The organism is Pseudomonas sp. TE12234 (assembly GCF_054061835.1).
On the sequence record NZ_JBSSEP010000013.1, the window covers coordinates 57672 to 171334 of the forward strand.

At 61.2% G+C, this 113663-nt stretch carries 104 protein-coding genes and 2 pseudogenes (2 of these 106 cut by a window edge); 34 read left to right on the forward strand and 72 right to left on the reverse strand.

The genetic code is table 11. The annotated features are described in order from the left end of the window. Window positions 1-588: the start of an Hsp70 family protein gene (locus ACVWYU_RS19945; RefSeq protein WP_390958433.1), read on the reverse strand. Its footprint begins 687 nt before the window's first position; the window shows 588 of its 1275 coding nt (coding positions 1-588); the start codon lies at window positions 586-588; its stop codon lies beyond the left edge, outside the window. Window positions 589-886: 298 nt separating this feature from the next. Between ACVWYU_RS19945 and ACVWYU_RS19950 the strand changes: the two genes are divergently transcribed. Both ACVWYU_RS19950 and ACVWYU_RS19955 read left to right on the forward strand, forming a co-directional pair. Then, the gene (locus ACVWYU_RS19950) at window positions 887-1831 is read left to right on the forward strand and encodes a DnaJ C-terminal domain-containing protein (protein ID WP_457373487.1); all 945 of its coding nucleotides are present in this window, start codon (window positions 887-889) and stop codon (window positions 1829-1831) included. Between the two features lie 23 nt (window positions 1832-1854). Continuing rightward, the gene (locus ACVWYU_RS19955; protein ID WP_090328616.1) at window positions 1855-2160 is read left to right on the forward strand and encodes a chaperone modulator CbpM; all 306 of its coding nucleotides are present in this window, start codon (window positions 1855-1857) and stop codon (window positions 2158-2160) included. A 91-nt stretch (window positions 2161-2251) separates the two neighbouring features. Here the strand turns inward: ACVWYU_RS19955 and ACVWYU_RS19960 are convergent, their stop codons facing one another. Then, window positions 2252-3166 carry an RHS repeat-associated core domain-containing protein gene (locus ACVWYU_RS19960; protein WP_457373488.1) on the reverse strand — a complete coding sequence of 305 codons (915 nt, stop codon included), beginning with the start codon at window positions 3164-3166 and terminating at the stop codon, window positions 2252-2254. A gap of 160 nt (window positions 3167-3326) precedes the next feature. After that, window positions 3327-4454 carry a sensor histidine kinase gene (locus ACVWYU_RS19965; RefSeq protein ID WP_457373489.1) on the reverse strand — a complete coding sequence of 376 codons (1128 nt, stop codon included), beginning with the start codon at window positions 4452-4454 and terminating at the stop codon, window positions 3327-3329. 440 nt (window positions 4455-4894) lie between these two features. Between ACVWYU_RS19965 and ACVWYU_RS19970 the strand changes: the two genes are divergently transcribed. Continuing rightward, window positions 4895-9952, forward strand: a complete 5058-nt coding sequence (locus tag ACVWYU_RS19970) for an NEL-type E3 ubiquitin ligase domain-containing protein (protein WP_457373490.1) — start codon at window positions 4895-4897, stop codon at window positions 9950-9952. Window positions 9953-10093: 141 nt separating this feature from the next. Here ACVWYU_RS19970 and ACVWYU_RS19975 read toward each other — a convergent pair whose 3' ends face one another. The 26 genes and pseudogenes from ACVWYU_RS19975 to ACVWYU_RS20100 all read right to left on the reverse strand — a co-directional run bounded on the left by ACVWYU_RS19975 (window position 10094) and on the right by ACVWYU_RS20100 (window position 34304). Next, window positions 10094-10453, reverse strand: coding sequence for a DUF6124 family protein (locus ACVWYU_RS19975; RefSeq protein ID WP_248915341.1), 360 nt, complete (start codon window positions 10451-10453; stop codon window positions 10094-10096). Between the two features lie 592 nt (window positions 10454-11045). Then, window positions 11046-12746 carry an urease subunit alpha gene (gene ureC / locus ACVWYU_RS19980; RefSeq protein ID WP_457373491.1) on the reverse strand — a complete coding sequence of 567 codons (1701 nt, stop codon included), beginning with the start codon at window positions 12744-12746 and terminating at the stop codon, window positions 11046-11048. Between the two features lie 184 nt (window positions 12747-12930). Continuing rightward, complete coding sequence (locus tag ACVWYU_RS19985) at window positions 12931-13239, reverse strand: urease subunit beta (RefSeq protein ID WP_457373492.1); 309 nt, start codon at window positions 13237-13239, stop codon at window positions 12931-12933. Next, window positions 13239-13772, reverse strand: coding sequence for a GNAT family N-acetyltransferase (locus ACVWYU_RS19990; protein ID WP_457373493.1), 534 nt, complete (start codon window positions 13770-13772; stop codon window positions 13239-13241). The genes ACVWYU_RS19985 and ACVWYU_RS19990 overlap by 1 nt, the downstream gene beginning before the upstream one ends. Before the next feature lie 6 nt (window positions 13773-13778). Then, a complete protein-coding gene (locus ACVWYU_RS19995; RefSeq protein ID WP_457373494.1) occupies window positions 13779-14312 on the reverse strand; it encodes an N-acetyltransferase family protein in 534 nt (177 codons plus the stop codon). 9 nt (window positions 14313-14321) lie between these two features. Beyond that, window positions 14322-14624, reverse strand: a complete 303-nt coding sequence (gene ureA / locus ACVWYU_RS20000) for an urease subunit gamma (protein WP_007937143.1) — start codon at window positions 14622-14624, stop codon at window positions 14322-14324. A 122-nt stretch (window positions 14625-14746) separates the two neighbouring features. Beyond that, a complete protein-coding gene (locus ACVWYU_RS20005; protein WP_390958447.1) occupies window positions 14747-15583 on the reverse strand; it encodes an urease accessory protein UreD in 837 nt (278 codons plus the stop codon). Window positions 15584-15613: 30 nt separating this feature from the next. After that, entirely contained in the window at window positions 15614-16312 is a 699-nt protein-coding gene (urtE, locus tag ACVWYU_RS20010) for an urea ABC transporter ATP-binding subunit UrtE (protein WP_457373495.1), read from the reverse strand. A gap of 130 nt (window positions 16313-16442) precedes the next feature. After that, entirely contained in the window at window positions 16443-17312 is an 870-nt protein-coding gene (gene urtD, locus ACVWYU_RS20015) for an urea ABC transporter ATP-binding protein UrtD (RefSeq protein ID WP_090328634.1), read from the reverse strand. Further along, complete coding sequence (gene urtC, locus ACVWYU_RS20020) at window positions 17309-18388, reverse strand: urea ABC transporter permease subunit UrtC (RefSeq protein WP_248915348.1); 1080 nt, start codon at window positions 18386-18388, stop codon at window positions 17309-17311. Before urtC ends, urtD begins: the two co-directional genes overlap by 4 nt. After that, on the reverse strand, window positions 18388-19890 hold the full coding sequence (gene urtB, locus ACVWYU_RS20025; RefSeq protein WP_457373496.1) for an urea ABC transporter permease subunit UrtB: 1503 nt from the start codon (window positions 19888-19890) through the stop codon (window positions 18388-18390). Before urtB ends, urtC begins: the two co-directional genes overlap by 1 nt. Before the next feature lie 155 nt (window positions 19891-20045). After that, window positions 20046-21311 carry an urea ABC transporter substrate-binding protein gene (gene urtA / locus ACVWYU_RS20030; RefSeq protein WP_090328640.1) on the reverse strand — a complete coding sequence of 422 codons (1266 nt, stop codon included), beginning with the start codon at window positions 21309-21311 and terminating at the stop codon, window positions 20046-20048. 202 nt (window positions 21312-21513) lie between these two features. Then, a complete protein-coding gene (locus ACVWYU_RS20035) occupies window positions 21514-22524 on the reverse strand; it encodes a FecCD family ABC transporter permease (RefSeq protein WP_457373497.1) in 1011 nt (336 codons plus the stop codon). Continuing rightward, window positions 22521-23480, reverse strand: a complete 960-nt coding sequence (locus tag ACVWYU_RS20040; protein ID WP_457373498.1) for an ABC transporter substrate-binding protein — start codon at window positions 23478-23480, stop codon at window positions 22521-22523. The genes ACVWYU_RS20035 and ACVWYU_RS20040 overlap by 4 nt, the downstream gene beginning before the upstream one ends. Continuing rightward, window positions 23477-24265, reverse strand: a complete 789-nt coding sequence (locus ACVWYU_RS20045; RefSeq protein WP_457373499.1) for an ABC transporter ATP-binding protein — start codon at window positions 24263-24265, stop codon at window positions 23477-23479. The genes ACVWYU_RS20040 and ACVWYU_RS20045 overlap by 4 nt, the downstream gene beginning before the upstream one ends. A gap of 185 nt (window positions 24266-24450) precedes the next feature. Next, on the reverse strand, window positions 24451-25830 hold the full coding sequence (locus ACVWYU_RS20050; protein ID WP_457373500.1) for a PepSY-associated TM helix domain-containing protein: 1380 nt from the start codon (window positions 25828-25830) through the stop codon (window positions 24451-24453). 108 nt (window positions 25831-25938) lie between these two features. Further along, window positions 25939-28056 carry a TonB-dependent copper receptor gene (locus ACVWYU_RS20055; protein ID WP_457373501.1) on the reverse strand — a complete coding sequence of 706 codons (2118 nt, stop codon included), beginning with the start codon at window positions 28054-28056 and terminating at the stop codon, window positions 25939-25941. Window positions 28057-28236: 180 nt separating this feature from the next. After that, window positions 28237-28623: pseudogene (locus tag ACVWYU_RS20060) on the reverse strand (DUF2946 domain-containing protein); the annotation flags it as partial. A gap of 21 nt (window positions 28624-28644) precedes the next feature. Next, window positions 28645-29124, reverse strand: a complete 480-nt coding sequence (locus ACVWYU_RS20065) for a copper chaperone PCu(A)C (RefSeq protein ID WP_090328654.1) — start codon at window positions 29122-29124, stop codon at window positions 28645-28647. A 48-nt stretch (window positions 29125-29172) separates the two neighbouring features. Continuing rightward, the gene (locus ACVWYU_RS20070; protein ID WP_457373502.1) at window positions 29173-29571 is read right to left on the reverse strand and encodes a DUF2946 domain-containing protein; all 399 of its coding nucleotides are present in this window, start codon (window positions 29569-29571) and stop codon (window positions 29173-29175) included. Window positions 29572-29671: 100 nt separating this feature from the next. Next, window positions 29672-29962 carry an addiction module antidote protein gene (locus tag ACVWYU_RS20075; RefSeq protein ID WP_390958470.1) on the reverse strand — a complete coding sequence of 97 codons (291 nt, stop codon included), beginning with the start codon at window positions 29960-29962 and terminating at the stop codon, window positions 29672-29674. 3 nt (window positions 29963-29965) lie between these two features. Beyond that, complete coding sequence (locus tag ACVWYU_RS20080) at window positions 29966-30268, reverse strand: type II toxin-antitoxin system RelE/ParE family toxin (protein WP_457373503.1); 303 nt, start codon at window positions 30266-30268, stop codon at window positions 29966-29968. A 194-nt stretch (window positions 30269-30462) separates the two neighbouring features. Beyond that, complete coding sequence (locus tag ACVWYU_RS20085; RefSeq protein ID WP_457373504.1) at window positions 30463-31191, reverse strand: cobalt-precorrin-6A reductase; 729 nt, start codon at window positions 31189-31191, stop codon at window positions 30463-30465. Continuing rightward, window positions 31188-32285, reverse strand: a complete 1098-nt coding sequence (locus ACVWYU_RS20090; protein ID WP_090328663.1) for a cobalt-precorrin-5B (C(1))-methyltransferase — start codon at window positions 32283-32285, stop codon at window positions 31188-31190. The genes ACVWYU_RS20085 and ACVWYU_RS20090 overlap by 4 nt, the downstream gene beginning before the upstream one ends. Beyond that, complete coding sequence (gene cbiE / locus ACVWYU_RS20095; protein ID WP_457373505.1) at window positions 32278-33489, reverse strand: precorrin-6y C5,15-methyltransferase (decarboxylating) subunit CbiE; 1212 nt, start codon at window positions 33487-33489, stop codon at window positions 32278-32280. The genes ACVWYU_RS20090 and cbiE overlap by 8 nt, the downstream gene beginning before the upstream one ends. A gap of 164 nt (window positions 33490-33653) precedes the next feature. After that, complete coding sequence (locus ACVWYU_RS20100; protein ID WP_247257155.1) at window positions 33654-34304, reverse strand: hypothetical protein; 651 nt, start codon at window positions 34302-34304, stop codon at window positions 33654-33656. A 280-nt stretch (window positions 34305-34584) separates the two neighbouring features. Between ACVWYU_RS20100 and cobG the strand changes: the two genes are divergently transcribed. The 5 genes from cobG (at window position 34585) to ACVWYU_RS20125 (ending at window position 40022) form a co-directional block, all read left to right on the forward strand. Continuing rightward, on the forward strand, window positions 34585-35907 hold the full coding sequence (gene cobG, locus ACVWYU_RS20105) for a precorrin-3B synthase (protein ID WP_457373506.1): 1323 nt from the start codon (window positions 34585-34587) through the stop codon (window positions 35905-35907). Next, window positions 35900-36526 (forward strand): precorrin-8X methylmutase, encoded by a 627-nt coding sequence (locus tag ACVWYU_RS20110; RefSeq protein ID WP_457373507.1) that lies wholly within the window; start codon window positions 35900-35902, stop codon window positions 36524-36526. Before cobG ends, ACVWYU_RS20110 begins: the two co-directional genes overlap by 8 nt. Beyond that, a complete protein-coding gene (locus ACVWYU_RS20115; RefSeq protein ID WP_090328675.1) occupies window positions 36526-37257 on the forward strand; it encodes a precorrin-2 C(20)-methyltransferase in 732 nt (243 codons plus the stop codon). Before ACVWYU_RS20110 ends, ACVWYU_RS20115 begins: the two co-directional genes overlap by 1 nt. Further along, a complete protein-coding gene (gene cobJ, locus ACVWYU_RS20120) occupies window positions 37257-38966 on the forward strand; it encodes a precorrin-3B C(17)-methyltransferase (protein ID WP_457373508.1) in 1710 nt (569 codons plus the stop codon). Before ACVWYU_RS20115 ends, cobJ begins: the two co-directional genes overlap by 1 nt. Window positions 38967-39206: 240 nt before the next feature. Continuing rightward, window positions 39207-40022 carry a hypothetical protein gene (locus tag ACVWYU_RS20125; RefSeq protein WP_457373509.1) on the forward strand — a complete coding sequence of 272 codons (816 nt, stop codon included), beginning with the start codon at window positions 39207-39209 and terminating at the stop codon, window positions 40020-40022. 110 nt (window positions 40023-40132) lie between these two features. Here ACVWYU_RS20125 and ACVWYU_RS20130 read toward each other — a convergent pair whose 3' ends face one another. The 14 genes from ACVWYU_RS20130 to gcbA all read right to left on the reverse strand — a co-directional run bounded on the left by ACVWYU_RS20130 (window position 40133) and on the right by gcbA (window position 58794). Beyond that, window positions 40133-40729 carry a MarC family protein gene (locus ACVWYU_RS20130; protein ID WP_090328679.1) on the reverse strand — a complete coding sequence of 199 codons (597 nt, stop codon included), beginning with the start codon at window positions 40727-40729 and terminating at the stop codon, window positions 40133-40135. Between the two features lie 65 nt (window positions 40730-40794). Further along, window positions 40795-43572, reverse strand: coding sequence for a response regulator (locus ACVWYU_RS20135; protein ID WP_457373510.1), 2778 nt, complete (start codon window positions 43570-43572; stop codon window positions 40795-40797). Window positions 43573-43671: 99 nt separating this feature from the next. Continuing rightward, entirely contained in the window at window positions 43672-44967 is a 1296-nt protein-coding gene (gene purD, locus ACVWYU_RS20140; protein ID WP_457373511.1) for a phosphoribosylamine--glycine ligase, read from the reverse strand. Between the two features lie 149 nt (window positions 44968-45116). Next, a complete protein-coding gene (gene purH, locus ACVWYU_RS20145; RefSeq protein ID WP_248915362.1) occupies window positions 45117-46724 on the reverse strand; it encodes a bifunctional phosphoribosylaminoimidazolecarboxamide formyltransferase/IMP cyclohydrolase in 1608 nt (535 codons plus the stop codon). An 81-nt stretch (window positions 46725-46805) separates the two neighbouring features. Continuing rightward, on the reverse strand, window positions 46806-47126 hold the full coding sequence (gene fis, locus ACVWYU_RS20150; RefSeq protein WP_015093301.1) for a DNA-binding transcriptional regulator Fis: 321 nt from the start codon (window positions 47124-47126) through the stop codon (window positions 46806-46808). Next, entirely contained in the window at window positions 47123-48133 is a 1011-nt protein-coding gene (gene dusB, locus ACVWYU_RS20155; RefSeq protein WP_457373512.1) for a tRNA dihydrouridine synthase DusB, read from the reverse strand. Before dusB ends, fis begins: the two co-directional genes overlap by 4 nt. Window positions 48134-48318: 185 nt before the next feature. Beyond that, a complete protein-coding gene (locus ACVWYU_RS20160; protein WP_457373513.1) occupies window positions 48319-49545 on the reverse strand; it encodes a DUF3426 domain-containing protein in 1227 nt (408 codons plus the stop codon). Between the two features lie 30 nt (window positions 49546-49575). Further along, window positions 49576-50454, reverse strand: coding sequence for a 50S ribosomal protein L11 methyltransferase (gene prmA / locus ACVWYU_RS20165; protein WP_457373514.1), 879 nt, complete (start codon window positions 50452-50454; stop codon window positions 49576-49578). Window positions 50455-50741: 287 nt separating this feature from the next. Next, window positions 50742-52100 (reverse strand): acetyl-CoA carboxylase biotin carboxylase subunit, encoded by a 1359-nt coding sequence (gene accC, locus ACVWYU_RS20170; protein ID WP_093226978.1) that lies wholly within the window; start codon window positions 52098-52100, stop codon window positions 50742-50744. Between the two features lie 17 nt (window positions 52101-52117). Further along, a complete protein-coding gene (accB, locus tag ACVWYU_RS20175; RefSeq protein ID WP_457373515.1) occupies window positions 52118-52585 on the reverse strand; it encodes an acetyl-CoA carboxylase biotin carboxyl carrier protein in 468 nt (155 codons plus the stop codon). 48 nt (window positions 52586-52633) lie between these two features. Further along, window positions 52634-53086, reverse strand: coding sequence for a type II 3-dehydroquinate dehydratase (aroQ, locus tag ACVWYU_RS20180; protein WP_457373516.1), 453 nt, complete (start codon window positions 53084-53086; stop codon window positions 52634-52636). Between the two features lie 132 nt (window positions 53087-53218). Next, window positions 53219-54961 carry a protein-disulfide reductase DsbD gene (locus tag ACVWYU_RS20185; RefSeq protein ID WP_457373517.1) on the reverse strand — a complete coding sequence of 581 codons (1743 nt, stop codon included), beginning with the start codon at window positions 54959-54961 and terminating at the stop codon, window positions 53219-53221. 165 nt (window positions 54962-55126) lie between these two features. After that, complete coding sequence (locus tag ACVWYU_RS20190; protein ID WP_457373518.1) at window positions 55127-57073, reverse strand: methyl-accepting chemotaxis protein; 1947 nt, start codon at window positions 57071-57073, stop codon at window positions 55127-55129. A 50-nt stretch (window positions 57074-57123) separates the two neighbouring features. Continuing rightward, window positions 57124-58794, reverse strand: a complete 1671-nt coding sequence (gene gcbA, locus ACVWYU_RS20195) for a diguanylate cyclase GcbA (protein ID WP_457373519.1) — start codon at window positions 58792-58794, stop codon at window positions 57124-57126. Between the two features lie 515 nt (window positions 58795-59309). Between gcbA and ACVWYU_RS20200 the strand changes: the two genes are divergently transcribed. The 7 genes from ACVWYU_RS20200 (at window position 59310) to ACVWYU_RS20230 (ending at window position 66961) form a co-directional block, all read left to right on the forward strand. After that, window positions 59310-60377 (forward strand): DUF2333 family protein, encoded by a 1068-nt coding sequence (locus ACVWYU_RS20200; RefSeq protein WP_457373520.1) that lies wholly within the window; start codon window positions 59310-59312, stop codon window positions 60375-60377. 3 nt (window positions 60378-60380) lie between these two features. Next, window positions 60381-60938 carry an NUDIX hydrolase gene (locus ACVWYU_RS20205; RefSeq protein ID WP_390958501.1) on the forward strand — a complete coding sequence of 186 codons (558 nt, stop codon included), beginning with the start codon at window positions 60381-60383 and terminating at the stop codon, window positions 60936-60938. A 278-nt stretch (window positions 60939-61216) separates the two neighbouring features. Further along, window positions 61217-61588 (forward strand): translation initiation factor Sui1, encoded by a 372-nt coding sequence (locus tag ACVWYU_RS20210; RefSeq protein ID WP_247257143.1) that lies wholly within the window; start codon window positions 61217-61219, stop codon window positions 61586-61588. A gap of 218 nt (window positions 61589-61806) precedes the next feature. Beyond that, window positions 61807-63720, forward strand: a complete 1914-nt coding sequence (gene speA, locus ACVWYU_RS20215) for an arginine decarboxylase (RefSeq protein ID WP_090328711.1) — start codon at window positions 61807-61809, stop codon at window positions 63718-63720. A 231-nt stretch (window positions 63721-63951) separates the two neighbouring features. Further along, entirely contained in the window at window positions 63952-65274 is a 1323-nt protein-coding gene (locus tag ACVWYU_RS20220) for a type VI secretion system Vgr family protein (protein ID WP_457373521.1), read from the forward strand. After that, window positions 65271-66071, forward strand: coding sequence for a DUF4123 domain-containing protein (locus tag ACVWYU_RS20225; RefSeq protein WP_457373522.1), 801 nt, complete (start codon window positions 65271-65273; stop codon window positions 66069-66071). Before ACVWYU_RS20220 ends, ACVWYU_RS20225 begins: the two co-directional genes overlap by 4 nt. A 14-nt stretch (window positions 66072-66085) precedes the next feature. Continuing rightward, window positions 66086-66961: an alpha/beta hydrolase gene (locus tag ACVWYU_RS20230; protein ID WP_457373523.1), complete on the forward strand. Its 876-nt coding sequence runs from the start codon at window positions 66086-66088 to the stop codon at window positions 66959-66961. On the opposite strand, the gene ACVWYU_RS20235 is transcribed toward ACVWYU_RS20230, so the two are convergent. After that, complete coding sequence (locus tag ACVWYU_RS20235; protein WP_248915368.1) at window positions 66955-68301, reverse strand: MATE family efflux transporter; 1347 nt, start codon at window positions 68299-68301, stop codon at window positions 66955-66957. The genes ACVWYU_RS20230 and ACVWYU_RS20235 overlap by 7 nt on opposite strands. Before the next feature lie 169 nt (window positions 68302-68470). Next, window positions 68471-68764, reverse strand: a complete 294-nt coding sequence (locus ACVWYU_RS20240; protein WP_090328721.1) for a hypothetical protein — start codon at window positions 68762-68764, stop codon at window positions 68471-68473. 194 nt (window positions 68765-68958) lie between these two features. Here ACVWYU_RS20240 and ACVWYU_RS20245 point away from each other — a divergent pair, with 194 nt between their 5' ends. The 5 genes from ACVWYU_RS20245 to ACVWYU_RS20265 all read left to right on the forward strand — a co-directional run bounded on the left by ACVWYU_RS20245 (window position 68959) and on the right by ACVWYU_RS20265 (window position 73417). Then, window positions 68959-69261 (forward strand): MazG-like family protein, encoded by a 303-nt coding sequence (locus ACVWYU_RS20245; protein ID WP_007951009.1) that lies wholly within the window; start codon window positions 68959-68961, stop codon window positions 69259-69261. Further along, complete coding sequence (locus ACVWYU_RS20250; RefSeq protein ID WP_457373524.1) at window positions 69261-70010, forward strand: methyltransferase; 750 nt, start codon at window positions 69261-69263, stop codon at window positions 70008-70010. Before ACVWYU_RS20245 ends, ACVWYU_RS20250 begins: the two co-directional genes overlap by 1 nt. Window positions 70011-70022: 12 nt before the next feature. Beyond that, entirely contained in the window at window positions 70023-70640 is a 618-nt protein-coding gene (locus ACVWYU_RS20255) for a DUF4136 domain-containing protein (RefSeq protein ID WP_247257137.1), read from the forward strand. 54 nt (window positions 70641-70694) lie between these two features. Further along, complete coding sequence (locus ACVWYU_RS20260) at window positions 70695-71252, forward strand: DUF4136 domain-containing protein (RefSeq protein ID WP_247257136.1); 558 nt, start codon at window positions 70695-70697, stop codon at window positions 71250-71252. Between the two features lie 194 nt (window positions 71253-71446). Beyond that, entirely contained in the window at window positions 71447-73417 is a 1971-nt protein-coding gene (locus tag ACVWYU_RS20265; protein ID WP_457373525.1) for a pilus assembly protein TadG-related protein, read from the forward strand. On the opposite strand, the gene ACVWYU_RS20270 is transcribed toward ACVWYU_RS20265, so the two are convergent. After that, window positions 73414-76155, reverse strand: a complete 2742-nt coding sequence (locus ACVWYU_RS20270) for an ATP-binding protein (RefSeq protein WP_457373526.1) — start codon at window positions 76153-76155, stop codon at window positions 73414-73416. The two genes, ACVWYU_RS20265 and ACVWYU_RS20270, sit on opposite strands and share 4 nt — an antisense overlap. Continuing rightward, complete coding sequence (locus tag ACVWYU_RS20275) at window positions 76152-76592, reverse strand: TadE/TadG family type IV pilus assembly protein (RefSeq protein WP_090328733.1); 441 nt, start codon at window positions 76590-76592, stop codon at window positions 76152-76154. The genes ACVWYU_RS20270 and ACVWYU_RS20275 overlap by 4 nt, the downstream gene beginning before the upstream one ends. 75 nt (window positions 76593-76667) lie before the next feature. Between ACVWYU_RS20275 and ACVWYU_RS20280 the strand changes: the two genes are divergently transcribed. Together ACVWYU_RS20280 and ACVWYU_RS20285 are read left to right on the forward strand one after the other, a co-directional pair. Next, window positions 76668-77177, forward strand: coding sequence for a prepilin peptidase (locus tag ACVWYU_RS20280; RefSeq protein WP_090328735.1), 510 nt, complete (start codon window positions 76668-76670; stop codon window positions 77175-77177). Window positions 77178-77239: 62 nt separating this feature from the next. Then, window positions 77240-78031 (forward strand): response regulator, encoded by a 792-nt coding sequence (locus ACVWYU_RS20285; RefSeq protein WP_457373527.1) that lies wholly within the window; start codon window positions 77240-77242, stop codon window positions 78029-78031. Window positions 78032-78390: 359 nt separating this feature from the next. On the opposite strand, the gene ACVWYU_RS20290 is transcribed toward ACVWYU_RS20285, so the two are convergent. Genes ACVWYU_RS20290 through cpaB form a run of 8 tightly spaced genes read right to left on the reverse strand, consistent with a single transcriptional unit; the run spans window position 78391 to window position 85883 of the window. Next, on the reverse strand, window positions 78391-78666 hold the full coding sequence (locus ACVWYU_RS20290; protein WP_090328739.1) for a DUF3613 domain-containing protein: 276 nt from the start codon (window positions 78664-78666) through the stop codon (window positions 78391-78393). Between the two features lie 12 nt (window positions 78667-78678). Beyond that, the gene (locus tag ACVWYU_RS20295) at window positions 78679-79392 is read right to left on the reverse strand and encodes a tetratricopeptide repeat protein (protein WP_457373528.1); all 714 of its coding nucleotides are present in this window, start codon (window positions 79390-79392) and stop codon (window positions 78679-78681) included. Between the two features lie 10 nt (window positions 79393-79402). Beyond that, entirely contained in the window at window positions 79403-80293 is an 891-nt protein-coding gene (locus ACVWYU_RS20300) for a type II secretion system F family protein (protein ID WP_248916884.1), read from the reverse strand. Beyond that, complete coding sequence (locus ACVWYU_RS20305; RefSeq protein WP_457373529.1) at window positions 80290-81174, reverse strand: type II secretion system F family protein; 885 nt, start codon at window positions 81172-81174, stop codon at window positions 80290-80292. Before ACVWYU_RS20305 ends, ACVWYU_RS20300 begins: the two co-directional genes overlap by 4 nt. A 10-nt stretch (window positions 81175-81184) precedes the next feature. Further along, complete coding sequence (locus tag ACVWYU_RS20310) at window positions 81185-82465, reverse strand: CpaF family protein (RefSeq protein WP_457373530.1); 1281 nt, start codon at window positions 82463-82465, stop codon at window positions 81185-81187. Beyond that, window positions 82462-83649, reverse strand: a complete 1188-nt coding sequence (locus tag ACVWYU_RS20315) for a pilus assembly protein (protein ID WP_457373531.1) — start codon at window positions 83647-83649, stop codon at window positions 82462-82464. Before ACVWYU_RS20315 ends, ACVWYU_RS20310 begins: the two co-directional genes overlap by 4 nt. Continuing rightward, window positions 83646-84908, reverse strand: coding sequence for a type II and III secretion system protein family protein (locus tag ACVWYU_RS20320; protein WP_090328752.1), 1263 nt, complete (start codon window positions 84906-84908; stop codon window positions 83646-83648). The genes ACVWYU_RS20315 and ACVWYU_RS20320 overlap by 4 nt, the downstream gene beginning before the upstream one ends. Window positions 84909-84929: 21 nt before the next feature. After that, on the reverse strand, window positions 84930-85883 hold the full coding sequence (gene cpaB / locus ACVWYU_RS20325; RefSeq protein ID WP_457373532.1) for a Flp pilus assembly protein CpaB: 954 nt from the start codon (window positions 85881-85883) through the stop codon (window positions 84930-84932). A gap of 324 nt (window positions 85884-86207) precedes the next feature. Here cpaB and ACVWYU_RS20330 point away from each other — a divergent pair, with 324 nt between their 5' ends. Then, a complete protein-coding gene (locus ACVWYU_RS20330) occupies window positions 86208-86414 on the forward strand; it encodes a Flp family type IVb pilin (RefSeq protein ID WP_457373533.1) in 207 nt (68 codons plus the stop codon). Window positions 86415-86485: 71 nt separating this feature from the next. Beyond that, the gene (locus ACVWYU_RS20335; RefSeq protein WP_090328758.1) at window positions 86486-86899 is read left to right on the forward strand and encodes a response regulator; all 414 of its coding nucleotides are present in this window, start codon (window positions 86486-86488) and stop codon (window positions 86897-86899) included. 138 nt (window positions 86900-87037) lie between these two features. On the opposite strand, the gene ACVWYU_RS20340 is transcribed toward ACVWYU_RS20335, so the two are convergent. Then, window positions 87038-87892 carry a MaoC family dehydratase gene (locus tag ACVWYU_RS20340; protein WP_457373534.1) on the reverse strand — a complete coding sequence of 285 codons (855 nt, stop codon included), beginning with the start codon at window positions 87890-87892 and terminating at the stop codon, window positions 87038-87040. 2 nt (window positions 87893-87894) lie between these two features. Then, complete coding sequence (locus ACVWYU_RS20345; RefSeq protein WP_457373535.1) at window positions 87895-89247, reverse strand: 3-oxoacyl-ACP reductase; 1353 nt, start codon at window positions 89245-89247, stop codon at window positions 87895-87897. A 216-nt stretch (window positions 89248-89463) separates the two neighbouring features. On the opposite strand from ACVWYU_RS20345, the gene ACVWYU_RS20350 reads away from it, so the two are divergent. Both ACVWYU_RS20350 and ACVWYU_RS20355 read left to right on the forward strand, forming a co-directional pair. Continuing rightward, window positions 89464-90741: an acetyl-CoA C-acetyltransferase gene (locus ACVWYU_RS20350; protein WP_457373536.1), complete on the forward strand. Its 1278-nt coding sequence runs from the start codon at window positions 89464-89466 to the stop codon at window positions 90739-90741. Between the two features lie 191 nt (window positions 90742-90932). Then, window positions 90933-91724, forward strand: a complete 792-nt coding sequence (locus ACVWYU_RS20355) for an AraC family transcriptional regulator (RefSeq protein ID WP_090328766.1) — start codon at window positions 90933-90935, stop codon at window positions 91722-91724. 90 nt (window positions 91725-91814) lie between these two features. Here the strand turns inward: ACVWYU_RS20355 and ACVWYU_RS20360 are convergent, their stop codons facing one another. Together ACVWYU_RS20360 and ACVWYU_RS20365 are read right to left on the reverse strand one after the other, a co-directional pair. Next, a complete protein-coding gene (locus ACVWYU_RS20360) occupies window positions 91815-92582 on the reverse strand; it encodes a methyl-accepting chemotaxis protein (RefSeq protein ID WP_390959830.1) in 768 nt (255 codons plus the stop codon). A gap of 90 nt (window positions 92583-92672) precedes the next feature. Then, window positions 92673-93863: pseudogene (locus tag ACVWYU_RS20365) on the reverse strand (cache domain-containing protein); the annotation flags it as partial. 345 nt (window positions 93864-94208) lie between these two features. On the opposite strand from ACVWYU_RS20365, the gene ACVWYU_RS20370 reads away from it, so the two are divergent. After that, a complete protein-coding gene (locus tag ACVWYU_RS20370) occupies window positions 94209-95102 on the forward strand; it encodes a PA4780 family RIO1-like protein kinase (protein WP_090328771.1) in 894 nt (297 codons plus the stop codon). 120 nt (window positions 95103-95222) lie between these two features. On the opposite strand, the gene cueR is transcribed toward ACVWYU_RS20370, so the two are convergent. The 3 genes from cueR to ACVWYU_RS20385 form a co-directional block, all read right to left on the reverse strand. After that, on the reverse strand, window positions 95223-95636 hold the full coding sequence (cueR, locus tag ACVWYU_RS20375; RefSeq protein ID WP_390958538.1) for a Cu(I)-responsive transcriptional regulator: 414 nt from the start codon (window positions 95634-95636) through the stop codon (window positions 95223-95225). Continuing rightward, window positions 95633-98026 carry a heavy metal translocating P-type ATPase gene (locus ACVWYU_RS20380; protein ID WP_457373537.1) on the reverse strand — a complete coding sequence of 798 codons (2394 nt, stop codon included), beginning with the start codon at window positions 98024-98026 and terminating at the stop codon, window positions 95633-95635. The genes cueR and ACVWYU_RS20380 overlap by 4 nt, the downstream gene beginning before the upstream one ends. Window positions 98027-98216: 190 nt before the next feature. Beyond that, window positions 98217-98600 (reverse strand): hypothetical protein, encoded by a 384-nt coding sequence (locus tag ACVWYU_RS20385; protein ID WP_390958542.1) that lies wholly within the window; start codon window positions 98598-98600, stop codon window positions 98217-98219. 161 nt (window positions 98601-98761) lie between these two features. Here ACVWYU_RS20385 and ACVWYU_RS20390 point away from each other — a divergent pair, with 161 nt between their 5' ends. Both ACVWYU_RS20390 and ACVWYU_RS20395 read left to right on the forward strand, forming a co-directional pair. Beyond that, window positions 98762-98959 (forward strand): heavy-metal-associated domain-containing protein, encoded by a 198-nt coding sequence (locus tag ACVWYU_RS20390; protein ID WP_090328778.1) that lies wholly within the window; start codon window positions 98762-98764, stop codon window positions 98957-98959. Between the two features lie 93 nt (window positions 98960-99052). Continuing rightward, entirely contained in the window at window positions 99053-100249 is a 1197-nt protein-coding gene (locus ACVWYU_RS20395; RefSeq protein WP_248916874.1) for a multidrug effflux MFS transporter, read from the forward strand. Window positions 100250-100257: 8 nt separating this feature from the next. Here the strand turns inward: ACVWYU_RS20395 and ACVWYU_RS20400 are convergent, their stop codons facing one another. The 3 genes from ACVWYU_RS20400 to ACVWYU_RS20410 form a co-directional block, all read right to left on the reverse strand. Next, window positions 100258-100428, reverse strand: coding sequence for a hypothetical protein (locus ACVWYU_RS20400; RefSeq protein WP_162842403.1), 171 nt, complete (start codon window positions 100426-100428; stop codon window positions 100258-100260). 134 nt (window positions 100429-100562) lie between these two features. Further along, window positions 100563-101576, reverse strand: a complete 1014-nt coding sequence (locus tag ACVWYU_RS20405) for a zinc-binding alcohol dehydrogenase family protein (RefSeq protein ID WP_247258149.1) — start codon at window positions 101574-101576, stop codon at window positions 100563-100565. 31 nt (window positions 101577-101607) lie between these two features. Then, the gene (locus ACVWYU_RS20410; protein ID WP_457373538.1) at window positions 101608-101901 is read right to left on the reverse strand and encodes a putative quinol monooxygenase; all 294 of its coding nucleotides are present in this window, start codon (window positions 101899-101901) and stop codon (window positions 101608-101610) included. Between the two features lie 115 nt (window positions 101902-102016). On the opposite strand from ACVWYU_RS20410, the gene ACVWYU_RS20415 reads away from it, so the two are divergent. The 3 genes from ACVWYU_RS20415 (at window position 102017) to ACVWYU_RS20425 (ending at window position 105515) form a co-directional block, all read left to right on the forward strand. After that, a complete protein-coding gene (locus tag ACVWYU_RS20415; RefSeq protein WP_247258147.1) occupies window positions 102017-102946 on the forward strand; it encodes a LysR family transcriptional regulator in 930 nt (309 codons plus the stop codon). 315 nt (window positions 102947-103261) lie between these two features. Next, window positions 103262-103996 carry an ArsR/SmtB family transcription factor gene (locus tag ACVWYU_RS20420; protein ID WP_457373539.1) on the forward strand — a complete coding sequence of 245 codons (735 nt, stop codon included), beginning with the start codon at window positions 103262-103264 and terminating at the stop codon, window positions 103994-103996. Window positions 103997-104132: 136 nt separating this feature from the next. After that, complete coding sequence (locus ACVWYU_RS20425; protein ID WP_247258145.1) at window positions 104133-105515, forward strand: MFS transporter; 1383 nt, start codon at window positions 104133-104135, stop codon at window positions 105513-105515. 55 nt (window positions 105516-105570) lie between these two features. On the opposite strand, the gene ACVWYU_RS20430 is transcribed toward ACVWYU_RS20425, so the two are convergent. The 3 genes from ACVWYU_RS20430 to ACVWYU_RS20440 all read right to left on the reverse strand — a co-directional run bounded on the left by ACVWYU_RS20430 (window position 105571) and on the right by ACVWYU_RS20440 (window position 108734). Further along, a complete protein-coding gene (locus tag ACVWYU_RS20430; protein ID WP_103403227.1) occupies window positions 105571-106524 on the reverse strand; it encodes an adenosine deaminase in 954 nt (317 codons plus the stop codon). Between the two features lie 81 nt (window positions 106525-106605). Beyond that, entirely contained in the window at window positions 106606-107571 is a 966-nt protein-coding gene (locus ACVWYU_RS20435) for a 2-oxoglutarate and iron-dependent oxygenase domain-containing protein (protein ID WP_457373540.1), read from the reverse strand. 80 nt (window positions 107572-107651) lie between these two features. Next, entirely contained in the window at window positions 107652-108734 is a 1083-nt protein-coding gene (locus tag ACVWYU_RS20440; protein ID WP_090328796.1) for a BMP family ABC transporter substrate-binding protein, read from the reverse strand. Between the two features lie 286 nt (window positions 108735-109020). On the opposite strand from ACVWYU_RS20440, the gene ACVWYU_RS20445 reads away from it, so the two are divergent. Beyond that, window positions 109021-110112 carry a calcium:proton antiporter gene (locus ACVWYU_RS20445; protein ID WP_247258143.1) on the forward strand — a complete coding sequence of 364 codons (1092 nt, stop codon included), beginning with the start codon at window positions 109021-109023 and terminating at the stop codon, window positions 110110-110112. Window positions 110113-110233: 121 nt separating this feature from the next. Here ACVWYU_RS20445 and ACVWYU_RS20450 read toward each other — a convergent pair whose 3' ends face one another. From ACVWYU_RS20450 to ACVWYU_RS20460, 3 genes are all read right to left on the reverse strand, one after another. After that, the gene (locus tag ACVWYU_RS20450) at window positions 110234-111592 is read right to left on the reverse strand and encodes an 8-oxoguanine deaminase (protein ID WP_090328800.1); all 1359 of its coding nucleotides are present in this window, start codon (window positions 111590-111592) and stop codon (window positions 110234-110236) included. 170 nt (window positions 111593-111762) lie between these two features. Then, complete coding sequence (locus ACVWYU_RS20455) at window positions 111763-112452, reverse strand: SDR family oxidoreductase (RefSeq protein ID WP_090328802.1); 690 nt, start codon at window positions 112450-112452, stop codon at window positions 111763-111765. A 23-nt stretch (window positions 112453-112475) separates the two neighbouring features. After that, complete coding sequence (locus ACVWYU_RS20460) at window positions 112476-112826, reverse strand: MerR family transcriptional regulator (RefSeq protein WP_457373546.1); 351 nt, start codon at window positions 112824-112826, stop codon at window positions 112476-112478. Between the two features lie 82 nt (window positions 112827-112908). On the opposite strand from ACVWYU_RS20460, the gene ACVWYU_RS20465 reads away from it, so the two are divergent. Then, window positions 112909-113361 (forward strand): hypothetical protein, encoded by a 453-nt coding sequence (locus ACVWYU_RS20465; RefSeq protein WP_457373541.1) that lies wholly within the window; start codon window positions 112909-112911, stop codon window positions 113359-113361. A 62-nt stretch (window positions 113362-113423) separates the two neighbouring features. Here the strand turns inward: ACVWYU_RS20465 and ACVWYU_RS20470 are convergent, their stop codons facing one another. Continuing rightward, on the reverse strand, window positions 113424-113663 hold the final stretch of the coding sequence (locus tag ACVWYU_RS20470; RefSeq protein ID WP_457373542.1) for an ABC transporter permease. It continues 687 nt past the right edge of the window; the window shows 240 of its 927 coding nt (coding positions 688-927); its start codon lies off the right edge, out of view; it ends in the stop codon at window positions 113424-113426.

Genomic DNA, 113663 nt, shown 5'->3' on the forward strand with positions numbered 1-113663 from the left:
CAGCGAGAAGTCCGACGTACCACCGCCGATGTCGACAATCAGCACCAACTCTTCTTTTTCGATGGTCGACTCGTAGTCGAATGCCGCAGCGATCGGTTCGTACTGGAAGGACACGTCCTTGAAGCCGATGGCGCGGGCGACGTCCACCAGGGTGTTTTCCGCTTCCTGGTCGGCCATTTCATCGTCATCGACAAAGAACACCGGGCGACCCAGCACCACTTCATCAAATTCCCGACCAGCGGCAGCCTCGGCACGCTTCTTCAACTGCCCGATGAACAGCCCGAGCAGGTCCTTGAACGGCATTGCCGTGCCCAGCACGCTGGTGTCGTGCTTGATCAGCTTGGAACCCAGCAGGCTCTTGAGCGAGCGCATCAGGCGGCCTTCATAGCCTTCCAGGTACTCGTGCAGCGCCAGCCGGCCGTACACCGGGCGGCGTTCTTCCATGTTGAAGAAGACCACCGAAGGCAGGGTGATCTTGTCGTCCTCCAGCGCGATCAGCGTTTCCATGCCGGGCCGGAGCCAGCCGACGGTGGAGTTGGACGTGCCAAAGTCGATGCCACAGGCACGGGCTGGAGATGCGTTTTTCATGTCTTTCAAGTTCCGGTTAAAAAACGGCCGCGCAGTGTATGTCAGTGCGGCACAGAATCGAAGGCCGACTATCTGCTAAATCTGCTGATCAATGGCTTGAAAGACGCGCCATCGCCCCCAAACTACCCTGCATCTAACCGGACAGCCGAGGGGGCAGGCGCCATTCGCCCCGCCCGCTGCCGATAAACTTCTGAAGCGCTGCCCGGTCACAAACTTGAGATCGGTCAAACCCTGTGCTGCAAAAAAGCGCATGCTGTGTCAGGTGGCGCGATTTCGATAACGGATGGTGATTCCCGCGATGGACTTCAAAGACTATTACAAGATTCTCGGCGTGGAGCCGACCGCAGACGACAAGGCGATCAAGGCCGCCTATCGAAAGCTGGCTCGCAAGTACCACCCCGACGTCAGCAAGGAAAAGGACGCCGAGGCCAAGTTCAAGGATGCCTCCGAGGCCTATGAAGCGTTGAAAAGCGCCGACAAACGCGCCGAATACGACGACTTGCGCCGCTATGGCCAGCATGGTCAACCGTTCCAGGGGCCACCGGGCTGGCAAAGCCGTGGCGGTTTCGGTGGCGGCGGTCAGGATACCGGCGATTTTTCGGACTTTTTCAGTTCGATCTTCGGTAACCGTGGCCCCGGCTTTGGTGGGGCAGAGTCGCGTCGCAGCAGCGGGCGTCGGGGGCAGGACGTGGAAATGGAACTGGCGATTTTCCTGGAGGAAACCCTCTCGAACGAATCGAAGAAGGTCACCTTCCAGGTGCCGCAGTACAACGCTGCCGGCCAGCATGTCAGCAATACCACTAAAAGCCTGAACGTGAAGATCCCCGCCGGTGTGACCGACGGTGAGCGTATTCGCCTCAAAGGCCAGGGCGCATCGGGCATCGGTGGCGGCACCAATGGCGACCTGTACCTGACCATCCGTTTCGCGCCGCACCCGAAATTCGATGTCGAAGGCGAAAACCTGATCATTACGCTGCCGCTGGCCCCCTGGGAACTGGCCCTGGGCACCGAAGTGGCGGTGCCGACCCTGACCGGCAAGATCAACCTCAAAGTGCCGGCCGGCAGCCAGAACGGCCAGCGCATGCGGGCCAAGGGCCATGGCCTGCTGAGCAAGGCGGGGGAACGTGGCTACCTGTTCGTGCAACTGAAGGCCGTCATGCCGAAAAAATCGGACGATGAGATCAAGGCCCTGTGGCAGGAACTGGCGAAGAAGGCCGCGTTCGACCCGAGAGAACATTTCTGATCCAAGACCCGGAGTAGCCCGATATGAGCAGCCCTCTGATCGTTCAACTGGACATGGCAGAATTCTGTGAGGCGACCGACCTGTCGGACGTCTACGTGATCGAAATCGTCGAGCACGGCATCCTCGAACCCCAGGGGGGCGCGCCCAAGGACTGGCGCTTCACCGATTACGAACTGACGCTGGCCAAGCGCGCCGCCAAGCTGCGGCGTGACCTGGAGCTGGAATGGGAAGGCGTCGCCCTGGCGCTGGATTTGCTCGAAGAGGTGCAGCAACTGCGGGCGGAGAACCGGATGTTGCGACAGCGGTTGGGGCGGTTGGTGGTGGAGTAAGTCGCCCTCGACAGCTCAATTCCAAGGCCTGTTGGATGCGACTCACTTGCGACCTCAAGCACTCGATTGCCATTGTTGATGGACAACGCATTCAGCGTTGACTTCCTTCGCGTCTCATTACTCTTGCCAGGTCGGATAAGGAGATTTTTTCGACACTGCTCTGTGTGGGGTTGCCATCACGGTCGTAACTCACGGAGTAGTAACGCGTGGCGCCATTTTTTAGCTTTCTTGGCTTGGGAACAGGGGCCAGAGCAGCTCGAGAGTCTTCACGCGTCCCGATGTTTTGTTTCGGGGCGGCCAGGCCCTGATGCCGGTTAGGGCTAAGGATGCCCGCTTGGTCACCGGTATCGTTAAAGCGGGGTGTCTGCTTCTTGGGCGGAATCGGGGGAGGCATTCGATTCGAATGTCCGATGTCCACTGTGTCAGTGGTTACAACCGTATTGGTCGTTCTGGTGAGTGCCGGTATGGTTTTGTAGGTGGGCAGGATCTCTGTGTGGTCAAAGGCGGGATTGATTATCCCTGTCCCTGTCCCTGTCCCTGATGCGGTGGAGTTGGCTGTGGCTGCGGCAGGGACGATCGGCCTTAAGCTGGAGGTGCTGGATGATCTTGCAATCCCTCTCCGTAAACCCAAAATACTCCGGAGCCCCATATGCCCCGTCGGATCCGAAAAATTCACCGGATCCCCCGCGCAATACATATACGCATTCAAACCACCCTTCCCAAACGGACTCCAACTGTCCGGGCTATGAAAACGCATCAGCCGCGGGTTGTAGACCCGATAGCCATTGCCCGGGATATACCAGTCGAATGCCTCGCGCAACTGGCCATTGAATCCCAGGCGCGGGACCTCCTCATGCTCGGCGGATTGAAAACCAAAGGCGGAATACGCCATGCGATTGATTCTGTCGCTACTGATATCGGCGAGTACCGAGTTTTTGCTGTCGCTGGCCAACAAAAGGGTGCGCAACAGGCGCAAGGGGTGATCATTGTTTACCGAGCCGGTCATGGGAGGTCTGCCCTGGAGGTTGGATACGTACGCCCAGTTGTACTCGGACGGCGAAAAACCGGGAACTATCAGAACTGATAGTCAGCGCGCAGAACCGGATGTTGCGCCAACGGTCGGGGCGGTGAGTCGTTGTTTGATCAACACACCGGTCATCACGTCTTCAAACCATTCTGGGCAGCACCACGGTAAACAGTGTGCCGTCCTCTTCATTCGAGCTGACTTCAATCGTCCCCTGGTGGGCGGTGACCACCTCCTTGACGATAAACAACCCCAATCCCAGGCTGGTTGAAGGCTGGCCCAGTTCTTCGTCGGCACTGCGTACCAGCGGATCGAAAATGGTGGCGATGGCGTCCTCGGGAATCGGTGTGCCGTGGTTGTGTACCCTGAGCTGAACCGTTTCCGGCTCGCCCTTGAGGGTCACCGTCACCTCGCCTTTGTTCGAACCATGCTGCAAGGCGTTGCCGATCAGGTTCTGCAACAATTGGTCGATGCGCCCCGCGTCCCAGACACCCCGTACGTCGCCCAGTACTTCCAGCGTCGGATCGCACTCCGGATTGCCCGCACAGGCTTCGGCAATCGCCGCGTGTGCAGCTTCGGCCAGGTCCATGGGCGCAGGTTCGATCGGCAGAGTCCTGCCCAGACGACTGCGTACCAGTTCCAGCAGGTCGCTGACCATCGCGGCCATGTGCCGCGCCCCTTGCTTGATGTTGATGGCGCACGTCAGAGCGTCGCCTTCCAGTGTGGTTTTGCGCAGCAGCAGTTCGGTAGACATGCTCACCGCTTGCAGCGGCGCGCGCAGGTCGTGGCCGAGAATCGCCAGAAAGATATCCCGCGAACGATTGACCTGCTCGGCATAGGCCGCGGTGGACTCGGCCAGTGCTTCGTCGATGGCTTCATTGAAGCGAATCATGTCCTGGAAGTAGGCCAGGTCGGGGCTGTCCAGGCTGCCGATCCACAGACGAATCACACTGGCGCGCAAATGGCGAAATTCACTGGTCATCTGCACCAGATCAAAACCCACGTTGTGGCGCAATTCGCCGTGACTGGCGCCGGCCTCATCCAGGCTTGGGGTCTTTTCCGGCCCTTCGCCACGGGCTTTGGCCGCCTGTTCGCTGGGGGTTTGAGGCTTTGTCATGTCCCTGGCCGCTGCCAGCAGGATCGACTTCGCATGGTCGCGCAGCGAGGCACTATCCATCGAATGTGCGGCCGGGGTGATGGTTTTGGCGAATTGCTCCCACTCATCGACGATGCGATTAACGTTCAAGGTGATGAATTCGGAAAGACGCATGGCGGTTACCTGAGCATGAATCGAGGTCAGCGATTCGAATAGTAGTCTCTTTGACGGGAAAAATACGACCGCTGGTGCGACGGCATGACCAGAAGCATTTGTGGCGGTACATACCTATCGATGGCTCTTTGATTTTCGAACTATGCGCGCCTTTTCAGAGGGGTGGCCCAACAGGAATTTGCTCTTTTTTTTCACGCGCCGGTGAATAAACCTGTGGCTTCCTATCCTGTCATCAAGGTGATTGAACAGTGTCTGATTTGCATGGAAGCAACTTGCGGGCAACGCCCGCGCAAAATAATGGGGTTTATTACAGTCGTGTACTCGACGTCATACCCGGCGCAATCAAAAAGGCCTCAATGTCGAGACTGAAAAGCCTTGAAACACTGAGACCAGAGACCCCCGAGTGGTATAGCGCTGCACGGGAAATAGACCGCCAATACTTGAAAGAACTGATCGAAGAACAGGCACGCATGCAAGGCGTGCTGGACAAGTCCCTGGGCGATTTGCAGCACGACATCAAGGCCTTCGCCGAACCTCTGCTCAGTGCGTCGATGCAGGCGAACTTCAATGGCGTGGAGAACATCGACGCCTTGAGTGCGCAGCTTGAAGTGCCCAGCAAAATTGCCTTCGTCATTGATACCGGGGCCAGTCGCGTGCGGCAGTCCACGTTGCTGGAGGCGGCGCTGCACAACTTCGAGGAATCGGAAACCGCTGAAGACGCCTGGCGCAGCAGCTCCGGTATCTATCGCAAGGACGAGCGCGGCGCACTTGCGCTTGAGCCTGGGGTCTCCTTGCCCGGGTTTGCATCGATGTGCCGCCGCCTCGACATTGGCGGGCAGTACCAGCGGCACATCAAATCCATCCTGCTGCCTGCGACACCCGAAGCCCGGCGCGCCTTGCAGGACGAATCGGTGGCCAGTGAAAAAGCCACGTTTCAGGTGGCGTCACTGATCGCCCGATTGAAGGGCGATATCAGCGACCATGCTTACGGCCAGCTCGGGCAACTGCACCAGAGCCAGGCCGATGCCACGCTGTACGACCGGCCGTTGCACTGCCATCGATTGTCGCTGATGGGCTTTCGGTTGACGGGCATCGTGCTGTTCAGCGCCATCAGCGATCCGTCGCAGATCAAGCAGGCGATCGACGCCTTGACCCCTGACTCAGTGAAGTTCTGGAGCGAGTGGTCGCAGCGCATCCCGGTACTGCCAGGCTCGGAGTACGAGCGGTTCAAGCTGCTGCAGGCGTTTTTCGCCAATGGTCCCCAGGGGCTCAACGATGAGTTGTTGCGCCGGGACGACATCTACCATCAGAGCCGTTTGTCCGGCCCCTTGATCGCCTATGTACCGGATGATCCGGAACATCCGCTCAGGGAATACCCGTCCCTGACCGCGTTCATGAAAACCCTGATCGGACAGCTGCGCGACTCGCAATACCAGGCCTTTTTCAGCCGGTTCGTGGCGCAAAAGGACAAGGGGCTGTTTTTCAGCCGGGTCAACGAACGCCTCAAAACGGTTACCTGGCAACAACGCGAGCCGCTGGACATGGGGCCGTGGTGGCGTGAAACGGCGGTCGAGAATCCCGATGCAGAACCCATCACCAACCAGATCACAGGCGATCTGTGGGCGACCCTGTTCATTGAACGCCGCGACAAGGCCATCGCCGATGCCCGACGCATCGCGGTGCCCACCGACGACGAGGACGCCAACGCCCGCTTCAAGCGCCTGACCAGTTACCTGGACATCGGCTGGAACCTCTTCAACTTTGCCGCGATGCTGGTGCCGGGTCTGGGCGAAGCGATGCTGGGCATCATGATTGCGCAGATGCTCGCCGAAGTGGCCGAGGGTATCGAAGACTGGAGCAAAGGTGACAAGGAAGAGGCCACTGCCTACTTCAATGGCGTACTGATCAACTTTGCACAGTTGGCGCTGATGGGCGCCGGCCATGGGGTGCCAGCCGGCCAGCTGACGCCGATCAAGGTCTCGCCCTTCGTCGAAGGGCTCAAGCCCGTGGAGGTCGCGGGCAAGCCGCGGTTGTGGAATCCGGACCTGACGCCGTATGAACAGTCGGTCACCTTGCCCAAGGAGGCCGTCGTCGGTGAAAAGGGCTTGTACCGGCATCAGGAGCAGGACCTGCTGCGCATCGATGACAAATGCTACGAAGTCAAACAGGACCCGAACACGGGCCAGCCTCGCCTGCAACACCCCTCCCGCGCTAACGCCTATCAGCCCTTGCTGGAGCATAACGGCGCGGGCCTGTGGAAGACTGAGCTCGATCAGCCGCTGGAATGGGATCGGCGCCAATTGCTCAAGCGTTTGGGCGCCTCGGTGGATGGCTTCACGGATCAAACCCTGGAGCAGATTCTGACCGCCAGTGGCGTTCACGAAAATGTGTTGCGCCGGCTGCACGTGGAACACGAAGCCGCACCGGCCCTGCTGACCGATACCCTCAAGCGCTTCAAGGCGTACGCCGAAGCCGAAGCGTGCGCAGATCAGATACTGGCCGGTCGAATCGGTCAGGATTGGGCCGATTATGCCGTGCGCTTCATGACTGAACTGCCGGGCTGGCCCGAGGGCAAGGCCATCGAAGTGTTCGAGGGGCCGGGCCTGTCGGGGGCGGTGATCAAGGAGGGCTATGCCGATGCGTTGCCGGCCGACACCTTGCAGCTGACCTGGCAGGATTTGCTGGGTGGTGCGCTGCCGGAACGGGTGGTCGGGTTCGTGGACGAACAGGCCCTTCGCGAAATGCTCGGGCAGTGGTTTGCCGGGGATGCGAAGGCGCGCACCAAGGCCTTGCGCGATCGCCTGGCCGATCAGGCGCGGGGCAGTAAAAAGCGTCTGTTCGACAAACTGTACGAGCGCCGGGAGCGTGCAGACGATGCCCGTGTGAGCTTGCTCAAGGGCGACGAGTCGTCGCTGTCGACCAGCGTGGCGCAAGCGCTGCTGGATCATGCAGACCCCTCGGACCTGAAACACCTGGCCGAGAAAAAACGCGTGCCCTTGAGGTTGTCCCAACAGGCTGGAGAAGCGGCGCACCAGTTGCGAGTGGCGCGCGCCTATGAGGGCCTGTACCTCGACGAACTGCACAACACCGACACCGAGCGCCTTGAGTTGCACTCTCTGGCGGCCCTGCCTGGCTGGCCTGCAGACCTGCGCCTGGAGATAAGGGACTATTCATTTTCAGGGCGGCTGCACGACAGTCTCGGCCCGGATGACGCGCCGATCCGCAAAGTGCTGATCCGGGGGGAGGATGGCCGGTATGAAGCACGGGACGCACTCAATCAACACCTGCACGGTGCTGACTCGCTTTATGCCGCCGTATTGCACGCCTTACCCGACCCACAGCGCATCGCCCTGGGTTATGAAATCCATGACGCGGCAGGGCTTGAGCGCGCGGTGAAGGCACAGCCTTTGGATCGAGCCATGTTGGAGCCGATCCTGCGGGACAACCCGCTGCTCAAACCGTCCTACGACCCGAACGTCATGCGCTTGCGCGGTGGCATGCCGGGTTATGCGCAGGTCCCGCGCGGCATGGGATTGCGGCGCCGGGCGCGCTCGTTGTATCCGGGCTTTAGCCAGGACGAAATCGAAACACTGTTGACCGAGTTCACTCAGAACGGTGGTTCGCCCCATGATCGCCTGACTGCGCTGGAGGCCGAGTTCGATCGGTTGAACCGGACGATGCAAAACTGGATGAACTCACCAACGGCGTCCTTCCGTTTCACGCCGTCAGGGATTGCCGAAATGCGCGCCCGCGAGCGTTTCTACAAGGCGATCCGGCAATGCTGGCAGCGCACCGGACCCGAGGGCGTGCAAGTGACGGGGGCGGTGCGCCCGCAATGGCTGCAGCTCGACGATTTTCCTTTGATCCGTCGGATCCTTGAGACGCTGCCGAAACTGGAGGCCAACTTCGATCACGTCACCAGCCTGAGCCTGCGTAGCGGCGAGTTGCGCAACGAGCACCTGGGGTTTCTCGCCTCGTTTCGCCGGGTGCGTTATCTCAACCTGCAAGACAACCTGCTGACCGCCGTTCCCGAGGCCATCAGCGAGATGAGTCATCTCACCGACCTGTCCTTCAATGAAAATCGTATCGAACTGGATGCATTGGCGGTGGATCGCCTGAAAAGGCTGGTGCATCTGCGGTCGCTGGGCTTGCGGGGCAACCCGTTGAAGCTCACGCCAAACATCAGTCGGATGCCGCAATTGCAGGTCATCTTGCTCAATGAAACAGGCCTGGACAGTTGGCCCGTCGGACTGTTTTCCCAGTCGCGGCCGCGCAGTATTTACCTCGACCTGCGACACAACCCGATCACCCGGATCCCGGAGGTCGCACCCGGTTCGTTTCGCGCCGAACTGCTGGCGCGCACCTTGATCAGCCGTGAGCCGCGCTGGATTTCGCCGGATAACCTCGCCACCCTCAAGTCCTACATCGAGTCAGTGGGCATGGACCCTGACCGACCGTACCCGCCGCGCGGCACGCTCGACAGCGCCGACTGGTGGATGGGCATGACCGAACGGCAATGGCAGGAAAAACAGGAATTCTGGAACGAGGTCGAGGATGAGTTCGACTCGGTGCCGTTCTTCAATGAAATCCGCAAACTCACTCAATCGGCCGACTTCACGGCGGGCGATGCCTACAAGACGGACCTGACCGCCAAGGTCTGGCGCATGCTCGAAGCCATGGCCAAGGACAGCGAGCTGCGGGTCAAACTGTTCAACGAGGCCGCAACACCCACCGAATGTGTGGACGGCGGTACGCAACTGTTCAACGCCATGGGCCTGCAGGTGCTGATTCATGAGGCCTACGCCCTGGGCAGCGCGGACCTGATCGAAACTCGGCTGCTGGAGTTGGCCCAGGGCAAGTCGCGGCTCGACGAGCTCGGCGCCATCGCCCGCCAACGGGTGGCGTCACGACTGGCGGCTGGGGAGCGGTTCCGGCGACTCGACGACCAGGGCAATGTCACGGGCACTATCGATGAAGTGGAAGTGCACCTGGCGTACATGACGGATCTGGCCCAGCGCCTGGATTTGCCGTGGCAGGCCCGGGGCATGCAGTTCCGCAAGATCGCCGGTGTGACCAAGGAGATGATCGACGCGGCGTTCCGGCGAATCGTGGCGCTGGAGGAGGGGGACTTGCTCACGGACCGAATCCTTGAACAGCCTCTGTGGAAAACCTGGCTGGAGTCTTCCAGCGGTGGTGAACTGGACAGTTTGAAGCGACAGATCGACGCGACCACGGAGTTGCAGGATGTGCTGCAGCGTCGGTCAGAGACTGTGGAACCGGCCGCCAGGGCGGACCTGGACGTGGAGATCAAGGCGCTTTGCCGTGAGTTGAACCGCGACGAAAACGCCTTCAGCGAAGGGCAGGTCATGAGCGATGAGGACTACATCAAGGCGTTGACCGACATCGACCGGCAGATCCGGCAAACGTTGAAATCGATCACTCAACAAGCGATCGAACGTGCCCGATTACCGCGGCTTGAGCTTGAGCCCGCTCAATAACCGCGAACCAGAACGTTCATTCAAGAGGTAGAACGAGCAATCAGTAACCTGTGGCGAGCGAGCCTGCTCCGGGCGGCGATCCGACAAGCTCCCTCGCCACAGATACGGTGCTCGTTCTGAACGGACAGCGCTTTTTCGGGTTCACGCGCGATTATCCAGTACCCGATTCACCGCCAGCTCACTGAGCATGATCACTTGCTGAAGCGCCAGCATGGCGTTGCGGTTCGCACCGTCCAGCATCCCTGCAAATTCACTCGCCATCACACTCGCCGACGCCAATGACTCGCAGGCATGGGCCAACAGCGTTTCGTTGTCGACGTCCGGTGCAACGACAAAAATGGTGCGGGGCGTACGCGTGGCGGCCGTCACCGGGATGTCGGGTTTGAGGTAATAGTCCAGTGCGCGGTCGACGGCGGGGTGTAGCTTTCTTGCCGGCGTGCAGAGGTGCGCATCGGTGTTTTGAGGGGCTGATCCAGCGGGTGTGTCGGTGGCATTGGGCATGGTGAGTCTCCGTGAAAGGTCTGGAGTGGCCACGCTACCCCTCTGACTTCCGACGGCCAACCCTAAAAAGACGTCGGATGCTTCCTCGATTTTTCAAGAGTTTTCATCATTTCTAAACGTTTCTTTTCCGTCGGTTAAACGGTGCTCGATGGGTTTGTTTAAGCGCTGTCAGCATGCCTTCATTCGGGCTACAAAAGCTTGTGCCGTTGCCTACAGTTGCGCCAGAATCCGCCGGCTTGTGCGCCTTGGTGCGGATCTCTATTGTTTTGCGGCCACTGCCCATCAGTGGTCGGGATTAGCAGCCCGTTGATGTCAAGACGCACACTGCCTCTGTCAGTCAGGTATCCCATCCCTGCACTTGATGGTGGCTGTGCGCAGGGCGCTTCGGCGCGCCGATTTCTTGGCTCATCGGTCTGCTAACCTGCGCGCAGCTGCCTCCCTTGCCAATGCCTCGGATGACCTGCTGTCCATCAGCGCCATTGCCGCGATCATCGCCCGGCAACAAGGCCGGGCCAGCTGACGCATCCGGCAGAAAAAGAAAACCCGATGGCGGTCACCCACCTCGGGTTTTTATTGGGCGAGCCGCTCACCTTCAGAACAGGAAATACCGCTGCGCCATCGGCAACACATCCGCCGGTTCACACCACAACAACACGCCGTCGGCCTTGACCTGATAGGTCTGCGGGTCGACGTCGATGTTCGGCAGGTAGTCGTTGTGGATCAGGTCGGTTTTCTGCACCTGGCGACAGCCTTTGACCACGGCGATTTTTTTCTTCAGGCCCAGGGCTTCGGGCAGGCCGGCGGCCTGTGCGGCCTGGCTGATGAAGGTCATGCTGGTGGCGTGCAACGAGCCGCCGTAGCTTGCGAACATCGGGCGGTAGTGCACCGGTTGCGGCGTCGGAATCGAAGCGTTGGCGTCACCCATCAGGCTGGCCGCGATGGCGCCGCCCTTGAGGATCAGCGTCGGTTTGACCCCGAAGAACGCCGGACGCCAGAGCACCAGGTCCGCCCATTTGCCGACTTCCACCGAGCCCACTTCATGGCTGATGCCATGGGTGATCGCCGGGTTGATGGTGTATTTGGCGATGTAGCGCTTGGCGCGGAAGTTGTCGTTGCCTTCACCGTCGCCGGGCAGCGGGCCGCGCTGTTTTTTCATCTTGTCGGCGGTTTGCCAGGTGCGGGTGATGACTTCGCCGACCCGGCCCATGGCCTGGCTGTCGGAGCTGATCATCGAGAATGCACCCAGGTCGTGGAGGATGTCTTCGGCGGCAATCGTCTCGCGGCGGATGCGGCTTTCGGCGAAGGCCACGTCTTCGGCAATGCTCGGGTCCAGGTGATGGCAGACCATCAGCATGTCGAGGTGTTCGTCGATGGTGTTGCGGGTGAACGGCCGGGTCGGGTTGGTGGAGCTCGGCAGCACGTTGGCGAAACCACAGGCCTTGATGATATCCGGGGCATGGCCGCCGCCCGCGCCTTCGGTGTGGTAGGTGTGGATGGTGCGGCCCTTGAAGGCGGCGAGGGTGGTTTCGACGAAGCCGGATTCGTTGAGGGTGTCGGTGTGGATCGCCACCTGCACATCGTACTGGTCGGCAACGCTCAGGCAGTTGTCGATGCTCGCCGGCGTGGTGCCCCAATCCTCGTGCAGCTTGAGGCCGATGGCACCGGCCTTGACCTGCTCGATCAACGGCCCCGGCAGGCTGGCGTTGCCTTTGCCGGTCAGGCCGATGTTCATCGGGAAGGCATCGGCGGCTTGAAGCATCCGCGCCAGATGCCACGGGCCGGACGTGCAGGTGGTGGCATTGGTGCCGGTGGCCGGCCCGGTGCCGCCGCCGATCATGGTGGTGACGCCGCTCATCAGCGCTTCTTCGATCTGCTGCGGGCAGATGAAATGAATGTGTGTGTCGATGCCGCCGGCGGTGAGGATCATGCCTTCGCCGGCGATGACTTCGGTACCGGCGCCAATGGCGATGGTGACATCGGGCTGGACATCGGGGTTGCCGGCCTTGCCGATCGCGGCGATACGCCCGTCCTTGAGGCCGACGTCGGCCTTGACGATGCCCCAGTGGTCGATGATCAGCGCGTTGGTGATCAGGGTGTCGACGACGTCGGCGGCGAGCAGCTGGCTCTGGCCCTGGCCATCGCGGATCACTTTGCCGCCGCCGAACTTCACTTCTTCGCCGTAGGTGGTGAAGTCTTTTTCCACTTCGATCCACAGGTCGGTGTCGGCCAGGCGTACCTTGTCGCCGACGGTGGGGCCGAACATGTCGGCGTAGGCCTGACGGGAGATTTTCATTCGTTTGCCTTGTAAATGATGAGTGGCAACCTGCGATCCATTGTGGCGAGGGAGCTTGCTCCCGCTGGGCTGCGCAGCAGCCCTGAAGCCGTCAATCGGGTTTCGTCAGGCACACTGAATTGTTTGGCTTGGCGAGCGCTGCGCACTCGAGCGGGAGCAAGCTCCCTCGCCACAGGTGAACCTGTCAGTCGAGATCACCCATGATCCGCCCGGCAAAGCCGAACACCCGCCGATGCCCGGCCAGGTCGACCAGCTCGACTTCCCGGCTCTGCCCCGGCTCGAAGCGCACGGCGGTGCCGGCGGGAATGTTCAGGCGCATGCCACGACTGGCGGTGCGGTCGAAGGTCAGGGCGTCATTGGTTTCGAAAAAGTGGTAGTGCGAGCCGACCTGGATCGGCCGGTCGCCGCTATTGGCCACGGTCAGGCTCAGGGTGCGACGGCCAGCGTTGAGTTCGATGTCGCCGGGCTGGATCTGGTATTCACCGGGAATCATCAATGGGCTCCTTGGAGAATCTTGTAGTAGAGGGCGGTCGGCTTGTAGCGCCCGCTCGGGTCGCAGGCGTAGTCGGGGATTTCGCCGGCGCGGGTGTAGCCCAGGGCCTTGTAGAAATCTTCCGCCACGGAGCCGGCTTCGGTATCGAGGTAGAGCATGCCGCGCTTGTGCTGCAGGGCCGCTTGTTCCAGAGCGTTTATCAACTGTTGGCCCAGCCCCCGGCGCCGCGCGTGTTCGCGCACCAGCAGCTTTTGCACCTCGGCACGGTTCAGGCCGTTGGCTTTCTGGCACAGGATCAGTTGCACGCTGGCCTGCACTTGTTCGTCCTTGACCACCACCCACAGCAGCACATGGCCCTTGTTCAGGTTTTCCTGAACCTCATCGAAGTACGCGCGGGCCTGAGTCGCGTCCAGGTCGGCCATGAAACCGACGCTGGCGCCATAGCCCACGGCGTCGAGCAGCAGATCAATCAAACCCTGACGATAGTGCGCAAAGCTTTCAACATTGACGCGTCGCAGTTGGGCGGGGTTCATCGGGTATCACTCCTTGTTGGCGCTCGGTGGTTGCGCGCCAGGATTGAGGGTCAGTTGCATAAAGGTCAGGTCCAGCCAGCGACCGAATTTGGTGCCCACCTGAGGCATCTGCCCGGTGATCACGAAGCCGGTGCGCTCATGCAGGCGAATGGACGCAGCGTTGCCGCTTTCGATGGCGGCGACCATCACGTGTTTGCCGCATTCCCTGGCGCGTTCGATCAGTACCTCCATCAACCGTGGACCGAGGCCATGGCCGCGCTGGTCGCTGCGTACGTAAACCGAGTGTTCGACGGTGTGACGGAAGCCATCAAAAGGCCGCCAGTCGCCGAATGAAGCGTAGCCCAGCACGTGGTTTTCGGCGTTGACGATCACCAGGATCGGGTAGGCCTGGGATTGCCGGGCGCTGAACCAGGCCTGGCGATTGCCCAGGTCCACGGCCTGTTCGTTCCAGATGGCCGTGGTGTTGAGCACGGCGTCGTTGTAGATATCGCGGATGGCCGGCAGGTCGGCATGTACCGCATCGCGGATGTGGTAAGTCATGGCGTGGTCTCAGGCGATCGGTTGATGGACGGTGACCAGTTTGGTGCCGTCGGGGAAGGTCGCTTCGACCTGGATCTCCGGGATCATTTCCGGAATGCCTTCCATCACTTGCTCACGGCTGAGCAGGGTGGTGCCGTAGTGCATCAACTCGGCCACGGTCTGGCCATCGCGGGCACCTTCGAGCAGCGCGGCGGAGATGTAGGCCATGGCCTCCGGGTAATTGAGTTTTACGCCGCGGGCCAAACGCCGCTCGGCCACCAGGCCGGCGGTGAAGATCAGTAGCTTGTCTTTTTCGCGTGGGGTCAGGTCCATTGGTGCAATCCATCAGGGCAGATTAAAAAGGTATTCGGGTACATCAACACGACCCCGGTGGGAGCTGGCTTGCCAGCGATGGGGACCTCAAGGCCGGCAAAAGCTCCCACGGGGATCGGTGTTCAGGTGTTCCAGATTCGCGGTGGCATGGCTTCGCGGCCAAGCAGTGCCGGGCGCAGCAACCTCCACACATCAATCAGCCAGCCACGGGCCAGCAGCGCTTCGCTGGCCAGGCACCGGGCGACCAACAGCCCCGGCAATTGCGTCAGATCCCCGCGCACGGCATGGGGCAGCGAGCGGCAGCGTTCCAGCAAGTCACTCTCGATTTCCCCGGTCACCAACAGGGTGGCGAACACCGGTTGTCCGTCCAGGCCAATCGGTGAGTCGAGCAAACCATCAGCCCCGACAATGCGCTGGCGTTCGTGCCAGAGCAACTGGCCGTCGCGGCGGATATCCAGTTGCGCCTGAAAGTGTCCGAGGTCGAAACGTTCGCCGCTGGCCGGGCGACCCAGGGCCACGACGTCCCAGTAGAACAGCCGCGCATCGCCTTCAAGGTCGATGGCGGTGCTGAGCTCAGCCTGCGCCGCACTGAAGATGATCGTTTCCTGGGGCAACCATTCCAGTGTCGCACCGGCCGCCACCCGCAATGTCAATTGCTGATAAGCGGGGCCGGCGGCGCGATACCACTTGGCCGCGCCGGGACTGGTGATCTGCGCCCAGGCATCGCGTTCGACGCTGGCCGAAATCTCCAGCCGATCACCGCCGGCGATTCCACCGGGCGGGTGGACGATGATGTGTTGGCAGACTTCAGGTCCTTCGGCATACAAATGTTTTTGTACACGCAGCGGGCCCTTGTGGCGGCGCAGCACCGGGCGCGAGGTATCGCCGAACCGGGCGTAGGCCAATTCGAGCTCGGCGTGCCAACTGGGCGTGAACAAAAGAGAGGCAGGTAGATTCATGTTTTTTAATTATCGTTAGGACGCTACAGATTAGATCGTAACCAGACCGCGTACACCCTCGGCTTCCATATTTTCACCACGACCCTGTTGCACGATCTCGCCCCGCGACATCACCAGGTATTGATCGGCCAGTTCGGCGGCGAAGTCGTAGAACTGTTCCACCAGCAAAATCGCCATGTCGCCGCGGGCCGCGAGCTTCTTGATCACTGCACCGATTTCCTTGATCACCGACGGCTGGATGCCTTCGGTGGGCTCGTCGAGAATCAACAGGCGTGGGCGGCTGGCCAGCGCCCGGCCGATCGCGAGCTGCTGCTGTTGCCCGCCGGACAGATCACCGCCGCGTCGCTGCTTCATTTGCAGCAGCACCGGGAACAACTCGTAGATGAACGCTGGCACTTCTTTGGCTTCGGAGCCGGGAAAGCGCGAGAGACCCATCAGCAGGTTTTCTTCCACGGTCAGGCGCCCGAAAATCTCCCGGCCCTGGGGCACGTAGGCGATGCCGGCATGCACCCGTTGATGCGGCTTGAATGTGGTGATCGGCTTGCCTTCCCAATTCACCGCGCCCTCTTTGGCCGGCAGCAGGCCCATCAGGCACTTGAGCAGGGTGGTTTTGCCCACGCCGTTACGCCCGAGCAGGCAGGTGACCTCGCCGACCTTCACGTCAAACGTCAGGCCGCGCAGGATGTGGCTTCCGCCGTAGTACTGGTGCAGTTTTTCAACGTGCAACATTCGTTTGTTTCTCCTTGATCCCTGTGGGAGCGGGCTTGCCCGCGATGGCGGTGTGTCATTCAACAAAAGTGTCGGATGTTCCGGCCTCATCGCAGGCAAGCCAGCTCCCACAGGTTATGTATTTGCAGGCCTATCGACCGAGATACACCTCGATCACCCGCTCGTTATCCTGCACCTGCTCCAGTGAGCCTTCGGCCAGCACGCTGCCCTGGTGCAACACGGTGACGTGGTCGGCAATCGAGCCGACGAAGCCCATGTCGTGTTCCACCACCATCAGGGAATGCTTGCCGGCCAGGCGTTTGAACAGTTCGGCGGTAAATTCGGTTTCGGCGTCAGTCATGCCCGCCACCGGTTCGTCGAGCAGCAGCAGTTGCGGGTCCTGCATCAGCAACATGCCGATTTCCAGGAACTGCTTCTGGCCGTGAGAGAGCAAACCGGCGGGGCGATTGACCGACGTGGTCAGGCGGATGGTGTCGAGCACTTCGGCGATGCGATCCTTCTGCTCGCCATTGAGCCGCGCGCGCAGGCTGGCCCATACCGACTTGTCGGTTTTCTGCGCCAGTTCCAGGTTCTCGAACACGCTCAGTGCCTCGAACACCGTGGGCTTCTGGAACTTGCGACCAATGCCGGCCTGGGCGATCTGCACTTCGCTCATCTGCGTCAGGTCCAGGGTTTCGCCGAACCAGGCCTTGCCGTGGCTGGGACGGGTCTTGCCGGTGATCACGTCCATCAGCGTGGTCTTGCCCGCGCCGTTGGGGCCGATGATGCAGCGCAACTCGCCGACGCCGATGTACAGGTTCAGGTTGTTCAGTGCGCGGAAGCCATCGAAGCTGACGCTGATGTCTTCCAGGGTCAGGATGGTGCCGTGCCGGGTATTGAGGCCTTTGCCGGCGCGCTGGCCGAGGCCGATCGAGTCGCGGCTGGTGCCGGCGTCCTTGTTGGGCTCCACGGGGAAAAAGGCTGGCTCGAGCATGAATTCAGCCGTCGCAGTGACTCTCATTGTTCACCTCTTTTCTTCAGCAAACCGATCACGCCCTTGGGCAGGTACAGGGTCACGACGATGAACAGCGCGCCGAGGAAGAACAGCCAGTACTCAGGGAACGCCACGGTGAACCAGCTCTTCATGCCGTTGACCACGCCGGCACCGAGCAGCGGGCCGATCAGCGTGCCGCGACCACCCAGTGCCACCCAGACCGCCGCTTCGATGGAGTTGGTCGGCGACATTTCACTGGGGTTGATGATGCCCACTTGCGGCACGTACAACGCACCGGCCAGGCCACACAACACCGCGCTGAGCACCCACACGAACAGCTTGAAGCCCCGTGGATCGTAGCCGCAGAACATCAGGCGGTTTTCCGCATCGCGCAGTGCGGTCAGCACCCGGCCGAACTTGCTTTGCGCCAGGCGCCAGCCAATGAACAGGCTGGCTACCAGCAACAGCACCGTGGCGAAAAACAGCACGGCGCGGGTGCCCGGTTCGGTGATGCCGAAACCGAGGATCGTGCGGAAGTTGGTGAAGCCGTTGTTGCCGCCAAAACCGGTTTCGTTGCGGAAGAACAACAGCATGCCGGCGAAGGTCAGGGCCTGGGTCATGATCGAGAAATACACGCCCTTGATCCGCGAGCGGAAGGCGAAGAAACCGAACACCAGCGCCAGTAGCCCCGGCGCCAGCACCACCAGGCACAGGGTCCAGAGAAAGCTGCTGGTGCCGGTCCAGAACCAGGGCAGTTCGGTCCAGGACAGGAAGGTCATGAACGCCGGCAGGCCATCGCCCGAAGCCTGGCGCATCAGGTACATGCCCATCGCATAACCGCCCAGGGCGAAGAACAAGCCATGGCCGAGGGACAGCAACCCGGCGTAACCCCAGACCAGATCCAGCGCCAGGGCGACGATGGCGTAGCAGAGGATTTTGCCCACCAGGGTCAGCGTGTAGGCCGAGACGTGAAAGGCGCTGTCGGCAGACAACAGCGACAGCAGTGGCAATGCGAGTAGCAGCACGAGGATCACCGCACCCACGGCAATCGTGACGGTCGGGCCGGCTTTTTGTGTCGCGGTAACGAGCAGGGGCTGGTTCATCAGTCGATCACCCGTCCTTTGAGTGCGAAGAGGCCTTGCGGACGTTTCTGGATGAACAGAATGATCAGCGCGAGGATGAGGATCTTGCCGAGCACGGCACCGATCTGCGGTTCGAGAATCTTGTTGGCAATCCCTAAGCCAAACGCCGCCAGCACGCTGCCGGCCAGTTGCCCGACGCCGCCGAGCACCACCACCAGGAACGAGTCGATGATGTAGCTCTGGCCGAGGTCCGGGCCGACGTTGCCGATCTGGCTCAGGGCCACGCCACCGAGGCCGGCGATGCCCGAACCGAGGCCGAAGGCGAGCATGTCCACGCGCCCGGTGGGCACGCCGCAGCAGGCGGCCATGTTGCGGTTCTGGGTGACGGCGCGCACGTTCAGGCCCAGTCGGGTCTTGTTCAGCAGCAGCCAGGTCAGCACCACCACAAACAGCGCGAAGGCGATGATGACGATGCGGTTGTACGGCAGCACCAGATTGGGCAGCACTTGAATCCCGCCCGACAGCCAGGCCGGGTTGGCCACTTCGACGTTCTGCGCGCCGAACAGCAATCGCACCAGCTGAATCAGCATCAGGCTGATGCCCCAGGTGGCGAGCAGTGTTTCCAGTGGGCGGCCATAGAGGTGACGAATCACCGTGCGCTCCAGGGCCATGCCAATGGCCGCCGTGACGAAAAACGCCACCGGCAAGGCGATCAGCGGATAGAACTCGATGGCCTGCGGGGCGAAACGCTGGAACATCAACTGCACCACGTAGGTCGAGTACGCCCCGAGCATCAGCATCTCGCCGTGGGCCATGTTGATCACGCCGAGCAGGCCGAAAGTGATCGCCAGGCCCAGCGCGGCCAACAGCAGGATCGAGCCCAGTGACATGCCGCTGAAGGCCTGGCCGAGCAACTCGCCGACCAGCAGTTTGCGTTTGACTTGAGCCAGGCTGGTTTCGGCGGCGGTGCGCACGTTGGCATCGGTTTCGACGCCCGGTTCCAGCAAGCTTTCGAGGCGGGTGCGGGCCAGCGGATCGCCGGTTTCACCCAGCAGTCGCACTGCGGCGAGGCGCACGGCCGGGTCGGTGTCGACCAGTTGCAGATTGGCCAGGGCCAGGCTGAGGGCCGCGTGAACGGTTTCGTCCTTTTCGCCGGCCAGTTGCTGGTCGAGGAATTTCAGTTGCGCGGGTTTGGCGCTTTTTTGCAATTGCTGCGCGGCGGCCAGACGGAGTCTGGCGTCGGCGGCGAGCAGTTGATGGCTGGCCAGCGCGGTGTCGATCAGGCCCCGCAGACGGTTGTTCAGGCGCAGGGTTTTCGGCTGGCCATCGATAGTCAATTCACCTTGTTGCAGGGCGTTGATCAGTTCGATGCGGGCCGGATCGGGCTGCGCGGCCCAGGCTTCCAGCAGTTTGGCCTGTTGCACGGGATTGGCGGCGACGAAGTCTTCGGCGTCGCCGGCGTGGGTGGCCATGGGCAGCAGGAGTGCGATGGCGAGGATGAAGCGGTAAAGGGCAGTGGGCATAGAGAGTCGCCTTGACGCGGACAATGTGGGAGCTGGCTTGCCAGCGATGGCGTCACCTCGGTGCATCAGGTACATCGAGTCGTCTGCATCGCAGGCAAGCCAGCTCCCACAGGGATTTGTGTCGGACCTGCATGCCGGGCCCGACCTCCAATGGCTTAGTTGCTCTTCACCGCATACTCCGGCTTCTTGTCATTGCCCGGAATGAACGGGCTCCACGGCTGGGCGCGGATCGGGCCTTCGGTCTGCCAGACCACGTTGAACTGACCATCGGCCTGGATCTCGCCGATCATTACCGGCTTGTGCAGGTGGTGGTTGGTCTTGTCCATGGTCAGGGTGTAGCCGGACGGCGCGGCGAACGTCTGGCCGGCGAGGGCTTCGCGGACTTTGTCGACGTCGGTCGACTTGGCTTTTTCAGCGGCCTGGGCCCACATGTGGATGCCGACATAAGTGGCTTCCATCGGGTCGTTGGTCACCGCTTTGTCCGCGCCCGGCAGGTTGTGTTTCTTGGCGTAGGCTTTCCAGTCATCGACGAACTTTTTGTTCACCGGGTTCTCCACCGACTCGAAGTAGTTCCACGCCGCGAGGTTGCCCACCAACGGCTTGGTGTCGATGCCGCGCAGTTCTTCTTCGCCCACCGAGAACGCCACGACCGGTACGTCGGTGGCTTTGAGGCCCTGGTTGGCCAGTTCTTTATAGAACGGCACGTTGGAGTCGCCGTTGACGGTCGAGATAACGGCGGTCTTGCCACCGGCGGAGAATTTCTTGATGTTGGCGACGATGGTCTGGTAATCGCTGTGACCGAACGGGGTGTAGACCTCTTCGATGTCTTTGTCCGCCACGCCTTTGGAATGCAGGAACGAGCGCAGGATTTTGTTGGTGGTGCGTGGGTAGACGTAGTCGGTGCCGAGCAGGAAGTAACGCTTGGCGCTGCCACCTTCTTCGCTCATCAGGTATTCCACGGCCGGGATCGCCTGCTGGTTCGGCGCGGCGCCGGTGTAGAACACGTTCGGCGACATCTCTTCACCTTCGTACTGCACCGGGTAGAACAGCAGGCCGTTGAGTTCCTCGAACACCGGCAATACCGATTTGCGCGATACGGACGTCCAGCAACCGAACACCACGGCGACCTTGTCCTGGGTCAGCAACTGACGGCCTTTCTCGGCGAACAGCGGCCAGTTCGATGCCGGGTCCACCACCACCGGTTCCAGCATCTTGCCGTTCACGCCACCCTTGGCGTTGATCTCGTCGATGGTCATCAGCGCCATGTCCTTGAGCGATGTTTCGGAGATCGCCATGGTCCCGGACAACGAATGCAAAATGCCCACCTTGATGGTCTCGGCGGCCTGGACAGTCCAGGTCATGCCCATCGCGGCAATCGATGCCGAGAGTGTGAAAGCCTTGATCAAGCTACGACGCTTCATTGTGCGATCTCCATGAACTTATGAATTTTCTTGGTTGGCAGATGCGGACTACTGAAGGGTCTTTAGCAAGGGCTGTGCCCGGTCGGGAAAAGGCAGGGAAATGTCGGTTTAGAGCGGTTGCGCGGGTTGATGGCGCACCATGAAGGATCGTGTCGGGCACCTTGGTGCGCAGGGTGCGCCAGATTGGGGCGTAGCCGTGTGGTCAGCGACGACGCATCAAACCGATAAAGAACAAGCCGCCAATCGCTGCGGTGGCAACGCCGATGGGCAAGTCTTCGGGGGCGATCATTGTCCGCGCAGCAACATCGACCCACACCAGAAATACGCTGCCCAGCAGTACGCACACCGGCAGCAACCGCCGATGCTCGGCCCCGACCAGTCGCCGCCCAATGTGCGGCACCATCAGCCCGACAAAGCCGATGGAACCGCTGATGGACACCAGCACGCCAGTCATCAGCGAGGCGATCACGAACACCCGCAACCGGACCGTTCGCGCATTCAGCCCCAGCGTCACGGCGGTTTGTTCACCGGCCATCAGCGCGTTCAACGGCCGGGCCATGCCGAGCAGCAACAGCAACCCCAGCAAAACGCTGGCGGCCGGCACCGCGAGCAATTCCCAGCGCGCCAATCCGAGCCCGCCGAGCATCCAGAACATCACCGCCGAACTGGCGCGGTGATCGCCCATGAACAGCAGCAAGTTGGCCATCGCCATCATCACGAAGGACACCGCCACGCCACACAGCAGCAGGCGATCACTGTCCAGCCGACCCTGGCGGTTGGCGATCATCAGCACCAACAGCATGCTCAACAAGGCGCCGATAAACGCCGCGATGGGCAAGGTCAGCAGGCCGACGATTTCACCCACATGCAACACCACGATCACCGCGCCCAAGGTCGCTCCGGAGGTCACGCCCAGCAGATGCGGGTCGGCCAGCGGATTGCGCGTCACCGCTTGCAGCACCGCGCCGATCAAAGCCAATCCGGCACCGACCAGCGCGCCGAGCAACATCCGCGGCACGCGGATCAGCCAGACAATGTGTTCCTGCCCGGTGCTCCAGTCGGGTAGGCCGAGGCCGCAGAGCTTGTGCAGCAGAATCCGCCAGACGACGTCCAGCGGCACCCGCGCCGGCCCGAAACCCAGTGACATCACAGCCGACATCAGCAACAGCGCGCCGAGCGCGATCAGCAACCAGGGGTAGCGACGTTTGATCATTCGCGGTGCAAGCCCTTGGCCAGGGTGGCGACGGCGAGCACGTTGTCGATCCCCGGTGTGGCCTGTACGTAGGGAATGACGATGAAGCGCCGGTGCTTGATCGCGTCCACTGATTGCAGGGCTTTGTTGTTGAGCAAAAACCGGATCTTCTGATCGGCGGTGATCTCGCTGTAGTCGACGATCACGATCACCTGTGGATTGCGCTCGACCACGGTTTCCCAGTTGACCCTCGTCCAGCTTGCCTCGACATCGTCGAGCACGTTTCGTCCGCCAGCGGCGTCGATCAGGGCTTGCGGCATACCGAGGCGGCCCGAGGTCATGGCCCGGTCTTCCCCGCTGTCGTACAGGAACACCCGCGGTTTATCGGCGGGCAGACCCTTGCGGATCTCGGCGACTCGCGCCTGCATGGCGCCGATCAAGGCGTTGGCGCGATCCTGCACATCGAAGATTCTGCCGAGGTTGCGCAGGTCGTTGTAAGTGTCTTCCAGCGTGGCCGGCGGGCGTTTCATTACGAAGGCGCAGGACTCGGTCAGCTCATACACATTGATGCCCAAAGGCTGCAGGGTTTGCGGCGTGAGGTCGCCACCGACGCGCATGCCGTAATCCCAGCCAGCGAAGAAGAAATCGACGTTGGCATTGAGCAGGGTTTCCACCGACGGGTACTTGGCCGCCAGTTCCGGCAAGCCATCAAGAAGGGGCTGCATTTCAGGCGTCACCGCCTTCCAGCCGGTCACACCGCTGTACCCGGCCATCTGTGGCTTGAGGCCGAGGGCCAGCATCATTTGGGTCATGTTGATGTCATGACTGACCGCGTGTTTCGGCGCCTGCTGGAACGTCACCTCACGGTTGCAGCTCTGAATGGTCAACGGGTACTGCGTGGCCTCGGCCAAGGCGTGGGCGCTGCCCAGCAGTAGAGCGAGGGTGAAACTGCAGCGCAGCAGGGAGCGCAAAATCATGGTCGGGTTATCCAGGTGATTCGTGGGTAGCCGTGCAAGGGGTGTTCATCGATCAGCGCTTCGACGCCGAACACGTTACGCAACAGCGCGGCGTTGAGGACGTCTTTGGGCGTGCCGCTGGCAACGATGCGGCCGTGATTGATCACGTACAGCCGATCGCAAAATGCGGCGGCCAGATTGAGGTCGTGGATGCTGGCCAGGGTGCCGATCTGCAGGCGCTTGACCAACCTCAACAGTTCCAGCTGATAGCGCGGGTCGAGGTGGTTGGTCGGCTCGTCGAGGATCAGCAACTGCGGTTGCTGGGCCAGGGCCCGGGCGAGGATCACCCGTTGTTTTTCACCGCCGGAGAGAGTGGAAAAGGCATGGTCCTCGAAGCCCTTGAGGCCGACCGATTCCAGGGTCTGGGTGACGAGGTGTCGGTCTTCGAGGGAGTCGCCATCGAACAGGCCTTTGTGGGGCGTACGGCCCATGGCGACCACTTCGTCCACGGTCAGGCCGAAGGCCTCGGGGAATTCTTGCAGGACCACGGCGATGCGTTGCGCGCACCAGCGTGACGACTGTTTCCAGACGTTGTGATGCTCGAGTCTGACTTCGCCGTTTTGCGGTTTGCTGAAGCGCCAGGCGCAACGCAACAGGCTGGTCTTGCCACTGCCGTTGGGGCCGATCAAACCGACGAATTCACCGGCGGCCACGTGCAGCGAGGCATCACGCAGCTGGAATTGGTGATGACAGTGGCCGTGGCCCAGGGGGGACCAGGTGATGTTGTTGAGGTGAAGCGAGGTCATGCAATGGCTCTTGTTACGTCGATGATGCGACTGGCCCCATCGCTGGCAAGCCAGCTCCCACAGGTGTTGTGCAAATTCTGTGGGAGCTGGCTTGCCAGCGAAGGGGCCCGAAAGAAAAACCGGAACTGCCAGGGTGATGCGCGGGGCAGTCTACAGTGCTGACAACCCCGCGCATCTCGCCTGTCTCAAGATGAAGATGAGGCTGATTCAGTTTGCCGGCCCAGGCGCGAAAACAGCACGCGATCCAGCACCCAGACCACCACCAGCGATGCACCCACCAACGGGAACGCCACGGCCAATGCGAACATGATGACCATCGCGGTTTTCCATTTCGGCAGGTCGTGACGCAGTGGCGGCACGCCGAACTTTCCTTGCGGGCGACGCTTCCACCAGATCACCACGCCGCTGACGGCGCTGAGCAGGATCATCAGGCAGATCAGCAGTACGACGATCTGATTGAACACCCCGAACATCTTGCCTTCGTGCAGCATCACGCCGATTTCCGTGGCGCGGGCGACGGCGCCGTACTGTTCGAAGCGCACGTCGGCGAGGACTTTGCCACTGTACTGATCGACATGCAGGGTGGCGTCATTGCGCGGGTCATCAGCGAACACGGCGATGGTGAACACACCCGTGGCGGTGGTCGGCAAGGTGATGCTGTAACCGGGTTCGACCTCGCGTTGGACGGCGATGTCCTGTACGTCTTGCAGGCTGATGGTCGGCGCCGCAGGGCCGGTGTGCGCATCACCGTGGGCCATGTGTTCGGCATGGTCGCCGGACATCGGCATCGGCGTGTTTTCCATGGCCCAAGGCACGGTCTGGCGCGTGGCGCTGTTGAGGCTGCGTGCCTCGACGTCGGACTTGGGCACGTTGTCCCACATCGCGGCCGGGAACACGTTCCACACTTCGGCGTATTGCTTGCCCCAGAACCCTGTCCAGGTCATGCCGCTGAGCAGCATCACCAGCAGCAACGAAGCGCCCCAGAACCCGGTGACGGCGTGCAGGTCACGCCACAGCACCCGTCCGCGACTGTTCAGGCGTGGCCACAAAATCCCCGCCGCCTGGCCGCGCGGCCACCACAGGAATATCCCGGAAACCACCAGCATCACGCCCCATCCGGCCGCCAGTTCGATGAGTCGATCACCCACGGTGCCGATCATCAGCTCGCCATGAATCGCACGGGCGATGGCTTGCAGGTTCTTCTTGGCATCTTGCTCGCCAAGGATGTCGCCGTGATAGGGGTCGACGAACACATTCAGTTCATTGCCGCCATTGAGCACGACAAACTGAGCACTGCGTTCGGCGTTGACCGGTGGCAGGTACTGCTTGATGGTGCCCTGTGGATACGCATTCTTCACGCGCTTGAGCAGGTCATCGGCCGGGACCGTGTGATGGCCGGCCGGGACGTTGAGCAGGCTGCTGTACATCAATGAATCGAGTTGCGGCTTGAACAGGTAAATAGTGCCGGTCAGGGCCAGCATCACCATGAAGGGGGCAACGAACAGGCCGGCATAGAAATGCCAGCGCCAGGCCAGGTTGTAGAAATTCACTTTGGGCTGTTTCATCGTGTGTGCTCCGCTTGGCTTGGATCTTTTTAGTTGTCTGGTGCGGTTGCTGTGCAACCGATCGCGGGCAAGCTCGCTCCCACAGAGGGAGCGGGTTGCCCTCGAGGGTTAGAAACTCATGTCCACTCGGGTCCAGAGCGTTCGTCCCGGCTCCTTGATGGCTTGCGGGTCATTGGCCGGGTAGCCGAAACCGGCGTTGCCAGCCAGGTTCAAGTGTTCGGCGTAGGCCTTGCCAAACAGGTTGTCGACGCCGCTGCTGACCTTCCAGTGCTGGTTGATCCGGTAGGCGCCATTGAGCGAGAACACGCCGAATCCCGGGGTCTTGTTGAAGTCCTTGCCGACTACGTTGCCTTTGTTCTGGTCGATGCGGTTTTGCGCGGCGACCACTCTCCACAGTGCCCCGGCGCTCCAATTGTCCTGGCTGTAAGTCAGGCCGAAACGTGCGTCCAGCGGCGGCATCTGCGGCAACGCATTGCCATCGCTGCTGTTCTTGCCCCAGGCGTAGGCCAGGGTCGCATCGGCTTTCCAGTGCTCGGTGAGCTGGTAGGCCGCGCCCAATTCACCGCCCATGATTCGCGCGTCGATGTTCTCGGCTTGCGAGGTGGTGCCCATCATGCCGGGCGTGTAGTCGAACAGGATGTAATCGCGCACCTGGCCGACGTAAGCCGAGGCCCAGGCTTCGAGGTCTTCGGTCCTGTATTGCAGGCCGACGTCGAGCTGGGTGGTTTTCTCCGGTTTGATCGAGTCGAAGGCGTTCACCGAACCGGCAGGACCGGAGTCTGGCGAAAACAGCTCCCAGTAATCCGGGAAACGCTGGGTGTGCCCCAGGCCCGCGTACAGCGTGGTCGGGCTGTCCGCCAGGTCGTGTTCATAGCGAATGAATCCGCTGGGCAATGTGTCGGCGCGGGTGTCGTTGGCCGTCGGGTTGGGCAGGGACATCATTCCCGAACCGATGGTCTGCCGGTAATCCTTGGCCGAGGCACGGTCCAGGCGTACGCCGCTGATCAAGCGGTCACGCTCGGCGGCATACCAGGTCAGCTCACCGAACACCCCGTAATTATGGAAGGCGGCGTCCTTGGTGTAGGGCAGGTCCTGGTAGGTGTCGACGCCCATGGCGCTGCGTTCGCGGTGTTCGCTGGTCTGTGCGTCGATGCCGCTGATCAACTGCACGTCGGCCCAGTGCCAGGTGGCCTTGATGCGGGCGCCAAGGGTGCGACGGTCGACGTTGGCCGCCATGGGGCCGGCCATCATGCCGGTGCCGGATGGCGTGCGCAGGGTGTAGTTGTCCATCACGTGGTCGGCGTAGTTGTAGTAGACCTGCGCTTCGAGCTTTTCCAGCACATCGCTGATGTTCGACTTCTCGAAGCGCAGGCCGAGGCTTTCGCGCTTGAACTGCGAACCGTCCATGCCGCGCCCGGCGTAACGGGCCTCGCCGTCGCCCTTGCCGGCGGTCAGTTCCAGCAGGGTGTCGGCGTCCGGGGTCCAGCCGACCGCGACGTCGCCATTCCATTTGTCGTAGCGCGACGCGACGGTGTCGTTGTTGCCGTCCTGATAATCATCGGAGTGCGCGGTGTTGCCGATGACTCGCACGTACCCCAGTGCCCCGCCTGCAGCGGCGTCCACCAGCTTGTCGAACCGGCCATTGGAACCGGCCAGCACACTGGCATTCACCCGGGTACCGAGTTCGCCGAAGCTTTCCGGCTCTCGGTCGAACAGGATGGTGCCAGCCGACGCGCCGGGCCCCCAGAGCACGGTTTGCGGGCCTTTGATGACGGTCAGCTTGTCGTAGGTTTGCGGTGAAATGTACGAGGTGGGCGCATCCATCCGGCCAGGGCAGGCGCCGAGCATCATGCCGCCGTCGGTGAGGATGTTCAGTCGTGAGCCGAACATGCCGCGCAGGACCGGGTCGCCGTTGGTGCCGCCATTGCGCACCATGGCGAATCCCGGGATGGTTTTCAGGTAGTCGGCACCGTCACTGGCCGGCACCGGCTGGCGCGGGTCCTTGGGGTTGGTGACGACGGTCAGCGGGGAACTTGGCGCAACGGCGGTGATGACCGTCGGGCTCAGTTCTTCGCCAAGACCTGCGTGTTCATCGGCCAGTGCTACCGGCGCCAGAAGGGCGCCGCATAGGATGGCGGTGGCGTGCCTGAAACGAATGCTGGATTCGTTCAGGGCAAAAGAAGCCTGGGCAGGGCTCAAGCGTGAGTCAGCAGAAAACCTGGACATGACAATTTCCATCGAACAGTCGTAAACGACACGGCCGACAGCCTGCGCAATCCCTGTGGGACCGAGCTTCGGTTGTCTGGCGGACCGTGTGAAATCAGTGGTGGGTGTTTACGCGACGACGGGCGGGGCGCGGGTGCGGGCGCCGGGGAAGACGGTTTGCCGGGCATGGCCCAGGCGTGGGGAAGGTGTGGTGAAAGTATTGACGGGCGGGGTGTCGAATGCGGCGAATGACACGCCAACGGTGAGCGCCGGGCAGTTGAACAGCAGGCTGCAATAGCCGCATTTTTCCCAGAGGACATGATGCCCGGCTTGCGGCGGGCAGTGCTCGGCGGCGGGTTGCGCACCGTGGTCGGCGTGCTCCATTGCCGACATGTCCATGCTCATGTCCATCGACATGTCCATGGACATGCTCATTGACATGGCCGCGCGCGAATCCATCGGCATCGACTGAGAAATCAGCGGACCGATGAAAATCATCAACATGGCGAACAGGCTGATCCAGCTGCCGCGTGTCAGGCTCAATGGCTGACGACGCGGTCTGGATGGCCTGGCGCTAAGCAGGCGCATGGGCGTTTTCAGCTCAGGCGATTACGGGGTATGCGCGTGTGCTTGCATGCCATCCGGCGCCTGCTTCTGCACCGCGACGTCGACCTTCACGTCACCGGCCTTCTCGAAGTGCAGGGTCATCGGAAAGCGTTTGCCGTCAGTGAGCAGGCTGCGGTCTTTCAGGTTCAGCAGCATCACGTGATAGGCCATCGGCGCAAACGTGACCTCGCCGCCAGCGGGGATTTCCACGCTGGGTACGTGCTGCATTTTCATCACGTCGTTTTGCATCACGTGCTCATGCAGTTGAGCTTCGCCTGCAATGGGGGTATCGGCGCTGAGCAGACGGTCTGCGGTTTTGCCTTCGTTGTGAATCACGAAGTACGCCGCAACGGTCGGTGCGTTGGGTGGCAATTCCTGCGACCAGGGGTGAGCGATTTCCAATTCGCCAACCTTGTATTCGTGGGCATTGGCAAAGCAGGCAGGCAGCAGCAAAGCGGCCAGAACGATGAGTTTGTTCAACATGGCAGTTCTCCGGAACGATTCGAAACGCAGTTCAATTGCGAGAAGGAATCACACCAGAGGGGATGCGCGGGGGTTGAGGCTTGGCCATTGCTGGCGCGGCGTCGGGGTGTTGAGGGAAGAGAGAGGCAAGCTCCGATTGGATTCGAAACTGGCGAAATACAGCTGCGGTTCATGCCCGGGCAGCGCCACCAGTGGCGCGGAACCGGAGCAGCACCAGCAATGCTGCATATTGGAGTGTTCGTCGCCTTGCGGCGCCTTCTGCTCAATCTTGCCCAGAGAGATCGCCACCATTTTGGTGCCGCTGGACGAACAGAAGCTGCCCCACAACACTTGTTCGGCAGGCGCCTTGGCCGCCTGCGCCATCGCTGCGGACATCGGCATGGCAAGCATGTTGAACAGCACTGCGAAGCAGGCTATCCAGGCAATTGCGAGCCGTTGTCGGGACATGGGACAAATCCGGTTGGGTGGGCGATCAGGCGCGGGCTATTTAGCCTGATCAGGGCCGATAAGTAAAAAGGCTGCGTGCGGTGTGGTGTCGCATGTGAGATCAGATCGCAACAGCATGCAAACGCATACCCAGCGCTTTCATGACCTTCATGATAGTCGCGAATTCTGGATTGCCAGTGCTGCTCAACGCCTTGTATAGGCTCTCACGACCTAACCCTGCTTCGCGGGCCACTTGTGTCATGCCTTGCGCGCGGGCTATGTCGTTAAGTGCCGCGCGGATCAGTACACCGTCACCTGCATCTTCTTCAAAGCAGGCATCCAGATAGGCGGCCATTTCTTCCGGCGACTTGAGAAATTCCGCGGCATCGAAACGGGTGAATTGTTCGGTCATGATTTACTCCTCATTACCGATGTTTTGCGCCATTTGAATGGCACGTTTGATATCTCGTTTTTGAGTCGATTTATCACCGCCTGCCAGTAGCAAATAAACCACTTGCCCCCTACGGGTGAAGTAGATCCTGTAACCGGGACCATGGTGTACGCGCATTTCATGAACCGCCGCGCCTATTGGCATGCAATCCCCAAAGTTTCCATGCTGAGCCGCCCGGAGTCTTGCGATGATGCGAGCCTTGCCGATGGTGTCTTTCAATGAGTCGAGCCAATCGGCAAACGCTCGGGATCGTTCAAATTCGATCATGTCTGGATCGTATTCCTTGGGATACAAGCTGGCAAGCAGCGCCTTTCTGAGGATGAATCCGGGTGTCCTCTTGAGTGGCTACTCTGTTGACTTGATCGATTTAGAGGAATCCGAATATAGGGGTGAAGCGATTTGGAGTAACAGCCAGCTTCTTCCTGGAATTTTGCCGGCAAATTCGCAGTTTTTTGCAGATCTTAGGAATGGTCTGACAGTGACAAGGCTTCAAGTAATTGCCCGACCGAATCAAACTCCCGCTCAACCCCCGGCAACACCGGCCGTTTCAACACCAGCACAGGCACCCCGCGCTCCCGCGCCACTTCCAGCTTCGGTTCGGTGGCGGTGCTGCCGCTGTTCTTGCTGATCAGTACGTCGATCTGCCGGCGTTCGAACAACTCACGTTCATCGTCGATCTGGAACGGCCCGCGGGCACCGATGACTTCGCAGCGTTCGTTGCCGGGGTAAACATCCAGTGCGCGCAGGGTCCAGAATTGATCCGCAGGGATTTCGTCCAGATGCTGCAAGGGTTCGCGTCCAAGGGTGAACAGCGGTCGCCGGAAGGGTTTGAGTGCCTGGATCAATTCAGCCCAGTCGCTGACTTCACGCCAGTCATCCCCGGGCTGTGGTTTCCACGCGGGACGCCGTAGCGCCCAGCAGGCAATGCCACTCAAGTGGGCGGCAGTCGCGGCGTTTTGGCTGATTCGGGCGGCGTAGGGATGGGTGGCGTCGAGCAGCAGATCAATTCTTTGATCGCGGATAAACTGCGCCAGGCCTTCGGCACCGCCATAGCCTCCGACGCGAACCTGGCAGGTCAGGTCCGTCGGCACCCGACCGACACCGGCCAGGCTGTAGATGTGTTGTGGGCCCAGGGTTCGGGCAATCGCCAGAGCCTCGGTGACGCCACCGAGCAACAGCAGGCGTTTCATTGGAAGGCTCCCGCATGGCCGACGATCCCGCCCTGGCGATCGATGGCGAACACTTCGACCTGAACCTGCGCCGGCACCACGCTGCGGGCAAATTCCAGGGCGTGCTGGCATACCGCATCGCCGAGGGCGATCCCGGCAGCGCTGGCCATGGCCAACGCTTGTTGGCTGGTGTTGGCTTCGCGGATGCCCTGCTGCAACGCCGCATCAGCGCCCACCGCTGCCGCCCATTCGGCCAGTTGTGGCAGGTCGATGCTCGAATGCCGACTGTGCAGGTCCATGTGCCCGGCCGCCAGCTTGCTGATCTTGCCGAAGCCGCCACAAAGACTGAGTTTTTCCACCGGTACTTTACGCAGGTGTTTGAGCACGGCGCCGACGAAATCACCCATTTCGATCAGGGCAATTTCCGGCAGGTTGTAGACCCGGCGCATGGTGTCTTCGCTGGCGTTGCCGGTGCACGCGGCGATGTGCAGGTAACCGTTGGTCCTGGCGACGTCGATGCCCTGATGGATCGAGGCAATGTACGCCGCGCAAGAAAAAGGCCGGACGATGCCGCTGGTGCCGAGGATCGACAAACCGCCAAGAATCCCCAGGCGCGGGTTCATGGTTTTCAGCGCCAGTGCCTCGCCACCCTCGACGTTCACCGTGACCTCGAAACCGCCGCCGTAGCCGAACTCATCGGCCAGTCGGGTCAGGTGATCGGTGATCATCTTGCGCGGCACCGGGTTGATCGCCGGCTCGCCGACGGCCAGCACCAGCCCCGGACGTGTGACGGTGCCGACGCCGCGACCGGCCTTGAAACTGACGCCCGGTTCGCCGACAAGGCGGACCCGGGAAAAGAGCAAGGCACCATGGGTCACATCAGGGTCATCGCCCGCGTCCTTGATGGTGCCCGCTTCGGCGCCGTCATCGGCAAGGCGACAAAACTCCAGGCGCATCTGCACCTGCTTGCCTTTGGGCAGAATGATCTCCACGGCATCCGAGCTCACACCGCTGAGCAGCAGGCGAGCCGCCGCAAGGCTGGTGGCAGTCGCGCAACTGCCCGTGGTCAGGCCACTGCGCAGGGGGGCGGGTTGTTCGGCGGTTTCGTCACGCATCGAAAGGCTTCGTCATATCCAGCAAGGTGATCGGCAACGCCTGGCGCCAGGTATCGAAGTCGCCCAGCGGTTGCGCCTGAGCGATATGAATACGCGTCAGGTCTCCGCCGTGCTGGTCGCGCCAGGCCATCAGGGTCATTTCACTTTGCAGCGTGACCGCATTGGCGATCAGCCGCCCGCCGGGTTTGAGGGCGGCCCAGCAGGTGTCGAGGACACCTTCGCGCGTCACGCCGCCTCCGATGAAAACCGCGTCCGGTCGTTCCAGTCCGGTCAGGGCTTGCGGGGCACTGCCGCGAATCAGTTGCAGGCCGGGCACGCCGAGGGCATCGCGGTTGTGTTCGATCAACTGTTGCCGTCCCTCGTCGGCTTCGATGGCCAACGCGCGGCAACTCGGATGGGCGCGCATCCACTCGATGCCGATCGAACCGCTGCCGGCACCGACATCCCACAAGAGTTCACCGGGAACCGGAGCCAAGCGTGCGAGCGTGATCGCGCGTACATCGCGCTTGGTCAGTTGGCCGTCATGTTTGAACGCCGAGTCCGGCAAACCGGCCAATCGTGACAGGCGCGGTGTACCGGATTCGGCGATGCAGTCGATGGCGATCAGGTTCAAGTCGGCAATCGCGGGATCGCTCCACTCGCTGGCAATACCGTCGATCCGCCGTTCCGCAGCACCGCCCAAGTGTTCCAGCACGGTGAGGCGACTCGGGCCAAATCCGCGATCACGCAGCAGCGCGGCAATGGCGGCGGGGCTGCCACCGTCGTTACTCAGGACCAGCAAGCGCACGCCGCTGAACAATTGCGCGTTGATCGCGGCGACGGGACGGGCCACCACCGATAACGTGACGACCTCCTGCAAGGGCCAACCCATTCGGGCGGCGGCGAGCGAGCAAGAGGAGGGCGCCGGCAGAATCTGCATGTCATCGCTGGTCAGTTGTCGGCTGAGACTGGCGCCGACCCCGAAAAACATCGGATCGCCACTGGCGAGCACACAGACGGACTGACCGCGCAGGGCCAGGACGGGCTCGATGGAAAACGGGCTCGGCCAGCTTTGGCGCTCGCCACCAATGCACGCAGGCAGCAGATCAAGGTGCCGCTGGCCGCCGAAGATCCGTGAGGCTCGCAACAGGGCGTGCCGGGCATTCTTGCCCAGACCCTTGAAACCGTCTTCACCGATGCCTACTACCGTCAGCCAGGGGGCCATGCCGTTCCTCTTCTGTAAACCGAAGCCAAATCGCTCCGCGCGGTCTGTATCGACTCACGCGGGTTGCGCATCATAACGCGGCGGCGATTGCATTCGCCTGTGGCGACGTGCGAAATCGTTGTTGGCGGTGACAGCGGTCTCGACGGGAGGGTGTAATGTTTAATTTATTGCTGACGCTTTCTCAGGTCGAACCGCTTCATTCTGATCTCGAGCAACTTTTTCTCAATTAGCGATCTTTTGCTCTCGAGTATTCTTTTATCCAGTTTAAGAAGGGCTCGATGCTGGATGATTTTTGCAGTCTGCTCTTCCCAGTTCCAGAATATGAAGTTGTTCTTTTTTAAGTGAGCTACCAACTCCAGACTGAATACTGCAATCTCAAGAAACCCTTTTGAATCATACCGCGCGGGGATAACCTGAAGTCGCTTGCCATTAAGGCTTTCTTTATCCAGTGAAGCGATTGCCGGCTTGTCCGGCTTTAATGCGTCGAGGGTATCGATCATCGCGTTCCCCTGCCGGGAATCGGGCATGGTTTGTGCGCTCCGAACCAGAAAGTCTGCGATGCTTGTCGAGATTTCGTATCGCGTGCGAGTGAAGATGCTGTCCTGAAAGACAGACCAGCCAAAAAAATTCAGCGTTACGACATACTCATCCAACCATTTTGCCGAATCAGTAAAACGACTGCCGACCAGGTCGGCGGAGTGGGTGGCTATTTGTGTGCAAGAAGTAAAGTCATCGTAGTCGTATGGTGAGAGTTCACTGATGCATGAAATCAGGTTGGGGCCGGTCAATGTTCCGTAGGGGTTTTCCATAACCATGTTCTGTTCCTTGGTGGGCGTGTTGTGATATTTGGCTTCAATGATTAATGAAGCTGCAAAAAATTTATCTGTAGATGGAATGAGGGTGGGTTATAAATTTGATTCTTGCTGTTAAGCATTTTCGTGGTGTTGTTTCCTGATTGAATGCCCACGGGCAATACAGGCTTGAACCGACGTAACCTGGGCCCGGGATCGCTTTTCGTCGTCAATCTGCGTTGGCTTTTCATCCGGCCAGACAAAGCAGGCATAATGCTGCCCTTCATCTCGTACCGGTCATCCTGTGAATCCACATCAGACACGCACCCTTTTGCGCCCTTCGGCTTGTCCCGGGTTGTTGCGGGTCGTCCAGGCACTGGACGGTGGTATCTGCCGGATCAAACTCAGTGGTGGCTCCATCCAGGCACGGCAGGCGATCGCTGTGGCGGATGCCGCCGAGCAACATGCCAGTGGGGTGATTGAGGCGACCAATCGCGCCAATCTGCAGATTCGCGGAATTGGCCACGAACAATCGGCATTGATTGATGCGTTGCTGGCCGCAGGCCTGGGGCCTCAAAGCGCGGCTGGCGATGATGTGCGTAACCTGATGCTCAGCCCGAGCGCCGGGATCGACCGGCTGATGCTGGTCGACACGCGTGCGCTGGCGCAGCAGATTCTTGCCACGGTGCAGCAAGACGAACGTTTCCACGACCTCAGCGCCAAGTTTGCCGTGCAACTCGACGGCGGCGAAGACCTGGCGATGCTCGAACATCCCCATGATCTGTGGCTGTCGGCCTATGAACGAGACGGCGAACCCTGGTTGGCGTTTGGCCTCGCGGGATGCCCCACGGATTCCCCCGCCGGTGCGGTCGCCCTTGCCGATGGCCACCGCCTGGTCGTTGCGACGCTCGACTTGTTCCTGGAGCTGGCGCGTGCGGAACAAACGCGAATGCGCCATTTGCTGGCCGAGTACCCGACCGAAGACTTTCTGCGCCGACTGAGCGAACGTGTGCCCATCAAAGCCGTTGCAGGTTGGCGTCGCGCCTCGGTGACAGAGGCGCTGCACATCGGCGCTCATCCTCAGGCCGATGCAGGCCTGTCTTACGTTGGCGCGGTTCCGCCACTGGGACGGCTTGACCCGACGATGCTCAGAGGCGCAGCCGAACTGGCCGAAAAATTCGGCGACGCGAGCCTGCGTTTCACGCCATGGCAAAGTCTCTTGTTGCCCAGTGTCCAGCATGGACAGGTCGCGCAAGTCATTCGCCACCTTGAGCAGCTTGGGCTGTTGTGCGAAGCCGGCCAACCGTTGTCCCGATTGATCGCCTGCACGGGCTCAAGCGGCTGCGGCAAAGGCCTGGCCGACACCAAGGCTGACGCGTTGCAACTGGCCGCTTTGTTGCAACGCTATGGGCATGTGCTGAATGTGCACCTGAGCGGTTGCTCACGCTCCTGCGCTGCCGCGCATATTGCTCCGGTCACTTTGCTGGCGGTTACTCCCGGTCATTACGACCTCTATTTTCGCGATGCAGCGCAGCCGGGATTCGGCGCCTTGCACGCACGCAACCTTACTATCGACGCGGTCGGCGCCTTGCTCGACGCCCGCTCACGGAGCCCCCTTGATGCTTGATTACATCCGCGACGGTCAGGAGATCTATCGCAACTCCTTCGCGATCATTCGCGCCGAGGCCAGCCTCGCGCGAATCCCGGCCGATCTGGAAAAACTCGCGGTACGGGTGATTCACGCCTGTGGCATGGTCGACGCCATCGACGGTTTGCAGTTTTCCGATGGGGCGGGCAAGGCCGGGCGCGATGCGCTGGCGGCCGGTGCGCCGATCCTGTGTGATGCGCGCATGGTGTCCGAAGGCGTGACCCGTGCACGCTTGCCGGCGAACAACCCGGTCATTTGCACCCTGCGCGATGAAAGCGTGCCCGAGCTGGCCCGTGAGTTGGGCAACACGCGCTCCGCAGCAGCCCTCGAGCTGTGGCGCCCGCATCTGGAAGGCAGTGTGGTGGTGATCGGTAATGCGCCGACTGCGCTGTTCTATCTGCTGGAAATGCTCGACGCCGGCGCCCCGAAACCGGCGCTGATCCTCGGCTTCCCGGTGGGCTTCGTCGGTGCCGCCGAATCCAAGGCGATGCTGGCGGCTGACAGTCGCGGCGTGCCATTCGTCATCATGCAAGGTCGGCTGGGTGGCAGTGCCATGGCCGCCGCCGCCGTCAATGCCCTCGCCACGGAGATCGAATAATGCAGCAAACCGGACGTTTGATCGGCCTTGGCGTCGGCCCGGGTGATCCTGAGCTGATTACCGTCAAGGCGCTGCGCCTGCTGCGTGAATCGCCAGTGGTGGCGTATTTCGTCGCCAAGGGCAAGAAGGGCAATGCCTTCGGTATCATCGAGGCCCATTTGCAGGACGCGCAAACCCTGCTGCCGCTGATTTACCCGGTGACCACCGAGGCACTGCCGGCGCCGCTGTCGTACGAGCAAGTGATCAGCGATTTCTACGATGCCGCCAGTGAGCAATTGGCCACGCATCTGGATGCGGGGCGCGATGTGGCGGTGATCTGCGAAGGCGATCCGTTCTTCTACGGCTCTTACATGTACCTGCATGACCGTCTGGCCGAGCGTTATGACGCTGAAGTCGTGCCGGGCGTTTGCTCGATGCTCGGCGGGGCATCGGTGCTCGGTGCCCCGCTGGTGTATCGCAATCAGAGCTTGTCCGTATTGTCCGGCGTGCTGCCACACGAAGAGCTCAAGCGTCGTCTGGCTGACGCCGATGCTGCAGTAATCATGAAGCTGGGGCGCAATTTCCCCAAGGTTCGTCAGGTGCTGGAAGAACTCGGTCTGGCCGAGCGCGCGCTGTACGTCGAACGGGCGACCATGGCCAACCAGAAAATTGTGCCGCTGGACGAGGTCGAGCCAATGTCCTCGCCCTACTTCTCGCTGATTATCGTTCCCGGTGAAAGGTGGCAAGGCTGATGATCCGACCTGTTCCGGCGATCGTCATTCTCGGCAATGGCAGCCTCGCGACCGCGCGCAGTATTCAGACGCTTTATCCAGGTGCGTTGATTCACGGCCTGAGCGCAAGGGTGGACGGCGCAGACTGCGTTTACCATGAGTTCGGTGTGACCCTGCGCGAGCTTTATCAAAAGGGCACGCCGATCATTGCGCTGTGCGCCGCCGGTATCGTGATCCGTACGCTGGCGCCGTTGCTGCTGGAAAAAGGCGCCGAGCCCCCCGTACTGGCGGTTGCCGAGGACGGCAGCGCGGTGGTGCCTCTGCTCGGCGGCCTGGGCGGGGTGAATGTGTTGGCGCGCGAGATTGCGGCGCATCTAGATGTGGCGCCCGCGATCACCACCAGTGGCGAACTGCGTTTTGGCACTTGCCTGCTCAATCCACCCAGCGGTTATGCCTTGGGCGACCTGGAGCTGGGCAAACGTTTTGTCTCCGACTTGCTGGCCGGTGAATCGGTTCGCATCGAAGGTTCGGCGCCCTGGCTGGCGCAGGCGCAGCTGCCTGAGGATGAGCAGGCGCGACTGACTGTTCATGTCGGCCATGCCGAGCGAGCGACGGCGGCTAATGAACTGCTGATCTACCCACGTTGCGTAGTGGTTGCGGTCGGACCTGGTGTTGCGGATTTGCCGAAGGTGATTGGTGATGTTTTGCATCAGGCCAACATTGCCCGGCAATCGCTGGCTTGCCTGTTGGCTGCCGACACGGAAATGGCTGATCCGACACTGCGTGAGGCCGCACGCGAATTGGGCGTACCCCTGCGTTTTGCCAGCGCTGTTGGATCGCTTGGTGAGCTGGCCCGCGATGCCATCGGGCAGGCTGTTTCCATTATTGGCGATGAGACCATCAGCGTAGCGGTCGCCGAACAGCCATTGGACCCGCTGCAGATCGGCCGACCTCGTGGACGCCTGGCAGTGATCGGTCTGGGGCCGGGTGCGGCCGAGCTGATGGTGCCGGCGGTGAAGGCCGAACTGGCGCGCGCCAATGATGTGTTGGGTTACGAAACCTACGTACGCATGGCTGGGCCATTCCGGGCTGATCAGGTGCTGCATTGCACGGACAACCGTGAAGAAATGCAGCGTGCGCGCCATGCCTTTGAACTGGCTGCCCAGGGACGGTCGGTGGTGGTGGTGTCGTCCGGCGATCCGGGTGTTTTTGCCATGGCGGCGGCGGTGCTGGAAGCGCTCGACGAGTCCACGGACGTCAATTGGCACAACGTCGATCTCGAGATCCTGCCGGGTGTTTCCGCGTCGCTGGCAACTGCCGCACAAGCAGGTGCACCGCTGGGCCATGACTTCTGTGTGTTGTCGCTGTCGGACAACCTCAAGCCCTGGTCAATCATCGAAAAGCGCCTGGATCTGTCGGCCCAGGCTGACCTCGCCCTGGCGTTCTACAACCCGATCTCGCGCTCGCGCCCTTGGCAACTGGGCCTGGCACTGGACATTGTCGCCAGGCATCGCACACCTGATACGCCGGTAGTGCTGGGGCGCGATATCGGTCGCCCAGGTCAGACCTTGCGAGTGACGACACTCGGGCAGTTGACTGCCGATCAAGTGGACATGCGGACGATGGTGCTCATTGGCTCTTCGACGACTCGTGTGATTCCTCGCCCGGATGGTAGTACCTGGGTGTACACGCCGCGCAGCTATGGCGATAAGCTCAATCCTCCCCGATAACCACTGCTTTATTTCTTGCGTATCGAATAACACCAGATCGTCCGAACTCTTGTTTGACGACGGTCTGGTTGTTTTTTTGTGCGCTTTTCTTTGGTGGGTGATTTTATTGTGTCGTGCGCGTGATTGATGGGGGTGCGCTACATATGTTGTATTTTGTTTTGGTTGTTGGTTGAGTTTTGTCGAGTTAGATTTGATTCGCTCCCGGATGGGGCGATTTTTAATAAATAAAGGAATATTAATTTGAGTGATTTTGAAAGTTCCTTAAGTGTTTCTGAAAGTATTGAGTTGGTAAGGGCGCGTGTTGAAAGGCGCAAGAAAGCCGTGGCGGGCAAGCGCCGCAAAAGATCGCTGCCGTCGGCGGTTGTAACCAGTCCAACAAAAGAGCTGGATGCGCTGGTACTCGGCAATAGCCTGGTTGGTTATGGTGACAATATAAGCATTGAAAACATGGCGATTATTGAGAATTTGATCACTATGTCGAAACTGGAGGCGAATGACGAAGTGTCGGGAGATAAAGATCCCGAAGCCTGGTATCACGCCTTTACGAAATGCTTGGAAGACCTTGGATGTTTTGTTCCAGATAAGGGCTACACAAAGTACAGCGCAACTTCGCTGAAGGTGGCGATGGATAATGTGATGGTTGATATTGTCCGGGCTGCCGTTGAGGCCGCAAAGGCCGCTATCCCAGGCGCCGCCGTACTTAGTGCGGTGACGAATTCAACATTGGACGCACTAAAGAAAGAACCCGAAGCAATCAACTTGTTGGATGTTGGAGCGAAAAGTGCTGAAGGTGTGCGCTTGTCCACGATTCCCTGCGAACAAATGTCCAATGGCATCATCCTGGTTGCGATCGCCGCTGTTGACCATCAAGGCGGAGGCAATGATGGTGGAGTGCTGTTCGTTAACTGGAAAACTTCCTCGCTGGATATCTTTCACGGGAAGTCGTTCGTAACCTTCAATCCTGCCCGATATGGGGAAATAAGGGCGTACATCGAAGAGTATCTTGACGAGCATCGAAAGGAGATTTTGGTCAAGCGTTTCAGGCGTCGTAAGTAAAAGAAAAGGGCCAGAGGCGCGCGCTGCCTCTGGCCCTCCTGAAAAAATGGCTCGTCAATTGAAGCTGGAATTATCCCTCCCGATTGAAGTCTCGGAGGGGGAAGTGGCGGTCAAGGAACCAGATAGCCCTTGACCCCGGTGAAAATAATCTGCGCTGCCAGCGCACACACGAACAACCCCATCAACCGGCTGACGATCTGCAATCCCTGGTCACCCAGAATGCGCTCGATGTGATTGGCCAGGTACAGCACCACGCCGACCGTGAAACTGGCCAGGGCAATGCTGAGAATCGCGGTGAGCTTGTCGTCCCAGTGCGGCTGGCTCACACCCATGACCAGCAAGGCGCCGATGGTGCCGGGGCCGACCGTCAGCGGGATGGTCAGCGGGACGATTGTCACGTCCTGCTGCACATTGTCGGTCTGCACTGCCGACTTGCCTTGCGCCATGCCGAGCGCCGAGATGAACAGCACGCTGCCGGCACCAATACGAAAGGCGTCCACGGTGATGCCGAACACGCTGAAAATCACCCGTCCGAACAAGTACAGCAAGACACTGGAAACCAGCGTGGCGATTGCCACTTTCCACGCCAGGCGACGTTGTTCCTTGCGCGAGTAGCCGCGGGTCAGACTGATGAAGCAGGACAATACGAAGAACGGGCTGTAGAGCACCAGCATCTTCAGGTAAACACTGAACAACACGTGGAGCATGGTGCAGGCTCACTGGCGAGGGAAGTCGAGGGGGGAGTCTATCAGGCGTTGCGGAGCCTGTCGGCTCAGGACGTTGGGGTCGTGGCGCGGTTTTGCTGTTCGCGCTGCGCAACCCAGTGTTCGATCAGTTCACGCAGTTGCGACAATTCGACCGGTTTGGCCATGTGTCCGTCCATACCGGCCTGGCGCGCGCGCTCCTTGTGCTCGGTTAGGATGTGTGCGGTCAGTGCCACCACGGGGGTCCGAGTCCGCTGGTTGCCGACTTCCCAGGCACGCAACTGCTGGGTCGCCGAGAAACCGTCGAGGATCGGCATTTCGCAATCCATCAGCACCAGGTCGTAACGCTGGGCCTTCATGGCCTGCAAGGCTTCTTCGCCATTGCTGGCGGTGTCGGGCTGCAGATTGAGCTTGCCCAGCATGCCGCGGATGACCTTGGTCGAGATGCTGTTGTCTTCGGCCACCAGAATGCGGAAATCGGCGGGAACCTTGACCGGCAGGGGCGGACCCGAGGGTGGCTGCTGCATGACGGCGAGGCCCTTGTTGCGCTGGGTCAGCTCGTCGGCCAGGGTTGTCTTGAGGGTGTAGCCGGCCACGGGTTTGGCGAGGATGCGCTTGATTCCGGAATTGCGCGCGATGATCTTGCTCGGCGCATTGCTGATGCCGGTGAGCATGATCAGCAGGATATCGTGATTGAGGCTCGGGTCTTCCTTGATCTTGGCGGCCAGTTGCATGCCGGTCATGCCGGGCATGTTCTGGTCCAGCAGGACCGCGTCGAAGTAGTCGCGCAGGTGCGCCTTGGTGCGCAGCAGTGCCAGCGCTTCCTTGCCGGACGCTACTGCGCTGACGTTCAGGCCCCAGGCGCTGCATTGCTGCACCAGCACCTTGCGGCAGGTATCGTTGTCATCCACCACCAACACCCGTGCGCCCTGCAGCGGGCCGTCGAGGTCGGATGTCGGGTGTTCGAGACGGTCAGGGTCCAGCGGCAAGGTCAGCCACAAAGTGCTGCCCTGGTTGTTGCCACTCTTGATGCCGAATTCACCGTGCATCAGGCGAATCAACTGACGGGCGATAACCAGACCCAGATTTCCGCCCGTCCGGTTGGCCGACAGGAAATGCTTGCTGTGCAATTCGGCGTGCATCAGCGCGTCGCGTTCCTCGGCGTCCATCGGTTCGCCACTGTCCTGCACGGCAATGCGCAGGCGTGGTTTGGGGCTGCGTTCATCGAGAGCGACGACGATCAGGATTTCGCCTTCATCGGTTTTTTTCAGGGCGTTTTCAACCAGGCTCAACAGGGTCTGGCGCAAACGCGTCGGATCACCGCTGATGACTCGCGGCACTTGCGGCTGGATGAAGCTGATCAATTCGACGTTCTGTTGTTCGGCCTTGGCGCGGAAGATGCTCAGGCAGTCTTCGATCAGGGCGTTGAGGTCGAATTGCACATCGTCCAGTTCTATCTGCCCGGATTCGAGCTTGGAGATGTCGAGGATCTCGTTGATCAGCGTCAGCAGTTCGTTGCCGGCGCTGTGGATGGTCTGTACGTAGTCGCGCTGTTTGACCGAGAGTGGTGTGCCCAGTAACAGTTCGGTCATGCCCAGCACGCCGTTCATCGGGGTGCGGATCTCATGGCTGATCTTTGCCAGGAATTCGGCCTTGGCGTTGATCTCGGCGTTGCTGGCGGCCAGGTCACGACTGATGCTGAAGCGATCTTCGGTGATGCTGCGCTGGCGCTCGCTCAGGGCGATGCTCATCAGCAGGCCGCTGATACAAATGAACGCCAGTAGAGTGGTGATCAGGCCGTGGGGTTCGATCAGGGTCAGCCCCAGCAGTGCGGGCAGGATGATCAGTATGCCGAGATTGAACACCACCATGGCGGCCACGAACAGCCGCGCCGGGCGATAGCCTTTCTGCCAGTGAAAGGCGCTGGCGAACAGCATCGTCAAGCCGGCGAGGGCCACCAGTCCGTAGGTGATGAAGTTCAACGGCAGCGTGTTGACGAACAGCAGTAGCAACCCCGAGATCATGATCAACAGGATTTCGCCCACGATCACTCTGTTCAGCGGATGTACACCGAGGGGAGCGAAGAAGCGTAACGCAAACATCAGGCCGCAGGGGGCGGTCAGTAACAAGGCGAGGTACGCGCCCGGGGTTTGCACCGCTTGCCACTCCGGAAGCCAGGGACCTGCCAGGTTCAACAACAGGACCAGGCTGAGCATCAGGCAGCCTTCGGATGCCGCCAGCCACAGGCTGCTGCGCGAGCGGGTGTAGGCGTAGCGGATGAGGTTGTGCAGGATCAGCATGCCGATACAGCCCAGCAGCAGGCCGTAGATCAGCGTCTGGCTCTGATTGGCTGCAGTCATGATCGCTGATTGCAACGTGATGTAGGGGCGCAGCTGGTGTTCGGAAACCAGTCGCAGGTAGACGTCGAGAGGCTTGTCGCTTTGCGGCAACGGCAGCATCAAGTCGCTGCTGGGCAAAGGTCGATCGGTATTGGGTTGTTCGCCGCCTGTCTTCGATTGCTCGATCAGCCTGTCGCCGTCCAGCACATACATATTGAAGTGCAGCAAATCGGGTGCGAATACCCGAAGCAACTGCTCGTGCTTGCCGGGAGCAAGCCGGAATCGTAGCCAAAGCGCGCCATCGGGCGCGGCGGCGGTGAGCTCGTCGAGTTCGATAGGGCTGAATTGATTGGTGTAGCGTGCGGAACGAATGTCGCTCAGCTGCAGGTCGCCCTGTTCGTCGAGCAAAACGGACCAGCCACTGCCTTGCGCGGCCTGAGCCGGGAGCATGCAGAGCAAGGTCAGCAAGGTGACGGTGAAACCTATGGCAATCCTGAGCCAGCGCACGGCGAAATCCCTTCGTAGGTTGATGCCAGAATATAACTATGCGCGGCGCCGGAATAGTCAGGCAAGGGCCCGAAGCCCTTGCCCGGCTGAAAGGGTAGCTTATTCCTGATTTTCGCCACGCTCGCGGGCAATGGCGCGGTAGCCAATGTCCTTGCGATAGAAACAGCCTTCCCAATCAATCTTGGCTGCCAGCTTGTACGCCTGCTGTTGAGCGGCATCGACGCTGGTGCCCATGGCGGTTGCGCAAAGCACCCGACCACCGGCCGTCACGACTTGACCGTCCTTGAGTGCAGTACCGGCGTGGAAGACTTTGCCTTCCAGTGTCGCGGCTGCATCCAGACCCTTGATGGCTGCGCCTTTGGCGTAGTCACCAGGATAGCCGCCTGCGGCCAGTACGATACCGACGCTAGGACGTGGATCCCATTGCGCTTCAACTTTGTCCAGCGCCTGGGCCAGGGCAGCTTCTACCAGCAGTACCAGGCTTGACTGCAGGCGCAGCATGACCGGCTGGGTCTCAGGGTCGCCGAAACGGCAATTGAATTCGATAACTTTTGGGTTACCAGCCTTGTCGATCATCAGGCCAGCGTACAGGAATCCAGTGTAGACGTTTCCTTCCTCGGCCATGCCGCGAACCGTCGGCCAGATCACCAGGTCCATGACGCGTTGATGCACTTCGCTGGTGACCACCGGAGCAGGGGAGTAGGCACCCATGCCGCCCGTGTTCGGGCCGGTATCGCCGTCACCGACGCGTTTGTGGTCCTGGCTGGTGGCCATCGGCAAGACGTTCTTGCCGTCAACCATGACGATGAAGCTGGCTTCTTCGCCGTCCAGGAACTCTTCGATCACCACGCGGGAACCGGCGTCGCCGAAAGCGTTACCGGCCAGCATGTCGCGCACGGCGTCTTCGGCTTCGGCCAGGGTCATGGCCACGATCACGCCTTTACCGGCGGCAAGACCATCGGCCTTGATCACGATCGGCGCACCTTTTTCACGCAGGTAAGCCAGTGCCGGCTCGATCTCGGTGAAGTTCTGGTAGTCGGCGGTCGGGATCTTGTGGCGGGCCAGGAAGTCCTTGGTGAACGCTTTCGAACCTTCCAGCTGAGCGGCGCCAGCGGTCGGGCCGAAGCAATCCAGGCCGCGCGAACGGAACAGATCGACGACGCCAGCGACCAGCGGCACTTCAGGGCCGACGATGGTCAGGGAAACGTTTTTCTTGGCAAAGTCTGCAAGCTGCTCAAGCGCCAGCACGTCGATGGCAACGTTCTCGCACTTGGCTTCAATGGCGGTGCCGGCGTTGCCCGGAGCCACGAAAACCTTCTGCACACGCGGATCCTGAGCCACTTTCCAGGCCAGGGCGTGTTCACGGCCACCGCTGCCAATGATCAAAACATTCATTTCAAAAACCTCGGATGACGCAAATCTGGGGGCTGTAGGAGCGAGCCTGCTCGCGATGGTGGTTAACGATAACGCGGAGTGTCTGAAACACTGTGGCGTCTATTCGTTCTTCGCGAGCAAGCTCGCTCCTACAGTCAGTGGACGTATGCTTAGTGACGGAAGTGGCGCATGCCGGTGAACACCATGGCGATGCCGGCCTCGTCGGCTGCTGCAATCACTTCGTTGTCACGCATCGAGCCGCCTGGCTGGATCACTGCGGTGATACCGGCCTTGGCCGCGTTGTCGATGCCGTCGCGGAACGGGAAGAACGCATCGGAAGCCATGACCGCGCCCTGTACCTGCAAGCCAGCATGTTCCGCCTTGATCGCGGCGATACGTGCCGAGTTCACGCGGCTCATCTGGCCAGCGCCAACACCGATGGTCTGACGGTTCTTGGCGTAGACGATGGCGTTGGATTTAACGTACTTGGCGACTTTCCAGGCGAAGATCAGATCGTGGATTTCCTGTTCGGTCGGCGCGCGTTTGGTCACGACTTTCAGGTCATCGGCGCTGATCATGCCGATGTCGCGGCTCTGCACCAGCAGACCACCGTTGACGCGTTTGTAGTCCCAGGCAGCCGCGCGGTCAGCCGACCACTCGCCGCAGGCCAGCAGGCGTACGTTGGCTTTGGCGGCCACGATGGCGCGGGCTTCTTCGCTGACGCTCGGGGCGATGATCACTTCGACGAACTGACGCTCGACGATGGCCTTGGCGGTTTCAGCATCCAGCTCGCGGTTGAACGCGATGATGCCGCCGAACGCGGATTCGGTGTCGGTGGCGTAGGCCAGGTCGTAGGCCTTGCGGATACCGCCTTCGGCGTCCGGGCTGACGGCCACGCCACACGGGTTGGCGTGCTTGACGATCACGCAGGCTGGCTTGACGAAGCTCTTCACGCACTCCAGCGCAGCATCGGTGTCGGCCACGTTGTTGTACGACAGTTCCTTGCCTTGCAGTTGGGTCGCGGTGGCGATGCCGACTTCGGCAGGCTTGGCTTCCACGTAAAACGCCGCGCTCTGGTGCGGGTTCTCGCCGTAGCGCATTTCCTGGGCCTTGATGAACTGGCTGTTGAAGGTGCGCGGGAATTCGCTGCGACCTTCGGTGCTGAGGGTGTCAGCGGCCTGGTTCACGGTGCCCATGTAGTTGGCGATCATGCCGTCGTAGGCCGCGGTGTGTTCGAAGGCCTTGAGCATCAGGTCGAAACGCTGGGCGTAGGTCAGGCCGCCGGCCTTGAGGTTTTCGAGGACGCTGGCGTAATCGCTGGCGTTGACCACGATGGCCACGTCCTTGTGGTTCTTCGCCGCCGAACGAACCATGGTCGGGCCGCCGATGTCGATGTTTTCGATCGCGGTCGGCAGGTCACAGCCTGGCTTGTTGATGGTGGCTTCGAACGGATACAGGTTGACTGCTACCAGGTCGATCGGCTTGATGCCGTGCTCGTTCATGATGGCGTCGTCGATACCGCGACGACCGAGGATCCCGCCGTGGATTTTCGGGTGCAGGGTTTTCACCCGACCGTCCATCATTTCGGCAAAACCGGTGTAATCAGCGACTTCCACTGCGGCAACGCCGTTGTCCTGCAGCAGCTTGAACGTCCCGCCGGTGGAGAGGATCTCGACGCCCAGGGCTTCAAGTTCCTTGGCGAATTCGAGGATCCCGGTCTTGTCGGAAACGCTGATCAAGGCGCGGCGGATCGGCAGGCGGGTAGTCTGGTCGGTCATTTCAATTTCCATCAAAAGCAAAGGAGTCAGCAAAAAAGGCGACCGGTTTTACGCGGGCGCCTTTCTGGTTTGATTGAATGCTTACAGCAAATCGTACTGCTTGAGTTTCTTGCGCAGCGTGCCCCGGTTCAGTCCGAGCATCTCGCTGGCCTTGGTCTGGTTGCCCTTGACGTAGTTCATCACGCACTCGAGCAGGGGAGCCTCGACTTCGGAGAGCACCAGGTTGTACACATCCGTGACGGCAGCGCCCTCAAGGTGGGCGAAATAATTGTGCAGCGCTTTCTCGACACTCCCACGAAGGGTCTGACCTTCTTCGCTCGGGGTATTGAGGTGCTGTTTCAAATTCACGTTGTCGCTCACGGGTGTTGTTCCACTCACTAAAGTCTCGGTCATCATCGTCATGCGGCCACCCCCTCTCCGTCCCCTGTCAGGCTCTTGTAACGTTCGGCGAAGAAGCCCTGAACGTTGGCGCATTGTGCTTCCGTATCTTCCAAACGATTGAAGTGGGCGCGAAACTCCCTGGCGCCCGGCAAGGTTGCGAGATACCAGCCCACATGCTTTCGAGCAATGCGTACGCCCATCACGTCTCCATAGAAGGCGTGCAGCGCAGCCAGGTGCTCTAGCAGAATGCGTTCCACCTCGATCAGCTCCAGCGCCGGGAGCTTCTCGCCGGTACGCAGGAAATGGTCGATCTCGCGAAAAATCCATGGCCGCCCCTGGGCAGCCCGGCCAACCAACAGGCCGTCGGCACCGGTCGCGTCAAGCACGTAGCGGGCCTTCTCCGGCGAATCGATGTCGCCATTGGCGAAGACCGGCATCGACACCGCCTGCTTGATCTCGGCAATGGTGTCGTACTCGGCTTCCCCGGTGTACAGATCGGCGCGGGTGCGGCCATGGACCGCCAGCGCCGTGATGCCTGCCTGCTCGGCGATCTTCGCCACGGTCAGGCCGTTCTTGTTGTCCCGGTCCCAGCCGGTACGGATCTTCAGGGTCACCGGCACATCAACCGCAGCCACTACCGCCTGCAGGATCTCGGTAACCAATGCCTCGTCCTTCAACAGCGCGGAACCGGCAGCCTTGTTGCAGACTTTCTTCGCCGGACAGCCCATGTTGATATCAATGATCTGCGCGCCCAGCTCGACGTTGGCCCGGGCCGCATCCGCCAGCATCTGTGCGTCACCACCGGCGATCTGTACCGAGCGTGGCTCGGGATCACCTTCGTGGATCATGCGCATGCGTGACTTGCGGGTGTTCCACAAACTCATGTCGCTGGTAACCATCTCCGAGACTACTAGTCCCGCGCCCAGTCGCTTGCACAGCTGACGAAAGGGCTGGTCGGTGACGCCCGCCATGGGAGCGAGAATCAAGCCGTTGTGTAATGTGTATGGACCGATGCGTACCGCCGACATAGGACTTCCCTGTTGTGGGGCCGGATCATGAGAGTTCGAAAAAGGGTTGGCATGATACCCGCTCTCGATGACTGGATAAAGGCTGAATTGAACAAAATCTGAACAGTTATTCTGTTATCGCCAGCGGTTTGGTCCCGGCGCGCAAAGTCAGAAAGCCGTCGTCAATTCAGGATGGGTGAGCCGGTTCACTCGGGCGAGTGGAAGCTGAGACTGTAGTTCACCGCTTTGGCGCCTGGGTCGAGAATGTCCAGCGCGATGTGGATCGGTGTCTGCGGGGGCATTTCGGCCATGCCTTCGAGGTCGCCGCCCAGGTACTCGCCGGGCTTGAAGCGACGGCTGGCGATCAGATGGCCATTGAGGTCGGCAAAGCGCAGTTCCAGCAGCGGGAATGGCTGGGAGAAAGGCGCACGGTTATAGATGATCGCGTCGACCACCAGGGCACCGTTGAATTCAGGGTGGCTGCGCACCACCAGGTTGCTGCTTTTGATTTTCGCGATATCGACCTTGGATGGCACGGTGCAACCGATTTGCGGGCACAGCTGCTGGAACCACGGGCGGTATTGGTCCTGACGTGCCAGTTCATCGAAGTGGTAGGCAACATACTGGCCGACAAGGGCACCGGCACCAAGCACGATCAACAGTAACCAGAAGAGTCGGCGCCCCCATGGCGAGCGACGTTTTTGCCAGTCGAGTTGCAGCGGATCATCGGTCAGGTCTTGCAGCACGTCGGCGCGCACGCCGGGTTCGCTGCGCTCGCGTCGCTTGCGTAATGGCTCGATCGAGGGCAGGTCGTCGTCATGCTCGTCGCTTGCAGTGGCCGACAGGCGCTCATGATGAACCGGCGTGTCGAGCGGGTCGTGCAGGCGCAGTTGTGGCGGCGCTGCTTCGTCCTCCGGTTCTACGGGTTCCAGGGACAGCGAGGGTTCGGTGCGCGAGGGTTTGCTCGGTACCAGCTCCAGCTCCGGCAAATCCTCTTCGTCGGTCTGCGCGCGATCGGCAGCCGATTCGCTGAACAGGCTGTCGGACCAGGGCTCTTCGGTCTCGGCAGTGTCGCGACGCGCACTCAGCGTGTCTTCGCGATGCCGGGTGAACTCCGTGGTCGGCTGGATTTCCCGCTGTTCGAGGCGGGCGAGTTCTTCGTCGAGGTCGAGACTGTCGAGGTCCAGCTCGGCGGCTGTCCATTGTTTTTGGCTGATGGCGCGGGGTTCTGCGGGTTCCGGTGCTTCGACGATGGCCGGGGCGACCGGCGCGACAGGTTCCTTGCCGGCCTGCTCAAGCAGCTGCTTGGCGGCATTGAACACCTGCAGGCATGAGCCACAGCGAACAACGCCGCGAGCCACGCTCAACTGAGCATGGCTGACGCGGAAGCTGGTTTGGCAATGCGGGCACTGAGTGACGAAGCTGTCGGTCATGCGGCGATCCGGATTATGCAGAGGCTCATTCTAGCGCCGACGACCGGTAATGCGCACCCAGCCATCGCGATTGGCGATCGGATCCAGTTCGAAGTCCTTGGCGTAGGCGGCGGCCACTTCTTCGCCTTGCTCGGCGAGGATGCCCGACAGCGCCAGGCGGCCGCCCGTCCTGACCAGCCGGGACAGCTGCGGCGCCAGGGACACCAGCGGACCGGCGAGAATGTTGGCAACCAGCACGTCGGCCTGAACTTGCGGCAAGTCTTCCGGCAGGTACAGCGGGAAGCGTTCTTCGGCAATATTGTTGCGCCCGGCGTTGTCGCGGGACGCTTCCAGCGCCTGAACGTCGATGTCGGTGCCCACGGCTTGCTTCGCGCCCAGCAGAAGGGCGGCAATCGCCAGAATCCCCGAGCCGCAGCCGAAGTCCAGCACATTGCAGTCCTTCAGGTCCTGGCCGTCGAGCCACTCCAGGCACAGCGCGGTGGTGGGGTGGGTGCCGGTGCCGAACGCCAGACCCGGGTCAAGCAACAGGTTGACCGCATCAGGCTCGGGTGCCGCATGCCAGCTCGGTACGATCCACAGGCGCTGGCCAAATCGCATCGGCTGGAAGTTGTCCATCCAGCTGCGTTCCCAGTCCTGGTCTTCGATCACTTCGCTGTGATGCTCGGGCAGCGGGCTGCCGGTCAGCAATTCCAGATGGGCCAGTACCGGGCCGGCTTCGGTGCCGCCTTCGAACAGCGCCAGCAGGTGGGTGTGCGACCACAGAGGCGTGGTATTGAGTTCCGGCTCGAAGATCGGCTGATCTTCGGCGTCCATGAAGGTCACCGACACGGCGCCCACTTCAAGGAAAGCGTCTTCATAGGTTTCGGCTTGTTCTGGGCTGATGGCGAGACGGACTTGCAGCCAAGGCATGGCGGGCACCTTTGAAAAATATTGATTGCAGCCTAGCGAGCTGCGAGAAGCGCGCAAGTTTACGCGAGAGTGCGGGTTTTGTGGGAGTAGGTTGGTCCGAGCATCAACACATGCCCTGTGGGAGCGGGCTTGCTCGCGATGAAGCCGGTACATCCGATATCAATCGTAGACTGATTCACCGCTATCGCGGGCAAGCCTGCTCCCAAAGGGGCGGTGGTGATTCGTTAAATGAAATATCCAGAAACAACAAAACCGCCCGAAGGCGGCTTTGTTGTTCGGGTCGAAGCTTAGTGCTTCTCGCCTGCCAGCTTGTGCTCGAGGTAGTGAATGTTCACGCCCCCTTTGCAGAAGCCTTCATCGCGGGTCAGGTCGCGGTGCAGCGGGATGTTGGTCTTGATCCCGTCGACCACGATTTCGTCCAGCGCATTGCGCATGCGCGCCATGGCTTCGTCACGGGTTGCGCCGTAGGTGATCAGCTTGCCGATCAACGAATCGTAGTTCGGCGGAACGGCATAACCACTGTACAGGTGCGAGTCGACGCGAACGCCGTTGCCGCCTGGAGCGTGGAAATGCTTGACCGTGCCAGGGCTTGGCATGAAGGTTTTCGGGTCTTCGGCGTTGATCCGGCATTCCAGTGCGTGACCGCGGATGACCACGTCATCCTGGGTGAACGACAGCTTGTTGCCGGCGGCGATGCTCAGCATCTCCTTGACGATGTCGATACCGGTGACCATTTCCGAAACCGGGTGCTCTACCTGGACACGAGTGTTCATCTCGATGAAGTAGAAGCGACCGTTTTCGTACAGGAACTCGAAAGTGCCTGCGCCACGGTAACCGATGTCGATGCACGCCTTGACGCAGCGGGCGAAGACTTCCTGACGAGCCTTCTCGTCAATGCCCGGTGCCGGCGCTTCTTCGAGAACTTTCTGGTGACGGCGTTGCAGCGAGCAGTCACGGTCGCCCAGATGGATGGCGTTGCCCTGGCCGTCGGACAGCACCTGAACTTCCACGTGACGTGGGTTGGTCAGGAATTTTTCCAGATAGACCATCGGGTTGCCGAACGCTGCGCCCGCTTCGGAGCGGGTCAGTTTCGCCGAGGAAATCAGGTCTTCTTCCTTGTGCACGACGCGCATACCGCGACCACCACCGCCGCCAGCGGCTTTGATGATCACCGGGTAACCGACTTCGCGGCCGATGCGCAGAGCGGTTTCTTCGTCTTCCGGCAGCGGGCCGTCGGAACCGGGAACAGTCGGTACGCCAGCGGCGATCATCGCGTGCTTGGCCGAAACCTTGTCGCCCATCAGGCGGATGGTTTCGGCTTTCGGACCGATGAAGGCGAAGCCGGAGTTCTCGACCTGTTCGGCAAAGTCGGCGTTTTCCGCGAGGAAACCGTAGCCTGGGTGAATGGCGGTGGCGCCGGTCACTTCGGCCGCGGCGATGATTGCCGGGATGTGCAGATAGGATTGGGCAGCCGATGCCGGACCGATGCAGACGGATTCGTCTGCCAGGCCCAGGTGCATCAGTTCCTTGTCAGCCTTGGAATAAACGGCGACGGTCTTGATGCCCATCTCTTTGCAGGCGCGCAGAATCCGCAGTGCGATCTCACCGCGGTTGGCGATCAGAACTTTTTCCAACTTCGCAGTCATCAAAGGCTCTCCGCGGTTCAAACGATGGTGAACAGCGGTTGGTCGTACTCAACCGGCTGGCCGTCTTCGACGAGGATGGATTCGATCACACCGCTGGTTTCAGCTTCGATGTGGTTCATCATCTTCATGGCTTCAACGATGCACAGGGTGTCGCCTTTCTTCACGGTCTGGCCGACTTCAACGAAGGACGGCGAGGTTGGCGAAGACTTGCGATAGAACGTACCGACCATCGGCGAACGGGCAACGGTGCCGTTCAGCGCTGGTGCGGCCGGAGCAGCTGCTGGGGCGGCAGCGGCAGCCGGAGCGGCGGCAGCGACAGGCGCGGCAGCCGGAGCATGCATTGGAGCCGGTGCGTAGTACTGCTGAGCCGGGGTCTTGCTATGACGGCTGATGCGTACGGACTCTTCGCCTTCCTTGATCTCGAGCTCGTCGATGCCGGACTCTTCCAGCAATTCGATCAGTTTCTTAACTTTACGGATATCCATGAATCATCAACTCCCAAGGGTCGGTCAGGGGCGTTTAACGCTTGTTGTTCAAGCTGTTGCCTGTTTTTCAAGCTGCTCTAGGGCGGCCTCCAGGGCCAGTCGATAACCGCTGGCGCCAAGGCCGCAGATCACTCCCACCGCTACGTCGGAGAAGTAAGAGTGATGGCGGAAAGGTTCGCGTTTGTGCACGTTAGACAAATGCACTTCGATGAATGGGATGCTCACCGCCAGCAACGCGTCACGTAATGCGACACTTGTATGCGTAAAAGCTGCTGGGTTGATCAAAATGAAGTCCACGCCTTCGGTGCGAGCGGCGTGGATGCGGTCGATCAATTCGTACTCGGCATTGCTTTGCAGGTGCAACAAATGGTGGCCGGCTTCACGGGCCCGGCGTTCCAGGTTCTGGTTGATCTGCGCCAGCGTCGTGGCGCCGTAGGTGCCCGGTTCACGGGTGCCAAGCAAGTTCAGGTTGGGTCCGTGCAGAACCAGTAGGGTCGCCATCGGCTGTTCCTTTGTTATCCGTGTGCAGTTGTCAGAACCCGGCGACTATGCCGCAAACCCTTTGTGACTGTCCAGTTCTCTGCAATAGGCAGCACGATGACCGATGTTTGCGCGAAATATATGACCGCTTGATTAAATGCGGTCATTCGCACTGGCGACACGTTCGGCGAAGTCCGCCGCATTGATCTCGCCGATCACCCGCACTTCGGCACGCTCGACGCCGTCCTTGCCGAAAAACATCAGTGCCGGAGGCCCGAACAGTTTGTAGCGGTCGAGCAGGGTGCGTTGCTCGGCATTGCTGGCGGTGATGTCGAAACGAATCAGCCGATAGCCCTTGAGCCGTTCAACCACGGTGGCGTCGTTGAGCACTTCGTGTTCGATGACTTTGCAGCTGATGCACCAGTCGGCGTACCAGTCGAGCAGCAAAGGGGTGCCGGAGGCGCGAGCTTCGGCGAGGACGCGGTCGAGGTCGGCCGGAGTGCTGACGGTTTGCCAGGCTCGGGTGTTTGGCGCGGTCTCGTTGGCAGCAATCGTGCGCGTCTGGCCGATCGGATTGAAAGGGTCGGTCTGACCGCTGAACGCGCCATACCAGCAGGCCAGCGCATAAAACAGCAGAAACATCCCGAGCAATTGACCCAGGCGTTTTCGAGGAGGTTTGTAGACGAACTCCAGTGCGCCCATGAACAGTCCGACGCCACCGGCCAGCAAACCGATCAACAGCAAGGTGATCTGCCCCGGCATGACGCGGCTGAGCAAACCGATCGCCAGCCCCAGCAGCAGCACGCCAATCGCGTTTTTCACGTAGATCAGCCAGGGGCCGCTCTTCGGCAACCAGGCGGCGCCGCCGGTGGCGACGAGTAACAGCGGGGCGCCCATGCCGAGGCCGAGCATGAACAGTTTCAGGCCGCCGCCCAAGGCATCGCCGCTGGCGCTGATGTAAAGCAGCGCGCCGGCCAGAGGTGCCGAGACACAGGGTGAAACCAGCAGGCTGGAGACCACGCCCAGTACGGCGGCGCCCCACAATGAACCGCCTTCGGTGCGTCCGGCGATGCGATCGAGTCGGCTGCTGATCGCATGGGGCAACTTGAGTTCGAACACACCGAACATCGCCAGGGCGAACACGGCAAAAAACATCGCGAACGGCACCAGTACCCAGGCCGATTGCAGGCGTGCCTGCAGATTGAGCTGCGCGCCGAACATCCCCATCAATGCGCCCAGCAGGGCGAAGCAGGCGGCCATCGGCAGGACATACGCCAGCGACAGATTGAACCCGCGCCAGCCACCGACCTGGCCGCGCAACACCACGCCGGAAAGGATCGGCAGCATGGGCAGTACGCAGGGGGTAAAGGTCAGGCCCAGGCCGGCGAGAAAGAACAGCGCCAGTGCACGCCAGCCCCAGTCATGGGCTGGCGTTGCGCCGTCGCCGCTGATACTCAGGCGTTCGGTCTCGGGTGGATAGCACAGACCTTTGTCCGCACAACCCTGGTAGGTCACGGCGAGGGTAAAGGCACGTTGGTCTGTGCGCGGCAGTTCGACGTCGAGAATGCCGTGATAGACCTCGACATCACCGAAGTACTCGTCGTGCTTTTGTTCACCCTTGGGCAGCCGGGCGGGGCCGAGCGCGACATCGACCGGGTCGGCGCGGAACTGAAAGCGGTGGCGGTAGAGGTAATAACCCTCGGTGGCGACGAAGCGCAGCTTGATCGATTGCGGCGTGCTCTCCACCAGGCTGAGCTGGAAGGCTTCGCGCACCGGCAGGAAATCGGCGCTGTTGTTGATCGAGCCCAGCGTCGAACTGGGCCGATTCTCCAGCAGCCCGGTGGCGGTGGCCGGCAGGGCGAGCACGAAAAGCAGCAGGCAGAGCAAACGGCGCATGACAATCTCGCGTATCGGAATTGGGGGCATGATAGCGGACGGCGGGCGGGTATGCAGGGCCAAGGATGGGGGTGATGACGCTATCGCGAGCAGGGTCGCTCACACGGGGGGATCTGCGGCGTACACAAATCAAGCGTGTGCGAGCTTGCTCGCGAAGTCGATCTATCAGACGCGGAACGCCTGAACGGCCGTATGCAGTTGCCCGCCCAGCACCAGCAGGTTCTCCCCTTGTTCGCGCCCCTCGCCAATGCGCAGCAAGTTATCCCCACCCAATTGGTGAATCCGCTCACTGTGATCGCGGATTTCGCTGACAGCGCCACTCTGCTGGGCGGTGACATCGGCAATGCGCACGGCTGTCTCGGAAATGGTCTGGATCGCCCCGACGATTTTATCCAGCGCGCCATCAGCCGCCTGGGCCTGGCTGGCGGTGGCTTCGGCGTGTTCGACCTGGGCGCGCATGCCTTCGACCGATTGCCGCGCGGCAGTTTGCAGGCCGGCGATCAGGGTTTGAATTTCTCCCGTGGCGCCGGCGGTGCGCTGTGCCAGAGAACGAACTTCTTCGGCCACCACGGCAAAGCCTCGCCCCATTTCCCCGGCGCGAGCGGCTTCGATGGCCGCGTTCAAGGCCAACAGATTGGTCTGGTCGGCAATCGAACGGATCACCGTTAAAACGCCGCCGATGGTGGCCGACTCCTCGGCCAGGTGTTCGATCATCTGCGCATTGCCCTGCACTTCACCCACCAGCGCATGCAGGCCGGTCAGGCTCAGGCCAATGACTTTCTGCCCGTGTGCGACGGCCTGGCCCGCGTGGCGGCTGGCATCGGCAGCCTGACTGGCATCGCCAGCCACTTGTTGGATGGTTGCTTCCAGTTCGCTCAGCGAGTCGCGAATCATTGCCGTGTCGCCGGCTTGATGTTCGGCACCGCTGTGCAGGTCGTTGCTCAGCTCAGCCAGGGTCCGGCTGCTACCGGCAACCTGCTCGGCGTTGAGGCGAATGGTGCCCACCAGGTCCACCAGGTAGGCGCGCAGACGATTGAGCGAAGCCTCGATGTCACGCAGTTCGCGGTTGGTCTTGCCCAGTTCAATGTTTCGGCTGAAATCGCCCTCGGCCCAGGTCGAGAGGGCCGGCGCCAGATTGGTCAGGGTCCGGGCCAGGCGTCGTTGCAGGGTGTCGATGAGCAGGGCGATCAGCAAAATCAGACCAATCATCACGCCTTGCATCAATCGCACTTCACTCTGGATCTGTCCGTGCTGGGCACGAACCACGGGTTCCAGGCCAGCGATGGCTTGCTGTACGGCTGCGATTTTCAGGTGGGTCGCGGTGCTGAGGTCGGCGCGTTTCTCGATCTGCTCGCGGGTGCGCGCCAGTTCCGCCGGGTAGCGGGTGAGGAGGCTGTTCAGTTCGCGCTTGAGGCCGACGCCGGCATCTTCGACGACGGTTTTCTCGGTGTTCTCCAGGCCCATCATCGCGGCGAAGTCATCCGTATTCGATTCACCACGGGCGGCCACGCCCAGCAGCGGCAGGGTATCCAGTTGCTCAGCCTGGGTACGGATGCTGGCGACTTCGCGCTCCACATCGGCGGCCAGCTCACTACGACCGCTGCTGACCAGTTTGTCCCGGGCCAGGGACAGTTTCCCCAGGTGCTGGGAGGCGGCGAGCAACGGCGTCAGATAGGCAGCGTTGCCGCTGGCGTATTGGCTGAGTTGATCAAGGCTGGCGCTCAATTCCCGTTCGGCTTGCAGCAGCAGGGCTTGTGGGTCGCCGGCGAGTTTGCCGGCGGCCAGCAGATCGGTTTTGCTGAATTCGTCCAGGGTCGACAGGCTGGGACGCAAAGTTTCGGCCAGGGCTGGCGGCAATTCGCCGAGTTCTTTTTGCAGGCTGTCGATGGCCTGGCTGGCGCTGCTCAAGCGCACGGCATCGCCGCTGGCGAGGTAATCCTCGACGTTGCGCGCGACTTCATTTTGAAACTGCTGGGACAGACCGAGGTAACGCTCCATTAATAGATAGGGGCGTTCGAGGGCTTTTTGCGACCACCAGAGCGTGGCGCCAAGGGCGACGCAGACGGCGACTAAAAGAAGGGTATTGAGATTGGTCAGCAGCTTCAGGCGCATCGTGTCTACCAACGTCAGAATGGTAAGCGCCTGAATTTATTGCGTTTCTGTTACAGGGTTATGACTGAGGGAGTGATTTGCGATGAAAAAGTGGCACTTTGCTTTGACGTCCTGGCCGCCTGCACGCGATTACGCCCGGCGCCTTTGGCTCGATAGAGCGCCTCATCTGCCTGGCTGGCCATCAACAGGCTGTCCGAGTGTTCGCACCACTCGACCACCCCGGCACTGAAGGTGCACCAAAGATCATGGGGTTGAGCGGGGTAGTGAATTTCGGCAAACCGCTGACGTATTTCATCGAGGACCCGGTAGGCTGCTTCAAGGTCAGTGTCGGGCATGACGATGGCGAACTCTTCGCCGCCATACCGGCCGATGAAGTCGGTCTTGCGCAACCGTTGCTTGAGGAACAGCGCCAGGCTCTTGATCACGCGGTCGCCCATGGGGTGGCCGTGGCTGTCATTGACCCGTTTGAAGTGGTCGATGTCGAGCATGGCAAAGCTCAGCGGCTTGTTCTCGCGTCGGGCGCGGAACGAGCAGTCTTCGAGCAATTGCAGAATGTGGGTGTGGTTGTACAAGCCGGTGAGGCTGTCGCGGACCATCCGAGCCTTGAGGTTACGTGCCCGAGCCGCCCGATTGCGCACCGTGGTGATCAGGTGCCGAGGCTTGATCGGTTTGGTCAGGAAGTCGTCGCCGCCTTCGCTCATGGCGTCGAGTTGCTTGTCCAGGTCATCCTCGGCCGACAGATAAATGATCGGCACGCTGACATACCGGTCGTTGTGGCGAATCACCTTGGCCAGTTCCGTCCCGGTGCAGGCCGGCATGTACATGTCGAGGATGATCAGGTCCGGTTGAAAGTCCGCCAGCTCGGCCATGGCCTGGATCGGCTCGATCAGGGTCCGGGTAACGATCCCTGCACTATTAAGGAGGCGTTCGGTGTGCAGCGCCTGGGCGCGGGAATCGTCGATGATCAGCACTTTATAAGGTTCGTACTGGGCGACGCAGGTCAGGACTTCGATTTTCTCCAGCAGGCTCGAGGCTTCGAGGGTGCCGGTGAGAAACTCCTGACCACCGGCCCGCACGGCGGCCAGGCGGGTCGGGGTGTCGGTTTCGTGCAGGCTGAAGAACAACAGCGGTAAACGATGATCGAGGCCTGCCTGGGCTTCGGCGGCCAGTTGCAGGCCAATGCCGGGGCCGCTGAAATCCACATCCATGACTATCGCCGCCGGCAGGCGCTCGACCATCGAGGAGCGAAACGCCGCCACACTGTCCAGGGACTGGGCGCTGAGACCAAAGAACTCAAGCTGTTTGGCCAGGCGTTCGCCACGGTCATGATCCTGCAGCATCACGTAGATCGGCTTGCGCAGAGGCGGCAGGAAGGTTTGGTCGAGTTGATCGCCATGGCGCAGGCCGGTGCGCGACAGGCGCTGCATCAAACGGTTGAGGTCGGTGATCAGGCCGCTGCTCAGGCGCCCGCGATTGGCGTCGACAGCCTCCAGCGACTGGCTGATATGGCGTGCCAGTTGCGTGTGTTCCGGTTGCTCGAACCGTTCGGCGAAACGCAGCAGGCGCAGATTGGCCTCGCTCAGTTCCGACAGGTCGCTGATCGACCACTCGCTGCGCTGCAGACGCTGCCATATCTCAAGAATCTGACGTGCTTGATGAATTACCCGCTGGGCAAAGTGATGCTTGAGGCGCTCGCGGCTGGGGTCTTCTGGCTCGGTCATATCCTGACTACTAGTTAGGGTGCACACTGAGGTCGACTGGTGGCTCTATGCTAGCACCTCTTTTCGATTGCATGAGTGTTGTCAGGCAATAATCTGCAAAGCACCTCCATTCAGTTTGTGACTGTGTGGTCTTTAATTGGATGGCTGTTCTCGTGAAGGCCTTTTGAATCGGGGCTTTCAGGGTTTTTCCGGGTTGGCGTGGTGCCGGCTTCAGGTGGTTTTTCAGCCTTGCCCGGCAGGGATTCGCGGCGTATCGACGGGGTGAATTGACGATGATTTTCGTTTTTCGGGGGTAGGGGAATCCCCTAGAGGCTTTCTGTCAGGTCCTGGGCCGTCGTCGCTAAAAACAACCGTTCAATACCGGGCCCTCGCTGTAAGCGTCCGGCAGACCCTGGTTTTTCGCATGCGGGCCGACTAATTTTCAGCATCAACCCAACGGCGGGTGCCGGGCCAAGGCACGTTGTTGTATGGTTGTGGTCGAACCAATGAACCCAAGTGATTGAAAGGATATCGCCATGCTGGACTGGAAGAACCGCGCCGGTAGCGCGCCTGAACGTGCCGCTGAACCGAAGTCGGCTACCCGCAGTTATCTGGGCGGTCTGTTGTTCAGCCGGGCGCTGGCCACACTGCTGGGCATCTACCTGCTGGTGACGGGCATCCTGGGCTGGTATTGGAGCGAGGAGCCCGCCTTGTTTCCGGTGCAGCAGAATGCGCAAATGGCGGCCGAGAAAGAAGGCAAGCAGATGGTGGTCGGCTATACCACGGTCGAAACCCTCAAGACCGTAGCCGGGACATTGCTGAACAAGCCGGGCGGCTACATTTCCAATGATCGTTTCCCGCCGGGCCTGTGGCTGGACGACATGCCGAGCTGGGAATATGGCGTGCTGGTGCAAGTGCGCGATCTGACCCGTGCATTGCGCAAAGACTTCGCCCGTTCGCAATCGCAGTCCGCTGAAGACGCCGATCTGGCGAAGGCCGAGCCGCGTTTCAACTTCGACAATAAAAGCTGGGTGCTGCCATCCAGTGAGTCCGAGTACCAGGAAGGCATCAATTCCCTGAGTCGCTATCAGGCGCGTCTGTCGGATCCGAACCAGAAAACCGCGCTGTTCTATGCCCGTGCCGACAACCTGAACAACTGGCTGGGCGACGTCGGGACTCGCCTGGGTTCGCTGTCGCAACGCCTGTCGGCCAGTGTCGGCCGGGTCAAGCTCAACACGTCGTTGAAGACTGAGGTTGTGGTGCCGGGTGTGGCGCCGCAAGTCGACGAGGAAATCGTCGAGACCCCGTGGATGCAGATCGATAACGTGTTCTACGAAGCCCGCGGTCAGGCCTGGGCGTTGTCGCACTTGCTGCGCGCCATCGAGGTCGACTTCGCCGATGTACTGGCGAAGAAGAACGCCACGGTCAGCGTGCGTCAGATCATCCGTGAGCTGGAAGCTTCGCAGGAACCGGTATGGAGCCCGATGATCCTCAATGGCAGCGGCTTCGGCGTGCTGGCCAACCACTCGTTGGTCATGGCCAACTACATCTCCCGCGCCAATGCGGCGGTGATCGATTTGCGTCAACTGCTGAATCAGGGCTGAGTCATGGTCGATAGTGCCAAGGAGGCTGCCCACCGTGCAGCCTCGGATGCGGAACAGATTGCCTGGGTCGACGAGCAGGACAACCTGCTCGGTGCCCTGGTCCGTGCCGATCTGCGCGAGCGCGGACTGATCGGGCGGGGCACCTACATCATGCTGTTCAACTCTGCCGGTGAGCTTTGCGTGCACCGGCGTACCCTGAGCAAGGCGATTTATCCCGGATATTGGGACGTGGCGGCGGGCGGCATGGTGCTGGCCACCGAAAGCTATGCCGAGTCGGCGGCCCGCGAGCTGGAAGAAGAGCTCGGCGTGAGCGGCGTGGAACTGACCCCCCATGACCATTTCTTCTTCGAGGACACCGGCAACCGGCTCTGGTGTTCGGCGTTTTCGGCGGTGTGGGACGGCCCTTTGATCCTGCAACCGGAGGAGGTGCTTGAGGCACGTTTCCTGCCGATCGTCGACGTGCTTCGGGAAATCGACGAAAAGCCTTATTGCCCGGACTCTTTGGCAGCGCTGAAACGCTATCTCAGGGCTCGCGGCGAAGACGTCGCAAAAGAGCTGTAAATTGGCGCCGATTGGCTCTTAGCAATCGGCGTTTTTGCCGTTACACTGCGCGACCTTTTGTAGGAGCGAGCCTGCTCGCGAAAAACGCAAGGACGACGCGTGCTGCCTGATGCCGCGCGTCATCGTTGATGTCCATCGCTGCGATGCGGCGAACCGACAAGCCAGCTCCTGCAGTGATGTACTGTTTCATTAGCGCTGCCCCTGCCTGAGTGGGGCTTCGCGGTCGATAGCCTTCCCAAGTGCTGCGACCAGTCTTTGTCCTCCCAAGAGGATTGCCGGTGGCCAAAAAAGCCGCATCCTTCGCCGCCCTTGGTGGCCTGGTATTTTCCACCGACGCAGGTCGTCATTGCCCGGATTGCAGTAAACCGGTGGACGCCTGCATCTGCAAACAGACCGTTATCCCGGCCGGCGACGGCATTGCTCGCGTGCGTCGCGAAAGCAAGGGCCGTGGCGGCAAGACGGTGACGACCATCACTGGCGTGCCGCTGGCCGAAGACGCGCTCAAGGAGCTGGCGACTACATTGAAGAAACGATGTGGCACCGGCGGGGCGTTGAAAGACGGGGTCATTGAAATCCAGGGCGATCATGTCGAGCTACTGTTGGCCGAATTGATCAAGCACGGTTTCAAAGCGAAGAAGTCCGGCGGCTAGCAGCCTCTGTGAAAACCACCTGCGGCTTGATCCAGTCCTGATGGCCTTCAGGTCTGGCGTCGTTACCATGGTTTTCACAGAGCCTGTTCATGACCGGTTTCTAAACTCACTGCGGTCGGCGGGGTCTATTCCTCGTTGACGAACCGTCATTTTCATTCTTTAGACTGCGCCGGCCTGAATCCAGGCGACGCACCATGACTTCTTTATAGGGGACTTCGATGTCCGTACGACGCACACGCAAAGACGATGGCAGCCAATGGACAGTTGCGGACAGCCGCAGTGTTTACGGGATTCGCCATTGGGGGGCCGGGTATTTCGCGATCAACGACGCCGGTCGCGTCGAAGTTCGTCCGAACGGCCCGAGCAGCTCGCCTATCGATCTGTTCGAGCAGGTCGACCAGCTGCGTAAAAGCGGCTTGTCCTTGCCGCTGCTGGTACGGTTCCCGGACATTCTGCAAGACCGCGTGCGTCAGTTGACCGGCGCTTTCGACGCCAACATCGAGCGCCTGGAATACCAGAGCAAGTACACCGCGCTGTACCCGATCAAGGTGAACCAGCAGGAAGCGGTGATCGAAAACATCATCGCCACGCAGAACGTATCCATTGGTCTGGAAGCGGGCTCCAAGCCCGAGTTGCTGGCGGTGCTGGCACTGGCGCCAAAGGGTGGCACCATCGTCTGCAACGGCTACAAGGACCGTGAGTTCATTCGTCTGGCGCTGATGGGCCAGAAGCTCGGGCACAACGTGTTCATCGTGATCGAGAAAGAATCCGAAGTCGGCCTGGTGATCGAAGAAGCGGCGTCGCTGAAGGTCAAGCCGCAGGTTGGCCTGCGCGTGCGCCTGTCGTCCCTGGCGTCGAGCAAATGGGCCGACACCGGTGGCGAGAAGTCAAAGTTCGGTCTGTCGGCGGCGCAACTGCTGTCGGTGGTCGAGCGTTTCCGCGCCGCCGGCCTGGATCAGGGCATTCGCCTGCTGCACTTCCACATGGGTTCGCAAATCGCCAACCTGGCGGACTACCAGCACGGTTTCAAGGAAGCGATCCGCTACTACGGCGAGCTGCGCAACCTTGGCCTGCCGGTGGATCACATCGACGTGGGTGGTGGCCTGGGTGTCGACTACGACGGTACGCACTCGCGTAACGCCAGTTCGATCAACTACGACATGGATGACTACGCCGGTGTCGTGGTCGGGATGCTCAAGGAATTCTGCGATGCGCAGAGCCTGCCGCACCCGCATATCTTCTCTGAAAGCGGCCGTTCGCTGACCGCGCACCACGCGATGCTGGTGGTGCAGGTGACCGACGTCGAGAAGCACAACGACGACGTGCCGCAGATCGAGAATAAAGAAGCGCTGCCGGAGACCGTGCAGTGGCTGGTGGACCTGCTGGGTCCGACCGACATCGAGATGGTCACCGAAACCTACTGGCGCGCCACGCACTACATGAGCGATGTCGCCTCGCAGTACGCCGACGGCAAGCTGACCCTGGCCGAAAAGGCCCTGGCCGAGCAATGCTACTTCGCCGTGTGCCGTCGCCTGCACAACTCGCTGAAGGCGCGTCAGCGTTCCCACCGTCAGGTGCTGGACGAACTCAATGACAAGCTGGCCGACAAGTACATCTGCAACTTCTCGGTGTTCCAGAGCCTGCCGGACACCTGGGCCATCGACCAGGTCCTGCCGATCATCCCGCTGCATCGCCTCGACGAAGAGCCGATGCGTCGTGCGGTGCTGCAAGACCTGACCTGCGATTCCGACGGCAAGATCAACCAGTACGTCGATGAGCAGAGCATCGAAACCAGCCTGCCGGTGCACGCGTTGAACGAAGGCGAGGACTACCTGCTGGGCGTGTTCCTGGTCGGCGCCTACCAGGAAATTCTCGGCGACATGCACAACCTGTTCGGTGACACCGACTCGGTGAACATCTACCAGAACGCCGATGGCAGTGTGTATCACGCGGGTATCGAAACCCACGACACCATCGAAGACATGCTGCGTTACGTGCACTTGTCGCCGGAAGAGTTGATGACCCACTACCGCGACAAGTGCGCCAGTGCGCGCATCAGTTCCAGCGAGCGCACCCAGTTCCTCGATGCCTTGCGTCTGGGTCTGACCCGTTCGTCTTACCTCTCTTCTTGAGGTAAGCCCCGTTCTCATCAGGTTGTCTGAAAATTTTCCGTGCGCTTCGGAAATTTCAGATGACCTGGTGCGACATCTCTCTTTTTCCAGGCGAAAAAACCTGCGTCTTCGGTCATCAGGCCATTTAGTCCTCTTTTCGCGTAGGTCATTTCCTAAGTTGTACTTCGCCTCTCTACTCGGCCATGTCTCTCGGCGAGAATCCCCGGCCGCCCCTCCTGTAGAGAATCGCCGATGTTCGATCCAGTCAACGAACCCGCATTTCGTCTGGACGTAGCTGGTCTGTCCGACGCCTTAGAGGTCCTGGCCTTTACCGGTAGAGAATCCATCAGCGAGCCGTTCGTTTTTGACGTGGAGTTGCTGATCGATGACCTGACCCTTGACCTTTCCAGCCTGTTGTACCGTTCAGCCTCTTTGCACTTCGGGCCAGCGGGAAACTGCGTGCATGGCCAATTGCACGAGCTGGTCCAGCGTGACCATGGTCCGGCGTCCAGGCTCTGTCATGTGCGGCTGGGTCCACGGCTGGCTTGTCTTTCCCAGCGGTTCAGCCAACGCATCTTCAGCGCCCGCACGGTGCCGCAAATCGTTGATCAGGTGCTCAGGGAGCACGGTATCGTCGGCCAGGCGCGCCGCTTCGAGTTGAGCGGCGATTACCCCGCCCGCGATTTCTGTACCCAATACCGCGAGTCGGATCTGCAGTTTGTCCAGCGCCTGTGCGCCCAGGAGCGGCTGCATTACCACTTCGAGCACGGGGCACGGGGGCATTGTGTGGTGATTGCCGATGGACACGGGCATTTTCGTCGCGGCGATGCGGCGGTGTTCTGCGCGGATGGCCAGCAACCGGCCGTGCGTCGTCTTGAGGTGCAGCGATGCGCGGACAACGCGGCGCAGACTGTGCAGTGCCATACGGACCTGCCGACGCTGCGCAGCGGCCAGTTGATGCCGCTCGCCAGACATCCGGTTGCCGAGTGTAATCAACCGTGGCTACTGACCCATGTCGAGCATCAGGGCAGTCAGGACCCGAACGAGCCCTACAGCAACCAGCTGCGCGCCATACGTTGGGAGGCGCCATTCGAGTCGTCCCACTCTGCGCAGAAACCGGCCATGCACAGCCTGCAGCGGGCGTGGGTGGTGGGTGTCGATGAATCCGCGCCTGATCCCGCGAGGCCCGTGGCGGTGCAGTTTGACTGGTTGTATCAGGGCGAGGGTGCGGCCCCCAGTCACTGTTGGTTGCCGCTCGCGCCGGCGCTGGAGGCCGAGAATGTCACAGGGGTGAGTGAAGGCACTGAAGTGGTGGTGAGCTTTATTGAGGGGGACCCGGATCAACCGTTGATCACCGGTTTTCTCCATCCGCCACAGTTGCTCGAAGAGGAAGAAATGCCCGTTTCGTTACCCCTCGATGATTGCCCGCCTGAGGGTGTAACGGACTGGTTGCGTTCCGGCGAGCCCTTGATGTTGCTTTGCCTGCTGCCCGGTGGCGGCAGTTTCAATCATTGTGCCCAGGCTTTCTGTGCCTGTCGGGCGGCGGCACGGCTTGGCCAGAGCGGTGCGGCATGATCGGCGTGGACACACCCGATTCGCTCCCGCAATGGTTGTTGCTGGATAAACCGGGCGCCCCGCAAACGGGCGCAATCCTGCAGCACCGGTTTGCTCATGCCCGGTGGTTCTGGTTGTTCGAAGGCACGGAGTGGCATGCGCTACGCAAACAAGGTCCGGTGCTGATCGATCTGCGGACTTGCCCGGCTCTGGCCGAACTTTGTCAGCGCGAGGCGCCTTACTGGCGTGGATTGCTGTTGGGCAGCAAGGCACCGGCATCGGCCTTGCTGACGCACCTGCGACGCATGCTCACGGTCGGTTTCGGCGTGCATCACCGCGCCTTGCTGAGTTACTACAACCCTTGCACCGCCAGCTACTTCTTCGATGCCTGCGATGCCGGGGAACTGAGTCGCTGGCTGGGGCCGATCAGTCAGTTGTGCTGGTTCGGCGGCACCTGGGCGGACCGGGCAAACGGCAGCCAGGGCTGGCAACGGTTGCTCAATCCGGGGCTTGCAGTCAGCCCGCTGGCGATCGAGGAAGCACTCAGTGCCCATCAGAAGACAAGGCTGCAAACCTGCCTGCTGGAGCACCACACCTGGCAATGGTGCCAGTCCACCGGCACCGATTACCGCACGCTGTGGTCCCATCTCCAGGAAGGGCTGACACTGGGTTTCAGCGAGCGTGCGGTGCTCGATGGCTGGTTATGGCTACGCTTGCAGTACCCGGAGGCTGTGCCCGACCTGCCGCTACCGGGCGTCACTCAGAAAGAACGCCTCGAACGCCTGCGCAATCGTTGGCAAGACCAGCAACCCCGATAGAAGGTACGACACTGATGGCGAACAGGATCTGGCGGTTGACAGGGTTGATTGCGGGGGCTGTATCGCTGCTCGCGATAACGGCCTGTTCGCCGCTGAAAATGCTCAACGCCCTCACGCCCGATGGCACGTTCGACAGGACCGAGGGCATTGCCTATGGCAGCGATCCGCGGCAAAAGCTCGATGTCTATGTGCCGCATCATCCGATGGTCAATGCGCCGGTGGTGGTGTTTTTCTACGGTGGCAGCTGGAACAGTGGCTCACGCAGCGACTACAGCTTTGTCGGCGAGGCGCTGGCGTCCCGGGGAATGGTCGCGGTGCTGGCGGACTATCGGTTGTATCCGCAGGTGCGATATCCGCAGTTTCTCGAAGACGCCGCCGGGGCGGTGGCCTGGACCCATGATCACATCCGTCAATATGCCGGCAACCCGCAGCGTCTGTACCTGATGGGTCACAGTTCCGGCGCCTACAACGTTGCGATGCTGGCACTGGACCCCGGACTGCTGGGGGCGGTGGGCCTGTCGCCGCACGACCTCCGCGGCTGGATCGGTCTGGCCGGCCCTTATGATTTCCTGCCGATCAAGAATCCGGATGTGCGCCCGGTGTTTTTCTGGCCCGACTCACCGCCCCAATCGCAACCGATCAATCACGTCAGTCGCGGCGCACCGCCGGCGCTGTTGATGGCATCGACGGACGATGACGTGGTCAATCCGACGCGCAACACCGGCGGCCTGGCGCTCAAGCTGCGAGAGGCGGGTGTGCCGGTGCAGGATCTCTATTTCTCTCGCACCGGCCACGCCACGCTGGTGGCGGCGTTGTCGCGGCCCATGCGCGGGTTGGCGCCGGTGCTGGACGAGGTCACTTCGTTCGTCAGGGCAACCCCGCCTCAGTGAGCACGGGCGAACCAGCCATCGTTGCGCCGCAGACGCCAGGCAATGGCGCCCAGGGTCAGGCTGCGCAACACCATGAACAGCAGGAACGTTATCCACAGGCCATGGTTGCCAAAACCTTGCAACGCCCACCCGAACGGCACCAGCAAGGCCACCGTCAGCAGCATGCCGTTGCGCATTTCCCGGGCGCGGGTGGCGCCGATGAACAGGCCGTCGAGCAGGTAGCTCCAGACCGCAATCAACGGCAGCGCCGCGAGATAGGGCAGATAGATGAACGCGGTGTCGCGCACACTTTGAATGTCGGTCTGCATCTCGATGAACAGATGCCCGGCAAACAGGAACAACGCGGCAAAACCGAGGCTCGCCAGCAACGACCAGCCGCAGGCCACCACCAATGAGCGGCGCAGGGCTTCACGGTCGCGAGCGCCGATGGCATGGCCGCACAGGGCTTCGACGGCGTGGGCCAGACCATCCAGTGCATGAGCGGTCAGCAGCAGACCGTTGAGCAACAGGGCGTTGGCGGCGACGGTGGCATCCCCCAGCCGTGCACCTTGTACCGTGATCAGAAAAAACACCGATTGCAGGGCCAGGCTGCGGATGAAGATATCGCGATTGACCGCCAGCAGAGGTCGCCAGCTCTGCCATAGCGCCAGTGCAGCCCAGGCGATGTGGCCAGGATAGGCGCGCAGGGCCCGGCGGGTCATCAGCAGGCCGATCAGGGCGCCGGTCCACTCGGCAATGACCGATGCCCGGGCGGCACCGACCACACCCCATTCCAGACCGAGGACAAACCAGAGGTTCAGCGCGATGTTGACCAGATTGGTGCTCAGCAGAATCACCAGCGGCGCGCGGGCGTTCTGCGTGCCAAGGAACCAGCCGACCAGGGCGTAGCTGGCCAGCGCCGCTGGCAGGCCGAACAGCCGCGTATGGAAAAACACGCGGGTCATCTGGTCCAGTTCCGCCGACGGCTGCATGAAATGCAGAGCGATGCCACTCAACGGCACACCCAGCGCACCCAACACCACAGCCAGTCCCATGGCCAGCAACAGCCCTTGCAACAAGATCTGCCGCAAAGCCGCGCCATCGCCACGCCCGGCCGCCTGGGCGGCGAACCCGGTGGAGCCCATGCGCAGAAAACCCATGGCCCAGGCGAGAAAGGTATACAGGCTGGCCCCGACCGCCACGGCGCCGAGTTGATGGGCGTGGGGCAGGTGGCCGATGACGGTGCTGTCGACCAGCGCCACCAGGGGAACGGAGATGTTCGAGAGAATCATCGGCGCAGCCAGCGCCCAGACCCGGCGATGGGTAGGGCGGTCGCGCCAGTCGGCGATCAGGTTGGACATGCGGGCTCCTTGAGGAGCGGGCATTGTAGCGACACATTTTGGATTGCCGCGATCCATTGTAGGAGCGAGCTTGCTCGCGAATGTCGTTAACGATAACGCTGAGGGCCTGTAACTGCGCGGTATTCTCAGGTTAATCGCGAGCAAGCTCGCTCCTACAGGAGTGGGGGGCTTAGTGAACCACCCAGCTCAACAACCAGAGGCCCAGCATCAACCAGATGATCCCCATGATGAACGAGGCGTTCATGAACGCGCGGATCGCCGACCACAGCACCACCAATCCCAGGATCAGCGTGGCGATGCTGATGATCGACGTGTCCATGCCCAGGGCGCGGGACAGGCCATCGACAAAATTGCTGCTGGCGCGGCTCATCATCTGGAACAAGCCGCTGAGGCCATCAACGATGAAACGGATGACTGAACCGAGGGCCTGGCCGAGCCATTCGAAAAAACCTTCTACCTGCATGGAATGAACGTCCTGATCAATGAGAGGCGGGTTGCCGGAGTTGAGCCTTGGGCTGTCGATTGCGGCGCCGAGTTCCCCACAAGCATAGAGGGTTGTCCTGCAACTGTGGGAACGACCCCATCACCATGACTCAAACTCTGCCGCTTGCCTTCATCCGTCATCCCCCCGAAGCTATACGCCTTCAGGAGAACCCGATGAACCTTGTTGAACTGACCGAACGCCTGCACGCCATCCGTGACCGCAATGACTGGCGGCAATTTCACAGCCCGAAAAACCTGGCCATGGCCGCGAGCGTCGAAATGTCCGAGCTGGTGGAAATTTTCCAGTGGCTGACCGAAGACCAGTCGCGCCAGTTGCCGGCGGACAAACTGGCCCACGCCGGACAGGAAGTCGGCGATATCGTCCTCTATCTATTGCTGTTGTGCAGCGAGTTGGGTCTGGACATGAATGAAGTGGTGCGCAGCAAACTGGCGGACAGCGAACGGAGGTTCAGCTGATGAGCGACCGTCACTTCGATCAGTTGGCCACCCGCTTCGCCGAAAAAATCTACGGCGGCGCCAAAGGTGCGATCCGGCTTGCGGTGCTGCAGGCGGATCTGGCCGAAACCTTGCCGGATCGCCCGCTACGGGTGCTGGACATCGGTGCTGGCCTTGGCCACATGTCGCTGTGGCTGGCGCAACGCGGCCATGAGGTGACGTTGGCCGAGCCTGCCGAGCCCATGCTCGAAGGCGCCCGCCAGCGTTTCGCCGACGCCGGGCAAACGGCAACGTTTATCCAGGCGCCCTGGCAGGATCTGCTTGGCCAACTCACCGAACCTTACGATCTGGTGCTCTGCCATGCGGTGCTGGAATGGCTGGCCGAACCCCACGCGATCCTGCCGGTGTTGCATCAGCTGACCAAGGCCGATGGCTGGCTGTCGCTGGCCTTTTATAACCGCGATGCACTGATCTACCGCAATTTGCTCAAGGGCCATTTCCGCAAGATGCGCAAGAACGATATGGCCGGCGAGAAGCAAAGCCTTACCCCGCAACAACCCCTTGATCCACGGGAGTTGGCGGCGCAACTTGAGGGTCTGTGGCGGGTCGAAACCCAGAGTGGCGTGCGGGTTTTTCACGATTACATGCCGGTGGAATTCCAGGCCCGCGCCGAGCTGGTGGACTTGCTGGAAATGGAACTGGCCCACCGTCGCCATCCAGGCTTTGCCGGGCTTGGGCGTTATTTGCACTGGATTTGTCGGCCGGTCTGAGCGGAGTAAAAAATGAACAGTCGTTCCGGGTTGTTAGTTCTGTGTCTGGGGTTGGCGGCTTGTCAGAGCAGCAACCCGTATGTGGCAACCTCCAACCCTTTGCCACCGGCGCCGCCTCAGGCAGCCCACACCTTCGACCGCAGCGCCTACCCGGCTGCTCCACGTGATTACGGTCGCTACCGCAGTTGGGCCTGGCTCAACGGGCAACTGCCGCCGGGCAGTGTCTGGGCCGACTCGGCGCAGGTCGCCGAAGCGGTGAGCAATGCCCTCGATCAACGCGGCTTGCGCCCTCTGCATGACAATCGTCCGGCGGATCTGTTTGTCAGCGCCAACCTGCGCCTGGAAACCCGCCTGCGTCAGGTCCAGGATGACTACGGTTATTACGGCGGTGGCTACTACGGCGGTCACCACGGTTATGGTAACGGCGTTGGTATGTACAACACGGTACCGATCATCCGCACTTATCAGGAGCAAGTCGTGGTGGTGCAGGTGGATTTGTTCGACGGGCAAAGCGGTCAACCGGTCTGGAGTGCCAGCGCAGAAACCCGGAGCCAGGGCACGCAGACCGAACAGGCTGACGCCATACGGGAGGCTGTAGAAAAGGCAATGTCGGCGTATCCTCCCAGTTAGCTTCTGTGGTTGAGGAGCACTCCGCAGGTTCATGCCTTCTACCGGAGAATCATCATGTTCCGCCGTTTCGTTTTACTGGCAGCGGCCGTACTGCTCAGTGCCTGCGCCGCCAACCAGGTCAATCATGACTACGACGCCAGCCGCGACTTCTCGGCCTATCGCAGCTGGAGCTGGAAAGAACCTGCCCTGCAATATCGCCCCGATGACCCGCGGATCAAGAGTGATTTGACCGAACAGCGCGTGCGCCAGTCGGTGGCCGATCAACTGGATCAGCGCGGCCTGCGCCCCGCCGCCGCGGGTACCAAGGGCGATTTGAGCGTGCAGACCTACCTGATAGTCGAGGAACGTCAGCAGCAGGTCACCACCAACTATGGCGGCGGTTGGGGCAACCCGTGGAACGGCTATTGGGGCGCGCCGATGTACAACGAAACCCGCGTGGTTCCTTACAAAGTCGCCACCCTCCAGATCGATCTGCTCGATGGCAAGGACGGCAAACTGGTGTGGCGCGGCAGTGACGAGCAGATACTCAGCCGCACACCGAACCCCTCGGACCGTAGCGATGCGATACGCGAAACGGTCACCCGGATACTGTCCAACTATCCGCCAAGATAAATACAACACCCACCTGTTGGAGCCGGCCTTGAGTCGTGCACAGCGCTTGAGGGCCTCTTCGCTGGCAAGCCAGCTCCCACAGGAATTTTTGTTGTCTGCACTGGCGAGTTGCCAGCAGTCTTGATGTCCCTTGTCTACACTGCTCCACACCAACGGAGGTAGCGCTCGGCAGTGCGCCGGCAAAGGAGTGCTCGATGTCTCCCTGCTTGCAGTTTCGCGGCCCGGCCCGGCAACGGGGGGCGATTGGGTTGATGGCTGCCGGGACGTTGGCGCTGGCGCTGTGTTTCAGTTTGCTGGTGGTCGACAGCGGCAGGCTTTACCTGGAGCAGCGCAAGCTGCAACGGATGGCTGATGTTGCCGCGTTGGAGGCGGTCAGCCGCAACGGTGACTGCCTGACCCCGACGCTCAGCGCTGCGGGTTTCGCTCTCGAAAGTGCTACCCGCAACGGCTACAACGCCACCGATGGCATGACCCTGAACACCACTTGCGGCTCGTTGCAGGCCGGGGCCAACAACCTGCGGGCCTTTAGCGTCGATGCCAGCAAAAAGGAGGCCGTTCGCGTCGTGGTGACCCACACCGTGCCGACCAGTATTGCGGCGGGCATCTACGCACTGTTCAGCCAAGGCCCGCTCAATCTGACGACCCAACTCACCGCGACAGCGGTCAGCGCCCCGGCGCCCCTGCCGCCCCTGGCGATGTTGACCATCGGCAGTACGGCACTGGTGGTCGACTCCAGCAAATCGGCGGCCTTGAACCTGTTGCTGGGGCAGATGCTCGGCGGCACTCTGAATTTGAGCGTCGCGAGCTGGCAAGGCCTGGTCGATAACCAAATCAATCTATTGGGTTACCTGAATCAGTTGGCCCTCGACGTGAACGTCAGCACCGGGAACTACACCCAGTTACTGAGCATGAACATCGCCCTGACTCAACTGCTGGACTCCGCGATCACGGTACTCCAGGCCGGTGGCCCGACCGCCAGTGTCGCGGTCAATGGCTTGATCGGAGTCAAGGCGGCGGCTGGCAATACGTCGATTGTTCTGGGGCAACTGCTGCAATTGCAGACGGGCGCGGCCTCTTCCGCACTCGATACCAATTTGCAGGTCTTTCAACTGATCGAGGCGTTTGTGCAACTGGCCAACAGCCGGAATGCCGCCATCGCCAGTATCCCGCTGAACATCCCGGGCCTGGCCAATGGCGTGGTCAAGGTCAAGGTCATCGAGCCCCCACAGTTATCGGCCATCGGCAACCCGGCGCTGGTCAATGGCCAGCTCAATGATCCCAACCGGATCTATGTGCGCACAGCCCAAGTGCGCACGGTGTTGTCGCTGAATTTGCCGGTACTGTCCGGTGTCACAGGCCTTGTCAGCGCGCTCGCCAGCAACACCCTGCTCAATGGGTTGACGGATACGCTGGACAATCTGCTGCACCTGAACCTGGCCGGTACGCTAGGCTCGCTGCTTTGCACGCTGACGGGAACCTGTGACAAAACCGACCTGAAGATCCTCCCGACGCCGACCATCGATATCGTCCTGGAGGTGGCTGCGGCCGATAGCCACGTCACCGGTTACAGCTGCGCCAGTGATGCGACCAAAACCCTCACCACCCAGACCAACACGTCACTGGTGAAGCTCAAGGTTGGCCAGATCGACACCGCCAATGCTCTTTCCTCGTCGGCTGATGTCGTCGTGCAGCCCCTGGCGCTGATCGATATCGGCAAGATCAGTTGCGTATTCTGGATTTGTAATCCTGCCACGCGCGTGCCGTTTTATGGCGGCGGCCTGGGGGTGAAAATCGATACCTCGGTCGCCAGCACCCAGAGCACGCATGTTTACAACCAGCCGCCGGAGATCAAGCAGCCGCCGCTGTTCTACAGCCTGGGTACGCAGGGCATCGTCAGCAGTCTGAAATCGACTTTGGGCGGGGTGCAGGTGCTGGCTTATAAACCGACCGGTTCGAGCCTGTTGGGCGATTTGCTGGTAGTGGCGGCTGGCACTCTTGATGGCGTCCAGAGCACCCTGGGCGTCGTGTTGCAGAGCCTGCTCAGTCCCCTGGTCGATCCCATTCTCGATGGGTTGCTGGCCAATCTCGGGATCACGCTGAACAAGGTCGATGTGGGCGCCAACCTCAGTTGCAAACCGCCAGGAAGGCCTTCCCTGGCGATTTAGTCCTCCTGCACAACCGGCAACTCGATACAGAACCGCGCACCCTCGGTCGAGTTGCGCACGCTCAGTTTGCCACCCATGTTTTCGACGATGCCGTAGCTCACCGATAACCCGAGACCGGTGCCGACGCCTACCGGCTTGGTGGTGAAGAACGGCTCGAAAATCCGCTCCAGCAGACGCGGGTCGATGCCGCCGCCGTTGTCCTCGACCCACAGTCGTACCCATTGCGGGTCCCGTTCGGCGTACACCGCGATCCACGGTTTGAATTCGGGATTGGTTTCGCGCTTGCTCAGCAATGCATCCCGCGCGTTGACCATCAGGTTGATCAATACTTGTTCAAGCTGATCGACGTAACCGCGCACCTGCACGTCGAACCCGGTTTCGCTGATGCGCAGATCGACGCCTTTGCCACGCATGCCTTCGGCCAGCAACGACAGCGTGCCTTCGATGGCCTGAGCCGGATTGAACGGCTGTTGCTCGATTTCCGAGCGGCGACCGAACACCCGCATGTGATCGACCACCCGCGCGGCACGCTGGACCTGCGCATCGATGCGATTGAGCTTGTCGGTCAGGTAATCGACCTGCACATCACCGTTGCCCAGGCGCTTGAGCACATTGATGATCGCCATGCGCATCACGTTCAGTGGCTGGTTGATTTCGTGGGCCAGGCCGGTGGCCATTTCGCCGAGAGTGGCCATTTTCGCGCTTTGGGTCAGTTGCTGCTGGGAGCGCCGGACTTCGGTGTTGTCGCGGCCCACGGCCTGAATTTCCAGCAACTGGCCCTGTTCGTCGAACACCCCGCGATCCGACCAGACCCACCAGGCATGCTCCCGTCCCGGCAACTGCAAATTGATTTCTGCGGTGCTGAGCGGAAACTCCGGGCTGAGACGGGCAAGGCGCTGGAGGAAGGACTCGCGCTGTTGCGCCGACATCCAGTTGCCCAGGTTCAGTCCCGGCAGTTGCTCGGGGGTGCACTCCAGATACGTCGCCAACGGTCGATTGCCGAAGGTCAGGGACAAGTCGGGACGATAGCGGCAGATCATCGCCGGGGAGTCTTCCACCAATATCCGATAGCGCTCCTCGCTTTGCTTGACCTGTTCGGCGGCCACTGTCGCTTCGGTGACATCCAGCCACAGGCCCACGGCCTCCACCGGCATACCCAGATCATCGCGCAGCAGCTTGGCCTCATCGAGCAACCAGTGATAATCGCCGCGGCTGTCACGCAGTCGATAGCGGGCCCTTACCGAGCCTTCGCGTAGCAGTTGCCGGGTACGCTCGAAATAACGATCACGGTCTTCGGGGTGCACCCGTTCAACCAGCGCCGTCGTGGCGCAATCGTCGAGCGTCCAGCCGAGCAACGGCAGCAGGCTGTCGCTGAAGAAGGTCGGTTGCAGCGCGCCTTCCACATAGCGCTGCACGTAAATCACCGCAGGTGAACTGGCGATCAGATTGTCCAGGCGCGCGTGTGCGGCGGCGGCGTGTTGCTCCTGATTTTTGATGTCGCTGATGTCGAGCATGAAACCCACCAGGCGCCGATGTCGGCCGACACCCAAGGCCTGGCCTTGCAGGCGATACCAGCTCGGCGGCAGCGCGGCGTCGGGGCGATACGAACGCACGCACAGCAGTAACGGCGTGCCTTCGTCCAGCAGGTCTTGCAAGCGACTGCGCAGCTCTTCGCGGTCGGCGGGATGCACTTGATCAAGCCAGTCGTTCAGCGCTAAACGCTCGCTGGCCAGGTTCAGGGCGCTGGCCAGCGAGGGTGCCAGTTGCACTTCGGCCCTGTCGCTGAACATTTCCCACCAGCCGGTGCCCAGCAACGCTTGCAGCGATTCCAGGCGCTCCATTTGCAGGTGGTGCCGGTGCTCGCGCGAGCGTTCCAACAAGGGGCCGGCGAGCGCGGCGGCGAACTGCAGCCAATCGCGCTCGCTGACATCGGGCGCCCGTTGCTGCACCGGATAACAACCACACAGCAACCAGGCCGCCACGCCTTGCGCATCGTGATAAGGCACGACGAAGCCCTCGGCATTGCCAAAGATGCCTTGCAGACGAGGGTGCTCAAGGGGATTCAAATGCTGCGGGGCGGAGCCGTTCAGGCTGTCGAGACCGGTCCCCAGCCGCTGTCCGGTTTGCCACAGTTGTGGAGCATCGAAGCCTGAAAAGTGTTGGTGAATCTGCCACCCCTGTTCTTGCTCGTCGAGCAATGCCAGGGCGATGCAGGGGATGTGAAAACGCTGGGCCAGGCATTGCAACTGCTCGGTGAGCATTTCAGGCAAGCGGGTCAGGCTGCACAGGCGTAACTGCTCGCCGATCTGCAGCGCGAGCAACTGGCATTGTTCGCGCACCTGCGATTGCCGGCGCTCGAGTAGCAGATCGCCGATGTCCAGCAGTTGCAGCAGCCAGGCTTCGGCCAACGGCTGGACCCAGCCACGCAGGTGCAGGGTTTGACCACTGAGGGTGTAAAAGTCCAGGTCCAGGGCCTGGCCCTGCCAGTCAGAGGGGGTGCCTTCGACGACGAGGCTGCAGTGCGGCAGCAAAAAATCGAGCAGGTGCGGCGCCCGGGCACCGGGAATCTGCTGGGCCAGGACATGACGCAGCGGCCCGGTCAGGTGCAACACACGACCGTCGGCGTCCAGATGCATCTGCAAGCCGACACCGGGCATGCTCGGAGCCTGCAAGGTCTCCAGGGGCGGTGGTGGATGGCGATTGAGCAGGCGCCCGAACAGTTTGTCCCCGGCACTCAAAATTGCAGGCTCGCACTGGCGGTGAGTGTCGCCGGCAAATTCGGTACCTGCCCGATGCCCGGCAGGTTCAGGAACGGGATGACGGCATTCAATTTATTGGTCGGGTAGTTGATGGTCACCTTCAGTACGCCGCCGGTGTAAGTGGCCGCTGCATCGGTGGCGACATTGAAATTCAGCCCGGCGGGAATCCACGCCAGCTGCCGGGTCAACTCTTGCGTCGCGACGCTGATCAGCGCGGCGCTGTACCCGGGGGTGTTCGGATCCAGTGCCACGCTGCGGCGCACGGCTTCCGCGGTCGACTGGTTGAAGGACTGCATCAGCAACAGCGGCAGGCTGTAGGTGACGATTGCGTAAAACACCGCGAAAAAAATGACGAATACCAAGGCAAATTCAATCGCGGCGGCGCCTTTTTGTTTGCGAGGGAGGCTGGATTTCATGAGTGCGTCTACCCTGACATCACATTAGTAATGTCAGCATAGAATCATTCAGCCAAAACGGACGTTTTTTACCGGATGCAGAGCCTTGTCCTACTGATCTGGCTGTCGCTATGCGCAGCGCAGGATGCCCGTGAGCGGCACATCGCTAACGTCCTGACCCTCGGCGCCGGGGCATTGGCCCTGGCCTGGATGCTCTGGAGCGGAACCACCTGGCTGGGCGCAGCGGCAGAGCAGGGTGGCTGGGCGGCGTTGTTGGCCCTGGCGTTCACACTGCCCGGTTTTGCGATGCGACGCCTGGGCGCCGGTGACGTGAAACTCATGACCGCACTGGGGCTCGCGACCGATGGTCGGCATGTGCTGGGCGTCTTCATCGGTGCCGGATTGGCCAGTGTGTGTTGGCTGCTGTTGGCGCCAAGCGTCTGGCTCCATATCGGTCAGGGCCTTAGGGGACATCTGCGTTATCTGGAGCCGGGAGTGTCAAGGAAACAACCCTTCGCACCTTTCTTGCTGGTGGGGTTGTTGCTGACGTTGGCCGTCTTCGGTTTTTTTACAGAGTCAGAAAGTGCGACTACTTTCATTCAGTAGTTGTACAGCCTTGAGCTATGAGTCGAGGAACGGTCAGCCTTTGACCTGGCAGGGAGTTGCACGTGAGCAAGCTTACTTCGGCAGTAAAAGTCCTTGTGGTCGACGATCAACCATCCATTGTTGAAGAACTCTGCGAATTTCTCGAGAGTCGCGGCTACCGTTGCGATGCCTGCGTGTCCAGTCATCAAGCCATTGAACGGTTCAACCAAGACCCTGAAATCGGTTTGGTGCTCTGTGATTTGCACATGCCGGGCCTGGACGGGATTCAACTGGTTCTGGAGCTGCAACGGCTGTCCGGCAAACACCGCGCGTTCGAGGCGATCATGCTGACCGGGTATGCGGACAAACAGGATGTGATCAAGGCGTTGCGTGCCGGTTTTGCCGACTACTACCAGAAGCCGATTGATCTGAGGGAGCTGCTCGAAGGCCTGCAACGTCAGGAGATCGTCTTGCAGGAACGGAACAAGGCGCTGCAACTGGGGCATCTGGATCAGAAGCTGCAATACCTGTCCGAGTCGATCGAGGACCTGTATCAGGACCTGGACAAGGTTCGCCGGGCTCCGCTTTCCTCGGGGGCGGCGGATTTGGCTGACGAGGCTGTCGGCGACACGGATCGGGTGGAAATTCCGTCGATTTTCAATCAACTGTCACCCAGGCAGCTGGAGGTAGCGCGGCTGGTGGGCAAGGGGCAGACCAATTATCAGATTGCCTGTGAGCTGGGGATCACCGAGAACACGGTGAAGTTGTATGTGTCGCAGGTGCTGCGGTTGACCCATATGCGTAATCGGACGCAGTTGGCGTTGGCGCTTTCGCCGAATGGTTCCGGGTTGCGGCAGCGGGTTACGGCGCAGTGAATAGCCCATCGGTTTTTTGGATGGTGTTCATATCCGTTTCGACGGTAACGGCGACTTATGGTTTTGCCCTTACGGCGATTCACTTTTTTACACGCGCGGTACGTGTCAAGGTACCTGTCGCGTTGCTCCTACAGTTGTTAGCCTGTTGCGCCCCTAATTTCAGGGCGTTCCGGGTTTAAATACACCGCATCTGCGAGCTAACGTTCGGCCTGATGAGGGGTGAAGGGCGACCACGTCCCCTGTGGGAGCTGGCTTGCCAGCGAAGAGGACCTCAAGCGCGATGCACGACTCAAGGACGGCTTCGCCGGCAAGCCGGCTCTACAGGATTGCGCCCGTTCCTCAACCGCAAACAACTAACACTAATTCCCCGACCCGCTACTCACCTTCCCGCCCGCGTCCTGATCAAAGAACTGCGGGATCTCGTGCTGATAAGTTTTCAACCAGCGCTGCATGGTCAGTTCCCGTTCGGTTGCGGTAGCGGTTTGCAGTTTTTGTGAGGCGGCGGTCTTGTTGGTTTGCAGTTGCAGCCAGCCTTCGGTTTCCTGTTGTTGTGGCGAGTTCGGGCCGGGGTCGATGGCGTGGCTGGTGAGGGGCAGGGCCAGCAGGCCGAGGCAGCAGAAGGTGGTTGTTTTCATCCTGGGTTCTCCCTACTGAAGGGCGGGTGCGGTGGCGATGGCGACTTGCGCGGCGACGGTCGGGCCGGTCTTGGCTGGCGTCTTGAGTTTTTCCGCGCGGCCCTGGGCCTCGGTGACCTGGGCGGGACTCAGGCCGAGGCGGCTGACCAGTTCGGCGGCGCGGCTCCAGTCATCCTGATAGATCAGCAAGGTCACCAGATTCAGTCCTGCCAGTGTGTTGTTTTGCTTGAGTTCGAGGGCGGTGAGGAATTCGAACCGGGCGTCTTCGACACGCAATTGATTGAGGTACACCACGCCGAGGTCATTGCGGATTTTTTCGTCAGTGGGCGCCAGGCGCGCTGCCCGTTGCAGGTGGGACTGAGCCTGGCCGTTGTCGCCCCGGGCGGCGGCGAGTTGACCCAGGCCATGTTCGGCCTCGGCGGCCTTGCAGCCGCCGAGCAGACTGCGGTACAGCGGCTCGGCTTCGCTGCGGCCCAGCAGTCGATAGACCTTGGCCTTGCGCAAACGCACGTCGGCCAGGTTGTCCGGCAGGTTCTGCAGGTTGGCCAGGCTGGCGTGCAGCTTGCCGTCATTGGCCATTTCGTCGGCAAGGTTCAGTGACAGCTGTTCTTCAGAGTTCAATTTGCCGCAGCTGGCGGAGTCGGTCAGGGCGCTCCAGGGTGTCTGGCCGTTGCTCGCGCAACCGCCCAGCAACAGCAGACTCAAACCGGCAATCATTGCTTTCATCACAAACCCCCTAGGAAGCAAAAGCCCGGGCGAGGGCGGTGAAGCCCGGGCCGGCCAGTACGATCAATAACGCCGGGAAGAGGAACAACATCATCACGACGGACATTTTGGCGGACATCTTGGAGACGTGCTCCTGCAGGCGCGTCAGGCGCCGGTCATCGAGCAACAGCTTGAGCGCCAGCAAGGACTTCATCGCACCGCCGCCCTGGTGGATCAGCTGTTGCAGAATCACGCAGGTGTCGGTGAACTCGTCCACCGCCAGCAAGCGGCTCGCCTTGTTCAGCTCGTCGCCCAGTTCCAGGCCGGAATCGACCCGGGCCAACACCAGGCGCAGTTCATGGGTGAGCGTCGGCAACAGCTGTTTGCCGTCGTTGCTCAACACGCGTAGCGATTGCTCCACGGCCATGCCCGATTCGAACAGGATGCGCAGCAGCGGAATAAAGGTCGAAATCTCGATCGCCAGTTTCTTTTGCCGACGTTGCGCAGCCGCCGCCAGCAGACGTTTGGGCAGCAGATAACCCATGCCGGTGGCAAACGTCGGCGCGATCCAGCGATTGACGACCTGCGCAAAGAACAGCTCTTGAATCAGCACACTCAAGGCCAGTGCCAGCAGCGGAACGCCCACCTGGAATGCCGCATACAAGGCGCGTTTGCGCGCGGTGCGCCAGCCGAGGCGGTTGAGCAGTGTCTGGGTTTCGTTGTCGAGTTTGACCGACTGCTGCCCCAACCGGCTGGTGCCCAAGGCCAGCAACCACTGGCTGAAGCGAGGTTCGCTCGGCGCTTTGCCGTCCAGTCGTTGTACCACTTGCCGTGCGCGCCGACGCAGTTCCAGCACGACGCTCAACAGCAGCAGCGATGCCAACAGAAACAGCAGTGAGCTCAGCAGCATCGACAGGTTCATAAGTGTTTCAACATCCGCCACAGCGCCAGACAGCCGAATACCTGCAAAGCGAACGCGCTCACCAGCATCAATTGCCCGGAGCCGTCGTTCCACATGCTGAGCAGGTACTTCGGGTTAGAAACCAAGAAGTAGCCGGCGACGGCGACCGGCAACAGCGCCAGGACCACCGCCGTGACGCGGGTTTCACCCGTCATGGCGCTCAATTGACGAGCCGCTTGCTCGCGTTCGCGGATCAGCTTGATCAGGTTTTCCAGCAGCTCGCTGGCGTTGCCGCCATAGCGGTGGTTGACCTTCAGGCCGAGGGCGAACAGGCGCAGTTCGTCTTTGTCGTACAGCTCGGCGAAATCCGTGGCGGCGTCCGGCAGGCTGACGCCCAGTTGCACGCTGCGCTGTATCCGACCCATGGCGTTTTTCAGCGGGTCTTCCGCCACGTTCACGGCGCCCAGCACCGCATCGGCCAGGGTGCGTCCGGACTTCAGGCTGCGCACCGCATGATCAAGCAGTGTCGGCAATTGCTCGATCATACGCTTGAGCCGGCGCTGATAGCGCCAATTGAGGTATAGGCGCAGGAGCAGGGGAGGCAGCAGTAACAGCGTGATGAAACCGATCCAGCCGCCCACCATGAGCCCGAGCAGGACAGCCAGGCCCCAAAGTGCCAGCCATAACCTCAGACGCTCTGTCGGCCGCGGGAGGCCTGCACGCAAAAAGGCGCGATCCAGTGCCACCCAGGACGATTTCTGCGTCACCCGCTCCGGTTGTCCCTGGGTCAGGCGCTCCAGAACGCGCTGGGTGCCGGGCTGGCGTAACCCGCGGTAAAGCAGGCGAGCCGACAGACCAAGCAAGGCCAGGCTAACGAGGATGAGCAGCAGCGGTTTGAGCATGCCGTAACCTTCAGTACGCCAAGGGAGAGAGCGTCGACTCGCGACGCAGTTTGTCACCGGCAGGGTGGGTGGCCTCACGCATGAAACCGAAACCGCTGCGGCGGTCGAGGCGGAACAGCGTATTGGTCACATACACGTCCTCACGAATGCCGATCACCTCCACCACTTCGCTGACGCACCGGCGGCCGTCGGGCAGGCGCGTCAACTGGATCACCACGTCCAGCGCCGCGCAGATCATTTGGCGCAAGGTCCGTTCGGCGATGCTGCGGCCCGTCAGGCCGACCAGGGTTTCCAGGCGCAACAGCGCATCCTGGGCATTGTTGGCGTGCACGGTACTCATGGAGCCGTCGTGGCCGGTGTTCATCGCGGTGAGCACGTCGACCACTTCGACGCCGCGGATCTCGCCGAGGATGATCCGGTCCGGGCGCATCCGCAGGGCGTTGCGGATCAGGTCGCTGGACTTCACTTCGCCGTGGCCCTCGGCATTCGGCGGACGGGTTTCCAGGCGCACCACGTGGGGGTGGCCCAGTTGCAGTTCGGCGATGTCTTCGATGGTCACCAGCCGTTCGTGGGGATTGATCAACTGGCTGAGAATATTCAGCAGCGTGGTCTTGCCTGTGCCGGTGCCGCCGCTGATCAGGATGTTGCAGCGCTTGCCCACCGCCTCCTTGAGGAAGTCGAAGATGGCCTGATCGATGGTTTGCATGGTCATCAGGTCGGTGCTGTTGAGCATGTCCTGGCGGAACTTGCGGATCGACAGGCATGGGCCGTCGAGGGCAATCGGTGGAATGATCGCGTTGACCCGGCTGCCATCGGGCAGGCGCGCATCGACCATCGGCGACGATTCGTCGAGCCGCCGACCGAGGGGCGCAAGAATGCGCTGGATAACGCGTTCGACGTGGTGCGCATCGATGAAGCGCAAATCACTCTGGTGCAGCAAACCGTCGCGCTCGATGAACACCCGGTGCGGGCCGTTGACCAGAATTTCGGTCACCGCCGAATCTCGCAACAACACTTCCAGCGGGCCGAAACCGGTGAGCTCGTCGACGATCTCCTCGGCCAGGCGCTCCATCTCATAACGGGAAATCGCCAAATGCAGGCGCGCGATGTATTCGGCCACTTTGTCGACGACGAACTGCGACAGCGCTTGGCGCGACCCTTCCAGCAGGTTTTGACCGGACTCTTCGATGGAATCAATGATGTAGCGGTGCAGCACCAGTTTCAGACCTTCGTGGTCGGAGTTGCCGGCCACGCTGCGCTGGGTTGCGCCGAACAGTTTTTCGCCGCTCATTGCGCACCTCTCAAACGGCTGAACCAGGATTTGGGTTTGGTCAGGGTTTCAGAACGCTTGGCCAGGCATTCACCGAGGGTCCGCAGGCCTTGCGTGAGGATTTCCCGTGGTGCCAGTTCGAACAGGGTCACCCCCTGATTCTTGGCATTCAGGCGCACTTCCGGGCTGTAGGCGAGGGTGGCGATGATTTCCATGCCGAAGCTTTTGCCCAGAGCCTCGGAGTCCGGTGCGACGCTGCGCAGGTAACGGTCCACCAAGAGCCTGGCATGATCGAGCTTCATGCCTTTTTCGCGCCACAGGTTGAGCACGGCGAGATTGCGGCGACAGTCGAGCACGTTCTGATCGGTGTACCACAACAGCTTGTCGCAGTGGCTGACGAAGGTGCGCAGGGCTTCGCTGTCCGGCTGCCCGGTGAGGTTCACCACGATGTGCTGGAAGTGTTGGCGCAGGGCGCTGAGCAGCATGTACAGCTCGGCGGCGCTGGTGTGTTCCAGCGGTTCGTCGTTATCGGCGTAGGCGAGGATTCGCAGCCCGACTTCGCAACGGGTGAAGGCGCTGTCGATCAGGGTCGCGTCGAGTCGGCGCATATGCCGCAAGGCATCGCCGAAGTGAAACGAACTCTCCAGACCGAGCAAGGCCAGGCTGTCACCGCGCGGCAGCCCGAGGTCGAGCAACAGTGTTTGCTGCCCGCTCTTTTGCACCACTTGCGCCATGTGATTGGCCAGCAGCGCGCCGTCGGCATTGCTCTGCACGCCATACAGCACGGTCAGCCCACCCAGTTGGGTGCTCGGCGTCACGGCCGGCAGGCGTTTGCTCAGGCGTCGCACCAGCCCCGAGACTTCGCTGGAGCGCGACCCATAAGAAACGAAATCCCGCGCACCCGCGCGCATGGCATTGAGCACGAGCTGGTTGTCCATGCCATCGCCCAGGGCGACGATCGCCAGCATCGGCTTGGCTTCCAGGGCGCCCTCGATCAACGCGCATTGGGCCACCACGTGTTCGCGGTCGAGGCCGACGAACACCAGGCTGGCGCAGGTCACGTCCACCAGCGCCAGCAGCTCGTCGAGGCTGCCGGAGCCGGCGCTGACCACTTGTCCCAGCGGCGCCAGGGCACCCTGCAGCCACTCCAGGTCAGTGTGGTTGCGCGTGATCGCGAGGAAGGTCTGGCTCAGGTTCTGGCTCATTGCGATAACCCGCTGCGTTTATCGAAGTCGCCGTTTTCGAGGAAATACAGGCGATACCAGTTGGGGTCGTAGTTGCGCAGTTTTTCCCCGGGCAACGATGGCAATTGCGCGTTGGCGGCCAGCGGCTGGACCAGGTGCGGGGTGACGATCATCAGCAGTTCGCGCTCTTCACGGCTGATTGAAGAACTGCGGAAAAACGCGCCGAGAATCGGAATGTCACCCAGGCCCGGAAACTTGCTGACCTGCGAGCCGTTTTGCGTGCTGATCAAACCACTGATGACAAAGCTCTCACCGTCGGCCAGGGAGATGCTGGTGTCCGTGCGGCGGATGGTGAACGCCGGCACCGTGGTGCCGCCGATGGTCACGGCATTGTTGTAGTCCAGTTCGCTGACCTCGGGGGCGACCTTGAGGGCGATCTGATCGTTGCTGACCACCGTCGGCGTGAGCGTCAGGCGGATGCCGAACTCCTTGTATTCGATGGAGTAGCTGTTGCTGTTGGCGCTGGGGATCGGGATCGGGATTTCACCACCGGCGAGGAAGCTCGCGCTCTGTCCGCTGAGGGCTACCAGGCTCGGGCGTGCCAGGGTGTAGGCGAAGCCGCTGCTTTCCATGGCATTGATGATGGCGAGGAAGTTGCCGCCACCGGCGACGATATTGAACACATCGTTGGCCAGGGGAATGCTGGGGACGGCGATGCGCGGATCGATGTTGCGCAGCGGCAGCACGCGGGGGGTCACCGCCGTATTGGGCACCGTGCCGGGAGAGCCGAACAGGAAGTTCGAGTTTTTGCCATAGATCGAGGTGCTGGCTTCCTTGAGTTTGGTCCGGCTGACTTCGACGAAGCGGATGTCGGTCTGCACCTGCGATGGCAGCGCCGGATCATCCGATGGCAACCGCGCGGCGCTGGTCATGGCGGCGGTGGCGCGCCCCTGGACGAACACCATGCTTTGGCGCGGAGCACTGGCGCAGGCGGTCCAGACCATCAGGCTGGTGGTGCCGGGGGCCATCCCGGTGAGCAGGAACGCCTGGTTACCGTTGACCCGCACGTCGGCGATTTTCGGGTCGCCCACGGCCAGGCGGGTGATGGGAACGGGCGATTGCAGTTCCTGTTGCTGCCCTTCGCCGACTTCCACGGTGGCGGGTAACGGGCCCAGCGCGGCGCAGTTTCCGCCTGCCGCCATGGCTGCCGTCAACGGCAGGCTGCCCAGAAAGATGGCCCAGATCAAACCGTTGAATAACGGAATAATACGTCTGCGCATGGAAAGCCGTCCTTGCTCGATTCAGGGGGTCTGTTGAGTGAGTTCATTGCCGCGTATGACTTCCACGCCCGATTTTCTCGGTGCGGCGGGGGCACTGGCGACGACGGGTTTGGGCTGTGCGGTCATGGCCAGTTGATTGAACTGGATCAACTCGCGATTGGCGTTGGCGAGGTTGACCGGGGAATCACTCTCGCCGGCCCAATAGCGGGCCAGGCGTTTTTCATCCGCACTGCGCACGGCCAGGCGCAATACCCCGGCCTGGGTGGCGAGCATCAGGCGACTCACCAGTGGCGCGGGAACGGCGAGCAGGACGGTACGGGCGCTGACGCGCTGTTGTTCCTGCTTGAGCTTTTCATCGTTGCTGTAGGCCGGGCTGGTGGGTTGGCCATCATTGGTCAGGCCCAACTGTTCGCCCACCCCCAGCACGCGAACCGCCGGGATCACCAGTTGCGCCGAGGGCTGGAGATTGATGGTGTCCATGCGCAAAAACAGCAAGACATCGACATAGTCCCCCGGTGCCAGTTGTCCGCCGGCATTGATGACTTCGTCCACGGATACGGCGAGCGCGCGTTCGTCCGAACGAATCATCCGTGCCAGTTTGCTGCCGGCTTCGAAGCTTTCGTCACTGAGCCAGGTACCGGCGCGCAGGCTGCGCCAAGGCGTGCGACCGATCGCTTGATCGAGACGGGTGAAGCTGCCGGCAGGGGCGGTGCGGAGTTTTTCCACGGCCACGTCGGCAGCAGTGATTTGCACGAATGGCGCGATGTCATGCAACAGCACGACGACGGGTTGGCGGGTGTCTTCTTCCTGTGGCGCCGCTGCCGGGGGAGTGGCAGGGGACGGGGTTACGATTTGAGGTTGCGCAACCACAGGTTCGGCGGCCGGTTGTCGGCTCAGGGTGAAGCCCCAATAACCGGCAATGACAGCGCCCACCAGAGACAGTCCGGCAAGACCCAGAATGGCACGACTGTTCACGACGGCTCTCCCTTTCCTGCTGCGCACAAATCCCGTCTTGGAGAACGAGAAAACTTTGCAATAAGGCAGCTATGAACATTGGACTGATTCGCTATTTGACCCTAGCGCAGCTAGTGCAAAATGCCATTACGGACACCGAAATATCTGATAAAAGTGAACGATTAACCTGAAATGTCAGGTTCTTTGACGCCAACCAAATGACTAATACTTTCGTATTAATGCGTTCTTATAGTTGATGACCGGGGAAATGCCGACAATGCTGGTGCTGGCATAGGGGAATCATGTTGCGTCGGTGCAACACCCGCAGTCATCAAGGAGAACGTCATGTCTTTCGCCAAGGTTGTTCAGAAGATCAAATCCGAGATCGATTTCTATAAAAGTCTGGCCAAAGATACCGAAGGGGCTTCGGGTATTGAGTACGCCATTGTGGCGGCGATGGTGGCGGTGGTCATTGCCGGGCTAAGTGCAGGCATGGGAACTACGATCCAGAATATCTTCGGAAAGATTTCCGTAGCCTTGGGTGGTAGTTGAGGCATCTGGCAACTTTCCACTGTTAAACGACCGATTTTAATGTCAGCGCTAACCCATTCCAGGTGTTTCCTATGAACGCTCCTGTGCTTTCGCGCCAGCAACTTCTACTGGTCGACGACGAGGAAGATGCGTTACTTGAATTGGCAGAATTGCTGGAGGGCGAGGGCTTTATCTGTTTTACCGCGACGTCGGTCAAACTGGCGTTGCAGCATTTGACACTCCATCCGGATATCGCACTGGTCATCACCGACCTGCGCATGCCGGAGGAGAGTGGCATGTCGTTGATCAAGCGCTTGCGCGAACATACGTCGCGCCAGCATTTGCCGGTGATTGTGATGTCCGGGCATGCAGGCATGGAGGATGTCAGTGACATGTTGCGGTTGCAGGTGCTGGATTTGTTTCGCAAGCCGATCTATCACGTGCGGCTGCTGGAGACGTTGAACAACCTGTTTCCTCAGCCGAGGCTTCAGTTGGTTTACCCCTGAACGTTGCTGATGGCGCGTGAATTCATTTTTTCGGTAACGGCGTGTCCCCGGTAGGCGCTGGCTAGCTGGAGAAGGCGACCTAAAAAACACGGCACCATCCAGAATGCTTCGCCAGCCCGCCGGCTCCCACAGATTTTCTCAGGCAAGCGGTCGCCAATGGCCAGTCATGTGCTCCAGCTCCCCGGCGCCGATCAAGCGCAGATCGCCGCTCGACCCCGCCGCACTGGCGAGCAACGTCACCTCACTGGGCAGACGTACCGGTTTCTTGAATTGCACCATGATCTCGAGGCTTGCCGCCGGTAGATGATCGACCAGCGCGGCCAGCGTGCGTGCCTTCAGCCACAAGCCGTGGGCGATGGCCGAAGGAAACCCGAACAGTCTGGCGCTGGCTGCACTGAGGTGAATCGGGTTGTAGTCGCCGGACACCCTGGCGTACTGCCGGCCGATATCCGAAGGGGCTTTCCAGTGCGCGACTTCGCTCAGCGGCAGTGTCGAGTCCAACCCTTGCTCTACGGGCTCGCCCTCAAGCTTGACGCCGCGACAGAGCATCCGGCTTTCGGCTTCCCACAGCGATCCCAGTTGATCGCCCAGGGTCGTCACCAGATCGAAGGTCGCACCCTTGGCATGGGGCTGCAGGTTCTGCACTTGCACGCTGACCCGGACCCGATTGACCGCCCCCATGGGGCGCAGCACGCGGAGGCGATTGCTCAGGTGAATCAACCCGAGCAGCGGAAACGGAAAGTCTTTGGCCGTCAGCAGTTGCATCTGCAAGGCGAAGGCGAGGATGTGTGGATAGGTCGGCGGTAACAAGCCGTTGTCGGCGTAGCCGCAGACGTTGCGATAGGCCGCCAGGCGTTGCGGATCGACATCGACCCAGCAACGCAAACCGGAGTCGGGCAGGGTGGTGCCGGTGATTTTCCGTCGCGTCGCCGCGCGTAAATACAGCCCCGGCAGGCTCGGCTCGCGGTTGAGTGTGTGCCAGTCAGTGATCATGCCTAAGCCCCCAGAACACTTTGTCCACAGACGCGCAAGGCTTGCCCGGTGAACGCGCCCGTGCCCGGTTGGGCGAGCCAGGCGACCGCTTCGGCGACGTCTTGCGGCAGACCGCCCTGGCCCAGGGAGCTCATGCGTCGTCCGGCTTCGCGCAGGCCGAAGGGAATATGTGCGGTCATCTGGGTTTCGATAAACCCCGGCGCGACCGCATTGATGCTGATGCCCCTGGCCTGCAACAGCGGCGCCCAGGCCTGAGCGAGACCGATCAGCCCGGCCTTGCTCGCCGCGTAGTTGGTTTGTCCGCGATTGCCGGCGATGCCACTGATCGACGCCAGCAGGATGACCCGGCCGTGGTCACGCAAGGTGCCGTTATCGAGCAAGGCCTTGGTCAGGACTTGCGGGGCATTGAGGTTGACCGCGAGCACCGCGTCCCAGAACTCCGGCGTCATGTTGGCCAGGGTTTTGTCGCGGGTGATGCCGGCGTTGTGCACCACGATATCGATGCCGTCGGGCAATTGTTCGACCAGTTGCGTGGCGGCGTCCTCGGCGCAGATGTCGAGGGTGATGCTGCGCCCGCCCAGGCGTGCGGCGAGGGCGTCGAGATCGGTTTTGGCCGGCGGCACGTCGAGCAGAATGACGTCGGCGCCGTCACGAGCCAGGGTTTCGGCGATGGCGGCGCCGATGCCGCGTGCTGCACCCGTAACCAGCGCCTTGCGCCCGGACAGGGGCCGGGTCCAGTCCGTGACCTGGGTGTCGCAGGCGTTCAGGCGAATCACTTGCCCGGAGACGAAAGCGCTTTTGGGCGAGAGGAAAAACCGCAGCGGGCCTTCCAGTTGATCTTCGGCGCCTTCGCCGACATGGATCAGCTGCAAGGTGCCGCCGCTGCGCAGTTCCTTGGCCAGTGAACGGCTGAACCCCTCAATCGCGCGCTGGGCACTGGCGGCGAAAGGGTCGCTCAAGGTCTGCGGCTCACGCCCGAGAATGACCAGGTGTGCGCAGTGGTCGAGGTTCTTCATCAGGGGCTGGAAGAACTCGCGCAGCTGTTTGAGTTGATCGGTGTGCACCAGATGAGAGGCATCGAACACCACGGCCTTGAGCTTGGGTCCATGGCCGGGAATCCAGCCGGTGGCCAGCGAAGGCTCGGTGCCGTAGCTGTAGATCGCGTCGGTCAGGCGATTGGCGAAGGCGCTGACGTTTTCCGCCAGCGGCCCGCCGCCGATCAGCAGCGCACCCTCGACCGGGCGCAAGCGGCCGGCTTGCCAGCGCTCCAGGCGAACCGGCGAAGGCAGGCCCAAGGCCCCGACCAGACGATGGCCGATGGAGGAATTGGCGAAGTCGATATAGCGGTCAGACATGGAACGCGCTCCAGCAGCTGAGGTTCAAAGTGTGGACCACGAATGGCGATCAGTCGTTCGATCCACGAGATAAGGCCTACGCTTGACCAGACTGTAGGAGCGAGCCTGCTCGCGATGGTGTATCAGTCGAAGTCAATGTAGCTGACACACCATCGCGGGCAAGCCCGCTCCCACAGAGGCCGGTGTTTTCATTGGATATTTCATCAGGAGCTTTTCATGACTCAGCTGCGCCGCGTCGCGATCATCGGCGGTAACCGGATTCCCTTCGCCCGCTCCAACGGTCCATACGCCACCGCCAGTAACCAGGCCATGCTCACGGCTGCTCTCGAAGGCCTGATCGAGCGCTACAACCTGCATGGCCTGCGCATCGGGGAAGTGGTTGCCGGGGCGGTGCTCAAGCTGTCGCGGGACATGAACCTGACCCGCGAATGCGTGCTCGGCTCGCGGTTGTCACCCATGACGCCTGCCTATGACATCCAGCAAGCCTGCGGCACCGGACTGGAAGCCGCGTTGCTGGTGGCGAACAAGATTGCCCTGGGCCAGATCGACTGTGGCATTGCAGGTGGGGTCGACACCACGTCGGATGCGCCGATCAGCGTCAGTGAGGGCCTGCGCAAGATTCTGCTGCAAGCCAATCGCGCCAAAACCACCGGCGATAAACTGAAAACCTTTCTGCAGTTGCGTCCCCGTGACCTGATTCCAGAATTCCCGCGCAACGGCGAACCGCGAACCGGCTTGTCCATGGGGCAGCACTGCGAGCTGATGGCGCAGACCTGGAACATTCCCCGCGAAGCGCAGGATCAACTGACCCTGGAGAGCCATCAAAAACTGGCCGCGTCCTATGCCGAAGGCTGGCACAACGATTTGATGACACCCTTCCTCGGCCTCACTCGCGACAACAACCTGCGTGCGGATTCGACGTTGGAAAAGCTTGCCGCGCTGAAACCGGCCTATGAAAAAAGTGCCAAGGGTACCCTGACGGCGGGCAACTCCACGCCGCTGACCGATGGTGCATCACTGGTGCTGCTGGGCAGTGAAGCGTGGGCCAGGGAACGCGGCTTGCCGATTCTGGCGTACCTGCGCGATGGCGAGGCGGCGGCGGTGGACTTCGTCAACGGCGCCGAAGGGCTGTTGATGGCGCCGGTGTATGCGGTGCCGCGCTTGCTGGCGCGCAACGGCCTGACGTTGCAGGACTTCGATTACTACGAAATCCACGAAGCCTTCGCCGCGCAAGTGCTCTGTACCTTGAAAGCCTGGGAGGACCCGGACTACTGCAAGACCCGCCTCGGCCTCGATGCGCCTTTGGGCTCGATCGATCGCAGCCGGCTCAACGTCAAAGGCAGCTCGCTGGCGGCCGGGCACCCGTTTGCCGCCACGGGCGGACGCATCGTTGCCAACCTGGCGAAGCTGTTGGATGCGGCAGGCAAAGGCCGGGGCCTGATCTCGATCTGTGCTGCGGGAGGGCAGGGTGTCACCGCCATCATCGAGCGCTGATTTTTGAAGTCAGCGAAAAACCTGTGGGAGCGGGCTCGCCCGCGATGGGGGCTGCACATTCAACATCTCTGTTGCCTGACATACCGCTATCGCGGGCAAGCCCTCTCCCACAAGGACCACCGGTGTTGAATAGATGTGTGACATGGCCTAACGTCGGCCCCATCAGCCGTCTTGCAACATAAGGCCAGTCAATGCCGACTAACGGACAAATCACCCTCGAACGGAGCATTCCCCCCCTCAAGACGTTGCCGCGTCCGCTGTATGCGCGGGTGGAGAGCCTCAATGCCGGTTCGTGGACGCCGTCCCATCGCCACGACTGGGTGCAGTTTTCCTACGCGATCAGTGGCGTACTCGGCGTGCACACCGCCGAGGGCAGTTTCTTCGCACCGCCGCAGTGGGGGATCTGGATTCCGGCGGATCTGGAGCATCAAGTGGTGACGTCGATGCGCGCCGAGATGCGCAGCCTCTACGTGCGTCGCGAGGATTGTCAGTGGGCGGACGGGCGTTGCCGGGTGCTGGAAGTGACGCCACTGGCCCGTGAACTGATCAAGAGTTTTTGCCTGCTGCCGGTGGAGTATCCGCAGGGCGATAGCCCGCAGGCGCGGCTGGTTAGTGTGCTGCTGGATCAGTTGGCGACGTTGCCGGAAGTCGGGTTTTCCCTGCCGTTGCCCCGGCATCAACGGTTGCTGGGGTTGTGCAACGAGCTGATCGAAAATCCCGAGCAGAACGTGACGTTGCAGGCGTGGGCAGAGCGCTTGGGCACTTCGGAGAAAACCCTGATGCGCCTGTTTCAACGCGAAACGGGGTTGAGCTTCCGCAGCTGGCGCCAGCGCATGCGGCTGCTGTCGTCGTTGAGTTTGCTGGAGGAGGGCGACAGCGTGACCAACGCTGCGCTGGCCTGTGGGTATGACTCGACGTCGGCGTTTATTGCGGCGTTCAAAGGTCTGTTCGGGTTTACGCCGGGAGAGTTGTTTCGGCAGTGATGAAGCCTTCGCTGGCAAGCCAGCTCCCACAGGTGACGCAAATCTTGTAGGAGCTGGCTTGCCAGCGATCGACCGCGAAGCGGTCGCCGGTCAGGTGCGGAAGCGGCGCACCAAGCCGTCCAGCTCATTCGACAACCCGGCCAGGCTCTGGGAATCCAGGCGCGCCGAGTTCGCCAGTTCCGCCACCAACTGCGCATCGCCATGGATCTGGCTGATGTGCCGGTTGATGTCCTCGGCCACTTGATGCTGTTGCTCAGCCGCCGTGGCGATCTGGGTGTTCATGTCACGGATCACGTCCACCGACTCGCGAATCTGCCCGAAGCTGCTGCGGGCTTCGCCGATGCGTGTGACCGATTGCTGCGACACTTCCAGGCTCGCATGCATTTGCTGGGTGACCTGGCTGGTGCGCTTGGCCAGGTTGCCCAGCAGCCCGTCGATTTCCGCCGTGGAGTCGGCGGTGCGTTTGGCCAGGGCCCGCACTTCATCGGCGACCACCGCGAAACCACGACCTTGCTCGCCGGCGCGTGCAGCCTCGATGGCGGCGTTCAGTGCCAACAGGTTGGTCTGCTCGGCAATCGAACGAATGGTCCCGAGAATCGACTGAATGTCGTTGCTGTCGCGCTCCAGCTGCTGCATCGACTGCGCCGACTGTTCGATTTCCTGACTCAGGCGATCGACGCTGGTCACCGCTGCGTCAATCTGTTGCTGGCCTTCACGGGCCTGGCGCTGGCCGCTGTCGGCCGATTCGGCGGCCTGGCTACAAGAGCGGGCCACTTCGTTGGCGGTGGCGACCATTTCGTGGAACGCCGTGGACACCATGTCCACCGCCTCACGCTGGCGCCCGGCGGCTTCGGCCATGTCACTGGAGACCTGGGTCGAGCTCTTGGAAGTGGCCAGGATCCTGGTCGCGGCACCGCCAATGTTCTGGATCAGGTTGCGAATCGCGGTCAGGAACTGGTTGAACCAGTTGGCCAGTTGCGCGGTTTCGTCGCTGCCACGGATTTGCAGGTTTTTGGTCAGGTCGCCTTCGCCCTGGGCGATGCCTTCCAGGCCGTCAGCCACGCTGCGGATCGGGCGCACGATGACGCTGGCGAAACTGGCGCCGACGACTGCGAAGATCAATGCCAGTACCGCGGCGATGATGGCGATCAACCAGGTCAGTTGGGTCGCGGAACTCATCACGTCTTTCTGTTTGATCAGGCCGATGAAGGTCCAGCCCAGTTGCTCCGATGGCCAGACGTTGGCCATGTAGCGCTCGCCATTGAGCTCGACTTCGACCAGGCCTTTGCCGGCCTTGGCCAGTTGCGCGTAACCCTCGCCGAGGCTGTTCAGTGCCTTGAAGTTGTGCTCCGGTTGTTTCGGGTCGACCAATACGGTGCCGGTATTTTCCAGCAACATCAGGTAGCCGGTTTCACCGAGCTTGATCTGTTTGACGATTTCGGTGAGCTGCTTGAGCGTCACGTCGATGCTGACTACGCCGCCATTGGTGCCCAGTTTGTTGTCGATGGTGCGCACGGTGCTGACGTAGGTCGAGTCGTCCTGGGCCCAGTAGTAAGCCTCGGTGCGGAACGGCTTGCCCGGTTTGGCCTGGGCCGCCTTGTACCAGGGACGCTGGCGCGGGTCGTAATTGCTCAGCTTGGGATCGTCCGGCCACGACACGTAACCGCCGGCTGCCGTGCCGAGAATGGCGTAGGCGTAGGACGGATGGCTGTTACCCAGGTCCTGGAGCAGGCCGAAGACTTTCTTGTCCATCTCGCCTTGGGGAACGCTTTCGGCGTTGGCGGCCATGTAGGTCTTGAGGCTGTCGTCGGAGTTTTTGATCAGTGGTTGCTTGGCCAGGTATTCGACGTTCTGGCTGATGCCGTCAAAGAACAGTTGCATGGCATTGCTGACCTGACGGATTTCGCGACCGCTGCTGTCGACGAATTCGTCCTTGGCATCACTGCGCAGGTTCAGCACAACGAGGGTGGCGACCAGCACCACGGGTAGGCAGGCGATGATTGCAAACGCCCAGGTCAACTTCTGTTTGATGTTCATCCGCGCTCCAGATTTTCTTGTAGGCCCACGAAGTGCAGATGACTCGCGGTTTATTGGCAGCCGTAAACGTTCGTTTTCAACCCGGTTCCGTGAGTGCGGCATCGTTTTTGTTGTGCGAACGATTGTCGGACAAATCAGTTTGTCACTGAGGACTTCGGCAGTTGTCGGAGGAAATTGAGGACTAATCTGAAAAATCCTACGAAGGGTATGAAACCGGGATGTCAGCTTCTGTCACAAATGACCTTGTGACCTGTAGGCAGCAGGTGCTGCGGGCTCGGCTATGATCCGCGGCGGCCGGTAACGGTCGTCAGGTTTTCGTGATGAATCCGGCACATTGTGTGCATCCTCGACGTTCATAGGTCGGCACCCCCTCCCCCCCGTGAGTGGATTGCCGTATAACGAATGACTTTCGCGTGTTTGGTAATAAAGGACCCACAATAAAAGCTGATGAAGACTCCAAAACGCATTGAACCCCTGATCGAGGACGGTCTGGTCGACGAAGTGCTGCGCCCACTCATGAGTGGTAAAGAAGCAGCTGTTTATGTGGTGCGCTGCGGTAACCAGTTACGTTGCGCGAAGGTCTACAAGGAGGCGAACAAACGCAGTTTTCGTCAGGCGGCCGAGTACCAGGAAGGCCGCAAGGTGCGCAACAGCCGTCAGGCCCGCGCGATGGCCAAGGGCTCCAAGTTCGGCCGCAAGGAAACCGAAGACGCCTGGCAGAACGCCGAAGTGGCGGCGCTGTTCCGTCTGGCCAATGCCGGTGTGCGAGTGCCCAAGCCGTACGACTTCCTCGAAGGCGTGCTGCTGATGGAGTTGGTGGCCGACGAGTATGGTGATGCCGCGCCGCGTCTGAACGACGTGGTGCTGGAACCGGATCAGGCTCGCGAGTATCACGCCTTTCTGATTTCGCAGATCGTGCTGATGCTGTGTACCGGTCTGGTGCACGGTGACTTGTCCGAGTTCAACGTGTTGCTGACCCCGACCGGTCCGGTGATCATTGACTTGCCGCAAGCGGTGGACGCGGCGGGCAACAACCACGCGTTCAGCATGCTGGAGCGGGACGTGGGCAACATGGCGTCCTACTTCGGGCGGTTCGCGCCGGAGTTGAAAAAGACCCGGTACGCCAAGGAAATGTGGGCCTTGTACGAGGCCGGCACCTTGCACCCGGCCAGCGTCTTGACCGGTGAGTTCGACGAACCGGAAGAGTTGGCTGACGTGAGCGGCATCATGCGTGAGATCGAGGCTGCACGGCTCGATGAAGAGCGCAAGCAAGCGGCGCGTGCCGCGGATGATGCGCCACCGGGCAAGGCCGAAGAGCCACCACCGCCGTGGATGCAGTAATCAGCTAAATAAAAACCCGGCTTCGGCCGGGTTTTTTGTAGGGTTACAGATTCAATATGGATGATCGTCGGCCTTCGCGGGCTTGCCCGCGATGGCGTCAGTGCATCCAGCATCAAGGTGTCAGGCAGAAGCAGGTCCAGCACAGCACCCCGATTCCAGGTTCTTGAGAATCGGACAGTCCGGCCGGTGATCCCCATGGCAGTGCTCGACCAGGTCCTGCAGGGTGTCGCGCAACTGACCCAGTTCACGGATCTTCTGATTTAGCTCCTCGATATGCTGACGGGCCAGGGCTTTCACATCGGCGCTGGCGCGCTGGCGGTCTTGCCAGAGCGCCAGCAACTTGCCGACTTCTTCCAGGGAAAAGCCCAGATCCCGGGAGCGCTTGATAAACGCCAGGGTATGCAAGTCGTCGTCACTGTAGATCCGATAGCCGCTGTCAGTACGATGGGCGGCCTTGAGCAGGCCGATTGACTCGTAATACCGGATCATCTTGGCACTCAGGCCACTGTGGCGTGCTGCTTGGCCGATGTTCATCGGTTGTCCTCCAGGCCCTTGGGCTTCCAGGTTTTCAACAGCAGCGCATTGCTCACCACGCTGACACTCGACAGCGCCATGGCGGCACCGGCCAGCACCGGGTTAAGGAAACCGAACGCGGCCAATGGAATGCCAATCAGGTTATAGACGAAGGCCCAGAACAGGTTCTGCCGGATCTTCGCGTAGGTCTTGCGGCTGATGTCCAGCGCGGCGGGCACCAGTCGTGGGTCACCGCGCATCAGGGTGATGCCGGCCGCGTGCATGGCCACATCGGTGCCGCCGCCCATGGCGATGCCAATGTCGGCGGCGGCCAGCGCCGGCGCATCGTTGATGCCGTCACCGACCATAGCCACCACGCCGGTTTTCTTCAGTGCCGTGACGGTGGCGGCCTTGTCGGCTGGCAGCACTTCGGCATGCACGTCGGTGATGCCCAGGGCTTCGGCCACTACTTTGGCGCTGCCGCGGTTGTCGCCGGTCAGCAAGTGACTGCTGATGTGCCGTGCGCTTAGTTGTTGCACCGCTTGCAATGCGCCGGGCTTGAGGGTGTCACCAAAGGCGAACAGGCCCAGCACCCGTGGTTCCGGGCTTTGCTCGATGAGCCAGGACAGGGTTCGGCCTTCGGTTTCCCAGGCGCTTGCCGATTCGGCCAGGGGGCCAGCGCTCAAACCGCTTTCTTCCAGCAACCGCCGATTGCCCAGGGCCAGCCGCCGCCCTTCAAGGTTGCCAGCAATGCCGCATCCGGTCAGGGACTGGCTATCGCTGATATCGGCCACGGTCAGGCCACGTTCTGTGCACGCGTCCAGTACCGCCTTGGCCAGCGGGTGTTCGCTGCCGCGTTGCAGGGCACCGGCCATTTGCAGCAGAGCGGGTTCGTCACGGTTGATGGCGCTCAGATGGGCGATACGCGGAGCGCCCGAGGTCAGGGTGCCGGTCTTGTCGAACACCACGGCGCTGACTTCATGGGCACGCTCCAGCGCCTCGGCATCCTTGATCAGAATCCCATAGCGCGCCGCCACCCCGGTGCCGGCCATGATCGCGGTCGGCGTCGCCAGACCGAGGGCGCAGGGACAAGCGATCACCAACACCGCTACGGCGTTGATCAACGCGGTTTCCATCGGCGCGCCGTACAGCCACCAACCGATCAGCGTCGCCAGGGCCAGCAGCAAAACCACGGGCACGAATACCTGGCTGACTTTATCCACCAGTTTCTGGATCGGTGCTTTCGCCGCTTGAGCGTCTTCCACCAGACGGATGATGCGTGCCAGTACGGTTTCCGCGCCGAGTGCCTGAGTGCGAACCAGTAACCGACCTTCACCATTGATCGCGCCGCCGGTGACCTTGTCGCCAGGCTGTTTCGGCACTGGCAGGCTTTCGCCGCTGATCAGCGCTTCATCGGCATGGCTCTGGCCTTCGACCACGACGCCATCCACCGGAAAGCGCTCACCGGGTTTGACCAGCACCAAATCATCCAGGCGCAGGGCGCTGATGGCGACGTTCTGCTCGCGACCGTCGATGACTTGAATGGCGCGCTCGGGGCGCAGTGCTTCGAGGGCACGAATGGCGCTGGCGGTCTGGCGTTTGGCGCGACTTTCCAGGTACTTGCCCAGCAGTACCAAGGCAATCACCACCGCAGAGGCTTCGAAATACAGGTGCGGCATGCGCCCGGCGGCAGTGGCCCATTCGTACAGACTCAAGCCATAGCCGGCGCTGGTGCCCAGGGCGACCAGCAAATCCATGTTGCCGGCCCCGGCCCGCAGCGCTTTCCAGGCAGCGACATAAAAGCGCGCGCCAAAGATGAACTGCACTGGCGTGGCCAACGCGAATTGCACCCAGGCCGGGAGCATCCAGTGCACGCCGAACGGTTGCAGCAGCATTGGCAGCACCAGCGGCAACGCGAGGGCGATGGCCGCGAGCAAGGCCCAGCGCTCGCGGTGCAGACGCGTGTGCTGGCTGTCGGTTTGTGGCTGATCGGCTTGCCAGACGCTGGCGCTGTATCCGGCCTTGGTCACGGCGGCGAGCAGGGATTGCGGGTCGATCTGGCCGAGCAATTCGAGATGGGCGCGCTCGTTGGCCAGGTTGACGCTGACGCTCTTCACCCCTGGGACCTTGTTCAGTGCCCGTTCGACGCGACCGACGCAAGAGGCGCAGGTCATGCCATCGATGCTCAATTCCAGGCTGTGCTGGGGCACGCTGTAGCCGGCGTTTTGCACCGCCTCCATCAAGGCCGGCAGGCTGTCGGCGGGTGCCTGAACCCGGGCCTGCTCACTGGCCAGGTTGACGCTGACAGCCGTGGCGCCAACGACTTTGCTCAAGGCACGCTCGACCCGCCCGGCGCAACTGGCGCAGGTCATGCCGGCAATGGGCAGATCGAAGGTAATGGATTCGGACATGGGTCACGCTCCCTGTAGTGGATGACCACAGGATCAACCTTGCCATGCGGGCAAGGTCAAGCGCCATCTGGAAACTCACCGCAATTCAACTGTAGGAGCGAGCCTGATCGCGATGGCGGCGGTACGTTTAACATGGATGTGACAGTCAGATCGCTTTCGCGAGCAGGCTCGCTCCCACAAGGAAGGTAGGTCAGTAACCGAGGGCCGCTGGCTTCAGATACATCCCTTCCTGCGTCATCGCAATCCTGAACTTCAGCACGTCCCCGGCCCGAAGCGTGATGTTCTGCGAGCCCGGCGCCAGCATGCCCGGATTGCAGCCCGGCGCCTGGCCCGGTAGCAGTTTCAGGCGCAGCGAGACATTGCCCGGCGGCAGGTTGAACGAGGTGCTTTGCTCCTGGAACAGACGCGCCGACAACTGATCCTGGATGTACACGCCGATCTCGCAGTTGGTCGACACTTCCAGCCGTTCGCGGGAAATGATCAGCACGCCATAATCCTCTCCGGCAGCATTGGCCGAAGGCATGGCGGCGAAAAGGCTGAGAAAGCCAAACAGGCTGAAAGCTGACCAGCGCATGGCTGAATCTCCTGAGATCGAGTCATAGATGGACGCAGCTTGGCCGAGCGCGACGCCGATTGCCAGCCCGGCAGATCATTCCAGAACTTGACCTTGCCATGATGGCAAGCTCGACACTGCACACAGTCCCATTCAAAAGCCCCCATGTAAGGAGTTGTCCCATGCAAGTGTTCAAGGTTGAAGGCATGTCCTGCGGTCACTGCGTCAAGGCCATCACGGCTGCGCTACAGGCCAGGGACGCGGCCGCCAGTGTGCGCGTCGATCTGGCTGCGAAAGAGGTCGGCGTGGAAAGTTCGCTGAGCGCCGAACAGGTGATCGCGGCGATCAGCGAAGAAGGCTACGGCGTCAGGCTGGCCTGATCTTTTTGATAGTTAGCGAGCTACCGGAATGTTCAAGGCATCCATGCGCGGCTAGACTGTCGGGCTGCTGACTTCTGCCCAACTGGATGCTTGATGAATTTCCGCACAATCCTGATTCTCGGCGCCTTGAGCGCGTTCGGTCCGCTGGCGATCGATTTTTACCTGCCGGCCTTTCCGGCCATGGCGCTCGCTTTTGGCACTGACGAACAACACGTTCAACTGACGCTGGCGGCCTACTTCCTCGGTCTGTCCATCGGCCAGTTGGGATACGGTCCGGTCGCGGATCGTTTTGGCCGACGCATTCCCCTGTTGATCGGTGTCGGGCTGTTTACCGCCGCTTCGCTGGCGTGCGCCTATGCGCCGAACCTTCAATGGCTGATCGGCGCGCGCTTCATTCAGGCGCTGGGCGGTTGCGCGGGCATGGTGATCTCGCGGGCGGTGGTAAGCGACAAATGCGATGCGGTGGGTTCAGCGAAAGTCTTTTCTCAGTTGATGCTGGTCATGGGCCTGGCACCGATCCTTGCGCCGATGCTCGGTGGATTGCTGGTCAACACCACGGGGTGGCAGTCGATCTTCCTGGCGCTGACCGGTTTCAGTGCGGTGGCCGGTCTGGCCGTGGCCCTCGGCTTGCCGGAAAGCATGCCCGCGCATTTGCCGCGCCCACCTTTGTCCGGGGCATTGCGCCAGTACGGACGGTTGTTGAAAGACCCGATCTACCTCGGCCACGCGTTGACCGGCGGCATCGCCATCGCCGGGATGTTTTCCTACATCGCCGGTTCACCGTTCGTCCTGATCAAACTCTATGGCGTCCCGGCCGAGCATTTTGGCTGGTTCTTCGGTGCCAACGCAGCGGGCTTCATTCTGGTGGCCCAGGTCAACGCACGGCTGTTGGCTCGACGCGGTCCGGCGTTCCTGCTGGCGCGCACGGTGTGGATCTACCTCGGTGCCGGCCTGACCTTGCTCGCCGTCAGTGCACTGCACACCGTGCAGCTTTGGCCGCTACTGATTCCGTTGTTCGTCTGTATCGCCAGCCTGGGCTGCATCCTGCCCAACGCCTCGGCCTGCGCGATGAACGGGCAGGGCGCACGCGCCGGCAGTGCTTCGGCGCTGCTCGGTTGCCTGCAATTCAGTGTCGCTGCCGGTGCCGCCGCGCTGGTCGGTGTGTTACACGACGGCAGTGCAATGCCGATGGCCATGGTCATCAGCCTGTGCGGCATTCTGGTGGTGAGTGCGGCGATGCTCACCCGGCGACTGCAAAATATCCGGGCGCTGACTCAAGCCCAGGCCTGAGGACGGACTCAGCCAACAGCCCGCTGCTGGCGGTCGGGAATCTGGTGGGGAGCCTGCAAACGCGCTTCAAGGGTGTTGGTGAAGGCGCGGGCCTCCGCTTCGCTGCGGAACGTCACTGCATGTTGGTCCAGGCGAACTTGCCACTGGGACTTTGCCAATTCTTTTATCAGGATCTTCATTGCTGACCTCCTCAGATAAAAATGTGCCTCGCAGAGGAATCGATTGTAGTCCTGAATACGATCGCAATTGTGACAAGGGTCAAGCTTCAGACTGACGGTGTCGCCCGTCGTCGGGCGACACCGATGCCACTTGCCTAGAACCCTTCCAGGACAATCTTGCCCTTGGACTTTCCACTCTCGAGCAGCGCATGGGCTCGGCGCAAGTTCGCCGCGTTGATCGTGCCGAAGTGCTCGCCCACCGTGGTTTTCAGCGTCCCGGCATCGATCAGTTGCGCCACGCGATTGAGCAGGTTGTGCTGCTCGATCATGTCCGCAGTCTCGAACAGTGAGCGGGTGTACATGAACTCCCAGTGCAGCGACAGGCTCTTGCGCTTGAGCTTGGTCACGTCGAGGGACTTCGGATCATCGATCAGTGCCAGCTTGCCTTGAGGGGCCAGGGCCTCGACCAGTTGATCGAGGTGATGATCGGTCTGGGTCAGGCTGGCAACGTGAGTCACGTGATCAACACCGGCGTGTCTGAGTGCTTCGCTCAGGGGCTGGCTGTGATCGACCACCAGGTCGGCGCCCAACGCTTTGACCCAGCTTTGGGTTTGCGGACGCGAAGCGGTGCCGATGACGTTCAGGCCAGTGAGTTGTTTCGCCAGTTGCGTGAGGATCGAGCCGACACCCCCGGCCGCGCCGACAATCAGCAGACTCTGGCCTTCATCGACGTTGCCTTCGCGCACTTGCAGGCGTTCGAAGAGCAGTTCCCACGCGGTGATGGCCGTCAACGGCAGGGCGGCCGCTTCAGCGAAACCCAGGGTTTTTGGCATGTGGCCGACGATCCGCTCGTCCACCACGTGCAGTTCGCTGTTGCCGCCGGCGCGGGCGATGGAGCCGGCGTAGAACACCTTGTCGCCGGTCTTGAACAGCGTGACTTCGCTGCCAACAGCCTTGACCACACCGGCCACGTCCCAGCCCAGTACCTTTGCCGCGCCGTCTTCAGGCTGGACGTTCTGGCGGACCTTGGTGTCCACCGGGTTGACCGAAATGGCTTTGACTTCCACCAACAGGTCGCGGGGACCGGTGACTGGCTCCGGCAGTTCGATGTCTTGCAGGGATTTTTCGTCGCTGATCGGCAAGGAGGCGTAATAGGCGATGGCTTTCATGGAGGGCTCCGCAAACGAATGGAAGAAAGAATCAGGCGAGGGCACGCAGGCGCTTGAGTTCGAAGTGTTCGAGAAAATCACCGGCCTGGTCGCGAAAGTGCTGGATATGGGCGCTGGCATCATGGGCTTGAAGGGCTTCTTCGCTGCTCCAGTGCTCGATCATGTAGAAAGCCAGCGGGTTGGCCTGGTCCTGATGCAGATCGTATTGCCCGCAACCGGCCTCGGCACGGGTCGGCTCCACCAGCGCCCGCAAGCGCTGTTCCAGGGCGTCTTGCTGGCCGGGTTTGGCAATCAGGGTGGCGATAGCGGTAAAAGGTTGGGACATCTGCGACTCCGGGCGGGGTGATTTCGATGAAGAGATGATTGGCTATTTCTCCTGAAGATAAAACCCGCTAAAAGAGCAGTCTCTTTCAACAATTTTTTGATAATCGAGGCTTCAAATGCTGCGTTTCGATGACTTGCAGTTGTTTGTCCGGGCGGCGGACCTGGGCAGCCTGTCAGCGGCTGCGCGGGGCATGGACATGTCGGCAGCGGTGGCCAGCGCCGCGTTGAAACGCATCGAACAGCAGCTCGGCGCCCGCCTGCTGGCCCGCTCCACGCGCAGCCTGCGCCTGACCGCCGAGGGCGAAGGTTTTCTCGAATACGCACGGGCGGCCCTGAGCAATCTCGACGAGGGCCGACGGCTGTTGGCCAGCGGCCAGGATCAAGTGAGCGGCGTGTTGCAGTTGTCGGCACCTTCGGACTTCGGTCGCAACCTGTTGCTGCCCTGGCTCGATGAGTTCCAGCGCGAGCACCCGAAGCTCACCGTGCGCCTGTTGCTGGGCGACCGCATCGCCGATCTGTTTCGTCAGCCGGTGGACATCGCCTTGCGGTATGGCGAGCCGGAAGACTCCAGTCTGGTGGCATTGCCCATCGCCCCGCAGAACCGTCGTGTTCTCTGCGCTGCGCCGGGTTACCTGGCCCGGCATGGCGAGCCGCGGCAATTGGAACAACTGGCCCAACACAATTGCCTGCTGTTCATGCTCGGCAGCCGCGTCCACGACCACTGGAGTTTCCACGATGGCAAGCGCGAGATGAGCCTGACGGTCAGCGGCGATCGTTTCAGTGACGATGCCGATGTGGTGCGTCTGTGGGCGGTGGCGGGGGCCGGAATCGCCTACAAATCCTGGCTTGATGTGGCGGCCGATGTACTCGCCGGGCGCTTGAAAGTGCTGATGCCCGAGTTGCTCTGTGAGCGCGCACCGCTGAATCTGCTGTGCGCCCATCGCGCCCAATTGAGTAAGCCGGTGAACCTTTTGCGAGAAATGCTGGCCAGCCGATGCGCGCGGTTGAGCAGCCATTTTCCGGGGTTGGCGGGCATCGATCATTAATCGCAGGAAAAAAGCGAAATTTCCCTCAGGAACTATCAGCACCAACCCTTGGCGGAGGACAGGAACCGTCCGCCAACCCGCCTATACTAGCGCTCGCCTCATGTCCGCACCGTCGATCCGAATGGCAAGGCCTCGCTGGAGCCGACCTTGCCCCATACCCCGTCGCCTGCCCTCTGCAATCCTTGTCCGGTGAGGGCTTGAGTGAGCGATGGTTGTGTCCGGTGAATGGCGGTTATCGCGTCTTGGCCGACGACACATTACTGCTCAAGATGTCCCGCGAGCAGTAGACGAAACGATTCAACAGGGAGTGAATACATGGAACATGCACCTTGCATCAGCCAGATAGCCACCTTGCTGGCTGACCCAAAGCGCAGCGCAATGATGTGGGCCTTGATGGATGGCTCGGCGCGACAAACCGAAGAGCTGGCGTTGCTGGCGGGTCTGTCACCCTCTTCGGCCAGTGCGCATCTGGGGCGTTTGGCCGCCGGAGGTCTGTTGAAGGTCGAGCCGCGCGGGCGCAAGCGATTCTTTCGCCTGGCGGCCCCCGAAATCGGTGCCGCGATCGAAGCCCTGGCCAGTGCGACGATTGCCAGCGCGCCACAGAATATCCCCGAGATCTTCAAACGCACCGCCCCCCTCGCCAAACCGCAGCCGGCACGTTCGTCACTGTTGCGCGCCCGGCTTTGCGATGACCATCTCGGCGGTACGCTGGCGGCCGATCTGTATCAGCGGTTACTGGATGCGGGCTGGATCGAACAATTCGATCAGCGTGTCACGATCACGCTCAAGGGCTCTACGGAACTGGCGGCGCGAGGCGTGTACATCCAGGCTCTGGCCCATCGCAATGGCCGGTCGGCGTGCGCCTGTCCAGACTGGAGCGAAAGACGCCCGCACATGGGCGGGGCATTGGGCGCGGCGTTGCTGCAGCTGTTCTTGCAGTCCGGCTGGTTGAGCCTGCCCAACGATTCGCGCGCCTTGCAGGTCACCGCCGCCGGGCAGCGTGAAATTCATCGCTTTGCCAAGGAAACCGAGCTGGAACTGGCGTTCTAGGGCGTTTTCAGGCTGACGTCTGGGGTTATGGCGCCAGACGTCGTTCAGAGGTCCGGACAGGTCGCATCCAGCAATAACCCCCCATGGCTATCACGCACACTCGATCCGGGGATTTCCTGGATTGGGGGTATGCGGTATGGACACACGAAGCTACAGCGCGGCAGAACGTCTGGAACGACTGCCCATCAGCGGCTATCACCGCGTCATTTTCATCATTATTGCCCTGGCGTTTTTCTTCGACTCCATGGACCTGGCGATGATGACGTTCCTGCTCGGCTCGATCAAAGCCGAGTTCGGCCTGAGCACCGCGCAGGCGGGCTTTCTGGCCAGTTCGAGTTTTTTCGGGATGGTGGTCGGCGCGTCGCTGTCCGGGATGCTGGCTGACCGCTTCGGGCGTAAACCGGTGTTCCAGTGGAGCATCGTGTTGTGGGGGCTCGCCAGCTACCTGTGCTCCACGGCGCAAACGATAGAGACGCTGACGTTGTTCCGAATCCTGTTGGGAATCGGCATGGGCATGGAGTTTCCCATTGCTCAGTCGATGCTGTCCGAACTGATTCCGGCCAAGCGACGCGGACGCTACATCGCATTGATGGACGGTTTCTGGCCGCTGGGCTTCGTCGCGGCCGGGGTGCTTTCCTACTTCCTGTTGCCGGTGATCGGTTGGCGGGACATTTTTCTGGTGTTGGCGGTGCCGGCGGTGTTCGTCCTGGCGATCCGCTTTTTCATTCCCGAGTCACCGCGCTGGCTGGAGCAGGCCGGTCACCATGAGGCGGCGGATACTGTATTGCGGCGTATCGAGGAGCGCGTCAGGGCTTCATTGGGTCATTCGCACCTGCCCGAGCCGATTCGCCTGCCACGGGTGGCCAGTCAACCCGGCAACTTCTTTTCGGCGCTGAGTCAGATCTGGTCGCCACTGTATCGCCAGCGCACGATGATGATCTGGAGCGTCTGGTTCTTTGCTTTGCTCGGCTTCTATGGCTTGACCTCCTGGCTCAGTGCCTTGCTGCAACAGTCGGGGTTTGCCGTGACTCAGTCGGTGTATTACACGGTGCTGATTTCCCTTGGCGGGATTCCCGGTTTCCTGATGGCGGCCTGGCTGGTGGAGCGCTGGGGACGCAAGCCGGTGTGCGTCGTGACGCTGCTTGGCGGCGGGGTGATGGCGTTTCTTTATGGGCAGAGTGCGGTGTTTGGCGGCAACGTCAGCCTGCTGATCGCCTCCGGGTTGCTGATGCAGTTTTTCCTGTTCGGCATGTGGGCAGTGCTCTACACCTACACCCCGGAGCTGTACCCGACATCGGCGCGGGCCACCGGCTCGGGTTTTGCCTCGGCAATTGGTCGCGTGGGTTCGCTGCTCGGGCCTATGGTGACCGGGCTGGTGTTCCCGATAACGGGGCAGGGTGGGGTGTTCGCCCTGGGGGCGTTGTGTTTTGCGTTGGCGGCGCTGGTGGTCTGGATGTTCGGGATGGAGACGCGGGGCAAGACGCTGGAGGAGTTAAGCGAGCCGGTATCCATCGGCTAAATGCTGACCCTGCAGGAGCGAGCAAGCTCGCTCCTGCATTGGTTTTGCGGTGCGCTTACGGTTTGACCAAACGTGCATCCAGGCTGTTCTGCGCCAACCGCTTGGCCTGGTCCTGGGTCATGCCCAGATCGGTGTACAACGCATGGAAGTTTTCGGTGACGTAACCGCCGAAGTACGCCGGGTCATCCGAGTTCACGGTCACCTTCACGCCACGCTCAAGCATGTCGAGAATGTTGTGCTGCGACATGTGATCGAACACGCGGAGCTTGGTGTTGGACAGCGGGCACACGGTCAGCGGGATTTGCTCGTCGATGATGCGTTGCATCAGGCGCTCGTCTTCGATGGCCCGTACGCCATGGTCGATGCGCTGGATTTTCAGCAGGTCGAGGGCTTCCCAGATGTACTCGGGCGGACCTTCTTCACCGGCGTGGGCAACGGTGAGGAAGCCTTCGCCGCGGGCACGATCGAACACGCGCTGGAACTTGCTCGGCGGGTGGCCCATCTCCGAACTGTCGAGGCCGACGGCGACGAACGCGTCGCGGAATGGCAGTGCCTGATCGAGGGTTTTTTGCGCTTGTTCTTCGCTCAGGTGACGCAGGAAGCTCAGGATCAAACCGCTGGTGATCCCCAGTTGCTGTTCACCGTCCTTCAACGCGGCGGCGATGCCGTTGAGCACCACTTCGAATGGAATGCCACGGTCGGTGTGGGTCTGCGGGTCGAAGAACGGTTCGGTGTGAATCACGTTCTGCGCCTTGCAACGCAACAGGTAAGCCCAGGTCAGGTCGTAGAAATCCTGGGAGGTGCGCAACACGTCGGCGCCCTGGTAATACAGGTCGAGGAACTCTTGCAGGTTGTTGAAGGCGTAGGCCTTGCGCAGGGTGTCGACGTCGCTCCACGGCAGGGCAATCTTGTTGCGTTCCGCCAGGGCGAACAGCAGCTCGGGTTCCAGCGAACCCTCAAGGTGCAGGTGCAGTTCTGCCTTGGGCAGGGCGTTCAGCCAGTCGTACATAGTCTGTTCTCATCAGGTGCAATGGCCGCCATTCTACAGGTGCTCGCTGCAACAATTGGTAAAACCTGACCGAGCGGTTCATCACACCGCTTGCTGTTCCCGTCGATAGGCGTAGGTATCGGCGAAGCGCGAGAGCAGGAATTCGGCGCAGGTGGTGATCGGGTATTTCGCCGGGTGCAGCTCATCCTGACAGCCGGGCAGGCATTCGATGCGCGTGTCGGGATGTGGCTCGGCGAAGAACGGCATCGAATAGCGATCCACGCCCAGCGGGCTGATCACCCGGTGTGGGGTCGACCGATAACGGTCATTGCTCCAGCGCGCCATCATGTCGCCCAGGTTAACCACGAACGTGCCGTCGATGGGCGGCGCGTCAATCCATTCACCGTTGACGTTCCGGACTTGCAGCCCGCCAGCGGCATCTTGATAGAGCAAGGTGATGCAACCGTAATCAGTGTGGGCGCCGGCACCTTGCTGTTCGGCCGAACTGGCCGTGTGGCGCGGCGGGTAATGGATCATCCGCAAGACACTGACGGGTTCGTTGAAGCGCGTATCGAAAAAATCGCGCTCGATGCCCAAGGCCAGCGTCATCGCCCGCAACAGGGTCTGTGCAAGGGCTTGCATGTCGACGTAGTGCTGCTCCATCAGTGCTTCCCAGCCGGGCAGCGACGGGTGACGGTTGGGGCCGCGCAGGGGTTTTTCCGCCAGCACTTCAGGGTGACAGGCCGGCAGGTGCAGGCCCATGTCGAAGGTTTCCTTGAGGTCGCTGGGTTTGCTCGGGTCGAGTTGCTCGGTGGCGATGGCGCCGTAACCGCGATGGTGGCGGGTCTGGGTGATGTCGATCTTGAGCTTTTCTTCGGCGGGCTGGGCGAAGAAGTGCCTGGCACTGTCGAGTACGGCATCGATGCGCGCGGCGCTGATCGGGTGGCCCTTGATATAGAAAAACCCCCATTCGCGGCAGGCGTGGTCGATTTGCGTGGCCACGGCTGACCAGGCGTTCTGGTCGTCGCTGTAGAGCGGGGCGATGTCGATGATGGGAAGGCTGGTCATACACAATCCTGAAAGCACTGAAGGTCCAATGTGAGAGCGGGCTTGCCCGCTCCCACAGGGTTTTGTGTTGGGCATTGGAATTACTTCGGTATCTCGGCCTTCATGCCTTCAACGTAGTAATTCATCGACGCCAGTTCCGTATGGGTTGCGCTCACGCCCGCCGGAATTTTCTCGACCCCGGCCTGATCCTTGATCGGCCCGGTGAACGGTTGCAACGCACCGCTCTTGATGTCGGCGATGATCTGCTCGGCCTCGGCTTTCACCGGTGCAGGCACCAAGTCGCTGATCGGCAGTTCAACCGTGCCTTCTTTCAAGCCGCCCCAGTAGTCCTGGGATTTCCAGTCATGGTCGATCACGCTCTGGGTTGCCTGAATATAGTGCGAGGTCCAGTCATTGACGATGGACGTCAGCACCGCCTTGGGCCCGAAGTGCGCCATATCCGAAGCGTAGCCGACGGCATACACGCCACGACGTTCTGCGGCCTGGATCGGTGCCGGACTGTCGGTGTGCTGGAACACCACGTCCACGCCCTGGTCGATCAGTGCGTTGGCGGCATCGGCTTCCTTGCCCGGATCGAACCACGAGTTGACCCACACGACCTTGATCTCGGTGCCGGGGTTGTACTTGTTCAGGGCCAGTTGAATGGCGTTGATGTCGCGGATCACTTCCGGAATGGGAAAGGACGCGACGTAGCCGATCTTCTTGGTCTTGGTCATCTTCGCCGCGAGGAAGCCGCCGACGTAGCGACCCTCGTAGGTGCGCGCCAGGTAGGTGCCGAGGTTCTTGTCCTGTTTGTAGCCCGTGGCGTGTTCGAAGGTCACCGTGGGAAATTGTTTGGCGACTTTCAGCGTCGGGTTCATGTAGCCGAAAGAGGTGGTGAAAATCAGGTCGTACTTGTCCTTGGCCATGTTGCGGATCACCCGCTCGGCATCGGCGCCCTCGGCGACGTTCTCCACGTAGTTGGTGGTGATCTGCGGACCGAATTTTTCCGCCAGTGCCTTGCGTCCCTGTTCATGCTGATACGTCCAGCCGTGGTCACCGATCGGACCGATATAGACGAAGCCGACTTTCAGCGGATCGGTGGCACTGGCGGACAGGCTGGCGCTCAGACCGATGGCCGCCGTAATGGCGCAAAGCAGCTTCTTCAACGGACGCTTGTGCATGAATTGGAACTCCATGTTGTTGTGTGGTTGGCAGGCCAATGCAAATTGCTGACCAACAAGACAACAAATGGCTCTGAACCGCGTAACAGCCATCGCGAGCAAGCTCGCTCCCACAAAAGCACCGCGAATCCTGTGGGAGCGGGCTTGCCCGCGAAGAGGCCGGCAGGGCCAATAAAAGTGCATGGGCTTGCACGGCTGCCATCCTCTGGTGCGCTAAGGTGTAACGAACCATTGGCGCCACCCCACAGTCAGTAGCTCATCCGCTCCCCACGGCAAAAGGCTCGACATGCTCACCGTCCTCAAGCAAGAAACCTTTCTGCTGCTGGCCCTGATCGCCGCCGTTGTTGCCTTCGCCCTGGAGCACTGGTTGCTGCACAGCGGCCAGGCCGTCGCGCTGACCGGCGGACTGCTGTTGATCGCGTTCATAGTCGCTGCCTCCATGCGCGTCGCTCACCAGGCCGAATTGCTGGCGGAGAAAGTCGGCGACCCCTACGGCACGATGATCCTGACCCTGGCTGCGGTGCTGGTGGAAGTGGTGATCCTGGCGATCATGATGAGCAACGAAGCCTCGAAGACCCTGGTGCGTGACACGATTTATTCGGCGGTGATGCTCGATATCAACGGCATCCTCGGTCTGGCGGCGTTGATGGGCGGGCTCAAACATGGCGAACAGTCCTACAACGATGATTCGGCGCGCAGCTACAGCGTGATGATCCTCACCGCCATGGGCGTGTCGATGGTGGTGCCGGAATTCATTCCCGAGGCCAACTGGAAGCTCTACTCGGCCTTCACCATCGGTGCGATGGTGTTGCTGTATGCCTTGTTCCTGCGCATGCAGGTCGGGCCGCATAGTTACTTTTTCAGCTACAGCTATCCGGACAAGCGTCGCAAGAAGGAGTCTCAGGAAAGTGAACCGGCACCGATCAACCTGACGTTGTCCATCGGCATTCTGGTGTTCGGGGTGGTGGTGATCGGCGCATTGGCCGAAGTGATGTCCAAGACCCTTGATCTGGGTCTGGAAGGGACGGGCGCTCCCCCGGTGGTTACGGCAATTCTGGTAGCGGCGATTTCTGCGGCGCCGGAGATTTTGACCGCGTTGCGCGCGGCGCTGGCCAACCGCATGCAGTCAGTGGTCAACATCGCGCTGGGCGCGTCACTGTCGACGGTGATCCTGACGGTACCGGTGATGGAAGCGATGGCGCTCTACACCGGCCAGCCGTTTCAGATGGCCATGACCCCGGTGCAGACCGTGATGATCCTCATCACCCTGATCGTCAGCGCGATCAACCTCAACGATGGCGAAACCAACGCCATCGAAGGCATGACCCACTTTGTGTTGTTTGCGACGTTTATCATGTTGTCGCTGCTCGGACTTTGAATCTCCACAAATCCCTTGTGGGAGCGGGCTTGCTCGCGATGAGGCCGTCACATTCAACATGTCTGTCGGCTGACAGTCCGCTATCGCGGGCAAGCCCGCTCCCACAGGGGCGGTGGTCGGATCAGGTCCCTGCGATCAACTGCCGTGCCGCCTGGCTGTGATCGGCAATCAACCCTTTCAGATCCAGCCCTTCGACCTGTCCATCAATCACTCGCCATTTGCCGCCGACCATCACCCGGTCCGCGCGATCCGCGCCGCACAGCAGCAGTGCCGAGACCGGATCATGGCTACCGGAGAAGCGCAGTTCGTCGAGCTTGAACAGCGCCAGGTCGGCTTGCTTGCCCACGGCAATCTCACCGATATCGGTACGGCCCAACAAGCTCGCCGAGCCTTTGGTCGCCCAACCCAGCACACGTTCCGGGGTGATCTTCTCGGCACCGTAGCGCAGGCGCTGGATGTACAGCGCTTGTCGGGTTTCGAGCATCATGTTCGACGCATCGTTGGACGCCGAACCGTCAACGCCAAGGCCGAGCAGTGCACCAGCGTCGGTCAGTTCGATGGTCGGGCAGATGCCGGAGGCCAGGCGCATGTTCGAGCTCGGGCAATGGCAAATGCCGGTGCCAGCCGCGCCGAGGCGGGTGATTTCATCCGGGTTGAAGTGGATGCCGTGGGCCAGCCAGGTACGCGGGCCGAGCCAGCCGACGCTGTCCAGGTAGTCCACGGTGCGCAGACCGAAGCGTTGCAGGCAGAAGTCTTCTTCGTCGAGGGTTTCGGCCAGGTGAGTGTGCAGGCGCACGTCGAGTTTGTTGGCCAGCTCGGCGCTGGCGGACATGATTTCCGGGGTCACGGAAAAAGGCGAGCAGGGCGCCAGGGCGATCTGGATTTGTGCGCCGTCGCCGCGTTCGTGGTACTCGGCGATCAAGCGCTGGCTATCGTCGAGGATCACCTGGCCTTCCTGCACGGTTTGTTGCGGTGGCAGGCCGCCGTCCTTTTCACCGAGGCTCATGGAGCCGCGCGTGAGCATGGCGCGCATGCCCAGTTCGCGCACAGTTTCGACTTGCACGTCGATCGCGTTTTCCAGGCCTTCGGGGAACAGATAGTGGTGATCGGCTGCGGTGGTGCAACCGGACAGCAGCAACTCGGCCAACGCGACTTTGGTGGCGAGGGCGAGTTTTTCCGGGGTCAGTCGGGCCCAGACCGGGTACAGGGTTTTCAGCCAAGGGAACAACGGCTGGTTGACCACCGGCGCCCAGGCGCGGGTCAGGGTTTGATAGAAATGGTGATGGGTGTTGATCAGGCCCGGCAGGATCACGTGCTCGCGGGCGTCGAACACGTCATTGCACGGTGCCGAAGGTTGTTGACCGAGGCTGAGCACTTCGACGATCACGCCGTCTTGCAGCACCAGACCGCCACGGGCATCGAGACCGTTGGCCGTGAAAATGGCGAGGGGATTTTTTAACCAGGTACGGGTCGCAGGCATGTTGGCCGGCTCCTCTGAAAGTGGGGTTCAGGGTTGCCAGCTCAGTGTTGCCCTGTCTGCTGATCCAGGGTCGCCGGGGAGGCGAGGTGCGAAGTTTCGATCAAAACGGCTTTCCCGGCAAGCCTCGTCCGACAGAGCAACCGGAACCCCTGTGGGAGCGGGCTTGTGTATTACCAGGGAATGGTTTCGCCCCGGTAATTCACAAAGTGATGCCCACCCTTGCCGACATACGCATTCACCTGATCAACCAGGCCGCGGGTGCTGGTTTCGACGTCGATGTCGGCGCCTTCGCCGCCCATGTCGGTCTTCACCCAGCCCGGATGCAGCGACAACACGGTCAGCTTCTGCTCGCCCAGTTGTGTGACGAAGCTGTTGGTCATGGAGTTCAGCGCCGCTTTGCTGGCCTTGTACAGCGCCAGTTCCGGCGCGTCCGGCATGGTCACGCTGCCCAGCACCGAACTCATGAACGCCAGCACGCCGGTGTCCGGCCGGATCTGCCCGACGAAACGCTGAGCCAGGTTGATCGGCGCCACGGCGTTGGTGAAAAACAGCTGACCGACGTCGGCCAGCGTCGCGCCGCCATTCGGCGTCTGGACGTCAGGCCCCTTGACGCCGGCATTGACGAACAACAAGTCGAACACTTCGCCTTTGAGCTGTTGACTCAATGCGTTGACCTGTTGCGGGTCGTCCATGTCGAGTTTCTCGATCCGCACCTTGCCCAAGGCCTGCAAGGCTGCGGCGTTCTGCGGGTTGCGCACGGTGGCGGTGACTTGCCAGCCGTCGGCCAGCAGGGTTTTCACCAGCCCGAGGCCCAGGCCCCGGGAGGCGCCGATAATGAGTGCGGTTTTTGCCGTGGACATGAGGGGCTCCTTGTTCAGTTGGGTCATGGATTAAGTGGACAGCGTTGACCGAGTCGTTGTCGCAACTCATTGCGCAGTGCGCCCAGTTCAGCCATGCGGGCTTCGATCAGCTTGAGTTTGTCATGCAGCAATTGTGTGACGGCGCTGTCCGGGTCGGGGGACTGCCACAAGGCGGCGACGCTGTTGCCGATCTCGCTGAGGGTAAAACCCAGTCTTTGAGCGGTCTTGATGTACAGCACCAGTTGCACCATGTCCGCCGGGTAGTCGCGGTAACCGTTGGCGCTGCGTTGCGCGGCGATCAATCCGCGCTGCTCGTAAAAACGCAGCGTGTCGCGGCTGACGGCGCTGGCCTGGGCTAATTCACCGATGCGCATCATGAGGTCTCAAAGGGGCTTGACCCTGGAGCATACTCCAGGCTTTAGCCTTGTTGCTCCCTGAATTTATGGAGCGACGCCGATGTGGACTTCTACGCAATATCGCCGACTGGTGCGCGGCAGTGCCTGGTATGACTTGATCGTGACGGCGGCGTTCGCCACACCGTGGAGTTTTGCGGCGTTGCATGCGGTGATGGTCAGTGTGAGTCAGGCTTTCGATTTGCCAGGTTCGTTACCACCGTTCGAGCCCGTGCACCTGTTGATGGCCAATCTGTTGGGCTCGATTGTGTGCGTGTGGGCGGTGCTGCGGATACGTGATCCGCAGTTGATGTACGGTCGGTATGACGCGGCGGGCCGATTCTTGTTTGCGGCTTGGCAGGCTTATGCCTTGGCTCATGGTGCGAGTTCATTGTTGGTTGTTTTCTTGATCTTTGAAATGGCGTGGGGCGTTGCTCAGGTTTTGCCTGTGCGGACACCATTGTCGGAACGCCGCCCGGAGCAAGCTCGCACACAGGGTGTGCGTCAGACACAGTAATTGCGCAAGACGCTGTCAGGTGGGAGCGAGCCTGCTCGCGAAGCGGCTCGCTCGGTCACGGCTTAATGCCCCGCCTGCCACGGCTGCCCCAACGATACCGGCGCATACAACCGGGTGCGCAGCGCATCCCGGGACAACAGCACCAACACCACAATGGTCGCGACATACGGCAGCATCGCCAGCAGGCTCGACGGAATCGCCAGCCCCAATCCCTGTGCCACCAGGTGCAGGATGCTGGCGAGTCCGAACAGGTACGCGCCAAGCAGCAGACGCCACACGCGCCAACTGGCAAACACCACCAG

Coding starts and splice junctions, on each gene's coding strand:
- ACVWYU_RS20300 (WP_248916884.1), bottom strand. CDS start 80,293: ATGAACCTGTCGATGCTGCTGAGCTCACTGCTGTTTCTGTTGGCATCG.
- ACVWYU_RS20340 (WP_457373534.1), bottom strand. CDS start 87,892: ATGATCACTGACTGGCACACACTCAACCGCGAGCCGAGCCTGCCGGGG.
- urtC (WP_248915348.1), bottom strand. CDS start 18,388: ATGAACCAGCCCCTGCTCGTTACCGCGACACAAAAAGCCGGCCCGACC.
- ACVWYU_RS20115 (WP_090328675.1), top strand. CDS start 36,526: ATGCAGCAAACCGGACGTTTGATCGGCCTTGGCGTCGGCCCGGGTGAT.
- ACVWYU_RS20410 (WP_457373538.1), bottom strand. CDS start 101,901: ATGTCCCAACCTTTTACCGCTATCGCCACCCTGATTGCCAAACCCGGC.
- ACVWYU_RS20040 (WP_457373498.1), bottom strand. CDS start 23,480: ATGATTTTGCGCTCCCTGCTGCGCTGCAGTTTCACCCTCGCTCTACTG.
- ACVWYU_RS20265 (WP_457373525.1), top strand. CDS start 71,447: ATGTCTCCCTGCTTGCAGTTTCGCGGCCCGGCCCGGCAACGGGGGGCG.
- ACVWYU_RS19975 (WP_248915341.1), bottom strand. CDS start 10,453: ATGCCCAATGCCACCGACACACCCGCTGGATCAGCCCCTCAAAACACC.
- prmA (WP_457373514.1), bottom strand. CDS start 50,454: ATGCCTTGGCTGCAAGTCCGTCTCGCCATCAGCCCAGAACAAGCCGAA.
- ACVWYU_RS20420 (WP_457373539.1), top strand. CDS start 103,262: ATGGAACATGCACCTTGCATCAGCCAGATAGCCACCTTGCTGGCTGAC.
- accB (WP_457373515.1), bottom strand. CDS start 52,585: ATGGATATCCGTAAAGTTAAGAAACTGATCGAATTGCTGGAAGAGTCC.
- urtE (WP_457373495.1), bottom strand. CDS start 16,312: ATGTTGCACGTTGAAAAACTGCACCAGTACTACGGCGGAAGCCACATC.
- ACVWYU_RS20005 (WP_390958447.1), bottom strand. CDS start 15,583: ATGAATCTACCTGCCTCTCTTTTGTTCACGCCCAGTTGGCACGCCGAG.
- ACVWYU_RS19990 (WP_457373493.1), bottom strand. CDS start 13,772: ATGAACCCCGCCCAACTGCGACGCGTCAATGTTGAAAGCTTTGCGCAC.
- ACVWYU_RS20255 (WP_247257137.1), top strand. CDS start 70,023: ATGAACAGTCGTTCCGGGTTGTTAGTTCTGTGTCTGGGGTTGGCGGCT.
- ACVWYU_RS20240 (WP_090328721.1), bottom strand. CDS start 68,764: ATGCAGGTAGAAGGTTTTTTCGAATGGCTCGGCCAGGCCCTCGGTTCA.
- ACVWYU_RS20245 (WP_007951009.1), top strand. CDS start 68,959: ATGAACCTTGTTGAACTGACCGAACGCCTGCACGCCATCCGTGACCGC.
- ACVWYU_RS20315 (WP_457373531.1), bottom strand. CDS start 83,649: ATGAGCCAGAACCTGAGCCAGACCTTCCTCGCGATCACGCGCAACCAC.
- ureC (WP_457373491.1), bottom strand. CDS start 12,746: ATGAAAATCTCCCGTCAGGCCTACGCCGACATGTTCGGCCCCACCGTC.
- ACVWYU_RS20405 (WP_247258149.1), bottom strand. CDS start 101,576: ATGAAAGCCATCGCCTATTACGCCTCCTTGCCGATCAGCGACGAAAAA.
- fis (WP_015093301.1), bottom strand. CDS start 47,126: ATGACGATGATGACCGAGACTTTAGTGAGTGGAACAACACCCGTGAGC.
- cbiE (WP_457373505.1), bottom strand. CDS start 33,489: ATGGCCCCCTGGCTGACGGTAGTAGGCATCGGTGAAGACGGTTTCAAG.
- ACVWYU_RS20035 (WP_457373497.1), bottom strand. CDS start 22,524: ATGATCAAACGTCGCTACCCCTGGTTGCTGATCGCGCTCGGCGCGCTG.
- ACVWYU_RS20200 (WP_457373520.1), top strand. CDS start 59,310: ATGCTGGACTGGAAGAACCGCGCCGGTAGCGCGCCTGAACGTGCCGCT.
- ACVWYU_RS20425 (WP_247258145.1), top strand. CDS start 104,133: ATGGACACACGAAGCTACAGCGCGGCAGAACGTCTGGAACGACTGCCC.
- purD (WP_457373511.1), bottom strand. CDS start 44,967: ATGAATGTTTTGATCATTGGCAGCGGTGGCCGTGAACACGCCCTGGCC.
- ACVWYU_RS20055 (WP_457373501.1), bottom strand. CDS start 28,056: ATGTCCAGGTTTTCTGCTGACTCACGCTTGAGCCCTGCCCAGGCTTCT.
- ACVWYU_RS20225 (WP_457373522.1), top strand. CDS start 65,271: ATGATCGGCGTGGACACACCCGATTCGCTCCCGCAATGGTTGTTGCTG.
- accC (WP_093226978.1), bottom strand. CDS start 52,100: ATGACTGCGAAGTTGGAAAAAGTTCTGATCGCCAACCGCGGTGAGATC.
- urtA (WP_090328640.1), bottom strand. CDS start 21,311: ATGAAGCGTCGTAGCTTGATCAAGGCTTTCACACTCTCGGCATCGATT.
- cueR (WP_390958538.1), bottom strand. CDS start 95,636: ATGAACATCGGCCAAGCAGCACGCCACAGTGGCCTGAGTGCCAAGATG.
- ACVWYU_RS20430 (WP_103403227.1), bottom strand. CDS start 106,524: ATGTACGACTGGCTGAACGCCCTGCCCAAGGCAGAACTGCACCTGCAC.
- ACVWYU_RS20045 (WP_457373499.1), bottom strand. CDS start 24,265: ATGACCTCGCTTCACCTCAACAACATCACCTGGTCCCCCCTGGGCCAC.
- ACVWYU_RS20100 (WP_247257155.1), bottom strand. CDS start 34,304: ATGGTTATGGAAAACCCCTACGGAACATTGACCGGCCCCAACCTGATT.
- ACVWYU_RS20415 (WP_247258147.1), top strand. CDS start 102,017: ATGCTGCGTTTCGATGACTTGCAGTTGTTTGTCCGGGCGGCGGACCTG.
- ACVWYU_RS19965 (WP_457373489.1), bottom strand. CDS start 4,454: ATGCGTCTTTCCGAATTCATCACCTTGAACGTTAATCGCATCGTCGAT.
- purH (WP_248915362.1), bottom strand. CDS start 46,724: ATGACCGACCAGACTACCCGCCTGCCGATCCGCCGCGCCTTGATCAGC.
- ACVWYU_RS20345 (WP_457373535.1), bottom strand. CDS start 89,247: ATGTCTGACCGCTATATCGACTTCGCCAATTCCTCCATCGGCCATCGT.
- ureA (WP_007937143.1), bottom strand. CDS start 14,624: ATGGACCTGACCCCACGCGAAAAAGACAAGCTACTGATCTTCACCGCC.
- ACVWYU_RS20400 (WP_162842403.1), bottom strand. CDS start 100,428: ATGAAGATCCTGATAAAAGAATTGGCAAAGTCCCAGTGGCAAGTTCGC.
- ACVWYU_RS20440 (WP_090328796.1), bottom strand. CDS start 108,734: ATGCACAAGCGTCCGTTGAAGAAGCTGCTTTGCGCCATTACGGCGGCC.
- gcbA (WP_457373519.1), bottom strand. CDS start 58,794: ATGACCGAGCCAGAAGACCCCAGCCGCGAGCGCCTCAAGCATCACTTT.
- ACVWYU_RS20275 (WP_090328733.1), bottom strand. CDS start 76,592: ATGAAATCCAGCCTCCCTCGCAAACAAAAAGGCGCCGCCGCGATTGAA.
- cobJ (WP_457373508.1), top strand. CDS start 37,257: ATGATCCGACCTGTTCCGGCGATCGTCATTCTCGGCAATGGCAGCCTC.
- ACVWYU_RS20085 (WP_457373504.1), bottom strand. CDS start 31,191: ATGAAACGCCTGCTGTTGCTCGGTGGCGTCACCGAGGCTCTGGCGATT.
- ACVWYU_RS20450 (WP_090328800.1), bottom strand. CDS start 111,592: ATGCCTGCGACCCGTACCTGGTTAAAAAATCCCCTCGCCATTTTCACG.
- ACVWYU_RS20220 (WP_457373521.1), top strand. CDS start 63,952: ATGTTCGATCCAGTCAACGAACCCGCATTTCGTCTGGACGTAGCTGGT.
- urtD (WP_090328634.1), bottom strand. CDS start 17,312: ATGAGAGTCACTGCGACGGCTGAATTCATGCTCGAGCCAGCCTTTTTC.
- ACVWYU_RS20435 (WP_457373540.1), bottom strand. CDS start 107,571: ATGACCAGCCTTCCCATCATCGACATCGCCCCGCTCTACAGCGACGAC.
- ACVWYU_RS20110 (WP_457373507.1), top strand. CDS start 35,900: ATGCTTGATTACATCCGCGACGGTCAGGAGATCTATCGCAACTCCTTC.
- ACVWYU_RS20185 (WP_457373517.1), bottom strand. CDS start 54,961: ATGCGCCGTTTGCTCTGCCTGCTGCTTTTCGTGCTCGCCCTGCCGGCC.
- ACVWYU_RS20070 (WP_457373502.1), bottom strand. CDS start 29,571: ATGTCCCGACAACGGCTCGCAATTGCCTGGATAGCCTGCTTCGCAGTG.
- aroQ (WP_457373516.1), bottom strand. CDS start 53,086: ATGGCGACCCTACTGGTTCTGCACGGACCCAACCTGAACTTGCTTGGC.
- ACVWYU_RS20090 (WP_090328663.1), bottom strand. CDS start 32,285: ATGCGTGACGAAACCGCCGAACAACCCGCCCCCCTGCGCAGTGGCCTG.
- ACVWYU_RS20290 (WP_090328739.1), bottom strand. CDS start 78,666: ATGAAAACAACCACCTTCTGCTGCCTCGGCCTGCTGGCCCTGCCCCTC.
- ACVWYU_RS20460 (WP_457373546.1), bottom strand. CDS start 112,826: ATGCGCATCGGTGAATTAGCCCAGGCCAGCGCCGTCAGCCGCGACACG.
- speA (WP_090328711.1), top strand. CDS start 61,807: ATGTCCGTACGACGCACACGCAAAGACGATGGCAGCCAATGGACAGTT.
- ACVWYU_RS20335 (WP_090328758.1), top strand. CDS start 86,486: ATGAACGCTCCTGTGCTTTCGCGCCAGCAACTTCTACTGGTCGACGAC.
- ACVWYU_RS19985 (WP_457373492.1), bottom strand. CDS start 13,239: ATGATTCCCGGTGAATACCAGATCCAGCCCGGCGACATCGAACTCAAC.
- ACVWYU_RS20350 (WP_457373536.1), top strand. CDS start 89,464: ATGACTCAGCTGCGCCGCGTCGCGATCATCGGCGGTAACCGGATTCCC.
- ACVWYU_RS20280 (WP_090328735.1), top strand. CDS start 76,668: ATGCAGAGCCTTGTCCTACTGATCTGGCTGTCGCTATGCGCAGCGCAG.
- ACVWYU_RS20160 (WP_457373513.1), bottom strand. CDS start 49,545: ATGACCGACAGCTTCGTCACTCAGTGCCCGCATTGCCAAACCAGCTTC.
- ACVWYU_RS20330 (WP_457373533.1), top strand. CDS start 86,208: ATGTCTTTCGCCAAGGTTGTTCAGAAGATCAAATCCGAGATCGATTTC.
- ACVWYU_RS20190 (WP_457373518.1), bottom strand. CDS start 57,073: ATGCGCCTGAAGCTGCTGACCAATCTCAATACCCTTCTTTTAGTCGCC.
- ACVWYU_RS20305 (WP_457373529.1), bottom strand. CDS start 81,174: ATGCTCAAACCGCTGCTGCTCATCCTCGTTAGCCTGGCCTTGCTTGGT.
- ACVWYU_RS20235 (WP_248915368.1), bottom strand. CDS start 68,301: ATGTCCAACCTGATCGCCGACTGGCGCGACCGCCCTACCCATCGCCGG.
- ACVWYU_RS20250 (WP_457373524.1), top strand. CDS start 69,261: ATGAGCGACCGTCACTTCGATCAGTTGGCCACCCGCTTCGCCGAAAAA.
- ACVWYU_RS20260 (WP_247257136.1), top strand. CDS start 70,695: ATGTTCCGCCGTTTCGTTTTACTGGCAGCGGCCGTACTGCTCAGTGCC.
- ACVWYU_RS20310 (WP_457373530.1), bottom strand. CDS start 82,465: ATGAGCGGCGAAAAACTGTTCGGCGCAACCCAGCGCAGCGTGGCCGGC.
- ACVWYU_RS20230 (WP_457373523.1), top strand. CDS start 66,086: ATGGCGAACAGGATCTGGCGGTTGACAGGGTTGATTGCGGGGGCTGTA.
- ACVWYU_RS20465 (WP_457373541.1), top strand. CDS start 112,909: ATGTGGACTTCTACGCAATATCGCCGACTGGTGCGCGGCAGTGCCTGG.
- ACVWYU_RS20065 (WP_090328654.1), bottom strand. CDS start 29,124: ATGTTGAACAAACTCATCGTTCTGGCCGCTTTGCTGCTGCCTGCCTGC.
- ACVWYU_RS20295 (WP_457373528.1), bottom strand. CDS start 79,392: ATGAAAGCAATGATTGCCGGTTTGAGTCTGCTGTTGCTGGGCGGTTGC.
- ACVWYU_RS20385 (WP_390958542.1), bottom strand. CDS start 98,600: ATGCGCTGGTCAGCTTTCAGCCTGTTTGGCTTTCTCAGCCTTTTCGCC.
- ACVWYU_RS20205 (WP_390958501.1), top strand. CDS start 60,381: ATGGTCGATAGTGCCAAGGAGGCTGCCCACCGTGCAGCCTCGGATGCG.
- ACVWYU_RS20320 (WP_090328752.1), bottom strand. CDS start 84,908: ATGCGCAGACGTATTATTCCGTTATTCAACGGTTTGATCTGGGCCATC.
- ACVWYU_RS20380 (WP_457373537.1), bottom strand. CDS start 98,026: ATGTCCGAATCCATTACCTTCGATCTGCCCATTGCCGGCATGACCTGC.
- ACVWYU_RS19950 (WP_457373487.1), top strand. CDS start 887: ATGGACTTCAAAGACTATTACAAGATTCTCGGCGTGGAGCCGACCGCA.
- ACVWYU_RS20050 (WP_457373500.1), bottom strand. CDS start 25,830: ATGAAACAGCCCAAAGTGAATTTCTACAACCTGGCCTGGCGCTGGCAT.
- ACVWYU_RS19995 (WP_457373494.1), bottom strand. CDS start 14,312: ATGACTTACCACATCCGCGATGCGGTACATGCCGACCTGCCGGCCATC.
- ACVWYU_RS20455 (WP_090328802.1), bottom strand. CDS start 112,452: ATGTCCACGGCAAAAACCGCACTCATTATCGGCGCCTCCCGGGGCCTG.
- ACVWYU_RS20445 (WP_247258143.1), top strand. CDS start 109,021: ATGCTCACCGTCCTCAAGCAAGAAACCTTTCTGCTGCTGGCCCTGATC.
- ACVWYU_RS20390 (WP_090328778.1), top strand. CDS start 98,762: ATGCAAGTGTTCAAGGTTGAAGGCATGTCCTGCGGTCACTGCGTCAAG.
- ACVWYU_RS19960 (WP_457373488.1), bottom strand. CDS start 3,166: ATGACCGGCTCGGTAAACAATGATCACCCCTTGCGCCTGTTGCGCACC.
- ACVWYU_RS20360 (WP_390959830.1), bottom strand. CDS start 92,582: ATGGCCGAAGCCGCCGGGCGCCAGCGTGAGGCGGTGGACATGGTGTCC.
- ACVWYU_RS20080 (WP_457373503.1), bottom strand. CDS start 30,268: ATGATCGAATTTGAACGATCCCGAGCGTTTGCCGATTGGCTCGACTCA.
- dusB (WP_457373512.1), bottom strand. CDS start 48,133: ATGTCGGCGGTACGCATCGGTCCATACACATTACACAACGGCTTGATT.
- ACVWYU_RS19955 (WP_090328616.1), top strand. CDS start 1,855: ATGAGCAGCCCTCTGATCGTTCAACTGGACATGGCAGAATTCTGTGAG.
- ACVWYU_RS20395 (WP_248916874.1), top strand. CDS start 99,053: ATGAATTTCCGCACAATCCTGATTCTCGGCGCCTTGAGCGCGTTCGGT.
- ACVWYU_RS20355 (WP_090328766.1), top strand. CDS start 90,933: ATGCCGACTAACGGACAAATCACCCTCGAACGGAGCATTCCCCCCCTC.
- ACVWYU_RS20370 (WP_090328771.1), top strand. CDS start 94,209: ATGAAGACTCCAAAACGCATTGAACCCCTGATCGAGGACGGTCTGGTC.
- ACVWYU_RS20130 (WP_090328679.1), bottom strand. CDS start 40,729: ATGCTCCACGTGTTGTTCAGTGTTTACCTGAAGATGCTGGTGCTCTAC.
- ACVWYU_RS20075 (WP_390958470.1), bottom strand. CDS start 29,962: ATGACCGAACAATTCACCCGTTTCGATGCCGCGGAATTTCTCAAGTCG.
- urtB (WP_457373496.1), bottom strand. CDS start 19,890: ATGCCCACTGCCCTTTACCGCTTCATCCTCGCCATCGCACTCCTGCTG.